The 115,343-nt window shown below is 68.5% G+C and carries 98 protein-coding genes and 1 pseudogene (2 of these 99 only partly in view); 48 read left to right on the forward strand and 51 right to left on the reverse strand.

Translation table 11 applies throughout. The features are described from left to right. From pyk to ABD974_RS10265, 9 genes are all read right to left on the reverse strand, one after another. On the reverse strand, positions 1-194 hold the start of the coding sequence (gene pyk / locus ABD974_RS10225) for a pyruvate kinase (protein ID WP_345303217.1). It extends 1,273 nt beyond the left edge of the window; only the first 194 of its 1,467 coding nucleotides appear in the window; its start codon is at positions 192-194; its stop codon lies beyond the left edge, outside the window. Between the two features lie 159 nt (positions 195-353). Continuing rightward, positions 354-2,669 carry a hypothetical protein gene (locus ABD974_RS10230; protein ID WP_345303218.1) on the reverse strand — a complete coding sequence of 772 codons (2,316 nt, stop codon included), beginning with the start codon at positions 2,667-2,669 and terminating at the stop codon, positions 354-356. Then, positions 2,669-4,711 carry a DUF3857 domain-containing transglutaminase family protein gene (locus tag ABD974_RS10235; protein ID WP_345303219.1) on the reverse strand — a complete coding sequence of 681 codons (2,043 nt, stop codon included), beginning with the start codon at positions 4,709-4,711 and terminating at the stop codon, positions 2,669-2,671. Before ABD974_RS10235 ends, ABD974_RS10230 begins: the two co-directional genes overlap by 1 nt. Positions 4,712-4,807: 96 nt before the next feature. Continuing rightward, positions 4,808-5,461: an HAD hydrolase-like protein gene (locus ABD974_RS10240; RefSeq protein WP_345303220.1), complete on the reverse strand. Its 654-nt coding sequence runs from the start codon at positions 5,459-5,461 to the stop codon at positions 4,808-4,810. Between the two features lie 126 nt (positions 5,462-5,587). Then, positions 5,588-5,812, reverse strand: a complete 225-nt coding sequence (locus ABD974_RS10245) for a DUF6289 family protein (protein ID WP_345303221.1) — start codon at positions 5,810-5,812, stop codon at positions 5,588-5,590. A 216-nt stretch (positions 5,813-6,028) separates the two neighbouring features. Continuing rightward, positions 6,029-7,003 (reverse strand): serine protease, encoded by a 975-nt coding sequence (locus ABD974_RS10250; protein WP_345303222.1) that lies wholly within the window; start codon positions 7,001-7,003, stop codon positions 6,029-6,031. Between the two features lie 315 nt (positions 7,004-7,318). After that, positions 7,319-8,494 carry a phosphoglycerate kinase gene (locus ABD974_RS10255; protein ID WP_345303223.1) on the reverse strand — a complete coding sequence of 392 codons (1,176 nt, stop codon included), beginning with the start codon at positions 8,492-8,494 and terminating at the stop codon, positions 7,319-7,321. A gap of 91 nt (positions 8,495-8,585) precedes the next feature. Further along, positions 8,586-10,028: a DUF3999 family protein gene (locus tag ABD974_RS10260; protein WP_345303224.1), complete on the reverse strand. Its 1,443-nt coding sequence runs from the start codon at positions 10,026-10,028 to the stop codon at positions 8,586-8,588. Beyond that, a complete protein-coding gene (locus tag ABD974_RS10265; protein WP_425562673.1) occupies positions 10,025-12,949 on the reverse strand; it encodes a DUF2339 domain-containing protein in 2,925 nt (974 codons plus the stop codon). Before ABD974_RS10265 ends, ABD974_RS10260 begins: the two co-directional genes overlap by 4 nt. Positions 12,950-13,172: 223 nt before the next feature. On the opposite strand from ABD974_RS10265, the gene ABD974_RS10270 reads away from it, so the two are divergent. Further along, complete coding sequence (locus tag ABD974_RS10270; RefSeq protein ID WP_345303225.1) at positions 13,173-14,207, forward strand: LacI family DNA-binding transcriptional regulator; 1,035 nt, start codon at positions 13,173-13,175, stop codon at positions 14,205-14,207. Positions 14,208-14,361: 154 nt separating this feature from the next. On the opposite strand, the gene ABD974_RS10275 is transcribed toward ABD974_RS10270, so the two are convergent. Then, entirely contained in the window at positions 14,362-15,954 is a 1,593-nt protein-coding gene (locus tag ABD974_RS10275) for a sodium:solute symporter (protein ID WP_345303226.1), read from the reverse strand. Positions 15,955-16,301: 347 nt separating this feature from the next. Between ABD974_RS10275 and ABD974_RS10280 the strand changes: the two genes are divergently transcribed. The 3 genes from ABD974_RS10280 (at position 16,302) to ABD974_RS10290 (ending at position 21,800) form a co-directional block, all read left to right on the forward strand. After that, complete coding sequence (locus ABD974_RS10280; protein ID WP_345303227.1) at positions 16,302-18,791, forward strand: TonB-dependent receptor domain-containing protein; 2,490 nt, start codon at positions 16,302-16,304, stop codon at positions 18,789-18,791. 88 nt (positions 18,792-18,879) lie between these two features. Continuing rightward, positions 18,880-20,835, forward strand: coding sequence for an alpha-amylase family glycosyl hydrolase (locus ABD974_RS10285; RefSeq protein ID WP_345303228.1), 1,956 nt, complete (start codon positions 18,880-18,882; stop codon positions 20,833-20,835). Then, entirely contained in the window at positions 20,832-21,800 is a 969-nt protein-coding gene (locus tag ABD974_RS10290; protein ID WP_345303229.1) for an ROK family protein, read from the forward strand. Before ABD974_RS10285 ends, ABD974_RS10290 begins: the two co-directional genes overlap by 4 nt. 529 nt (positions 21,801-22,329) lie before the next feature. Here ABD974_RS10290 and ABD974_RS10295 read toward each other — a convergent pair. From ABD974_RS10295 to gap, 3 genes are all read right to left on the reverse strand, one after another. Then, the gene (locus tag ABD974_RS10295; RefSeq protein ID WP_345303230.1) at positions 22,330-24,189 is read right to left on the reverse strand and encodes a DUF4209 domain-containing protein; all 1,860 of its coding nucleotides are present in this window, start codon (positions 24,187-24,189) and stop codon (positions 22,330-22,332) included. Between the two features lie 4 nt (positions 24,190-24,193). Beyond that, entirely contained in the window at positions 24,194-24,529 is a 336-nt protein-coding gene (locus tag ABD974_RS10300; RefSeq protein WP_345303231.1) for a hypothetical protein, read from the reverse strand. An 834-nt stretch (positions 24,530-25,363) separates the two neighbouring features. After that, complete coding sequence (gap, locus tag ABD974_RS10305; protein ID WP_345303232.1) at positions 25,364-26,368, reverse strand: type I glyceraldehyde-3-phosphate dehydrogenase; 1,005 nt, start codon at positions 26,366-26,368, stop codon at positions 25,364-25,366. Positions 26,369-26,596: 228 nt separating this feature from the next. On the opposite strand from gap, the gene ABD974_RS10310 reads away from it, so the two are divergent. The 5 genes from ABD974_RS10310 (at position 26,597) to ABD974_RS10330 (ending at position 30,330) form a co-directional block, all read left to right on the forward strand. Beyond that, positions 26,597-27,217 carry an OmpW/AlkL family protein gene (locus ABD974_RS10310; protein ID WP_345303233.1) on the forward strand — a complete coding sequence of 207 codons (621 nt, stop codon included), beginning with the start codon at positions 26,597-26,599 and terminating at the stop codon, positions 27,215-27,217. 111 nt (positions 27,218-27,328) lie between these two features. Beyond that, positions 27,329-28,144 (forward strand): S1/P1 nuclease, encoded by an 816-nt coding sequence (locus ABD974_RS10315; protein ID WP_345303234.1) that lies wholly within the window; start codon positions 27,329-27,331, stop codon positions 28,142-28,144. 55 nt (positions 28,145-28,199) lie between these two features. After that, positions 28,200-28,949, forward strand: a complete 750-nt coding sequence (gene modA / locus ABD974_RS10320) for a molybdate ABC transporter substrate-binding protein (protein ID WP_345303498.1) — start codon at positions 28,200-28,202, stop codon at positions 28,947-28,949. Between the two features lie 2 nt (positions 28,950-28,951). After that, complete coding sequence (modB, locus tag ABD974_RS10325) at positions 28,952-29,650, forward strand: molybdate ABC transporter permease subunit (protein WP_425562674.1); 699 nt, start codon at positions 28,952-28,954, stop codon at positions 29,648-29,650. Further along, positions 29,647-30,330 carry an ATP-binding cassette domain-containing protein gene (locus tag ABD974_RS10330; RefSeq protein ID WP_345303235.1) on the forward strand — a complete coding sequence of 228 codons (684 nt, stop codon included), beginning with the start codon at positions 29,647-29,649 and terminating at the stop codon, positions 30,328-30,330. The genes modB and ABD974_RS10330 overlap by 4 nt, the downstream gene beginning before the upstream one ends. Positions 30,331-30,369: 39 nt before the next feature. Here the strand turns inward: ABD974_RS10330 and ABD974_RS10335 are convergent, their stop codons facing one another. Both ABD974_RS10335 and ABD974_RS10340 read right to left on the reverse strand, forming a co-directional pair. Then, entirely contained in the window at positions 30,370-32,235 is a 1,866-nt protein-coding gene (locus ABD974_RS10335) for a M56 family metallopeptidase (RefSeq protein WP_345303236.1), read from the reverse strand. Continuing rightward, complete coding sequence (locus tag ABD974_RS10340; protein WP_345303237.1) at positions 32,222-32,599, reverse strand: BlaI/MecI/CopY family transcriptional regulator; 378 nt, start codon at positions 32,597-32,599, stop codon at positions 32,222-32,224. The genes ABD974_RS10335 and ABD974_RS10340 overlap by 14 nt, the downstream gene beginning before the upstream one ends. Positions 32,600-32,748: 149 nt before the next feature. Here ABD974_RS10340 and ABD974_RS10345 point away from each other — a divergent pair, with 149 nt between their 5' ends. Together ABD974_RS10345 and ABD974_RS10350 are read left to right on the forward strand one after the other, a co-directional pair. Then, positions 32,749-34,728: an acetyl-CoA hydrolase/transferase C-terminal domain-containing protein gene (locus tag ABD974_RS10345; protein WP_345303238.1), complete on the forward strand. Its 1,980-nt coding sequence runs from the start codon at positions 32,749-32,751 to the stop codon at positions 34,726-34,728. 250 nt (positions 34,729-34,978) lie between these two features. Then, a complete protein-coding gene (locus ABD974_RS10350) occupies positions 34,979-35,422 on the forward strand; it encodes a hypothetical protein (RefSeq protein ID WP_345303239.1) in 444 nt (147 codons plus the stop codon). Between the two features lie 25 nt (positions 35,423-35,447). On the opposite strand, the gene ABD974_RS10355 is transcribed toward ABD974_RS10350, so the two are convergent. The 4 genes from ABD974_RS10355 to ABD974_RS10370 all read right to left on the reverse strand — a co-directional run bounded on the left by ABD974_RS10355 (position 35,448) and on the right by ABD974_RS10370 (position 37,355). Then, positions 35,448-35,816 carry a hypothetical protein gene (locus ABD974_RS10355; protein ID WP_345303240.1) on the reverse strand — a complete coding sequence of 123 codons (369 nt, stop codon included), beginning with the start codon at positions 35,814-35,816 and terminating at the stop codon, positions 35,448-35,450. 156 nt (positions 35,817-35,972) lie between these two features. Continuing rightward, positions 35,973-36,344 carry a hypothetical protein gene (locus ABD974_RS10360; protein WP_345303241.1) on the reverse strand — a complete coding sequence of 124 codons (372 nt, stop codon included), beginning with the start codon at positions 36,342-36,344 and terminating at the stop codon, positions 35,973-35,975. A gap of 104 nt (positions 36,345-36,448) precedes the next feature. Next, a complete protein-coding gene (locus tag ABD974_RS10365; RefSeq protein ID WP_345303242.1) occupies positions 36,449-36,754 on the reverse strand; it encodes a hypothetical protein in 306 nt (101 codons plus the stop codon). Between the two features lie 121 nt (positions 36,755-36,875). Then, entirely contained in the window at positions 36,876-37,355 is a 480-nt protein-coding gene (locus tag ABD974_RS10370; protein ID WP_345303243.1) for a hypothetical protein, read from the reverse strand. 289 nt (positions 37,356-37,644) lie between these two features. Here ABD974_RS10370 and ABD974_RS10375 point away from each other — a divergent pair, with 289 nt between their 5' ends. Next, positions 37,645-38,136 (forward strand): hypothetical protein, encoded by a 492-nt coding sequence (locus ABD974_RS10375; protein WP_345303244.1) that lies wholly within the window; start codon positions 37,645-37,647, stop codon positions 38,134-38,136. Between the two features lie 58 nt (positions 38,137-38,194). On the opposite strand, the gene ABD974_RS10380 is transcribed toward ABD974_RS10375, so the two are convergent. The 16 genes and pseudogenes from ABD974_RS10380 to ABD974_RS10455 form a co-directional block, all read right to left on the reverse strand. Continuing rightward, positions 38,195-40,264, reverse strand: a complete 2,070-nt coding sequence (locus ABD974_RS10380; protein ID WP_345303245.1) for a tetratricopeptide repeat protein — start codon at positions 40,262-40,264, stop codon at positions 38,195-38,197. 79 nt (positions 40,265-40,343) lie between these two features. Further along, positions 40,344-42,335: a transketolase gene (tkt, locus tag ABD974_RS10385; RefSeq protein WP_345303246.1), complete on the reverse strand. Its 1,992-nt coding sequence runs from the start codon at positions 42,333-42,335 to the stop codon at positions 40,344-40,346. Positions 42,336-42,770: 435 nt separating this feature from the next. Then, positions 42,771-43,187: a hypothetical protein gene (locus ABD974_RS10390; protein ID WP_345303247.1), complete on the reverse strand. Its 417-nt coding sequence runs from the start codon at positions 43,185-43,187 to the stop codon at positions 42,771-42,773. Positions 43,188-43,638: 451 nt separating this feature from the next. After that, complete coding sequence (locus tag ABD974_RS10395; protein WP_345303248.1) at positions 43,639-44,070, reverse strand: hypothetical protein; 432 nt, start codon at positions 44,068-44,070, stop codon at positions 43,639-43,641. Positions 44,071-44,176: 106 nt separating this feature from the next. Then, on the reverse strand, positions 44,177-45,499 hold the full coding sequence (locus ABD974_RS10400; protein WP_345303249.1) for a dicarboxylate/amino acid:cation symporter: 1,323 nt from the start codon (positions 45,497-45,499) through the stop codon (positions 44,177-44,179). Positions 45,500-45,604: 105 nt separating this feature from the next. After that, positions 45,605-47,338 carry a protein BatD gene (locus ABD974_RS10405; RefSeq protein ID WP_345303250.1) on the reverse strand — a complete coding sequence of 578 codons (1,734 nt, stop codon included), beginning with the start codon at positions 47,336-47,338 and terminating at the stop codon, positions 45,605-45,607. After that, positions 47,338-49,284, reverse strand: coding sequence for a VWA domain-containing protein (locus ABD974_RS10410; protein WP_345303251.1), 1,947 nt, complete (start codon positions 49,282-49,284; stop codon positions 47,338-47,340). Before ABD974_RS10410 ends, ABD974_RS10405 begins: the two co-directional genes overlap by 1 nt. Then, positions 49,281-50,297 (reverse strand): VWA domain-containing protein, encoded by a 1,017-nt coding sequence (locus tag ABD974_RS10415; RefSeq protein WP_345303252.1) that lies wholly within the window; start codon positions 50,295-50,297, stop codon positions 49,281-49,283. The genes ABD974_RS10410 and ABD974_RS10415 overlap by 4 nt, the downstream gene beginning before the upstream one ends. Further along, positions 50,294-50,842 (reverse strand): DUF4381 family protein, encoded by a 549-nt coding sequence (locus ABD974_RS10420; RefSeq protein WP_345303253.1) that lies wholly within the window; start codon positions 50,840-50,842, stop codon positions 50,294-50,296. The genes ABD974_RS10415 and ABD974_RS10420 overlap by 4 nt, the downstream gene beginning before the upstream one ends. Further along, entirely contained in the window at positions 50,839-51,801 is a 963-nt protein-coding gene (locus tag ABD974_RS10425) for a DUF58 domain-containing protein (protein WP_425562675.1), read from the reverse strand. The genes ABD974_RS10420 and ABD974_RS10425 overlap by 4 nt, the downstream gene beginning before the upstream one ends. After that, positions 51,801-52,802 (reverse strand): AAA family ATPase, encoded by a 1,002-nt coding sequence (locus ABD974_RS10430; protein ID WP_345303501.1) that lies wholly within the window; start codon positions 52,800-52,802, stop codon positions 51,801-51,803. Before ABD974_RS10430 ends, ABD974_RS10425 begins: the two co-directional genes overlap by 1 nt. Before the next feature lie 165 nt (positions 52,803-52,967). Beyond that, positions 52,968-54,974 carry a type IV pilus secretin PilQ gene (locus tag ABD974_RS10435; RefSeq protein ID WP_425562676.1) on the reverse strand — a complete coding sequence of 669 codons (2,007 nt, stop codon included), beginning with the start codon at positions 54,972-54,974 and terminating at the stop codon, positions 52,968-52,970. Positions 54,975-54,991: 17 nt separating this feature from the next. Then, on the reverse strand, positions 54,992-55,534 hold the full coding sequence (locus tag ABD974_RS10440; protein WP_345303254.1) for a pilus assembly protein PilP: 543 nt from the start codon (positions 55,532-55,534) through the stop codon (positions 54,992-54,994). Positions 55,535-55,629: 95 nt separating this feature from the next. Then, positions 55,630-56,304, reverse strand: a pseudogene (locus tag ABD974_RS10445) (type IV pilus inner membrane component PilO); the annotation flags it as partial. An 8-nt stretch (positions 56,305-56,312) separates the two neighbouring features. Continuing rightward, positions 56,313-57,074, reverse strand: a complete 762-nt coding sequence (locus ABD974_RS10450) for a PilN domain-containing protein (RefSeq protein ID WP_345303255.1) — start codon at positions 57,072-57,074, stop codon at positions 56,313-56,315. Beyond that, the gene (locus tag ABD974_RS10455) at positions 57,074-58,132 is read right to left on the reverse strand and encodes a pilus assembly protein PilM (RefSeq protein ID WP_345303256.1); all 1,059 of its coding nucleotides are present in this window, start codon (positions 58,130-58,132) and stop codon (positions 57,074-57,076) included. Before ABD974_RS10455 ends, ABD974_RS10450 begins: the two co-directional genes overlap by 1 nt. A gap of 236 nt (positions 58,133-58,368) precedes the next feature. On the opposite strand from ABD974_RS10455, the gene ABD974_RS10460 reads away from it, so the two are divergent. The 3 genes from ABD974_RS10460 to ABD974_RS10470 all read left to right on the forward strand — a co-directional run bounded on the left by ABD974_RS10460 (position 58,369) and on the right by ABD974_RS10470 (position 62,618). Next, a complete protein-coding gene (locus ABD974_RS10460) occupies positions 58,369-60,909 on the forward strand; it encodes a penicillin-binding protein 1A (RefSeq protein ID WP_345303257.1) in 2,541 nt (846 codons plus the stop codon). A 219-nt stretch (positions 60,910-61,128) separates the two neighbouring features. Beyond that, a complete protein-coding gene (locus ABD974_RS10465) occupies positions 61,129-61,773 on the forward strand; it encodes a hypothetical protein (RefSeq protein WP_345303258.1) in 645 nt (214 codons plus the stop codon). Positions 61,774-62,000: 227 nt separating this feature from the next. Then, positions 62,001-62,618, forward strand: a complete 618-nt coding sequence (locus ABD974_RS10470) for a DUF1294 domain-containing protein (RefSeq protein ID WP_345303259.1) — start codon at positions 62,001-62,003, stop codon at positions 62,616-62,618. A gap of 73 nt (positions 62,619-62,691) precedes the next feature. Here ABD974_RS10470 and pip read toward each other — a convergent pair whose 3' ends face one another. Both pip and prmC read right to left on the reverse strand, forming a co-directional pair. Beyond that, positions 62,692-63,636, reverse strand: a complete 945-nt coding sequence (pip, locus tag ABD974_RS10475) for a prolyl aminopeptidase (RefSeq protein WP_345303260.1) — start codon at positions 63,634-63,636, stop codon at positions 62,692-62,694. A 38-nt stretch (positions 63,637-63,674) separates the two neighbouring features. Beyond that, positions 63,675-64,541, reverse strand: a complete 867-nt coding sequence (gene prmC / locus ABD974_RS10480) for a peptide chain release factor N(5)-glutamine methyltransferase (protein WP_345303261.1) — start codon at positions 64,539-64,541, stop codon at positions 63,675-63,677. A 53-nt stretch (positions 64,542-64,594) separates the two neighbouring features. On the opposite strand from prmC, the gene ABD974_RS10485 reads away from it, so the two are divergent. The 8 genes from ABD974_RS10485 to ABD974_RS10520 all read left to right on the forward strand — a co-directional run bounded on the left by ABD974_RS10485 (position 64,595) and on the right by ABD974_RS10520 (position 72,886). Then, positions 64,595-65,578, forward strand: coding sequence for an alpha/beta hydrolase (locus ABD974_RS10485; RefSeq protein WP_345303262.1), 984 nt, complete (start codon positions 64,595-64,597; stop codon positions 65,576-65,578). A gap of 178 nt (positions 65,579-65,756) precedes the next feature. Then, the gene (gene ahpC / locus ABD974_RS10490) at positions 65,757-66,320 is read left to right on the forward strand and encodes an alkyl hydroperoxide reductase subunit C (protein WP_345303263.1); all 564 of its coding nucleotides are present in this window, start codon (positions 65,757-65,759) and stop codon (positions 66,318-66,320) included. A 335-nt stretch (positions 66,321-66,655) separates the two neighbouring features. Next, complete coding sequence (gene ahpF, locus ABD974_RS10495) at positions 66,656-68,275, forward strand: alkyl hydroperoxide reductase subunit F (RefSeq protein WP_345303264.1); 1,620 nt, start codon at positions 66,656-66,658, stop codon at positions 68,273-68,275. Positions 68,276-68,515: 240 nt separating this feature from the next. Continuing rightward, the gene (locus ABD974_RS10500) at positions 68,516-69,472 is read left to right on the forward strand and encodes a LysR substrate-binding domain-containing protein (RefSeq protein WP_345303265.1); all 957 of its coding nucleotides are present in this window, start codon (positions 68,516-68,518) and stop codon (positions 69,470-69,472) included. Positions 69,473-69,680: 208 nt separating this feature from the next. Further along, positions 69,681-70,100, forward strand: coding sequence for a rubrerythrin family protein (locus ABD974_RS10505; protein WP_345303266.1), 420 nt, complete (start codon positions 69,681-69,683; stop codon positions 70,098-70,100). A 141-nt stretch (positions 70,101-70,241) separates the two neighbouring features. Beyond that, positions 70,242-71,606, forward strand: a complete 1,365-nt coding sequence (locus ABD974_RS10510; RefSeq protein ID WP_345303267.1) for a heterodisulfide reductase-related iron-sulfur binding cluster — start codon at positions 70,242-70,244, stop codon at positions 71,604-71,606. Between the two features lie 4 nt (positions 71,607-71,610). Next, positions 71,611-72,192 carry a DUF3501 family protein gene (locus tag ABD974_RS10515; RefSeq protein WP_345303268.1) on the forward strand — a complete coding sequence of 194 codons (582 nt, stop codon included), beginning with the start codon at positions 71,611-71,613 and terminating at the stop codon, positions 72,190-72,192. Positions 72,193-72,229: 37 nt separating this feature from the next. Then, positions 72,230-72,886, forward strand: coding sequence for a hypothetical protein (locus ABD974_RS10520; protein WP_345303269.1), 657 nt, complete (start codon positions 72,230-72,232; stop codon positions 72,884-72,886). 19 nt (positions 72,887-72,905) lie between these two features. Here ABD974_RS10520 and msrA read toward each other — a convergent pair whose 3' ends face one another. Then, positions 72,906-73,550 carry a peptide-methionine (S)-S-oxide reductase MsrA gene (gene msrA / locus ABD974_RS10525; protein ID WP_345303503.1) on the reverse strand — a complete coding sequence of 215 codons (645 nt, stop codon included), beginning with the start codon at positions 73,548-73,550 and terminating at the stop codon, positions 72,906-72,908. A 103-nt stretch (positions 73,551-73,653) separates the two neighbouring features. Further along, on the reverse strand, positions 73,654-75,894 hold the full coding sequence (locus ABD974_RS10530) for a sensor domain-containing diguanylate cyclase (protein WP_345303270.1): 2,241 nt from the start codon (positions 75,892-75,894) through the stop codon (positions 73,654-73,656). A gap of 337 nt (positions 75,895-76,231) precedes the next feature. On the opposite strand from ABD974_RS10530, the gene ABD974_RS10535 reads away from it, so the two are divergent. The 9 genes from ABD974_RS10535 (at position 76,232) to ABD974_RS10575 (ending at position 84,138) form a co-directional block, all read left to right on the forward strand. Further along, the gene (locus ABD974_RS10535; protein WP_345303271.1) at positions 76,232-77,989 is read left to right on the forward strand and encodes a glutamine--tRNA ligase/YqeY domain fusion protein; all 1,758 of its coding nucleotides are present in this window, start codon (positions 76,232-76,234) and stop codon (positions 77,987-77,989) included. An 8-nt stretch (positions 77,990-77,997) separates the two neighbouring features. Further along, positions 77,998-78,573, forward strand: coding sequence for a nucleoside deaminase (locus tag ABD974_RS10540; RefSeq protein WP_345303272.1), 576 nt, complete (start codon positions 77,998-78,000; stop codon positions 78,571-78,573). 49 nt (positions 78,574-78,622) lie between these two features. Further along, a complete protein-coding gene (rlmM, locus tag ABD974_RS10545; protein ID WP_345303273.1) occupies positions 78,623-79,744 on the forward strand; it encodes a 23S rRNA (cytidine(2498)-2'-O)-methyltransferase RlmM in 1,122 nt (373 codons plus the stop codon). 53 nt (positions 79,745-79,797) lie between these two features. After that, a complete protein-coding gene (locus ABD974_RS10550; protein WP_345303274.1) occupies positions 79,798-80,130 on the forward strand; it encodes a hypothetical protein in 333 nt (110 codons plus the stop codon). A 22-nt stretch (positions 80,131-80,152) separates the two neighbouring features. Beyond that, positions 80,153-80,977 carry a nucleotidyltransferase domain-containing protein gene (locus ABD974_RS10555; protein ID WP_345303275.1) on the forward strand — a complete coding sequence of 275 codons (825 nt, stop codon included), beginning with the start codon at positions 80,153-80,155 and terminating at the stop codon, positions 80,975-80,977. Positions 80,978-81,027: 50 nt separating this feature from the next. After that, positions 81,028-81,423, forward strand: coding sequence for a PTS sugar transporter subunit IIA (locus ABD974_RS10560; RefSeq protein WP_345303276.1), 396 nt, complete (start codon positions 81,028-81,030; stop codon positions 81,421-81,423). A gap of 43 nt (positions 81,424-81,466) precedes the next feature. After that, on the forward strand, positions 81,467-81,736 hold the full coding sequence (locus tag ABD974_RS10565; protein ID WP_345303277.1) for an HPr family phosphocarrier protein: 270 nt from the start codon (positions 81,467-81,469) through the stop codon (positions 81,734-81,736). Continuing rightward, the gene (ptsP, locus tag ABD974_RS10570; protein ID WP_345303278.1) at positions 81,736-83,469 is read left to right on the forward strand and encodes a phosphoenolpyruvate--protein phosphotransferase; all 1,734 of its coding nucleotides are present in this window, start codon (positions 81,736-81,738) and stop codon (positions 83,467-83,469) included. The genes ABD974_RS10565 and ptsP overlap by 1 nt, the downstream gene beginning before the upstream one ends. A 189-nt stretch (positions 83,470-83,658) precedes the next feature. Further along, positions 83,659-84,138 carry a hypothetical protein gene (locus ABD974_RS10575; protein WP_345303279.1) on the forward strand — a complete coding sequence of 160 codons (480 nt, stop codon included), beginning with the start codon at positions 83,659-83,661 and terminating at the stop codon, positions 84,136-84,138. A gap of 40 nt (positions 84,139-84,178) precedes the next feature. Here the strand turns inward: ABD974_RS10575 and purL are convergent, their stop codons facing one another. Then, positions 84,179-88,075 (reverse strand): phosphoribosylformylglycinamidine synthase, encoded by a 3,897-nt coding sequence (gene purL, locus ABD974_RS10580; RefSeq protein ID WP_345303280.1) that lies wholly within the window; start codon positions 88,073-88,075, stop codon positions 84,179-84,181. Positions 88,076-88,375: 300 nt separating this feature from the next. Between purL and ABD974_RS10585 the strand changes: the two genes are divergently transcribed. Both ABD974_RS10585 and ABD974_RS10590 read left to right on the forward strand, forming a co-directional pair. Next, on the forward strand, positions 88,376-89,308 hold the full coding sequence (locus tag ABD974_RS10585) for an esterase/lipase family protein (protein ID WP_345303281.1): 933 nt from the start codon (positions 88,376-88,378) through the stop codon (positions 89,306-89,308). Further along, a complete protein-coding gene (locus ABD974_RS10590) occupies positions 89,305-90,315 on the forward strand; it encodes a lipase secretion chaperone (protein ID WP_345303282.1) in 1,011 nt (336 codons plus the stop codon). The genes ABD974_RS10585 and ABD974_RS10590 overlap by 4 nt, the downstream gene beginning before the upstream one ends. 133 nt (positions 90,316-90,448) lie before the next feature. Here ABD974_RS10590 and ABD974_RS10595 read toward each other — a convergent pair whose 3' ends face one another. Then, a complete protein-coding gene (locus ABD974_RS10595) occupies positions 90,449-91,291 on the reverse strand; it encodes a thioredoxin fold domain-containing protein (protein WP_345303283.1) in 843 nt (280 codons plus the stop codon). Between the two features lie 194 nt (positions 91,292-91,485). Beyond that, positions 91,486-92,439 carry a site-specific tyrosine recombinase XerD gene (xerD, locus tag ABD974_RS10600; RefSeq protein ID WP_345303284.1) on the reverse strand — a complete coding sequence of 318 codons (954 nt, stop codon included), beginning with the start codon at positions 92,437-92,439 and terminating at the stop codon, positions 91,486-91,488. A 180-nt stretch (positions 92,440-92,619) separates the two neighbouring features. Here xerD and ABD974_RS10605 point away from each other — a divergent pair, with 180 nt between their 5' ends. Continuing rightward, entirely contained in the window at positions 92,620-93,093 is a 474-nt protein-coding gene (locus tag ABD974_RS10605) for an RDD family protein (protein ID WP_345303285.1), read from the forward strand. A gap of 206 nt (positions 93,094-93,299) precedes the next feature. On the opposite strand, the gene lptG is transcribed toward ABD974_RS10605, so the two are convergent. After that, positions 93,300-94,412: an LPS export ABC transporter permease LptG gene (gene lptG, locus ABD974_RS10610; protein WP_345303286.1), complete on the reverse strand. Its 1,113-nt coding sequence runs from the start codon at positions 94,410-94,412 to the stop codon at positions 93,300-93,302. Further along, positions 94,409-95,509 carry an LPS export ABC transporter permease LptF gene (lptF, locus tag ABD974_RS10615; RefSeq protein WP_345303287.1) on the reverse strand — a complete coding sequence of 367 codons (1,101 nt, stop codon included), beginning with the start codon at positions 95,507-95,509 and terminating at the stop codon, positions 94,409-94,411. The genes lptG and lptF overlap by 4 nt, the downstream gene beginning before the upstream one ends. Positions 95,510-95,790: 281 nt before the next feature. Here lptF and ABD974_RS10620 point away from each other — a divergent pair, with 281 nt between their 5' ends. The 3 genes from ABD974_RS10620 to ABD974_RS10630 all read left to right on the forward strand — a co-directional run bounded on the left by ABD974_RS10620 (position 95,791) and on the right by ABD974_RS10630 (position 100,674). Next, the gene (locus ABD974_RS10620; RefSeq protein ID WP_345303288.1) at positions 95,791-97,278 is read left to right on the forward strand and encodes a leucyl aminopeptidase; all 1,488 of its coding nucleotides are present in this window, start codon (positions 95,791-95,793) and stop codon (positions 97,276-97,278) included. A 2-nt stretch (positions 97,279-97,280) separates the two neighbouring features. Continuing rightward, a complete protein-coding gene (locus tag ABD974_RS10625) occupies positions 97,281-97,706 on the forward strand; it encodes a DNA polymerase III subunit chi (protein WP_345303289.1) in 426 nt (141 codons plus the stop codon). Between the two features lie 121 nt (positions 97,707-97,827). Next, positions 97,828-100,674, forward strand: a complete 2,847-nt coding sequence (locus ABD974_RS10630) for a valine--tRNA ligase (protein ID WP_345303290.1) — start codon at positions 97,828-97,830, stop codon at positions 100,672-100,674. A gap of 117 nt (positions 100,675-100,791) precedes the next feature. Here ABD974_RS10630 and rimI read toward each other — a convergent pair whose 3' ends face one another. The 3 genes from rimI to pssA are packed head-to-tail and all read right to left on the reverse strand — an operon-like array spanning position 100,792 to position 102,406. Continuing rightward, on the reverse strand, positions 100,792-101,226 hold the full coding sequence (rimI, locus tag ABD974_RS10635; protein ID WP_345303504.1) for a ribosomal protein S18-alanine N-acetyltransferase: 435 nt from the start codon (positions 101,224-101,226) through the stop codon (positions 100,792-100,794). Between the two features lie 59 nt (positions 101,227-101,285). Continuing rightward, positions 101,286-101,633: a hypothetical protein gene (locus ABD974_RS10640; protein ID WP_345303291.1), complete on the reverse strand. Its 348-nt coding sequence runs from the start codon at positions 101,631-101,633 to the stop codon at positions 101,286-101,288. Beyond that, positions 101,630-102,406: a CDP-diacylglycerol--serine O-phosphatidyltransferase gene (gene pssA / locus ABD974_RS10645; protein WP_345303505.1), complete on the reverse strand. Its 777-nt coding sequence runs from the start codon at positions 102,404-102,406 to the stop codon at positions 101,630-101,632. Before pssA ends, ABD974_RS10640 begins: the two co-directional genes overlap by 4 nt. A 175-nt stretch (positions 102,407-102,581) precedes the next feature. Here pssA and ABD974_RS10650 point away from each other — a divergent pair, with 175 nt between their 5' ends. From ABD974_RS10650 to ABD974_RS10660, 3 genes are all read left to right on the forward strand, one after another. Then, positions 102,582-102,992: a DUF4124 domain-containing protein gene (locus tag ABD974_RS10650; protein ID WP_345303292.1), complete on the forward strand. Its 411-nt coding sequence runs from the start codon at positions 102,582-102,584 to the stop codon at positions 102,990-102,992. A gap of 294 nt (positions 102,993-103,286) precedes the next feature. Then, positions 103,287-105,002 carry a proline--tRNA ligase gene (locus ABD974_RS10655; RefSeq protein ID WP_345303293.1) on the forward strand — a complete coding sequence of 572 codons (1,716 nt, stop codon included), beginning with the start codon at positions 103,287-103,289 and terminating at the stop codon, positions 105,000-105,002. 162 nt (positions 105,003-105,164) lie between these two features. Then, a complete protein-coding gene (locus ABD974_RS10660; RefSeq protein ID WP_345303294.1) occupies positions 105,165-105,530 on the forward strand; it encodes an H-NS histone family protein in 366 nt (121 codons plus the stop codon). 222 nt (positions 105,531-105,752) lie between these two features. Here ABD974_RS10660 and ABD974_RS10665 read toward each other — a convergent pair whose 3' ends face one another. Both ABD974_RS10665 and ABD974_RS10670 read right to left on the reverse strand, forming a co-directional pair. Continuing rightward, positions 105,753-106,991, reverse strand: a complete 1,239-nt coding sequence (locus ABD974_RS10665; RefSeq protein WP_345303295.1) for a threonine/serine exporter family protein — start codon at positions 106,989-106,991, stop codon at positions 105,753-105,755. 66 nt (positions 106,992-107,057) lie between these two features. Beyond that, the gene (locus ABD974_RS10670) at positions 107,058-107,957 is read right to left on the reverse strand and encodes an ATP-grasp domain-containing protein (RefSeq protein ID WP_345303296.1); all 900 of its coding nucleotides are present in this window, start codon (positions 107,955-107,957) and stop codon (positions 107,058-107,060) included. A gap of 129 nt (positions 107,958-108,086) precedes the next feature. On the opposite strand from ABD974_RS10670, the gene ABD974_RS10675 reads away from it, so the two are divergent. The 7 genes from ABD974_RS10675 to ABD974_RS10705 all read left to right on the forward strand — a co-directional run bounded on the left by ABD974_RS10675 (position 108,087) and on the right by ABD974_RS10705 (position 113,495). Further along, positions 108,087-108,797, forward strand: a complete 711-nt coding sequence (locus tag ABD974_RS10675; protein WP_345303297.1) for a CoA transferase subunit A — start codon at positions 108,087-108,089, stop codon at positions 108,795-108,797. Then, a complete protein-coding gene (locus tag ABD974_RS10680; RefSeq protein ID WP_345303298.1) occupies positions 108,797-109,426 on the forward strand; it encodes a CoA transferase subunit B in 630 nt (209 codons plus the stop codon). The genes ABD974_RS10675 and ABD974_RS10680 overlap by 1 nt, the downstream gene beginning before the upstream one ends. A gap of 105 nt (positions 109,427-109,531) precedes the next feature. Then, a complete protein-coding gene (locus ABD974_RS10685; RefSeq protein ID WP_345303299.1) occupies positions 109,532-110,098 on the forward strand; it encodes a YqgE/AlgH family protein in 567 nt (188 codons plus the stop codon). Further along, the gene (locus ABD974_RS10690) at positions 110,091-110,687 is read left to right on the forward strand and encodes a 3'-5' exonuclease (protein ID WP_345303300.1); all 597 of its coding nucleotides are present in this window, start codon (positions 110,091-110,093) and stop codon (positions 110,685-110,687) included. The genes ABD974_RS10685 and ABD974_RS10690 overlap by 8 nt, the downstream gene beginning before the upstream one ends. Then, positions 110,684-111,142 (forward strand): Holliday junction resolvase RuvX, encoded by a 459-nt coding sequence (gene ruvX / locus ABD974_RS10695; protein ID WP_345303301.1) that lies wholly within the window; start codon positions 110,684-110,686, stop codon positions 111,140-111,142. The genes ABD974_RS10690 and ruvX overlap by 4 nt, the downstream gene beginning before the upstream one ends. A gap of 7 nt (positions 111,143-111,149) precedes the next feature. After that, positions 111,150-112,142 (forward strand): aspartate carbamoyltransferase catalytic subunit, encoded by a 993-nt coding sequence (locus ABD974_RS10700; protein ID WP_345303302.1) that lies wholly within the window; start codon positions 111,150-111,152, stop codon positions 112,140-112,142. Between the two features lie 72 nt (positions 112,143-112,214). Next, positions 112,215-113,495: a hypothetical protein gene (locus ABD974_RS10705; protein ID WP_345303303.1), complete on the forward strand. Its 1,281-nt coding sequence runs from the start codon at positions 112,215-112,217 to the stop codon at positions 113,493-113,495. A gap of 16 nt (positions 113,496-113,511) precedes the next feature. On the opposite strand, the gene ABD974_RS10710 is transcribed toward ABD974_RS10705, so the two are convergent. Together ABD974_RS10710 and ABD974_RS10715 are read right to left on the reverse strand one after the other, a co-directional pair. After that, positions 113,512-114,672, reverse strand: coding sequence for a fatty acid desaturase family protein (locus ABD974_RS10710; RefSeq protein WP_345303304.1), 1,161 nt, complete (start codon positions 114,670-114,672; stop codon positions 113,512-113,514). A gap of 5 nt (positions 114,673-114,677) precedes the next feature. Beyond that, on the reverse strand, positions 114,678-115,343 hold the 3' portion of the coding sequence (locus tag ABD974_RS10715) for a ferredoxin reductase (RefSeq protein ID WP_345303305.1). Its footprint extends 447 nt past the window's final position; only the last 666 of its 1,113 coding nucleotides appear in the window; its start codon lies off the right edge, out of view; the stop codon is at positions 114,678-114,680.

Below are 115,343 nucleotides of genomic sequence, written 5' to 3' on the forward strand. Positions count from 1 at the left end.
ACTTCGGTGCCGACCCGCGCCGCGGCCGCGCGCACGGCGTCGGCGCGCGCGATCTGTCCGGAAGGATCGCCGTGCGAGAAATTCAGGCGGACCACGTCCACGCCCGCGCGCAGCAGCGCATCGAGGACGCCCGGGGCGTCGGTGGCGGGGCCAAGCGTGGCGAGGATTTTCGTGCGGCGGCGTTGTTCGGTCATCGGCGTGTGGCGTCCAGGATGTCGGTCGTCGGAATCTCAAGCCGACAACGCTATCACGCCGATGCCTGCGCATCGGCGACAGGCCCGGGCTGCAAACGATCACAACCCGCCGGACCGTCTCGGAAACGGCCGCCGCGGAATCGACCGTGGCGGCGCCGGTTACGGCGTCGCCGGTTCCCGATAGGCCTTGCGCGCCTTGTACAACGCCAGCCGCTGGGCGATGCCCGAGCTGCCCTGCGGCTTGCCGTTGGCGTCGCGCGGCAGGGCATCGAAGGCGCGCTGCTGCAGGCGCAGCGCGGTCGCGAAATCGCCGCTGGCGGCGTAACAGGCGGCGACGGTGTCGACCACGCCCCAGCCGATGCCTTCCCGGCCTTCGACGGTTTTCGCCACGGCGAGGCCCGCGGCGGGATCGTGCACATCCGCATGCGCGGACACGCACAGCAGCCAGGCGAGATTGTTCGCGACCTCGACGTAACCATCGCCCTTGGGATCGGCCCTGCGCATGATCTCGATGCCGCTGCGGCGGCGCTCCGGCGAGCGCGGATCGCTGGCGTACAGCCACATGCCGTACTCGCTGCGCGCGCGGTTGGAACCGGCGGCCACGGCCTTCTGCAGCCATCGCTCGCCGGCCGCCGCATCCAGCGGACCGCCCTGGTCGTCGGTACGCAGCAGCAGGGCCCCCAGCATCGCCTGCGATTCGACATCGCCGCGCTCGGCATCCGTCTGCAGCCAGGCGCGCGCGCGCTGGCGGCTGCGCTTCATGCCGCGTCCATCCAGCGCCAACAGGGCGAGCTCGCGACGCGCTCGGCCAGACGCCTCGTCGTCGCCCGCGGCGAGGGTTTCGAACATCGACACGGCATCGGCGAGATCGCCGCTGAGTCCGTCGGCGCCGCTCGCATAGACCTCCGCGAGCTCCTGGCTGGCGTCGCGATCGCCGGTTTCCACCGCGGCCAGCAGCCAGCCGTCGGCACGCTTCCATTGCCCGAGCTGCATCGCTTCGGCGGCGAGCATGCGCATGGCGAAGTTGTCGCCGGCCTGCGCCGACGATTCGAGCGTCGCCCGCCAGCGCAACGCCGGCTGTCCGTCGCGCATCGCATTCAGCGCCTGTACGCGCTGAGCGCCGGGATGTCCGGACTCGGCCGCCCTGCGAAAGGCCTCCTCGCTGCGCTGGCGCTGGCCGCGCTTGTCGAAGTACTCGCCCAGCAGCGCCTGCCCCATGCCCTGACCGTTGTTGGACGGCCGCTGCAGCACGGCGATATCGGCGTCGCTCAGCGTGGCATCGGCGTCCGTCGAGAGTTTACCGGCGGCCAGCAGCATCTCCGCGTCCGCGCTGCCGGCGGCCACCGCCTTGTGCAGACGCGCCAGCGCGAACGCGGTGTTGCGGTTGTCGTGCAACAGGCTGTCGGCCGCCGCGAAACGCACGCTGGCGCCGTGGCCGTGCCAGATCCTGTCGGCGGCATCGAGCAGCGTGGTCGCGGCCTTGAGATCCTGTTTCACGCCGATGCCGTTGGCATAGGCCGTCGCGAGCAGCGTCATCGGCAACGCATGTTTCTTTTCGGCCAACGGCAGCAGCGCGTCGATCAGTCCGTCGCTGCAATCGCGGTTGTCCCAACTGCTGCACAGCGACAACCAGCCGCTGAGCGAGAGCATGCCACCGCGATTCCCGCCCTCGCGCAGCGCATCGCGTCGCGCCATCAGATCGTCGGTGGACAACGCCTTTCGCATCGCCTCGAGATCGATGCCGAGGGTCTCGCCGGACTTCACCTGCGCCTGCATGAAGGCGGCGGCCATCACATGGCGCTGGAACGGATAGCCCGCGTAGGGATCGCCGCGGGAAATGCCGGCGGTGGCGTCGACGTAATCGAACGACAGATGGCGTTCGACCTTCGCCTCCGGGTCCCATGCGGCCACGACCATGGGGAAATAGCGCCCCGGATGCACGTCGCGGTAGTACTCGTAGCGGAATTCGTAGCCCAGCAGCGCAAGCAGCTGGTACACGTCGCGCGGCGACAGCACACGGATCGGCGCCTGCCAGGGATTGCCGCCCGCGCCGGCGAGCGCGTGCTTCGACAACGCGGCCAGCGCCGCGGCTTCGCGCTCCGCGGTGGCGCTGTCGCCGGTCGCCTCGGCGCAGCGCAGCGCTTCGCGATGCACCGCGATGCTGACCGGCGCCAATGTCACCGCATCGCGCAGGGCCGCGGCCTGATCGCGACAGCGGTCGGCATCGACGCCATCGGCGGTGGCGCCGATCGCATCGAGCGCATCGAAGGCGTCGAACGCGGTCTCGATGTCGGCCTCTTTCATGAATCTCGCCCACACGCCGGCCGGATCCGCCGCGACCTGCTCGGACGTGGCGATGGCCGGCGCCGGCCGGCGCGCGGTGCTCTTGCCCTTGTCGACAGGTTCAACCGCAGAGGCGGCGACGGACGCGAGGCACAGCACTGCGGCAGCGACGAACCACGGCGTGCGCCCCATCACTTGCCGTCCCCCTGCATCACGTCGCGCAGCAGATTGCGCAGACGGTCTTCGCGCTGACGCGCATCCAGCGTGGCCGGAATCGCGAAGCGCAGATTCGCGGACAGTTCGTCCTGCACCTTGCGCAGTTCCTGCAGATGCGCGGCGACCCGCTCCGCCGGCAGCTCGTTGCGCTCGACGTTCATTTCGTAGACCAGTCGCACCGAACCTTCGCCCAGCTCGACCTTGCGCTGGAATCCGAAGGCGTGCGAGGTGCGGTCGATGCGCTCCTCGACGAAGGTCGGCTTCCAACGTTCCGGCAACTGCACCGTGACTTCATGGCGGTAACGCCCGCGCGGCGCGTAGCCCAACGGACCCTTGCGATCCAGCGCCGTCGGCAGGGTGCTGGCGGTCTGCAGCGCCTCGGCATAGACCTCGAGCGCGCGCACGCCGCCCGTTTCGTTCGCGAACGGCGATGCCAGCCGGTAGCGTTCGCGGATGCGCAGCCGGTTGCGCTCGGGGTCGTCCTCGATCACCGGTTCGCCCAGCGCTTCCACCTCGCCATAGCGCTTGCGGTAGTACTCGGAATAACGGCGCGAGAGTTCCTCGCCGCGCTCGCTGAGGGTGTTGCGGCGCTGATAGTCGGCCGATGCGCCGGTGTACAGCGTCTCGACCTCGAACGCGACCTCGCGGCCATCGGCGCTCGGCGCGAACCGCTCCTTCACCTCGACGCCGGAATTGGCTTCGCGCGGGCGCTCGATGGTCTGCAGCGCGGTCACGCCCTCGGCCACCGGCAGCGCCATGCCGTAGTCGCCGAGATCGAAGCGCCGCGGGTCGCCGCCCTGCTGGGCGATGGTGGGATCGACCCACACCGTTTCGCCGCCGATGCGCGCGCGCACGATCACGTGGTTGAAGGTCGAAGCGCTGGGCACGAACTCGCCGATCGCGCGGCCGCGGTCGGTGGCGACCAGCGCCGGGACCGCTTCGATGCCCATCCGATTCAGCAGCGTGGCCAGCAGATAGGTCTTGTCCTTGCAGTCGCCGTAGCGACGGCGCCAGACCAGGTCCGGCGGGTTCGGGCGATGGCTGTTGTCGCCGATCTCGATGCCGAAATAGCGCACGTCGTTCTGCACCGCGCGCAGCGCCGCGGTGAGCCGCGCCTGCGGATCGGGCAACGCCTTCCATTGCGCCAGCCGGCGCTCCAGATCCTCGTCGAACGGTGCGGTATGCCGCGGATACAGCGGCAACGCCCAGGTCACCACGTCGGCCCAGTCGCGCTCCGGCGCGATCTGCACCACCGGATAGGGCTGGTACCACGCCGGGTAGCTGTCCTCGAACACCGTCGCCGGCAGCGCCCGTGCCTGGATCTGCACTTCGACCCCGTCGGCGCCGCGCCGGGCCTGCGGCTCGATCGCGGTGTTCTCGCGATGCACGCGGAACTTCGTGCCCGGGTCGTACAGCACGCGCAGGCCGCTGCGCAGGGTCGGGTTGCGCCACGACAGCGTGATCCAGTCGGCGATCTGGCCGGTGAGGATCGGATTGCTGCCGACGGTGCTGTAGCTGATGCGCACCACGTCGTCCACGCGCACGTCGTCCAGCACGATGAGCGCGGTCACGCTGCCGTCGGTGAGATCCTGCTCGAATTCGCTTTCGCGGCGCGCCAGCGAGATGCGCTCCGGCGACAGGCGGTTCTGCCATTTGCCGTCGCGCAGCAGCTCGACGCGATGGATCGCCATCGTCTGGAATTCGGGATTGAAATTGATCTGGAAGCGCCCGGCTTCGCCGATCAACGACGGCGACTTCGGCTCGAACACGTGTTCGATGTAGGTCTGGTCGCGACCGCCCCGGCGGTCGGACTGCACGTCGTACAGCCAGTAGCGCCAGCGGCGGTCGTCGGCGCCGGGCGCATCCGCGTCCCAGCGCGCCGGCAGTTCGCGCCGGACCACGAACGCCGGCGCATCGCCGGTCGAGAACCGCAGATCGCCGCGGACATGCTCCACGGTCGCCGCTTCGGACACCGACGCCGCGAACAGCAGCACCACCGCACACCACAGATGTTTCATCGCCGACTCTCGTTCCCCTGACCGGGGAAAGGCTACACCGAAAACCGCGAATTCCGTCACGCCCCGGGCCGCATCGCGCGTGGATGCAGGTCCGCCTCAGGCCTGCGCGAACAGCGCCGTGAGATCGGCGGGCGTCCTCGCCAGGGCATGCGCGCCGGCGTCGCGCAGTTCGGCCTCGTCACCGAAGCCCCAGAGCACGCCGATGCCGCGCATGCGGTGATGCACGGCGCCCTCGATGTCCATGTGGCGATCGCCGATCATGGTGCAGGACGCGGCGGCGCGGTCGGCATCGATGCCGAACCGCGCCAGCGCCTCGGCGATGAGTTCCGGCTTGTGGCTCAGCCGTCCGTCCGGGGTCGCGCCCACGACCTCTCGGAAACGCGCGCCGAACGGCAGCGTATCGACGATCTTGCGGGCGTGCGGCTCGTTCTTGGCGGTGACCACCGCGAGCCGCCAACCGGCGGCATGCGCGGCCTCGACGGCGTCGCCGATGCCGTCGTAGATGGTGTGCTCACGCCAGCCTTCGCTCTCGAAGCGTTCGCGATACAGCGCGACCGCGCGCTCGATGTCCGCCGGCGCGTCGAACAGTTGGCCGTAACTGACCCGCAGCGCCGGGCCGATCCAGCGCCGCAGTGTCGCCTCGCCCAGTCCCGGATGCCCCATGCGCTCCAGCGAATACGCCACGCAGCGGGTGATGCCGACGGCGGAGTCGATGAGAGTGCCGTCGAGGTCGAAGAACAGGGTTTTCATGCGGGGATCGGCGGCATGCGGAGGAGACGGGACATCGGGAGGAAAGCGCATCGGGCGCAGCGGCATCGTATCGCGTGAAGGCCCGGACTGCGCCGGGCCTTCACGCGAGCTGCCGCACGATCGGGATCAGAAGCTGCTGGCGCAGCCCTGGGTGAAGGTCTTGCTGGCGGTCGCACTGCCCCAACTGCCGTCGAGCTCGCCGCAGCCGACGGTCTGCTCGCCGACCAGGCGTCCGCCGGCATCGAAGTAATGCCAGGTGCCCTGCAGGCAGCCGCCATTGGCGCCCACGGCGCCGGACAACAACAGGGAGATCGCCAGGGCGGACCACGCCATTGCACGACGGGATTTCATGTTTGCACTCCTTCGCTTGCGCGGCGACATCGCCGCGCTGCGAGCGTACCGGCTAGCGCCGTAGAATTCCGTGATGCGCGACGATGCCGCGATGTCGCGAAAAGAAAGGCCCCCGCGACACGCGGGGGCCTGGTCTCGGCCGAACCATGGGCCGAAGCATCGGCCGAAGGATCCGCCGCGGGTCGCGATCGCGACCGCGGCGATTGGGTTACGACGTCAAAGCCCCGCCTGCGCGACGATGAAACTGCGGATCGAGGCGTTGGAGACGCGGCTGTACACGCCGAACTTGTTGCGGCGGGCACAACCGTTGCCCCAGCTGACGATGCCGGTGAGCACGCTGCCCTGGGTCAAGGGACCACCGGAGTCGCCCTGGCAGCTGTCGACGCCGCCGCGATCGAAACCGGCGCAGATCATGCGCGCGGTGATCGCGCCGTTGTACGAGTTGCGGTCGTTGCAGTTGGTGGCGCTCACCAGCGGCACGGTCGCCTTGCGCAGATCGATCGGGAAGCTGCCGCCCTCGGTCAGCGCGCCCCAGCCGGTCACCAGCAGGTTGGTGCCGACCGCCGGATCGGCGCTGGCCAGCGAGGCGAACGGAATACCGCTGGTGGAGGACGACAGGGTCCACACCGCCACGTCGTAGTCGAAGGTGTTCGGATTCCAGTTCGGATGGATCGCGATGCTGACGACATCGCGGCGCGTGCCGGTGCCGTCGAGATTGCGGGTGCCGGTGAGCACCTGCACCTGACCGGCGGTGACGAAGTCGCTGCAGTGCGCCGCGGTGACGATCACGTTCGCCTTGACCAAGGTGCCGCCGCAGAACTGGGCGTCGAAGTTGCTGGCGACGCTCTTGGTGAGCAGGCCGACCTGGAACGGGTTGTCGTTGGCGCCGGCGACGGTGCCGCCGACGATCTTCGGCGTGATCGTCTGCTGCATCTCGTACTCGGTCATCGGTCCGATGGCGTACCTCAGGTTCTGCGCGGCCAGGCGCAACTGCACGTATTCGTGCATCCAGTTGCCTCGGGCTTCGACCGGCGGCCGCGCCTGGGACAGGCTGCCGCGCTCTTCGAACGCGGGCTTCGGGCCCTGGCGTGCGGCGGCGGGCAGGCTGACGGCGGCGATCGCGGACAGCAGGACGAAGGCGAGCGCGGCGCGCTTGCGGGAACGCCGAGCGGAGGATTTCTCGATGATCATGCGTTTCTCCATGGATGGAATCGACAGGACAGGTGGAATCACCGGACCGTGAATGCGGCGCACGCTGCACGACGTGCGCCGGAGAATGCCCCGCGGGCCCGATCGGACGATCGCATCGGACAGGACGCGATCAGGGGGTGCGGTCGGATCCCGCTCGACCGAACCGTCCGTCGATGAACGCACGCGGCGGCCGCGGGACGCGGCCGGCCCGTGGCGTCGTGAAACGCGCGGGGCGCGCAGGGATATAGCACGCCCGCCGGCGTCCCGCATCCTGCAGCGCACAGCGCCGCGGGGACGCCGCCGTCTTCGGCGCGGTCAGCCGCCGCGCGCCTGCAGCGCAGCCACCGCCGGCAGGGTCTTGCCTTCCAGGAATTCGAGGAAGGCGCCGCCGCCGGTGGAGATGTACGAAACCTCCGCCTCGATGCCGTACTTGTCGACCGCCGCGAGCGTGTCGCCACCGCCGGCGATGGAGAACGCGGCGCTGTCGGCGATGGCGCGGGCCAGGGTTTCGGTGCCCTTGCCGAACGCGTCGAACTCGAACACGCCGACCGGGCCGTTCCAGACCACGGTGCCGGCGGCCTTGATCAGTTCGGCATAGCGCGCGGCGGTCTGCGGGCCGATGTCGAGGATCATGTCGTCGGCGGTGACCGCATCCACGGCCTTGATCGTAGCCGGCGCATCGGCGGCGAACGCCGGCGCGACCACGACATCGGTCGGAATCGGAATGTCGGCGCCGCGCGTCTTCGCGTCGGCGATGATCTGCCGGGCGGTGTCGAGCAGGTCGTTTTCGACCAGCGATTTGCCGACGCCGTACCCCATCGCCGCGATGAAGGTATTGGCGATGCCGCCGCCGACGATCAGCTGGTCGACCTTCGACACCAGCGACGACAGCAATTCGAGCTTGGTGCTGACCTTGCTGCCGGCGACGATCGCCAGCAGCGGCCGCGCCGGGTGTTCCAGCGCCTTCGCCAGCGCATCGAGTTCGGCCATCAGCAGCGGACCGCCGGCGGCCTGCCGCGCGAAGCGGATCACGCCGTGCGTGGACGCCTGCGCGCGGTGCGCGGTGCCGAAGGCATCCATCACGAACACGTCGCACAGCGCGGCGTATTTCCGCGACAGGGCTTCGTCGTCCTTGCCTTCGCCGACGTTCATGCGGCAGTTTTCGAGCAGTACCAACTGGCCTGGCGCGACCTCGACGCCCTCGACCCAATCCTTCACCAGCGGCACGTCGCGGCCGAGCAGTTCGCCCAGGCGCGCGGCCACCGGCGCCAGCGAATCGGCTTCGCTCCACTGGCCTTCCTTCGGCCGGCCGAGATGCGACATCACCATCACCGCCGCGCCCTTCTCCAGCGCCGCGCGCAGCGTCGGCAGCGAGGCGACGATGCGCTGGTCGGAGGTCACCCGGCCGTCGGCGACGGGCACGTTGAGGTCTTGCCGGATCAAGACGCGCTTGCCGGCGAGATCGAGATCGGTCATGCGGACGATGGCCATGCGGGGGCTCCTGGAACGAGGGAAATGGCGAAGACCGCCATTGTCCCCGTTCGGGCCCCGCCGCATCAAACCCGCGCGCGGCGGACGGCCGTCAGCCCTGCGCCGCCGACGATTTCGTCCGCAGCAGGGTCAGCGCGAACCCGCCGACCACCGCCGCGCCCAGCACCAGGAAGCCCCACAGCATCCAGCGCCGCCAGTCGACCGGCACCGGCGCGTCGTCGTAGGCCCGGGCGCCGGCGGCGTCCGCGCGTGCGCCGAGTTCGGCCAGCGGCGGCGTCCATTCGGCGCCCAACTGCGCGCGCAGCGGCGCCAGCGCCTGTTCCACCGGCAGCGCGTCGCGGCGCGCGCTGCGGCTGCCCGCAGCCAGCGTGTAGGGGCCGCGGCCCTGGGCGAGGAACACGAAACGATCCGGCAGATACGCGACCTCCATCGTCGGCGTCGGATTCAGGCGCACCGGACTGCGCAGCCGCCATTCCTTCGCGGTCAGCGGCACGGTCATCACGTAGTCGTCGTTGTCGATGCGCAGTTCGCCCTGGCGCAGGCGGAACAACAGCGTGCGGCCGATCGGCACCCAAGTGACGGTGCCGCCCGAGGTCCCGCCGGTCAGGCCATCGACGATGACCTCGGCGGTGGCGTTGTCGGTACCGAGGCCGATCTGGAGCCGCCCCACCGGCAGCGCCGCGGGCAGGCGATAGCGATAGATCTCGCCCTTGCCGAACTCGTCCGCCGCGCTGTCGACGAAATCGGCGCGCAGCCGCCGCCACTGCGGCACCGACGCCCCGGCGCGGGTGCGACGCGCCTCCACCTGCAACCCCGGCAGCGGATCGCCGTCGAGCTGGCGCAGGCGCAGATAGCGCAGCGCGGTCGTGGGCAGCGCGATGTCGCGCCGCTGCAGCACCGCGCCGTCCCGGCGCAGCGAGACCACCGCCGCAGCGTCGACCAGAGGCTGCCAGTGTTCGAGATCGTCGCTGCCTTCCACCGCGAAGCGCGCGCGCACGTCGCCGCGTTCGGGCCAGCGCAGTTCCAGGCGATCCACGGTGGCCGGCCGCCGCGGATCGCGGTTGAGGTCGGCGTCCATCACGTAATCGATCATCGCCGGCGCGGCGGACGCATTCGCCACGGCGTCCAACTGCAGCAGGTGCAGGCGCCCGGTGTCGTCGCGCTCCAGCCGCAGCGACACATCGTCGCCGCCCTGCGCGGCGTCCGCGCGCCGCGGCAGCGCGAACACCGGCAGCGCGACGTCGGCCACGCCCGGGCGCGCCGCGGGATCGACGGTCAACCGCGCCACCGGCACCGGCTGGCCATCGGCGTTGAACACCGCGAAATCGCGCTGTTCGGCATCCACCAGCGCGGCGTAGACCTCCGGCGTGAGTTCGAACTGCCAGGCGGCGTTCTGGCCGTCGGTCTTCAGCGGCCAGCGATAGGCGTAATCCTCGGGCTTCGCCGCCTGCGCGGGCAGCGCAGCGGCGAAGACGACAAGAGCGGTCAGCGCGAGCGATGCGATCGGGCATCCATACCTGCGATTCGCTTTCATGTTGCGGTCTCCGTGGCGGCGCGACGCGGCGGTGCGGGCGCGAAATATCCCACCGCCGTGCACAGCAGGCCGTAGGCGATGAAAGACACGATGCCGAACAGATTGCCCAGATGGCTGCGGTCGATCAACAACAGTTTCAGCAGCACCACGCCCATCAGCACCGCTGCCGCGCCCCACAGCAGGCGATCGCCGCGGCGCGAGCCGAAGATCCAGCCCAGCACGCCGAGCACGCTCCACACCACGGTCAACGCGGTCTGTACGACATAATCGCCGAGCATGTCCGGCGACCACGCCGTGCCGCTCCAGTGGTGCGTGGCGCGCAGGGTGGCGAAGCTGATCCACACGAACGCGGCCAGCGCGAACACCGGCACGCCGATGCCGCCGCGCGTGCCGCCGTTGCGGATGCCGTCGCTGCGCATGTTGCCGGCCCAAGCGCGATGCGCCAGCAGCGCCAGCGCACCGAGCTGGAACAGTTCCAGCGGATTGATCAGCGTCACCCAAGGCAGCGGCGCGCTGTCGCCCGGGAAGAACAGCGACAGACACCAGCCCATCGCCAGCACCGCCAGCGCCGAACCCAGCAGCGGCCGGCGATAGTCGTCGAAGCCCTTCGCCAGCGGCGGCGCCAGCAGCGACGGCCGCAACTGCAGCAGCGCGGCGAACGCCAGCACCGGCAGACCCAGCGCGAGCACCCGCCAGCCGTCGCCCATGGACTGGCCGGTCGCATCCGCTTCGGCGCGATAGACCAGATGGAAGGCGCCCAGCGCGAGCGCCGTCACCCACGACCAGAACCAGCCGCCGTGCGCGAGCAGACGCACGATCGTGCCGGCTTCGCGCACGCACACCAGCATGCGCCCGCCCAGCGCCGCGAACAGCAGCCAGGTCGCCGCGCCCCATTCGCCGAACGGATGGCTGTGTTCGGCGCTTTGCGCCATCGCGAACGGCACGCCCACCAGCAACGCCGCGGCGGCGGTGACGCCGAAGACCGCCATGTCGTCGAGGCGGCGACGGGCCTCGGCGGTGAGCCAGCCGGTGACGATCAGGAACGCGAACAGCGCATCGATGCGATGCCCGTACGGCACATGTTCGAAGATCTCGTGCGCACCGGCGAAGGTCCACCAGCCCAGCCCCCACAGCGCCAGCAGCGCGACGATGCCGGCGTCGTGCTCGCGACGATAGGTCCATGCGGTCGCCAGACCGGCGATCGCGATCAGCAGCGCGCTCATGAACGCGGGATTGGCGATCGGCGTGGTCGCGGTGGCCGCCGCCATGGTCGCGAAGCCGGTGCTCATGCCGCCGATGCCGGCGACGTAGGCGATCGCGGCCGCGAGCTGCAGCAACAGGCCGGAGATCTGCGGCAGACGATGCCCCTGGCGCACGCCCAGCCACACCAGCGCCGCACCTTCCAGCGCGAACACGCTGGCGGTGGCGCGCGCCGACAGCGCCAGCGGCACCGACAGCGTCGAGAAGCCGACCGCGAGCACGGCGTAGGTGTCGACCAGCGACGCGAAACGCGCGCGACCGCGCAGTGCCGCCGCCAGCAGCGCGTAGATCGCGGCCGCACCCAGCGCCGACAGCGCCAGCGGCATCCGGCTGTCGGCGAACGCGTCGCCCTGCAACAGGCCGGCCTGCAGCGCGAACGCCACCAGCGGCGTGCCGAACACCAGCGTGCCGTCGACCAGCCGGTGCGCGTTGCCGTCGTGGTGTTCTGCGCGACGGTTCGCGTAGAACACCGGGATCAGCAGATACAGCGCGAAGAACAGCAGCAGGAAGGGCTCGGTGGTGGCGAATTTCTCCGGCGCGTAGTCCAGCACGCCCCAGAGCGTGCCGATCGCGAAGGTGAAAACGAAGCCGAGCAGGTTCAGCAGACGCCACGCACGGTGCCAAGCGATGCCGAAGATGCCGAGGTTGAGCACGGCGTAATACGAGAACAGCGCGACATGGTTGCCGCTGCCGGTGGACAGCCAGATCGGCGCCAGGAAACCGGCGAGGATGCCGAACACTGCGAGCGCCAGCGCGTTCTGCATCACCGCCAGCACGCCCAGCCCGGCGACCAGCGCGATGGTGATGCCGAACGCCGTGCCGGCGGGGATCATGCCGTAGAGCTTGAAGGCCGCGAAGGTCACCAGCATCAGCACGCCGATGGCGCCGCCCTGCAGCGACAGCGCGAACGAGCGCCGCGTCTCGCGCTGGCGCCAGGCGAAGACGAGGCCGCCGATCGCCGCCGCGGCGATGCCGGCCAGGCGCAGTTCCATCGGCACCCGCACCCAGCCCTGGTCGTTGGCGTACTTCAACAGCGCGGCGACGCCGGCCAGCAATACCAGCATGCCGATCTTCACCGGCACATTGCCTTCGGTGAACCAGCGACGGACGACGCCGAAGGCATCGCCGATGGGATCGGACGGCGGCTTCAGCGGCGGGCGTTCCGGACGCGGCGCGCGCGGCGGCGGCGAAGAGGGCGGCGGCGCGGCGGCGCCGCGCGGCGGCAGCGGCGGCGGCCCGGCGTGCGCGGTTTCGGAGGTCGGGGCGGCCTCGGCGGGCGCAGGCGGCAGATCGTCTGCCGGCAGGTCGAAGCGGGCGCGGCCCGGGGATGGCGGAATCGGTGGGGCGTCGGACGCTTCGGCGGCGGGTTCGGCGGCGAGTTCGGCCGCGCGGAACGGCGGCGGCGGTGCGGCGGCGGCCTGCGGGCGGAGCGGCTCGGCAGGCGCCGCGGCTTCGGTGGCCTTGGGCGCGGCTGCGGCCGTCGGATCCGGGGCACGGGCTTCGACTCCCAGCAGCCGGCGCTGCAGCTGCTGCACCTCGCGTTCGAGCGTGTCGATGCGCGCCTTGGCGTTGCCGATCTTCACCAGCGCCACCACCAACAGGATGGGCACCGACAACAGCAGCAGCCCCAGCAAGGTCAGAATTCCGGCCAGATCGTCCATCCGTATGCCGCCCTCGCGCGGCTGTCGCCCCCGTTCGCCACGCGCCCGTCGACGTCTGGCGGCCGGGTCTGGGCGAACACCGACGCAGCCTTCCCCATGCCGCCCGGAAATGCAACCGCGCGCCGGTCCGTAGCATCGCCGGCATCCCCGGGTATCGCCGACCGATACCCGTCGCCTATCGCGACGCTTGATCGCGATCACCGTTCGTCGGACTCTAGCCGACATGAACCCGCCGCGCCGCCGGACCTCGCAACCGCCGACCAACCTGCAGATGTCCGACATCGCGCGGCTGGCGGGCGTCTCGGAATCCACCGTATCGCGGGCGCTCAAGGACAGCCCGCTGATCGCCGCGAGCACCCGCGAACGCATCCGCCGGCTCGCCGAGGAGGCCGGCTACGTAGTCAATCCCGTGGCCAGCAGCCTGCGTTCGCGCCAGTCCGGCGTGATCACGGTCGCGGTGCCGCTGGTGCATGCGCGCGAACCGCACCTGTTCGATCCCTTCATGATGACCATGCTGGCCCACCTCGCCGACGCGCTCGGCGACCGCGGCTACAACATGCTGCTGGCGAAGATCGCCGTGCACCAGGACGGCTGGGTGCGGCGGCTGCAGCAACCGGGACGCAGCGACGGCGTGATCCTGATCGGCCAGAGCTCCGAACACGCCGCGATCAACGAGGCCGCGCGCACCGGCATTCCGCTGACCGCCTGGGGCACGCGGATGCCGGCGCAGAAGTATCCGGTGGTGGGCACCGACAACCGGCTCGGCGGCCAGCTCGGAACCGAACACCTGATCCGCCACGGCCGCCGCCGCATCGCCTTCCTCGGCGACGAGCGCCTGCCGGAAGTCGCGCACCGCCACGACGGCTATCGCCAGGCGCTGCGCGCCGCCGGCCTCAAGGCGCATCCGGACCTGCTGGTCCGCAGCCCGTTCTCGAGCGGGGACGCCTACGCCAGCGTGCGTGCGCTGATCGACGGCGGCGCCGACTTCGACGGCGTGATGGCCGCGTCCGACGTGATCGCGATCAGCGCGATTCGCGCCATCACCGAAAGCGGGCGTCGCGTCCCGCAGGACGTGTCGGTCGTCGGCTTCGACGACATCCTGCTGGCCGAGCACGCGCACCCGCCGCTGACCACCGTGCGCCAGGAACTGGCGCAGGGCGCGGTCAAGCTGGTCGACACCGTCATCGCCGCGATCCGCGGCGAACAGGCGGAATCGACGATCCTGCCGCCGACCCTGATCGTCCGCGCGTCCGCATAGGGTGCGCCCCGGCACACCGCTTTTCCTCGCACGCGGATTACATGCGGATTAATAAATGGTGCGTCGGGTCGCACTCTGTTCGCTGCTTGCTGCTTGCCCTCCCCTCTCCCCGCATGCGGGGAGAGGGTGCCCGAAGGGCGGGTGAGGGGCGCCGTCAGCGGAACGTCCACACGATCGCCGCCGTGAGCAGCAGCAACAGCACCGACAGCACGCGGTAATTCTTCCACCACGGCATCCCCGCGAGCGCGCGCGATTCGTCGCGATAGAACGCGGGCGTCCACAGCATCGCCTGCACATGCGCGGAGGCCGGCGCCGCGGTGGCGGCGCTGACCGCGACGAGCACGATCGCGCTGAGCACGAACAGCAGCGGCGCGACCAGCAGGAAATGCAGGCCCAGCGGTTCCGCCGCCAGCACGTTCGCCCAGAACAGCGCGCCGCCGCCGACGAGACCGGCGACGATCGACGCGAACGCACCCTTCGCGTTCGCCCCGCGCCAGAACAGGCCGACCAGGAACAGCGCGCACACCGGCGGTACCGCGTAGGCCAGCACCGCCTGCAGGTATTGCCACAGCGATTCGAAGCGTTCGATCTGCGGCGCCCACGCCACCGCCAGCACCATGAACACGATGGTGGTGATGCGCCCCGCGCGCACCAGCGCGGCGTTGTCCGCCTGCGGCATGCGCGGACGCACGAAATCCATGGTCACCAGGGTCGCCGCGGAATTGAAGGTGCTGGCGATCGAGGACATGATCGCGGCGAAGAAACCGGCGATGACCACGCCGACCAGACCCGCGGGCAACAGATCGAAGATCAGCGTCGGATAGACGAGATCGGGCTTGTCCAGCGTCGGATACAGCAGGATCGCCGCGGTGCCCGGCAACACCATCACGTACAGCACCGGCAGCTTCAGCAGGCCCGCGAACAGCGCGCCCCAGCGGCCGTGGTTTTCGTCCTTCGCCGACAGCACGCGCTGGACCATGAACTGGTTGGTGCACCAGAAGTAGAAGCCCAGCAACGGCACGCCCAACACCAGGCCCAGCCACGGCACGCCCGGATCGTCGAGCGGGCGGATCAGCGAGAGTTTCGCCGGATCGACCGCCGCCATCACCGCGTCCCAGCCACCGGCCTTGTCGAAGGCGAAGAACGCGATGAACACCGACGCGCCGAGCAGGATCACCGCCTGCACGGTTTCGGTGTAGATCACCGCGCGCAGACCGCCGGCCACGGTGTACACGCCGGCAGACAGCGCCAGCACCGCGACGATCTGCCACAGCGGCCAGTCCGGCAGGATGAGCTTGAGCATGATCGCGCCGCCGTACAGCGTGCCGGCGGTGTCGACGACGATGTTGAGGAAGATGGTGAGCGCGGAGAAATAGACGCGCGCGCGGCCGTCGTAGCGGCGTTCGAGATATTCCGGCAGCGTGTAGACCTGCGATCGCAGCAGGAACGGCAGGAAGAACACGCAGAAGAACGCGAGCACCACCGTCGCCATCCACTCGTAGTTGTAGACCGAGATGCCGGTGCCGTAGGCGGCGCCGGCGAGGCCGATCAACGTGGTCGAGGAAATGTTCGAGGCCAGCAGCGCGAGCCCGATCACCGGCCAGGTCATTTCGCGCGAGGCGAGGAAATAATCTTCGGCGGACGCGCGGCGCTTCGAGACGATCAGGCCCAGCGCGATGATGCCGAGGGCGTAGAGCGCGATCACCGCAAGATCGATGCCGGCGAGTCGCACAGAAAAATCGGCCATGGAACGCTCCGCGAAATATCGGGGCCCAAAGGCTACCGGAGGGCCCGACCGGCACGGCGATACTGCGCCAATGCAATCGATTGTGCATGCTGCAACGCAACACGAATTCCGGCGAATTCCCTTCCGCTGCACATGCCGGCCCGGGGCGTGAGATGAAGAGAAAAAGCGTATTTATCCGCTTGTTTTTCCAATAATTTATCGATCTCGAAAGAATTGCCTGGAAATGATCGGCACCGCGCAAGGGTCGAAAAGCGACCGCAATCTACATTTGCAATCGATTGCGTAATCGGATATCACATCTGCCACCCGGGCAACCGCCCGCGCCATTCACCGGAGGACATGCCGCCATGCGTCGCCAATCGAAGCCGTTGCAATGCCGCACCGCCACGCCGCGCCCCCACACCCTCGCGTGGGCCCTGTCGTGGGCGATCTGTCTGTCGCTGGCGCCGGGTCTGGCCGCCGCGCAGTCCCAGGACGCGCCCGCCGAGGACGCCGACGGCGCCGGCGATCTCGATGCGATCGTGATCACCGCCACCGCCGGCGGCAAGTCGAAACTGCGCACCAGCGTCTCGACCAGCAGCATCACCCCCGACACCATCGAACGCTCGGCCCCGCGTTCCACCGCCGAGATCTTCCGCAACATCCCGGGCATCCGTTCCGAATCCACCGGCGGCGAAGGCAACGCCAACATCGCCGTGCGCGGCCTGCCGGTCGCGGCCGGCGGCGCCAAATTCCTGCAACTGCAGGAAGACGGCATGCCGGTGATGGAATTCGGCGACATCGCCTTCGGCAATGCCGACATTTTCCTGCGCAACGACTGGTCGATCGACCGCATCGAAGCGGTGCGCGGCGGCTCCGCCTCGACCTTCGCCAGCAACTCGCCGGGCGGCGTGATCAACTTCATCAGCAACACCGGCGAAGTCCAGGGCGGCGCCGTCGGTTTCACCACCGGCCTCGATTACGGCAGCCAGCGTCTCGACTTCCGCTACGGGCAGCCCTTCGGCGACGGCTGGCGCTTCCATGTCGCCGGCTTCTGGCGCAGCGGCGACGGCATGCGCGACGCCGGCTACACCGCCGAGGAAGGCGGCCAGCTCAAGGCGAACCTGACGAAGGAATTCGAAAACGGCTACGCGCGCTTCCACCTCAAGCGCCTCGACGATCGCGCCATCGCTTATCTGCCGGTGCCCACCCGCGCCACCGGCAGCAACGGCAGCCCGAACCTCGGCACCTACCAGGGCTTCGACCCCGCGCGCGACACTTTGCAGAGCCGCTATTTCCGCAGCGACATCGGCCTCGACGGCGACAACAACCGCCGTCGCACCGACATCACCGACGGCATGCATCCGGACAGCACCGCGTTCGGCGCCGAAGTCCAGTACCGCTTCGCCGACGGCTGGCGCATCGACGAAAAATTCCGCTACGCCGACAACCAGGGCCGCTTCGTCGGCCAGTTCCCGGCAGAAGTCGGCAGCGCCGCCAGCATCGCACCGACCATCGGCGGCGTCGGCGCCACGCTGCGCTATGCCAACGGCCCCAACGCCGGCCAGGCCTACACCGGCACGGTCGTGCGCACCCATCTGTTCAACACCGAGATCAACGATTTCGGCCACTACGCCAACGACATCAAGCTCACCCGCAGCTTCGGCGTGGGCGACGGCGGCAATCTCGACCTCAGCGCCGGCTACTACGCTTCGCGCCAGAACATCGACATGGACTGGGTGTGGAACTCGTACCTGCAGGAAGTGCGCGGCGACGGCCGCTCGGCGCTGCTGGACGTGATCAGCGCCACCAACGTCAACCTCTCCGACAACGGCCTGTACGCCTACGGCGTGCCGTTCTGGGGCAACTGCTGCACCCGCAGTTACAACGCCAAGTACGAGATCGGCGCGCCGTATCTGTCGCTGGCGTTCTCGCTGGGCGATCTCGACATCGACGCCAGCGTGCGCCGCGATTCCGGCGATGCCAGCGGCAATTACGCCGGCGCCGTGCAGGTCGCGAACGTGGACGTGGACGGCGACGGCACGATCTCCGGCCCCGAACGCAACGTGTCGCAGGTGAACAACGTCGGCGCATCCCCGGTGAATTACGACTGGGGCTACACCTCGTACTCGATCGGCGCCAATTACCTCTTCGACGACAACCTCGCCGCCTTCGCTCGGATCAGCCGCGGCGGCCGCGCCAACGCCGATCGCCTGCTGTTCGGCGTGGTCCAGCCCGACGGCTCGGTGCGCGCGCAGGACGCGGTGGATCTGGTCGACCAGATCGAAGGCGGCCTGAAGTGGCGCAACGGCGGCTTCAGCCTGTTCGCGACCGCGTTCTTCGCCGAAACCGAGGAACAGAATTTCGAACTGACCAGCCAGCGCTTCTTCGATCGCGTGTACGAAGCGCGCGGCATCGAACTGGAAGCCTCGCTGCGGGTCAACGAATTCTTCTTCAACGGCGGCCTGACCTGGACCGACGCCGAGATCAGCCAGGACGACATTTCGCCGGCGAACGAAGGCAACACGCCGCGTCGCCAGGCGGACGTGGTCTATCAGCTCACCGGCGGCTATCAGGCCTCGAACTGGACCGTCGGCGCGAACATCCTCGGCACCACCGACGCCTACGCCCAGGACAACAACCAACTGGTGATGCCCGGCTACACCCAGGTGAATCTGTTCGCGGACTACCGCTTCGCCGAGAAGTGGGTGGTCGGCCTGAACGTCAACAACCTGTTCGACGAGTTCGGCATCACCGAAGCCGAAGAAGGCAGCATCGTCTCCGGTGCCGAGAACGTGATCCGCGCGCGCTCGATCCCGGGCCGCACCGCGTCGCTCAGCGTGCGCTACGAGTTCTGAGGCGACGACGGCGCGCGTCGGGCCGGCCCCTCCCGCCCGACGCGCGTCGTCGTTTTCAGACGTGTCCTTCCGACGTACCCGAGCCGACATGAGCGCCCGACCTGCGACCGACACCCCCTCTCTTCGACAACGCTTCGCGGCGGCGATGTCGACCACGCACGGCGCGCGGACGCTGGCGCGCTGGGATGCGCACGGCCCGCGGCTGATCGAAACCCTGTCCGCGCTGTACGACGGCTCACGGGGTTTCGACGCCGCTCTCGCGCGACTGATCGACGGGATGGCCGCGTGCGCCGAAGTGCGTCCCGCACCGCTGCGCGCGCTCGATGCCGCGCGCAAGGACGATCCCGCCTGGTTCCTCGGCCAGGACATGATCGGCTACACCACCTATGTCGACCGTTTCGGCGGCACCCTGCCCGGCGTCGCCGCACGGGTGCCGTATCTGCAGGCGCTCGGCGTGCGCTATCTGCATCTGCTGCCCTTCCTGCACGCGCGCGATGGCGACAACGACGGCGGTTTCGCGGTGCGCGATTACGACGCGGTCGATCCCGCGCTGGGCAGCGACGAAGATCTGGATGCACTGACCGCGCGGCTGCGCGACGCCGGCATCAGCCTGTGCGCCGATCTCGTGCTCAATCACACCGCCGACGATCATCGCTGGGCGCAGGCGGCACGCCGCGGCGATCCGCGATACCGCGCGTTCTACCACGTCTTTCCCGACCGCGATCTGCCCGACGCGTACGAACGCACGCTGGGCCAGGTGTTCCCGCAGACCGCGCCGGGCAATTTCACCCGCGTCGATGGACTCGGCTGGGTGTGGACCACGTTCTACGGCTATCAGTGGGATCTGGACTGGTCCAATCCCGAAGTGTTCGTCGAGATGGCGCTGACGATGCTGCGGCTCGCCAATCGCGGCATCGAAGCCTTCCGGCTCGACTCCACCGCCTACCTGTGGAAGCGCCTGGGCACCGACTGCATGAACCAGCCCGAGGCGCACGCGATCCTGCAGGCGCTGCGCGCGGTGAGCGACATCGTCGCGCCCGGCGTGCTGCTGAAGGCCGAGGCGATCGTGCCGGCGCGCGAACTGCCGCCCTACTTCGGACTGCGGGCCGACGGCGCAAACAACGCGGACAGCGCCGGCCGCGAATGCCATCTCGCGTATCACAGCACGCTGATGGCGGCGCTGTGGGTCGCGTTGGCGGAACAGCGCGGCGACCTGCTCGCCGGCGTGATCGCGCAGACGCCGGCGCTGCCCGCCGCCAGCGGCTGGCTGACCTATCTGCGCTGTCACGACGACATCGGCTGGAATGTGTTGCGCGAGGAAGCCGCGGGCAGCGACGGCCGCGCACCGTTCGATCTCGCCAGGATCGCGCGCTTCTTCGCCGGCGATACCGACGAGGCCTATGCCCGCGGCCGCAGTTTCCAGAGCGCCGGCAGCGAACACGTGCACGGCACCAACGGCATGGCCGCCGCGCTCGCCGGCATCGACGATGCGATCGCACGCGGCGACGCCGATGCGCTGCGCGCGGCCGAACGGCGGCTGATCCTGCTCTACGGCATCGTCCTGGCCTGCGCGGGCCTGCCCGCGCTGTACATGGGCGACGAGATCGCGCTCGGCAACGACGAGGCCTACGCGCACGATCCCGCACGCGCGGGCGAAGGCCGCTGGCTGCATCGCCCGGCGATGGACTGGACGCTGGCCGACGCGGTCGCGTCGCGACAGAACGCCGACACCACCGCGGGCCGCGTCGGCGCCGCGTTGCGACGGATGATCGCGGTGCGCCGCCTCACCCGCGGACTGCGCGGCGACGCGCCGATGCGCGCGCTGCGCTTCGACGATCCCGCGCTGCTCGGCATCGAGCGCGGCGACGGCATGGTCGCGCTGTTCAATCTCGCCGGGCGCGAGGTCGCGGTGCCGATGCCGCCGTCGCTGGCCGATGCATGCTGGCGGGACATGCTGGACGACGGCAGGCCCGACGACGGCAGCGACACCGCATGGCCGACCACCCTCGCGCCGCATGCGCTACGCTGGCTGCAACGCGCATGACCGGGTGGACCGCCACGATGATCGATGCCGACGCCGAGCCCGTCTACGCCGCGATCGAAGCCGGCGGCACCAAGTTCGTCTGCGCGCTCGCGCATGCCGACGGCACGCTGCTCGAACGGGCGCGGTTCTCCACCCGCGGCCCGCAGGACACGCTGGCCGAAGCGCGCGCGTTCTTCGACGCCGCAGCCACGCGCCACGGCAAGCCGCGGGCGCTCGGCATCGCCAGCTTCGGCCCGCTGGAACTCGATCACGCCGCAGCGCGCTACGGCCGCCTGCTGCGCACGCCGAAGCCCGGCTGGCACGACGCCGACCTGCTGGCGCCGTTCGCCACGCTCGACATCCCGATCGCGCTCGACACCGACGTGAACGCCGCGGCGCTGGCGGAGGCGCACTGGGGCGCGGGCCGCGACCGCGACGGCGGACCGCTCGACAGCGTCGCCTACGTCACCGTCGGCACCGGCATCGGCGGCGGCGCGGTGCTCCACGGCCGCACGCTGCGCGGCCTGCTGCATCCGGAACTCGGCCACATCCATCCACGCCGTCACCCGCACGACCACGGCTTCGCCGGCATCTGTCCGCACCACGGCGACTGTCTCGAAGGCCTCGCCAACGGCCCCGCCATCGTCGCGCGCCTCGGCCACGAACTCGGCGACGCCGCGCCGACGCATCCGATCTGGGACATCGAGGCCGATTACCTCGGCCAACTCTGCGCCCAGCTCGCGCTCACCCTGTCGCCGCGGCGCATCGTCCTCGGCGGCGGCGTGATGCAGCACGAACGCCTGTTCGCACCGATCCGCGCGCGCACGCAGCACTGGCTCAGCGGCTACCTCGCCCGCCGCGAAGTCGAAGCCGGCATCGACGACTACATCGTCCCGCCCGGACTCGGCGACCGCAGCGGCATTCTCGGTGCGTTGCGATTGGCGATGGCGGCGGAGGCGCAGGCCAAGGGATCGCGTCTGCCATAGGGTGCCGCCTTGGCGCACCTTGTCGGGTTGATGGACTGGCATCTGCATTCATTGTTGTTGAATGCATGCAGCAGCTATTGGACGACGCTTGGGTGCTGGGCGGGTGGTTTCGGCCAGGAGCGGATATGACCTTGCGTGTGAAGGGCAGACTTCGCACATGATCAGCCGCTTCAAGTGGGTCGCTGGCCCTTTTTCCCATCCTCCTCGCGATCGGAGCCGCCTGGGTCGCTACAGGTTTCCCTCTGCACTGGGCCAAGGGCGAGATCGCTGGCAGCTTCTGCGAGAGTACTGAGGAGGACTATCTCTGCCTTGTAGAACTGGTCCCGGATGGCGCGCGCGTTAAAACCGAGTCCGTATTAGAAATAGCAATGGAGGTATCCGTTGAATTGCACGTTCGGGTCAATCCCTTGACAGTTACTGCGACCTACAAAGTTGTACGCTGAAAGTTGATGTCCGTTCTTGGTCTGCCCGAAGCAGCACGCTTGTACCTCGGCAACAATGCGCTCGGGCCCCGCCACTTGTGGGGTTTTCAATTGTCATCCGCGACGGGTGCCGGAGCCGGCTCCTCGGGGCTCGGAGCCGCCGCCGTCACAGCTTCGGTCTGGGCTCGTTGTGCGAGCAATGGCGTGAGCAGTACACGCCAGAGAAGCCACCACAAGCTCACCGTCTTCGCGCTGGCCACTTCCCCATCCGGCGACAAGCCATGCGCATAGGTGTTGCGCAGGTCGTAGCCCCACTTCTCGGTGAGATGGCACCGAAGTTCGAACAGCAGCTTTTCGCCGAAGATCTCGCGGGCCTGAGGCAGTTTGAACAGCTCCGTCAACGGCCGCTCGGCCTGGAAGCCGTCGGAGTCCACGCCCGAAGTCACCACGCCGCGGCGCTTGAGCCAGTGGCGCACGAGCGCTTCCATGCGCGGAATCAGATACGCACCCGCCGCGAGCCAGTCGCCATCAAAGCCGAATGTCAGGCCACGAATGATCGATACCTGGATACCCTCTGGCACGAAGGGATGGCCGACAACGTAGCTGGCCACGTCCGACTCACTGGGGTGGTGCTCGTTGTAGATGGTCTGTGCCGCGCGCAAAGCGATTACGTCGCCGCGCAGGTGCAGTTCCCAACGCGCCGCGTCCTGAAAACTGGCATGCTGCAGCGCTAGCTCGCGTTCATCGTCGGTGCCATCGAGCAACGACCCTCGGCGCCCGATGGTCAGCCCGTCGTAGTTCATCAGTTCCTGGGGCATGGAACCCGACAGCGGATGGCGCCGGGCATTTTCAAGGACGCGCTCGCGCGTGCGCGTGACATTAATCAGATCATCCAGGCCTACCAGACCGAACAAGGCCTCTTCGAAACTCTTACCGGAAACGCCGGCCATGACCCGATCGTGCAGCGGGCGCACATCGATCTCTTGCGAGATCTGCCGCAGCTCACCGGTCGCTGCCTGCTGCAGCTCGAGCAGTCGCTCATGCACCGCCTCCGACCGCTCCTTCGCGGCACCCGCTTGGCGCAAGGCCTCCAGTCCCACCTTCATCCAGTGGGCGGCGAACATGGCATTGGCGGCGCCGGCTTCGGCGTGGGACACGAAACCTTCGGCCTCGTTGAGACGTGCTTGCGACCGACGCGCCTCGTCGCCCGCCAATTGCCACAGTTTGGCGGCACGGCCCCAAAGTTCGGCATGCTCCAGTGCGGGTCCTGCGGCGACTAGTAATCGCTCTGCGGCCTCTTCCAGCAGCGGCGCGAGCGTAAGCGCCAACGCATGCTGCCGCTCAACGCAATGGTCGGCGAGGATAATCATCAACACCGGGCGATCAAGCGCGGCGCGAGCGGTGGCTTCGACCAAGCGCCATAGCTCGTCGAGCACGGCGGGGGCTTGCTTGCGAAATTGCCAAGCCAATTCTAGCCCGCGCTCGAGCGCTTCGCGCCCGACCAGTTCGTCGCCACCGAGCAATTGTGCAGAGGCTGTGTGTGCATAGCTTTGCGCAGCCAGGACCGCCATTGGCCAGACGCGATTGCCGCACAGCTTGCCCGCTTCCCACGCCACATCCGCCAGCCGTGCGCGAATGGCCAGCTCCGGCATAGCGTCGGCGATATTCGCCAGCGTATCGATGTCTTCGGGTCCGAAATCAGTGATCGCCGGCGAACGCAGGTTGCCGGCCTGCATCATGATGCCGAAAGGGCTGGACCGGCTGGAAGGGCGCAGATCGAGCCACGCGGCGGCAGCGAGCATGTCGAAGGCGCGGCGACCGATCACGTCGGTGTCCGGCAGGGCTTTGGCTTTGGCCTGAAAAAACTGCACCAGGGCATGGTCGGGTGCCGACCCGCCCGGCAAGCCCTGCAGCCAGTGTCGGGCGGCGTAGAAAGCGAGGTCCACTGGCGCGCTCAGATAGCCCACGGCATCACTCCGCTTGATTGTGGCCGAACAGCGACTGCTCAATCCGCCACAGAGCCGAGACGAAGTTGTCGATCAACTGCTGCCCTTGGCGCAATGGCGAGCCTTGCGCGTCGATGCCAGCAAGCGCTAGCGCCTCGGCGATTTTAGAGCTGGTGGGATGAGCATCGCCTAGGCGCATCTCATATGCTCCGGCGATGTGTCGGAAGATATCGCGCGCCGCCGCCTCGCCTATGCGAGTGGCTAGGACATCTTGCAACAGCTTATTGGAGCCGGACTTGTCCTTGTCCACGTGCGTGGCGAGTTTTCGCAGTTCCCGCACATCCAACCGATCAGTGAACACGCGAACCAGCTCTTAGGCCAAGCGAAGCAAGGATGGTTGGTCTTGGCTGGCAAAGCGCGAAACGTGTTGAATCACGCTCTTGTCGTCGATGTTGGAAAAGGGTCAGGTTCATTTTCAATGTCCGCTTTGGGTCGAAATCAGCCCTTAGGGAAAACTACTCCCCCACCCACCCCACATCAATCACACCTGTCATATCTGACAGCCACCACATCCGCTGTCGCATCTACCGGTTGCAGAAACGTCGGCCATGGTTCGTCGCGACTTGCATCGCTCCCACAGGGGCTTGCGGTAAGTGTGTTATAGCGGCGTGGTGTGGTCGCGCCTCCCGGCGCTCCTACAGGGGCTTTCGGCGAGGGTGCGGTGGCTTTGAGGCATGGTCGCGACTTGCGTCGCTCCTACAGTGGGCTTTCGGCGAAAGTGCGGCGGCGATGGGGTTGCGGTCGCGCCTTGACCAGCCATGCGGCTATTGAAAAGCGGCGATCCTACAGGGACCTTCGGCGAGGGCGCGGCGGCTTTGAGGTGTGGTCGCGAGTTGCGTCGCTCCTACAGTGGACCTTCGGCGAGGGTGCGGGCACGGCAGGATGCGATCGCGCCTGCCGGCGCTCCTACAGGGGGTTCGGGGCTGCGGCGGGGGCTGTGGTGATTTCGGGAAATCGCGGTGGCATGCGCGAAGCGGGGTATTTTCCCGGTACCGTCGAAGGACGAGGGCCCGAAAGCACGAAAGCGCCCGGAGGCGCTTTCGTGGTGGATCGAGGTGCAACGGCGGGTTCGCCGCGTTCATCACCGGCGTGTGCGATGCCTGCGCGATCCCGTGTCGCGGTGGTACGGCGGCGGTTACTTGCCGGCGACGACCTTCACCATTTCGAGGCACTTGGTGGAGTAGCCCCATTCGTTGTCGTACCACGACACGATCTTGATGAAGGTGCCGTCGAGGGCGATGCCGGCGTCGGCGTCAAAGATCGAGGTGCGGGTGTCGCCGCGGAAGTCGGTGGCGACGACCTTGTCTTCGGTGTAGCCGAGCACGCCTTTCAGCGCGCCTTCGGACTGGGCCTTCATTTCGGCGCAGATCTCGGCGTAGGTGGCGGGGTTTTCGAGTTCGCAGGTCAGGTCGACGACCGAGACGTCCGAGGTCGGGACGCGGAACGACATGCCGGTGAGTTTCTTGTTGAGTTCGGGAATGACCACGCCCACGGCCTTCGCGGCGCCGGTGCTGGACGGGATGATGTTTTCGAGGATGCCGCGGCCGCCGCGCCAGTCCTTGTTGGACGGGCCGTCGACGGTCTTCTGGGTGGCGGTGGCGGCGTGCACGGTGGTCATCAGGCCGCGCTTGATGCCCCACTTGTCGTTGAGCACCTTGGCGATCGGCGCGAGGCAGTTGGTGGTGCACGAGGCGTTGGAGATGATCGCTTCGCCGGCGTACTTGGCGTGATTGACGCCGTAGACGAACATCGGCGTGTCGTCCTTCGACGGCGCGGACAGAATCACCTTCTTCGCGCCGGCGGCGAGATGCTTCTCGGCGGCGGCCTTGTCGAGGAACAGGCCGGTGGATTCGATCACCACGTCCGCGCCCACTTCGTCCCACTTCAGGTTGGCCGGGTCGCGCTCCTGGGTCAGGCGGATGCGCTTGCCGTTGACGATCAGGGTGTGGCCATCGACCGCGACTTCGCCCTTGAAACGGCCGTGGACCGAGTCGTAGCGGAGCATGTAGGCGAGATAGTCGGGTTCGAGCAGATCGTTGATGCCGACGATCTCGATGTCGTCGCCGAAATTCTGGACGGCGGAACGCAGGACATTGCGGCCGATGCGGCCAAAACCGTTGATGCCAACCTTGATCGCCATGGGCGGGTCGCTCCTGAGCAGGGGAATGAGGACGGGGAAGCCGGTCATTTTAGCGGATCGGGAGCATGCCCCGCCGGAAAGAGGCGCACATCACAATCGGCAGCGCCGGCCGGAGCGACCTCTGGTCATTTGTTAAGAATTTGATCATCCTCAAACGGCGCCCGGAAAGGCGCAGAGATACTGCCGGCCAATCCGGTGATCCCAATCCAATGCCCAGGAGGCAATCCAATGATCCGTCGTTTCGCCCCGCTCGCCCTCGCCCTCGCTTTCGGCGGCCTCGCCGCCCCCGCCTTCGCCCAACAGGCCGGTGAGTGGACCTTCAGCGTCGGCGCCCACCAGGTCAACCCGAAGAGCGACAACGGCAGCCTTGCCGGTGGCACGCTCGATGTCGAAGTCGACAGCAACGTCCGTCCGACCATCACCGCCGAATACTTCGTCCGCGACAATCTCGGCATCGAAGTGCTGGCCTCGCTGCCGTTCCAGCATGACGTGAACATCGCCGGTCTCGGCAATGTCGGTTCCACCAAGCACCTGCCGCCGACCGTGTCGCTGCAGTACCACTTCGGCGAAGGCAAGATGAAGCCGTTCGTGGGTCTGGGTGTGAACTACACCCTGTTCTTCAGCGAAGACACCACCGGCGCGCTCGCCGGCAACGATCTGAAGCTGGACGATTCCTTCGGTCTGGCCGCGCACGCCGGCATCGACTTCAAGGTCGGCGAGAAGGGCGCGATCCGCGTCGACGCGCGCTGGATCGACATCGACACCGATGTCGAACTGAACGGCGCCGGCCTCGGCACCGTCAACATCGATCCGCTGGTCTACGGCGCGGCTTACGTGTTCCAGTTCTAAGCGACACGTTCTGATCGTCCGTTTCGCCGCGTCACACCGTTCCGGCCGCACGACGGCCGGAACGGAACAACTCTGCTGCACCTGCGGGTCATGTCGGCTACTCTCCTCCGCATGGCCCGTTTTTCTTTTCTCTCCATCCCCGTCCTGCTGCTGGCGACACTGCTGCCCCGCCCCGCCCATGCCTGGGGCGCGGTCGGCCATCGTCTGGTCGCGCATCTCGCGGCGGACGAACTCGCCCCCGGCGCACGCGCCGAAGTCGCGCGGTTGCTGCGCGGCGAGGCCGATCCCACGCTCGCCGGCGTCGCCAACTGGGCGGACGAGTTGCGCGACAATCCGGTCGCCGGCGATCCCGACCTGGGCAAGCGTTCGTCGCGCTGGCACTACGTGAATCTGGCCGAAGACGACTGCGGCTATCGCGCGGTCGCGCATTGCCCGGACGGCAATTGCGTGATCGAGGCGATCCGCCGCCAGCGCGACATCCTGGCCGATCGGCGCCAACCCGACGCGGCGCGTGCGCAGGCGCTGAAATTCCTGGTGCATTTCGTCGGCGACATCCACCAGCCGCTGCATGCGTCGGGTCGCGGCAAGGGCGGCAACACCGTGCAGATCCAGTACGACGGCCGCGGCAGCAACCTGCATCAGCTGTGGGACCGCAGCGTGATCCTCGACAGCGGCCTGAGCGAGCGCGCGTATCTGCAGCATCTGCAGCGCATGCCGATGCCGTCGGAAGCGACCGGCGACGCGAACGATCCCGCCGCATGGGCCGTGGCTTCGTGCAAGGTGACCCTGCGCGACGGCTTCTTTCCGCAGCGGCCGACGATCCGGCCGTCGTACTTCACGCAGTGGCGACCCACGGCCGATGCGCAGCTGCGCATCGCCGGGCACCGGTTGGCGATGCTGTTGAACGATGCGCTGGCGGCGCGCTGAGAATCGCGGGATGCCGTACCGCCACCTCATTGCCGCCCTGCTCTTCGCCTTCGGCATGTCCGCCGTCGCCTGCGCCTTCGCCACCGCGCGTGCCGCCGGACCGAAGCCACCGATCACGGTGTTCGCCGCCGCCAGCCTGAAGGAATCGCTGGACGAGGCCGCCGTCGCCTACGAACGCCGCACCGGTACGCCGGTGAAGGTGGCCTACGCCGCCAGTACGGCGCTGGCGCGGCAGATCGAACAGGGCGCGCCGGCCGATGTCTTCGTGTCGGCCGATCTCGACTGGATGGATCATCTGCAGCAGCGCGCGCTGCTGGACGATGCCAGCCGGCGCAACCTGCTGGGCAACCGGCTGGTGCTGATCGCGCCGGCCGATGCGCGCGGCGGCGCCATCGCGCTCGGACCCGGCGTCGACCTGCGTCCGCGGCTCGGCAAGGGTCGATTGGCGCTGGCGCTCACCGAGAGCGTGCCCGCGGGGAAATATGCGCGCGCGGCGTTCGAGAAGTTCGGCGTGTGGACACGACTCGCACCGCAGGTGGCCGAGGCCGAGAACGTGCGTGCGGCGCTGTTGCTGGTGGCGCGCGGCGAGGCGCCGCTGGGCGTGGTCTACGCCAGCGACGCGATCGCGGAGCCGCGGGTGCGGGTGGTCGGCCGGTTTCCCGCGGGATCGCATCCGCCGATCGTGTATCCGGTGGCGCGATTGCGGGCGAGCGATCATCCGCAGGCGGCCGCGTTCGTGCGTTGGCTGTCATCGCCGGCGGCCGACGCGATCTTCAGGCGCCGCGGCTTCGGCATCCTCGACTGAGCATGGTCTTGCAAGCGTTCTCCGCCGCCGAACTCACCGCGATCGCGCTCAGCCTGAAAGTGGCGACGGTCGCGGTGCTGTGCAGCCTGCCGCCGGGCGTCGCGCTGGGCTGGCTGCTGGCGCGACGCCGCTTCCCGGGCAAACTGCTGCTGGACACGACGCTGATGCTGCCGCTGGTGGTGCCGCCGGTGGTCACCGGTTACGCGCTGCTGGTGCTGTTCGGCGCGCGCGGGCCGGTCGGCGCATTCCTCGCCGACACCTTCGGGCTGAGCTTCGCGTTTCGATGGACCGGCGCGGCATTGGCCAGCGCGATCATGGGCTTCCCGTTGATGGTGCGCGCGATCCGGCTGTCGATCGAACAGGTCGATCCGCGCCTGGAGCAGGCGGCCGCGACGCTCGGCGCAGGCCGCTGGCGGGTGTTCTTCACCATTACCCTGCCGCTGGCCTGGCCGGGCGTCGTCGCGGGCGCGGTGCTGGCGTTCGCGAAGGCGCTCGGCGAATTCGGCGCGACGATCACTTTCGTGTCCAACATCCCCGGCGAAACGCAGACGCTGTCGTCGGCGATCTATGGTCTGTTGCAGGTGCCCGGCGGGGAAGCCGGCGTCTGGCGGCTGACCCTGGTGGCGCTGTCGGTGTCTTTCCTCGCCGTGTTCGTCTCCGAATGGCTGGTGCAACGCCACCGCCAGGGCCGCCGCGCATGAACGCCGCACCGATCGACGGCGCACACGCCGACGCACGCCATGACGGGCGCGACGACACGAGCTTCCTGATCGAGATCGCGCTGCGGCGGGGCGATTTCCTGCGCGAGGTGTCGATCCGCAGCCGGCATCGGGTGATCGCGCTGGTCGGCGCCTCCGGCGCCGGCAAGACATCGGTGCTGCACGCCATCGCCGGCCTGCTGCGGCCGGCGCGCGGACGCATCAAGATCGCCGGGCGCCTGCTGTTCGACGCCGAGACGCGGATCGACGTGCCGGCGCACCGGCGACGCATCGGCTATGTCTTCCAGGATGCGCGGCTGTTCCCGCATCTCGACGTGCGCGAGAACCTGCTCTACGGGTTGCGCGGCGATGCGCGGACGCATCCGCGTTTCGCGCTGCACGAGGTGGTCGCGCTGCTCGGCATCGACGCATTGCTGCCGCGCCGGGTGCGCGGGCTGTCGGGCGGCGAACAGCAGCGGATCGCGATCGGCCGTGCGCTGCTGTCGCAGCCCGACCTGCTGCTGCTGGACGAACCGCTGTCGATGCTAGACATGGATCGTCGCGACGAACTCTTGCCCTACCTGCAGCGGGTGCGCGACGAAACCGCGCTGCCGATGATCTACGTCAGCCACGTGCCCGATGAAGTGCGGCGCATCGCCGACGAGGTGCATCGGATCGGCTGACGGTACGCGCGTCGCCCGGCGCACGGGCGACACACGGATTCACGGCGCGGTAGGTGCGGGTGCCGGCGTGGGCGCGGCCGCAGGCACCGGCGTCGTGCCGGATGCGGCCGGACCGGCGACGGGCGCGGCGGCCGCTTCCTGCGCCGCCGCCCTCGCCCGCAATTCATCGCGACGATAGGCGATGTGTTCGCGGATGGCGGCCAGTTCGGCCTGGCGTTCCTCGGCGGTCATCGCCGCGATGCGCGCGCGGCTGTGTTCGGCGGTCACCGGATCCACCTGCACTGCCAGGGCTTCCGCCGAACGCGCGGCGGCCTGTGCAGCCTTGGCGGCGGCCCTGGCGCGGGCGGCATCGGCACGCGCCATCTCGGCGTCGGCCGCATTGCGTGCGGCATCCGCACGCGCGGCTTCGGCGGCGACACGTGCGGCTTCGGCCTTGTCCGCCTGCGCACGGGCCGCCTGCACGGCGCGGGCACGATCGGATGCCGAAAGCGCGGGCGGCGAAGGCGGAGCCGGTGGCGCGGGCGGGGTCGCATGCGTGGGCGGCGACGGCGGTGCGGGCGGCGCAGGCGGCGCGATCGCATCCCGCGGCGAAGGAGGCGCGGGCGGCGCCGGAGGTGCGGGCGGCGGCGGAGGCGGCGTGTCGTCGACGCGCATCGCCAGTTCGATGCCTTCGAAGCGACCGTCGGCAGCCTCTTCGCCGATCTTCACCGCGCCGGGTTCGTCGCGGGCCACGATCAGCCGCGGCTTGCCCACGGTGACGCCGTTGCGCTGCAGTGCGAGGGCGACATCGAAACGATCGGGGCCCGCGCGGCGCACATTGCCGTCGACACGGATCTCGTTGCCGCGACCGTCGCGATGCTTCAGATCGAAGCGCGAACCGAAACGGCCGCCCGCCTCGAAGCGCGCAGGCGGTTGGCCGTCGGTCTTGAGGTCGAGAACGATGTGGTAGTCGTCGCTCGTCGCGACAGGGGCCGCCGCAGAAGCGACAGCGGGCGCAGCGGCACGCGTCACCGCCCGTGCGGGCTGCGCGGACCACACCGCAAGGCCGGCACCGAGCGTCAGCGTCGCGACCGCGGCGACGCCGATCCGCCGTGCCCACGCACGGGGCATGGGGGTTTTCAATTGCATGACTCTCTCCTTCAACGGATGTGAGAACCCCCAGTGGCAGCCCAGCGGCGCCTGCCGGTCGGCCATGAGGGTCTTGAGCATCGCTTCGCCGTACGCGCGTCGCGAATCGGGATGGGCCGCGATCACCGCCTGGTCGCAGGCGAGTTCCTGATCGTGGCGAAAACGGGCCGCGGCCAGATGGACCAGCGGGTTGAACCAGAACATGCAGCGCACCGCGGCGACCGCGAGATTGGCCAGATGATCGCGACGACGCAGATGCTGCCGCTCGTGCGCGAGCATCAGCCCGCGTTCGCGCGCGTCGTAGCGCTGTTCGAAATCCTCTGGCAGCACGATCCGCGGCCGCAGCACGCCGAGCAGCGCGGGCAGACCGTGGCGCGATTCCGCCTGCCACAGATCCTCGCCCCGGGGCCGCACATGGCCCAGCGCCGCTTCGAAACGGCGCTGCTGACGCCACAGTCGCCACGCCATGCCCAGCGCGCCGGCGCACCACAGCAGCAGCCAGGCCAGCGAATGATCCGCTTCGACCACCGGCGCGGCGACGATCGGCTGCACGATGTCCGTCACCGCCACCGCCTGCACGACCGGCACGGTCTCGACGGTGCGCGCGGGCAACAGACTCGCGATCACCGCCACCGGCAACAACCACCACGCGGCATAGGCGACGCCGGCGCCGAAATGACGGCGCAGCTGACGCGGCAACACGAACAGGACGCAGGTCGCGGCGACGACCGCGAGCGAGGGCAGCCACAGCCGCTGCAACAGTTCAGCGCTGGTCATCGGCGCTCTCCATATCGTCGATCAAGCGCCGCAGTTCGGCGACATCGTCGGGGGTGAGTTTCCGGTGCTGGCTGAAGTGCGCGACCAGCGGCGCGACGCGTCCGTCGAACAGCCGCGCCAGCAGCCCCTCGCTTTCGCCCATGACCCAATCCTCGCGCCGCAGCTTCGGCGAATAGAGATAGCGGCGACCGTCCTTGCCGGCCTCGATCGCGCCCTTGTTGAGCAGACGGTTGAGCAGCGTCTTCACGGTCGCCTCCTGCCAGTCCTGGCGGTCGGCCAGCGCCGCGACCACGTCTTCCGCCGCCAGCGGGCTGCGCTGCCAGAGGACTTCCATCACCACCGACTCGGCTTCGCTGATCTGCATGTCCCGGCGCACCTGACGATTACGAATGTAATTGAATTGCAGATTACATCCGTAAACGCTCGTGTCAAGCGCCGCTCGTCGGGCCGCATGCAGGTCGCTTTTTGAGCGGAGGCAGGACGGCGGCGGGGGAAGTCCGCGATGATGTCGGCATGACCGATCCAGCACGCAGCCTGCCCCATCGCCTCGACCGCCTCGACGACGCGGTCGAGACCCTCCTCGCCAGCATCGACGGGCCGCTGCACGTGGCCGCGCCGTTGGGCATCGGCAAGCCGCACCGGCTGCTCAACGCGCTGTACGCGCGGATCGAACGCGATCCGTCGCGCGCATTGCATCTGTACACCGCGCTGTCGCTGGATCCGCCCTCGCCGGCCAACGATCTGCAGCGTCGTTTCCTCGCGCCGTTTCTCGCGCGCCACTTCGGCGACGACTTCCCGCGCCTCGCCTACGTGCAGGCGCAGAAGCGCGACGCGCTGCCCGCGCACATCGAGGTGGAAGAGTTCTACATGCAGTCCGGCGCGCTGCTGAAATCGCGGCAGGCGCAGCGCCGCTACGCCAGCCTGAACTACACGCACGTGGCCCGCGCGATCGCGCAGCGCGGCGTGAACTGTCTGGTGCAGAAGGTCGCGGCGAATGCGGATGGCTCGCGGCTGTCGCTGTCGTCGAACACCGACCTGACCTTCGATGCGATCGACGCGATCCTCGCGCGCGGCCTGCCGCGGCCGCTGATGGTCGCGGAGATCGATCCGGAATTGCCGTGGATCGAGAACGGCGCCGCGGTGGACGCCGCGTTCTTCGACATCGTGGTCTCGCCGCCGGGCCCGTATCCGAAACTGTTCGCGCTGCCGCGCCAGCCGGTCGCCGACGCGGAGTTCGCCATCGGCTTCTACGCCAGCGCCCTGGTGCGCGACGGCGGCACCCTGCAGATCGGCATCGGCGCGCTGGCCGATGCGCTGTGCCACGCGCTGGTGCTGCGCCACACCGACAACGCCGCGTACCGGCGCGTGCTGCACGCGCTGGATCCGGAGATCGAGCGCCATCCGGCGGTGATCGCCAGCGGCGGACTCGATCCGTTCGAGCACGGCCTGTACGGCTGCAGCGAAATGATCAACGAAGGCTTCCGCCGCCTGGTGCAGACCGGCGTACTCCGGCGCAAGGTCGTCGACGACGAGCCGTTGATGCGCCGGATCAACGCCGGCACCGCCAGCGACGCCGACCGCGAACGGCTGGAGCGCGAGGGCGAATTCCTGCACGGCGCGTTCTATCTGGGCTCGCACGAATTCTACGACTGGCTGCGCACCCTCGACGCCGACGGCCAGCGCGGCATCGGCATGCGCCGGGTCAGCGAAGTCAACGAACTCTACGGCGGCCGCGAATCGCTGGAACGCGTGCAGCGCCATCAGTCGCGCTTCTTCAACACCTGCATGATGGCCACCGCGCTCGGCGCGGCGGTGTCCGACGGTCTCGCCGACGGCCGCGTGGTGTCCGGCGTGGGCGGGCAATACAACTTCGTGGCGATGGCGCACGCGCTGCCCGAGGCGCGTTCGGTGCTGATGCTGCGCGCCACCCGCGAGGAACCCGGACAACCGGCGATCACCAGCATCGTCTGGAACTACGGCCACACCACCATTCCGCGCCACCTGCGCGACATCTACGTCAGCGAATACGGGATCGCCGACGTGCACGGCGCCTGCGACGAAGACTGCATCGCGGCGATGGCCGGCATCGCCGATGCCCGTTTCCAGCATGACCTGCTGACGACGGCGAATCTCTCCGGCAAGCTCGGCGAGGAACTGCTGCGACTGCGCTTGTCCGGACGCAACACGCCGGAAGCCCTGCGCGCGACGCTGGCGCCGTTCCGCGCCGACGGCACCCTGACCGACTATCCGCTGGGCAGCGATTTCACGCCGGTCGAACAGCGGCTGGTGAAAGCGCTGACCTGGCTGAAGGCGAACACCGCGACCACGGGCACGAAGCTCGCGACCATCGCGCGCGCGCTGGCCGGCGCCCGCGCGTCGTCGGCGGAGGACATCGAAGCCGTGACCCGGATGGGCTATGCGAATCCCTCGGGATTTTCGGAAACGCTGTACGCGAAGCTGGTGGCGCTGGCGTTGCGGGAAACGACGCAGTGATGCGCTCGCATCGTGCCGCCGCGAACGCGGCGACATGGTGCGCACGGACCGGCACTGTGCGACGCATGCAGGATCGCCCGCATTCCTCGGACCCTGGAAATCAACGACTTGGCCTTGAATTTTCCCGTTTTCTACCCGGGAAACCGATGGATGGGAATGAAGATCGTGACTAGACTTTCATGCGCCTCTGCAGCGTCTGGCCTCACGGCGCCGCTTCCGGCATAGCACCATCCACACACGGGAGTACCGCATGAAAAGGATCCTTCCCGCCCTTCTTCTGTGGGCATTGTGTCCCGCCGCAACGCTTCGCGCGCACGATCTGATCCCCGAGTCCTGGTGTTACGGCGGGAGCCGTCAGACATTGCTGGAAGTGCATTTCTGGCCCGACGAACTCCGCACTTACAAGAGCACCCATCTCTACATCGACCCGATCACACAGCAGCCCTGCCCACCGACGGTCAAATGCGGGATCGTGGACGACTGGCACTGGGCCACACAAATCATGAACGAAGGGATTCCTGCATTCGCCAGCCAACGTCGGGCAGGTCCGCGCAGTGCGACCGCATCGGTCATCGCGGTCTCGACCACCCCGGACTACAACGACCGCGCTTCGCATCACTCGATCTACAGCTTCGATGATGGCCTGACCGTGCGCTATCTCGGGTGCGAGTTCACCAACAACTCGCCGCAGTGATGCGGACCTCGCGTCGATCGGACGCTCAACCGCCGCCCATGCCGCTGCCTGCAGTGCCGACGCCACTCCCTGCCGCACTGCCTGCACCCGCGCCGACGCCACCATCGCTCCTCGGCGGCCGGGTACCGGTCCGTCGTCGATCATGGTCTTTGTCGTCGGTGATCGCCGAGGCGGTCGGCACAGGCTGGCAGGATTCGATCACCACGGCATCGCGATACGACGACAATGCCGCGAGACAATCCATTTCGGAATCGGCGACGACGGGGATCATCTGCGGATCGAGTCCACCGTCGTCGATCGCGATCAACGCGGCCCATTGCGGCGTGGTCGCGACCGCCGGGAGCGCGACCGCGGCGAATGCAGCGGCGAGCGCCGATGCGAGAAATCCGTTCATGGCGTTCTCCTGCCGTGGGTTGTGATGGGAGATGGGAAGTCGGCCGCGTCCCTGCGGCCATCGCTGATCCGGATGCGATCGGAGCGATCGCGGAGAAGGGACTGCAGGACGCGCGCGGGCAGCCGGCATCCGATCCCTGCCCGGCCCGGCGTCGACTCACCAACCGCCGCCGCCACCGCCACCGGCACCACTGCCGCTGCTGCCGGAACCGGTGTTTCCGCCGTTGCCGGCGCCACCCGAACCGCTGCCGCTTCCGGGTGAGGGCTGGATGCGCTGGTGAGGCCGGATCGATTTGTTGGCATCGTTCGGATCGGTGATGGCGGAGGCCGTCGGCTGGCATGGCTCGACGATCAGCGTGCCGCGCTGCGATGGGATCTGTGCCAGGCAGGCATCTTCGCTGTCGGCTGCGATGCGGACGTTGTAGACCTCAAGGCCGTCGTCGAGCACGATCAGCGCGGTCCACTGCGGCGTGGTCGCGACCGCCGGCAGGGCTGCGACGGCGAGTGCCGACGCGAGCAATCTGTTCATGGCAACTGTCCCTGTGTGAATGTCGGTGTGAATGTCGGTGTGGAGTGCGTGTGCGGACGGAAAGTCGGCCGCGTCCCTGCGGCCATCGCCCATCCGACGGGCGATCAGTACGCGTCGAACCAGCACCAGGTCACCACCGTCACGCCGGGGCTGTTGGCGAGGCTGGCCAGTTGTCCGTCGCAGTAGGCCTGCGTGTCGGCGGTGATGTCGATGTAGCTGAAGGTGGACACCGTGCCGTTCGGATGCTTGATCGGATTGACGTATTTCACTTTGGCCCGCCACACGCCGGGCACGTAGGGCGTCGGACCGACCGGACCGGTGGTGCCGTCGCCGATTCTGGCGGCGGACGCGGGCACGGATGCGGCGGCGATCAGCAGGGTCATGGCGAAGCTTGCAATCAGGGATTTCATCGGGAACTCCGGAGAAACGGATGATCGGAATGCGACGGCACGGTCGGATTCGACCGTTCGAGGCGGATTGTCGGTGCCGCGTCCCTGCGGCAGGCATCGCTCCTGGAACGCTGGACGCGGCTCAGCGCGTTTCCTTCTTGCGCAACGGATCGGTGATCGCGGCCTTGGCGATGGCCTGCAGGGTCGACTCGAACTCGGCGGCGCGATAGGTCCTGCGGGCGAGCGCGACCTCCTTCATCAGCAGGCGGGCGACATCCAGCGATTCGCCGGGCGAATCCGCCAGCACGGCGACGGTGAACGGCGCCGCTTCCAGTTCAGGCAGGCCACCGTCGTGGAGATTCCAGTGCGGCATGCACGGTTCGATGCTTTCGATCGTGTAGCCCTGATTGTTGACCGCGTTGTCGATCGCCGCGTCCAGGGCGGCTTCGCATTCGCTGGCGTTGGAATAGGGGCCGACGGTGAGGCCGGCCGAGCTGCCGGCGAATTCGGCCGTGCCGAAGTAGACCAGCACGCCCTGGGGCACCTGTTCGGCACGTGCGGTTCCGGTGGCGGCGGCGATGGCCAGTGCGAGGCCGAGGGACAGCATCTGGAGCGATTTCATGCAGGGCTTCTCCCGATAGGACGGATCGTCCCCGCCGGACGACGGGGTGCGATCACGCTAGTCGGCGCCTCCTGCGGGCGGCCAGTACGAAACCGGGACGATCCGGGAACGCAGGCCGCGCGATCGGGTCGGCGACCGCCCGGAAAACGCCGTCGGCGGCGCTTCAACGCCCCGATGCATCAATGACTTGCGGAGGTTCCTGCCCGATTTCTTCCCGAAAACGTCATGGCCCCTCCGCGACGGCGGCACGTAGACTGTCCGCCGTTCCCGTCACCCGGAGTCGACCCCCATGCGGAAAGCTGCCGCGCTGACCATCGGCCTCGGCCTGTGGATCGCTTCGCCGAGCTTCGCCCACGACACCCAGCCCGCGAACTGGTGCCCCGCCGGCACCTTCGCGACCGTCGTCTCGCACTTCACTCTGACGCCCCAGTCGCTGGTCGATTACCGCGCGCAGCGCATCGACGACGGTACGGTGCTGGGCAGCAGCTGCCACGACCCCAAGTCCTGCGGCATCGTCGACGACTGGCATTGGGCCAACCAGGCCGCGGTCGAGACCTGCGGCATCGATCAGGCGCGGCGGTTGCCGCCGGGACAGACCTCGTCCGAGCAGGCGATGCCCTTCGTGACCGATCCCGGCGACTTCAATCTGGATACCGACGCCGACGGCAACGGCATCATCGACCACCACGACAAATACCGGTTCAAGTCGGGGCTGAAGGGCGTCTGCGTCGTGTGCAGGGCGCCGGCCGTCCCGCAGAACAGCGACGACGCGGATTCCTGAGCCGCGCGCGCTGCACGGCCGCGGTCTCGCACCCGCGCGGCCTCACGCCCGCACGCTCTCACACCAGCGCGTTCCGCCGCGTATAGGCCAGCACCGCGTCCACCCGGCGCTGCAGGTCTTCGCGCGCCTGCGGTTCCATCTCGCACTGCCCCAGCACGTAGTACGCGGAGCGCAGCACATCGCGCCAGCGCGGGTTGTGCGGCAGCTTCGACACCGACAGATAGCGCTCCATCGCGCGCGCGCGCAGGCGCCCGTCATCGATGGTGACCCGCCAGATCCGGCTCTTTTCGGCCAGCTCCAGGCGGCTGGTCGCGGTGACGCGCTCCCAGGTCTCCACCACCGTGAGCATCAGCTCGACCAGCGTGCGGCGGAACTCCTCGCGCATCTCGGCCTGCCGGCGCGCGTCGACGTCGCCCGGCGATACCGGTGCCGCAGACGATGACGCGGCATCGGTGCGCTGCCACAGACCGAGCACGATCAGGCCGTCGCCGCGTTCCCACTGCGACAGGCGCGCGGTCAAGGCCGCGCCGGCGCGGGCGGTGAGATCAATCGACTGCGCGGCGCTGTCCTCCATCCGCTCCAGCGCGGACATCAGGCGCTCGCCGTCGCCATCGGCGAGATGATCGACCACCGGGCGGCCCATCGGCGTGTCGACGGCGAGCAGCGCGCAGGCCGCGCGGTTCGCGGCCAGGACATGGCCGTCGGCGTCGAGCAGGCAGACCGCGTCCTCGCGACTGTCGAGCAACGCCTGCAGCAGGCTGCGATCCTCGGCCAGCGCATCGGCTTCGCGCCGATAGCGCGCAAGCTCTTCTTCCTGACGCACGCGACGCGCCTCTTCCTGCAGGCGCGCGTGCTGGAGACGGCGCTGCAGCAGCGCCCAGATCGCCAGCGCCACCACCACCGCCACCGACAACATCAGCGTCAGCAGCAACGTGCGCTGGCGCAGCTCGGCGCGGCGCAGGCGGTTCTCGGTCTCCAGCGCGGCGATCGTACGATCGCGCTCGGCGGTTTCGAAACGCGTGCGCAGCCAGCCCAACTGACGGTCGTGCTGCGCGCGCGACAGCGCGAGCGCGTCCGCATGCGCGCGCCGCAGCGTATCGAGCGCCGCGGCGCGATCGCCGCCGCGCTCCTGGATCGCCGCCAGTTCGTCCAGCAGTGCGGCGCGCTCGACATCGTCATCGCTCACCCCGGCGAGGCCATCGCGGACATGCCGCGTCGCCGTGGCGAGATCGCCGGTGGTCCGCGCCGTGCGCGCGATCTGCAACTGCAGCGACGCCGGCAGCGGCAGCTTGTGCTCGGTCGCGACCGCGAGCGCCGCCGCCGCATGCGCGCGCGCGCGCGGGAGATCGCCCAGCGCCAGCGCGGCCCGGGTCAATCCTCCGTACACGCGCAGTTCGTAGGCACGGTTGCCGCCTTCGCGGTAGGTGCGCAGGGCTTCGTCCAGCCAGCGTGTCGATTGCGGCACATCGCCGTTGTCGAGCCCCTGCTCCGCCATGCTCTCCAGCACATGCGCCGCCTCGATGCGCTCGCCCTGGGCCCGGTAGGTTGACAACGCCTCGCGATAGAAGCGCATCGCCTCGTCCGGCTCGTCCAGCTCGCGGTAGACATCGGCGATGTTGTTCAGGACCGCGCCGCCGACCTTGCCATCGGTGCGCTGCAGCTCCAGGCTCAGCATGAGCGAACGCAGCGCGCCGTGGAAATCGCCGAGACGCCGCAGCGCGCTGCCGATGTTCTTCAGATCGCGGGCGATGGCGACGCGATCTTCGCGCGCGCGGGCGAGGGTCAACGCGCACTCGAACCGCGACAGCGCCTGCGGGATGCGCTCCCACTTGTAGTCCAGGATGCCGCGACGGCGCACGAGCTCATAGCGGGACAGCGCATCGCCGTTCGCGCCGAGCACCGCATCCGCACAGTCGAGCGCGCGCGCGGCATCGTCGAAACGGCCCGCGGCGATGCGGCCCTCGGCGTGCACGAACAGCGCGTTCGCCGCGCGCACGGGAGACGCCGCCGGCACCGCGATGCCGGCGCGACGGAGGCAGACGGTGGCATCGGGCAACGCGCGATGCGCGTCGATCGCGGCGCAGCTCGGCGTTTGTGCACGACCGGTGACGGCCGTGCACAACGCCACGGCGAAGACCGCCGCGGCCAGGCATGGAACGCGAAGCCCCGATGCGCGCATCGCGCGTCTGCGCCCCAGTGGCACGGACTCAGTCGTGTCCGCGCGCCGCCGCGACCGCGGCTTCGACGGTGATGCCGAAGTGCGGATAGAGCTTCTCCGCCGGCGCGGACGCGCCATAGCTGTCGATGCCGATCACCGCGCCATCCAGACCGACGTACTTGCGCCAGAAATCGCGCACGCCGGCTTCGATCGCCACGCGCTTGCGGCAGGCCTTCGGCAGCACCGATTCGCGGTAGGCCGCGTCCTGGCGATCGAAGACATCGGTCGACGGCATCGACACCACGCGGGCGCCGTCGCCGAACCGTTCCGCCGCCTGCATCGCGAGGCCCACTTCGGAGCCGGTGGCGATGAAGATGACCTCCGGCGCGCCGACGCTGTCCTTCAACACGTAACCGCCGCGGCGGATATCGGCGACCTGCGCCTCGGAACGCGCCTGGTGCGGCAGGTTCTGGCGCGAGAACACCAGGCACGACGGGCCGTCGCGGCGCTCGATCGCGGCGCGCCAGGACACCGCGGATTCCACCGCGTCGCAGGGACGCCACACGTCGTTGTCGGGGATGTAGCGCAGCGACGCGAGATGTTCGACCGGCTGATGGGTCGGGCCGTCCTCGCCGAGGCCGATCGAGTCGTGGGTGTAGACGTGGATGGCCTGCGCGCCCATCAGCGCGCTCATCCGCACCGCATTGCGGGCGTAGTCGCTGAACACCAGGAAGGTCGCGTCGTACGGCAGGAAACCACCGTGCAGCGCGAGGCCGTTGCTGATCGCGGTCATTGCGAATTCGCGCACGCCGTAATACACGTAGTTCGCGTCCGGATCGCTGCCGGCGACCGACTTGCTGCCCTTCCACAGCGTGAGGTTGGAATGGGCGAGATCGGCGGAACCGCCGATCAGTTCCGGCAGATGCGGCGCGAACGCTTCGATCGCCATCTGCGATGCCTTGCGCGACGCGACCACCGGGCCTTCGGCCTGCAGCTTCGCGATGTAGGCGTCGGCGATGCCGGCGAAATCAGCCGGCAGCTCGCCGCGGATGCGGCGATCGAGCTCCGCGGCCTCCGCCGGATACTGCCCGGCGTAGGCTTCGTAGACGTGGCCCCAGCGGGTTTCGCGATTGTGGCCGGCGCTGCGCGCGTTCCAGGCCTCGGCGACCGCCTCCGGCACTTCGAACGGACCATGCTCCCAGCCCAGCGCGGCGCGGGTCGCGGCCACTTCGTCCTTGCCCAGCGGCGCACCGTGCGAGGACTCCTTGCCCGCCTTCGCCGGCGAACCGAAACCGATCGTGGTGCGGCAGCAGATCAGCACCGGCCGGTCGGACGATTTCATCGCGGTGTCGATCGCGGTGCGGATCTCGTCGGGATCGTGGCCGTTCACGCCACGGATCACCTGCCAGCCATAGGCCTCGAAACGCGCCGGCGTGTCGTCGGTGAACCAGCCCTGCACCTGGCCGTCGATCGAAATGTTGTTGTCGTCCCAGAACGCGACCAGCTTGTGCAGGCCCCAGGTGCCGGCCAGCGACGCGGCCTCGTGCGAGATGCCTTCCATCAGGCAGCCATCGCCCATGAACACCCAGGTGCGGTGATCGACCACCGCCAGCTCCGGGCGATTGAAGCGCTGCGCCAGCAGCTTCTCGGCCAGCGCGAAGCCGACGGCGTTGGCGAAGCCCTGCCCCAGCGGACCGGTGGTGGTCTCCACGCCCGGGGTCATGTGGTTCTCGGGATGCCCGGCGGTCTTCGAGCCGAGCTGGCGGAAATTCTTCAGTTCCTCGATCGGCAGGTCGTAGCCGGACAGGTGCAGCAGCGCGTACTGCAGCATCGAGCCGTGGCCGTTCGAGAGGATGAACCGGTCGCGGTTGAACCACTTCGGATTGCCCGGGTTGTGGCTCAGATAATCGTTCCAGAGCACCTCGGCGATGTCGGCCATGCCCATGGGCATGCCCGGATGGCCGGAATTGGCGGCCTGAACGGCGTCGATGGCGAGGAAACGGATGGCGTTGGCGAGATCGCGGCGGCTGGGCGTCGGCATGGGGCGTTGGGAGTCGGCGGCGCCCGGCGGACTGCGGGCCGCCCATTGTCCCATCCCGGGGGGCGGATGTCCCGGGTGGGGGTTTACGCTCGCTCGCCGGGCGGGGCGTTCAGGGATGGAACTCCGGGGGAGTAGGCATGGCCAGACTGCAAAGTGTTGGACGTTCGCCAGACTTGCGCAGGCACACGGAAAGGTGGGTGTCCTGATTCCGATTCCTCCAATCGCAAACTCAAATGCTAGACCTGTCCAAGGAACGCTGGTAACTCCACCGGAATCCGATTGTCGCGAAGGTCAGGAGCGGGATTTGCGGACACGGACACCACACCGACATCGACGCGCTCAAACGACAACGCCCGGCGGTGCCGGGCGTTTGGGATGCTTTTTTAGCTGCTAGAAGAAAGTGGGTGCCTCGGTCTTCCGACAGGGGGCCACCACCTAACCGAAGCGAATCGCATACTCGGCAATTATTTTATCAAGCATCTCACTGCCAGATGGAATCATTCTTTTGTAAGTGCCACTGCGAATAGAGTCCTCGACAGCATCTTCCATCGTCATATCCAACGAGACTCTAACCATCGACCAATTTCTATCAAAAAAATAAACGCTCGCTGAAAAATCAGAAAAGACTCTATCAAAGCCTGGAAGAGACGAGCACTCCCTACCAAGCATGTCGGCATAGAGCAACTTGATAAAGCTATCAAGATCATCGCGAGTAAGCTGCCCTCTATCCCCCTCCATCCCAGACCACAACACAGGCTTTTTTAGGTACTCAAATTCATCCAATGCTAAGTCATCAATCTTCGAGAAAAGGGCAGGCTTCGGGGAAATTAAGAAGTGAATTTTATGCAGCATCCTGAGCCTCAATAATCAATTTTTGGGTTAAGCCTCGGTTCCATTACTCTGAAAATTTTATTCATAGTAGGACTGTTCACGAACTTTGAAGAAGACGGGAAAAGGAGGACACCCACAAATCAGACTTTCCTGACGACCCTGCAGGCCCCCCTGACACCGCGCGGGCCCGGCGTCCAAGACAATAGCCCATGACCCGGCCTCGCTCGCACATCGCACCGCCCGATACGCCCGGCGCATTCCATTGCGTCCAGCGATGCGTGCGGCGCACGTTCCTCTGCGGTATCGACCGCTACACCGGGCAATCCTTCGAACACCGAAAGGCGTGGGTCGAAGACCGCATCCAGCGCGTGGCCGAATGCTTCGCCTTAGCGCCTCTACCGCGGCACAAAAAAACCCCGGTCGTCGCCGACCGGGGCTCTGGTTTCGAGGGTGCGAGCGCGAGTGCGGGCGCTTAAGGGTTGCGACCCGCGTCGATCACCGCGCACATCGAGGTGATCTGGAAGTCGGTGCTGGTGGAGTAACCGCCCGGGGTGGTCTTGGTGACGGTGATCTTCACGGCCTTGCCCTGCGGTTCGATGACGACGTTCCAGGGCAGCGTGGCCTTGGCGCCGGCGAGGTCGACGCCGCCGTTGGGTTGTTCGAAGGAAATGGTGCCGGCGCCCTGGTCGCTGGAGACCACGCGCAGGCCCGACTTCGTGCCCTCGGTGTAGATGCGCTTGAAGGCGGTGGCGACGCTCACGCCCGGAACCACGTCCCAGGTGGTGAAGGTGCGGCCGGTCATGAACTTGCCTTCCTGCTTGAAGTTGGCCTTGCAGGGCGGATCCGCGGCCAGTGCGGTGCCGGTCATCGCCAGCAGGGCCATCGTCGCGAGCAACTTGCGCATCATGCGTTCTCCTTGAATGCAGCACGCCCGGAACGGGCGATTGAAACGATTCTGCCAGCGCACCATGACCGCCACAAGCGAGCCGCGGGCCGGGCTGCGACGCAGGTCACGCCTCGCGCGTCGCATCGGCGGTCGCGACGGGCTCGGGATCGGATTCGCCGCGCGAGACCATCGCCGCGATACCCAGATCACCGGTAACGTTCACGGTGGTGCGGCACATGTCGAGGAAATGATTCACGCCGAGCACCAGGCCGATGCCTTCCGGCGGAATGCCGACCATCGCGCAGATCAGCGCGATCACCGGCAGCGAGCCCGAAGGCACGCCGGCGGTGCCGATGCCGCCGAGGATGCACACCAGCATCACCGTGACCTGCTGGCCGAAGCTCAGGTCCACGCCGAAATACTGGGCGAGGAACAGCACGGTCACGCCCTCGAACAGCGCGGTGCCGTTCTGGTTGGCGGTGGCGCCGACGGTCAGCACGAAGCGCGACACGCGGCGCGGCAGCCGCAGCTTGTGGTCGGCGACGCGCAGCGCGGTGGGCAGGGTGGCGTTGCTCGACGCGGTGGAGAACGCCATCAGCATCGCTTCCTGCACGTCGCGATAGAACGCCATGGGCGAGCGCTTCGCGATCAGCCTGATCGCGATCGAATACACCACGAACTGGTGGATCGCCAGCGCCAGCAGCACCACCAGCACGAACGCGCCGAGCCGCACCAGCAGATCCCAGCCGAACTGCGCGATGAGATTGAACATCAGGCAGAACACCGCGTACGGCGCGAGCCTGATGACCAGGCCGATGAGCGTCATCGACACGTCGAACAGGCCTTCGATCGCCCGCTTGAGCGCGCCCGCCGGCTCGGTGCGGGTGAGCACCAGGCCGATACCGAGCATCAGCGCGAAGAACATCACCGCGAGGATGGTGTTGTCGGCCGCGGCCTTGACGATGTTGTCGGGCACGATGCCGATCAGCATGTCCAGGCCCTTGGGCTGGGTGGCGCTGTCGCTGACGATCGCCTGCGCGCGTTCGGCGCCTTCGCTCATCATGTGCATCGCTTCGGCGCTGTCGACGCCGGCGCCGGGCTTCAGCCAGTTCACCAGCACCAGACCGATCAGCACCGCGATGGCGGACAGCAGCGTGGTGTAGGCCAGGGTGCGCCAGCCGATGCGGCCGAGCGCGCGCACGTCGCCCATTTCGCCGATGCCCACCACCAGCGCGGAGAACAGCAGCGGGATGACCAGCATGAAGATCAGACGCAGGAAGATCTTCGAAAAAGGCGTGGTGACGTATTCGATGAAGCCCTTCACCCAGACGTGATCGACGCCGACGAAGCGGTAGACCAGCAGGCCGAGCAGAATGCCGGCGGCAAAACCGATCGTGATTTTCCAGTGCATCGGCAGGCCCGACGGTTTCGCGGTTTCGGTGCTCATGGCGGTTCCCTGTGAGGACTGCGGGAGGATATCAGGCGCGCGGGAGCATGCCCTGCATCGGGATGTCCGGTGGGTTCCTGCCCTGCAGGATCATGTTCTGCAGAATCATGGCGTCGGATACAGCGGCGGCAGCAGCGGCGCGGCGGCCGCAGCCTCGTGCGCGCGCCAGTGCGGGCCGTCGGCGAAGGCGATGCGGACCGCAGCGATCGCGGCCATGGGATCGCCGCTCCCCCAGCGCGCGCGCTGCAGGCCGGTGACCGCGGCGCGCTGCGCCGGATCGGTCAGCCGCGCGCGCACCTCGTCGAGGTCGGCGGCCGGCGGCGTGGCCAGCGCGCACAGCAGGCGCGCGATTTCGGCACGATCGCCGCGCGCCAGCGTCCGCGTCCAGGCCTGCGCATCGGGGCGCGAGAGTGCGGGCGCGGCAGGCGCACCGGCAGACGACGGAGCAGCGACCGCGACCGCAGGCGCGGTGTCGTGCCAGCGTTTGCGCGCGGACCACATCCGCCATCCGAACACGAGCGTGATGCCCCACAGCATCGCCAGCGGCAGCAGCATCCACATCCACGGTTGTTCCGGCACCCATCGCTGCCAGGCCGGACCCGCCATGTCGTCGGCGGCTGCATCCGGCGTGCCTGTCGGCGACGGCAACGCGCCGCCGAGCGAGGGCGAGACCTGCAGCACCAGATCGGGCAGCGATGCCGTGCGCGCGACGCCGGCCTGCGCATCCCACCACGCGATCCGCGGCCCGGCGATGCGCAGCGTGCCCTCGCGCGCGGGCACGATCGCGAATCGGCGCACCACCGTCGCTTCCGCGCGGCCGTCGACGAAACGATCTTCCGACTGCGCCGATTCCGGGAACGACTGTGCGCCTTCGCCGACCTGCAGCATCAATGGCGGCAACTGCGCGGCCACCGCACCGTCGGCCACCGCTTCCACGGTCACCAGCGCGGTTTCGCCGACGCGCGCCTGCGGCGGCGCCTGCAGATAGCGCAGGCGCAGGCCGCGCAGCGGCAGCCAGGGTTGCGCGGCGGTGGCCGGGATGGGCTTCACCTGCAACTCCAGCGGACGGCCGCGCACGCGCAGTTCCTGGCTGCTGCCGAACACGCCGCTGGTGGAATCGGAGCTGCGGCCGAGGAAGCGCGGCGGCGGCACCACCAGTCGCCCCGCGCGTTCGGGAATCAGCACATAGCGGCGTTCCTGCACGTTGTAGAAGCGATTGCCGATCTGCTGCAGCGGCAGCGCGTCCTCGCCGACGATCTTCAGACTGGCGCCGTCGGGCGCGTCCTGATCGATGCGACCGCTGAGGCCGATGCTGAGGTCGTAGTACAGGCGCAGCGTGTAGCCCACGGACTGCTGCGCATAGGGCGTCGCGGTTTCGACCCGATTCTCGAAGAAGACCGTTTCCCGCGCCGCATCCGGCACGGCCGGCGCGGCCGCGCGCGCCGCGGCGACGTTCCGCGGCGGCGTGACCGTCAGCCGCAACGGCGGCCCGCCGCCGTCGAACGGGATGGCGATCTCGCCCTCGCGCATCGGCCGCAGCCGCAGACGTACCAGGATGCGCAGATCGATCGCGCCGTTCACGATCGCCGGCTTCGGCTGCGAGGACTGCTCGACGATCATGAACTCGCGCACCAGCGCCGGGATGTCCGGGAGGCTCTGGACATCGCTGGCGTCGAGATCGAGCGTGAGCACGACGGTCTCGTCGAGCGCGATCCGGTTGCGGTCGAGCGACGCGCGGTGTCTCGCCGCCTGCGCCGGCAGCGCGCACGCGAAGATCAGCGCCGCGCACAGCAGCATCGCGAACGGCATCCAGGCGTCGCGGAAGGCGCGATGCGACATCAGCGATCGTCCTCGCGGCGGCGACGTTTTTCCTCGAGCTTGAATTTCGCGCGCAGCAACCCGCCGGGATCGTCGGGCACGCGCCGCAGCCAGGCTTCGTCGGCGATCCGTCGCTGACGCTGGGCCGGGGTTTCCTGCGGCCGCGGCTTGGTCGCGGGCTGCGTGCCGGGCCGTTTCGCGGAGGCGCCGGCCATGCGTTCGCGATAGGCGGCCTCGGCGGCGCGCGCGTCCTGCTCGCGCTTGCGCGCGTCGTCTTCCCCGGGCGGCGGCGTCCCGTCGGGCTGCGGTTTCGCCGGTTGCGGCTGCCCGTTCTTCGGGATCGACGGTTGCGCCTGTCCATTCTGCGGTGCCGGCTGCGGTGGCTTGTTCTCGATCGGGCGCGATTGCGTCGGCGCAGGCTGTCCGGACTTGGGCTGACCCGGTTTCGATTGCTCGGGTTTCGACTGCTCCGGCTTCGACTGCTCCGGCTTCGACTGCTCGGGTTTCGACTGCTCGGGTTTCGACTGCTCCGGCTTGGATTGCTCGGGCTTCGGCTGCTGCGGCTTCGATTGCTCCGGTTTCGACTGTTCCGGCTTCGATTGCTCGGGATTGCGCTGATCGGTTTTCGAAGGGCGCGATTTCGGCGGCGGCGGTGGCGGCAGGCGTTTGCGCGCGGCCTCCACGCGCTGCAGATTCTCGGCCGCATCGCGCATGCCCGGCTGCAACTGCAGCGCGCGCCGATATTCGGCGATGGCTTCGTCGTAGCGCCCCTGTTTCGCCATCGCATTGCCGCGGTTGTAGGCCGCATCGGCACCGGCCAGATCGCGCCAGGCCGTTTCGGCGCCGGCGTAGTCGCCGCCGCGATACGCCTCGACGCCGCGGGTCATCGCCGCATGCTGGCGCTGATCCTCGCGCCGCCACAGATCGGCGGCCTGCACGGGCTGCCACGGCAGCCACAGCGCGATCAGCGCCACCGCCAGCACGCCGCGACGGAACGCGAACAGCGCCAGCAGCATCAGCGGCGGCAGCAGCCAGAAGCCTTCGTCCAGCCGCCCGCGACCGCGTTTGCCCTGCGCCACCGCGGCATCGACGCGATCGGCGGAGAGCGCGCCGAGCGTTTCCAGATCGGCATCGCCCGGCGCGAACGAGGCGTAGTCGCCGCCGCCGGCGGTCGCCAGCGCGCGCAGCGCCGGCACCTGCAGCCGCGCGGTGGTGACATCGCGATTGCGCCGGAGATACTGGCCGCCGGTCGCGGCGCCCATGCCCAGCACCGAGACGCGATAACCCGCGGCGCGCGCGTCGATCGCCGCGGAGTTCGCGCTGCCGCCGGCGCGGCCGGTGATCAGCAGGATCTCGCCGCGCGAGAAACCCGCGCGCTTCAGCAGCCGCGCCGACTCCTCGATCGCGCGGTCCGCACGGCTGCCGTCGCGCGGCATCACGTCCGGCGACAGCGTATCGAGGAACAGCGCGATGTTCTCGCCGTCGTCGGTGAGCGGCGACACCGTGTAGGCATCGTCGGCGAAGGCGATCAGCGCGATCTGGCCGGTGCGGCGACGCAGGATCCGCGCGATCTTGTCGCGCGTCTGCAGCAGCCGCGACGGCGGCACATCGGCGGCGTTGGTCGCCGAAGACATGTCCACCGCGATCACCAGCGGATTGCGATCCTGCAGCAGCGGTTGCGGCACTTCGCGCCAGCTCGGCCCGGCCAGCGCCAGCACGGCGAGCGCGCTGGCCAGCGCCAGCGCGGCCAGCGGCAGCCACCCGCGCCAACCGTCGCCGTCGCGCCCGTCGGCCTGCAGCAGATGCGGCAGCAGATGCGCGTCGACCACCTGACGCCAGACGTGACGGCCCGCGCAATGACGACGCAACCACCACAACAGCGGCGGAATCGCCAGCAACCCGACCAGCCACAGCGGGCGCAGGAACAGGAAGTCGACCGCGGTCAGCGTGTCCGGCAGCGGATTCATGACGACCTCCGCGACGACCACTGCCGCAGCAGCAGCGCGAGCAACGCGCACAGCAGCGACGCCGCCAGCGGCCACGCATAACGCTCGATCTTCGGCCGCAGCCGCTGGCCCGGTAGCTTCACCGGTTCCAGGCGTTCGATCTCGTCGTAGATGCCGACGAGTTGTTCGGCATCGCGGGCGACGAATGCGCGGCCGCCGGTGATGTCGGCGACGCGCTTCATGCCGGCTTCGTCGGTGAGCGCCGCGTTGCCCGGCATCCGGATCGGGAGACCGAACACCGACAATCCCGCGCCGTAGCCGCCGAAGGCGACGGTGTGGATGCGCACACCGGCGTCGCGGGCGATCGCCGCCGCTTTTTCCGGCTCCAGCAGACCCGGCGTGTTCACGCCATCGGTCAGCAGGATCAGCACGCGCTGATCGGCGGGCCGCGCCTGCAGTCGCTTGGTGGCGAGCGCGATGGCATCGCCGATCGCGGTCGCCGGGCCGGCGATCTTCGCCTCCATGCTGCGCAACTGCTCGCGCACCGTGTCGAGATCGCGGGTCAGCGGCGTCAGCGCATAGGCGCGCTCGCCGAACACGATCAGGCCGACGCGGTCGCCCTGGCGCCGTTCGAGGAACGCATCGATCACCGCCTTGGCCGCGACCAGGCGACTGACGGTGCGCCCCTCCAGTTCGATGTCGCGCTCGTCCATGCTGCCCGACAGATCCACCGCGAGCATCAGATCGCGCGCGGTCTGCGGCGGCTGCACCACCTCGCCGAGCTGCTGCGGACGCGCGGCGGCGACGCACAACAGCGCCCAGGCCAGCCACGGCAGAACGCCCAGGCGCTGCGCGCGCGCCGGCCCGATGCGGCCGCCGATGGCGCCCAGACGTTCGCCGAAGGGCACGCGCAGCGCCGGCGCGCCGGCGCCGGCCGCCGGCAGCAGCCGACGCGCCAGCCACGGCAACGGCAGCGCGCACAGCCACCAGGGCCAGGCGAACACGCTCAGCAGCCAGTGGCCGGCGTCGTTCATGCGCGCCTCCGTGCGCTGTGCGACGGCCACCACGTCGACGGCCGGCGCCACGATCTGCGCGGGCCTTCGTGGCGCATCAGTTCGACGAAACGGCCGCGCACGATCTCGCGCAGCGCGGCGTATTCCTGTTCGCCCACGTCGCGACGGAATCCGCCCTCCAGCAGCGAACGTCCGACGCCGGCGGAGAACGCCGGAATGGACTGGCCTGCATCGAGAAATCGCAGCCAGTCGTCGCCGCCGAGGCGGTCCGCCGCGGGATCGCGACGACGCGCGGCGCGACGCAGCAGTTCCGACATCATCGCGATCCGCGCCGGCGCGCCTTCGACGGCATCGATGCTGGCGTCGAAGAAGCGCTGGAATTCGCGCACGCGGCGCTGCTGGCGATGGCGCCGGACCGCGAACGCGATCAGCGCGATCGCCAGCAGCGCCGCGACCAGCCACCAGCCCGGCGCGGGCGGCCAGAACGGCGGCGGCGGCGGCAGATGCGGTTCGAGCAGCGGCAACGGGTCGGCGCCCGCCGCAGGCGCGGGGCTCTGCAGACTCATGCGGCGCGGGACCCCGCGAACAGGTGCAGCCAGCTTTCGCTCGGCGCATCGGTGGACAGCGCGCTGGCGCGGATGCCGCTGCGCGCGAGGATGGCGAGGGCATCGTCCATCGGCGTGGAGAACGCCGCCTGCCAGCGTTCGCGCTGCGCGCCCGTGGCGAGATCGAGTTCGACCCGATGCGGCGCCGATGCGGCGGCGCGATCGATCCAGAACGGCAGCGTGGTCCGCGGCGGATCGCGTTCCAGCGGATCGCACAGCAACAGCACCACCACTTCGCGATGCTGCACCAGCGTCGGCCAGCGCGAGGGCGGCTGCGCGACCACGCTCAGCGGGTCGGCCAGCACCACCAGGCGCGCGCCCGGACGCAGCAGGCGATCGGCGTGATCCAGCGCGACCGAGAGTCCGTCGTCGTTCTCCGGCGGTTTCGCGTACCAGCGCACCATGGCATCGAGCACCCGCAGCGCGCCGCGCGGCCCCGCGGCAGGCACGACTGGCGCTTCGCGACCGCTGCCGCGCAGCGCGGCGATGCGGTCGCCGTCGCGCACCGCGGCCCAGGCCGCGATCGCGCCCGCGCGCGCCGCCTGCACCGATTTGAAGCGCGTGCGCGTGCCGAAATACAGCTGCGGCGCGGTGTCGGCGACGATCAGGGTCAGTCGCTCGCGTTCGGCCTGGAACACCTTGGTGTGCGGACGTCCAGTGCGCGCGGTCAGGCGCCAGTCGATGTGGCGCGCGTCGTCGCCCTGGGTGTATTCGCGCGATTCGGCGTATTCCATGCCGCGCCCGCGCACCGGCGACGTCGCCTGGCCGCTGAGGCCGTGACGCCCGCGGCGCGGCGGACGCCGGCCGAGCACCGCGCGACGCAGCGCCACCAGTTCGTCCAGCGCGGGCACGATGCCTGCGTTCGTCCCTGCCTCCATGGTCGACGATTCGCTCACGGTCCTGTCGGCGTCGACGGACATCAGGGCAGCGGGACTTTCTCGACCAGCGCGCGCACCAGGCGCTCGCCGTCCCAGCCTTCGGCGACCGCCTCGTAACTGGGCAGCACGCGATGCCGCAGCACGTCGATCGCGACCGCGCGCACGTCCTCCGGGGTGACGAAGTCGCGGCCGGCGAGCCAGGCGCGCGCGCGCGCGCAACGCTCCAGCGCGATCGAACCGCGCGGACTCGCGCCCCAGCCGATGCGCCGCGCCAGCGCCGGGTCGTAACGGCGCGCATCGCGCGACGCGAGCACCAGTTCGATCAGATAGCGTTCCACCGGCGGCGCCAGATGCAGGTCCAGCACCGATTCGCGGGCGGCGAACACGTCGGCCTGCGACAGCCGCAGCGGCGCGGCGACGTCCGGCGCCTCGGTGCCGCGCGCGCCGTCGAGCGCACGCTGCCGCGCGAGGCGCAGGATCTCGCCTTCCACCGCCGCTTCGGGATAGCCGATGCGCACGTACATCAGGAAGCGGTCCAGCTGCGCTTCCGGCAGCGGGAAAGTGCCTTCCTGCTCGATCGGGTTCTGGGTGGCCATCACCAGGAACAGGCGCGGCAGGGCATAGGTGCGGCGGCCGACCGTGACCTGGCGTTCGCCCATCGCTTCGAGCAGCGCCGACTGCACCTTGGCCGGCGCACGGTTGATCTCGTCGGCGAGCAGCAGCGAATGGAAGATCGGGCCCGGCTGGAATTCGAAATGGCCGTCCTGCGGGCGCCAGACCTCGGTGCCGGTGAGGTCGGCCGGCAGCAGATCGGGCGTGAACTGGACGCGGGCGAAATCGGCTTCGAGTCGCCCCGCCAATGCGCGGATCGCGGTGGTCTTGGCCAGACCGGGCGCGCCTTCCACCAGCAGATGGCCATCGGCGAGCAGTGCGGTCAACAGGCGTTCGATCAGTGCGGACTGTCCGACGATTTCCGCGGAGAGCTGGTCGCGCAGCTGCGCGAACGCGGCATGCAATCGGGAGGGAGCGGCGGTGTCCATCATGTCCGGCGTGCGTCCATCGTCGGGGGAATCGATCCGCAGTTTGACCGAACTGCGGCGGAAATGTTCATCCCCCGCGCTGCGCAGGCGGCGATGTTCCGACGCCGGGAAAAGAAAACGGGGGCCGAAGCCCCCGTTCATGTCGCGTCTTCGCGCTGGCCGCCGGCATCAGCGGCGCGGCGTCACCGTCATCACCTTCGGGGTCACGAAGATCAGCAGTTCGGCCTTGCTCTTGCCGCGGCCCTTCTTCTTGAACAGATTGCCGAGGATCGGCAGATCGGCCAGGAACGGCACCTTCGATGCCTGACTGCGGTCGGAGAATTCGTAGACGCCGCCGATCACGACGGTGTTGCCGTCCTCGACCAGCACCGCGGTGTTCACTTCGCGCTTTGCGATCAGCGGCACCGAACCGTTCGCGGTTTCGATGAACTCTTCCAGCTCGTCCTTCTTGACCGCCATGTTGAGGAACACGCGACCGTCGTTGGTGATGGTCGGGGTGACCTTCAGTTCGAGCACGACGTCCTTGAAGTTCACGGTCTGGGTGACCAGGCCACCGGTGTTGCTGGTGGTGACGTAGCCGATTTCGCGACCCTGCTTGATCACCGCTTCGCGCTGATTGCTGGTGACGACGCGCGGGTTGGAGATCACTTCGCCGCGACCTTCTTCCTGCATCGCCGACAGCTCGATGTCGAGCGCATAGCCTGCGTTGAGGATGGTGAAGGCGAGACTGGCGGGATTGCTGGTGATCAGCGAGCCCACCGCGGCGCCGAGGTCGACGTTCGGGCCCTTGCTGATGGTCGGCAGCGGACGCAGCGGCTGCGGCAGCAGCGGGCGGCCTTCCGCGGCGCGGTCGGCGTTGTCGATCGCCCACTGGCGCAGCGCTTCGTTGTAATCGGACTGCGCTTCGGTGATCGAATTGCGGGTGCCGGTGGTGTTGCCGATGTTGTTGCCGAAGGTGACGTTGTCGCGGCTGCCGTTGATGCCGAACTTGGCGCCGAGTTCGCGCGCGAAGTCTTCGGTGGCGATCACGATCTTGGCTTCGATCAGCACCTGGTCGACCGGCTTGTCGAGCTGCGAGACGAGGCGACGGATTTCCTCGACGCGGGCCGGGATGTCGATGACCAGCAGGGTGTTGGTGCGGCGGTCGAAGCTGAGGCTGCCGCGTCCGGACAGGAAACCGCGGCTCTGCTGCTGGCCGCCGGCGCCGCCCTGGGCGCTGCTGCCGGACTGGTTGCCCTTGCTCTCGTCGGTCAGCAGCTTGGCGATGTCTTCGGCGTTGCCGTAGCTCACCGTGATGTATTCGGTGATCGTTTCGACGCGGTTCTCGATCGCGATGCGGGCGTCTTCCTTGTCCTGCTCGAACTTCGCGATTTCGGTCTGCGGCGCGACCCACACCACGTTGCCGCTGCGACGCTTGTCGAGCTGCTTGGCCTGCAGGACGATGTCCAGCGCCTGATCCCACGGCACGTTGATCAGGCGCAGGGTGACGTTGCCCTGCACGGTGTCGCTGGCGACGATGTTGAGGTTGGACTCCTCGGCGATCAGCTGCAGCACCGTGCGCACCGGCACGTCCTGGAAGTTGAAGGTCACCGGACGGCCGCCGTAGCCGCGCGACGAGGTCGCGGTCGCGGCCTTCTGCGCCGTGCTGGCCGCGGCCGAAGCGCCACCGACCGCACGGGCCGGCGCCGCGGCGCGCGGCACCAGTTCGACGATGTAGTCGCGACCGGTCTGATAGGCGAGCGGCTCGAAGGCGCCCTTGGCGCTCATCGCGACCTGCGCCTTGCCGCCGTTGCCGGTGGCCTGCACCTGCTGCGCCGGCGTGGCGAAGTCCGTGACGTTGAGCGTGCGCTGCAGATGCGCCGGAATCGTGACGTTGCCGATGTCCACGACCACGCCGCTGTCGGTGGTGCGCATGTCGGGCATGGCGCCATCGCCGTCGAAGTGCAGGATCAGCTTGCCGGAGCCGCCGTCGCCGCGCTTGAAGTCGATGCTGGTGACCGAGGTGACCGCAGGCGCCTTCGGCGCGGGCGCGACGGTGGGCGCGTCCGCGGCGGGCGTCGCCGCGTTGACGGCGCTGAGCGCCGACAACAGGCCGGCGGCCAGGCCGAGGAACACGGCTTTCATAGGCTTCGTGCGACGGCCCTGCTGCTGGCTATGCGCGTTGAGTACGATCATTTCGCTATCCCCTCGTCTTATTCGTCATCGAGCGAAACCGTCGCCGGCCGCTCCAGCCAACCGCCTGCACCATCGGGAACCAGTTCGACGAGTTCGATGCGATCCTCGAACACGCCGGTGACCCGTCCGTCGGACTGCCCCATGTAATTCCCCGGGAGGATCCGGTGGGTGACCTTGTCGGGTCCCATCACCAGAGCGACCTGGGCCTTGCCTTTGCCGATCGTCCCGACCATGTCGAGCGAATCCAGCGGAAAACTCTCCAGCGCCTGCTTGCGCCGATCGCTGATCGGACGCGGTCCGGACGCGGAAGAACCGGGCGCGAACGCGGTGCTGAACGGATCGCGCAGGGTCTGCGCGGAATATTCGAACTGCTCGAACTGCTGCATCACCGGCAGCGGATCCAGCGGCGGCGCCGGACGGGCCTTGACCCCCGCGACCCACTCTTCGAGGTTGGGCGCATCGCCCGGCGTGCTGGTCACGGAACGTCCGCAGCCCGCCAGTGCGGCGACCAGCGCGACCGCGAGCGCGACGCGTGCACCGTTGTTGAGAAGTCTGCGCATCAGCGGCTACCTCCCTGGGCCGCCTGATTGGCGGCGGCGGTGGTCTTGTTGTTCGCGTTGCTCACCGCGGCCGCACCCGGGACCGGCGGCGCGGCGCCCGCGGGCGCACCTGCCGGCGGCGCGGCGGCGGCGCCGGCGGCCTCTTCCTCGTCGCGATAGCGGTAGGTCTTCACCGTGCCCTTCAGTTCGAGGATCGAATTCGGACCGATGCCGACCGGCTGCTTGTTCTTCGGGGACGCGGGACCCTGCACGTTTTCGCGCGGCTTCAGCGAGATGTCGTGCATGGTCATGATCACCACGCGCGGCAGCGACGCCACGCCGCTGACGAACGCGCCGAACTGGTGGTAGCTGCCCACCATCTTCAGTTCGATCGGCTTCTCGGCGTAGAACTCCATCGCGGTCTCTTCGCCCGGCTGGAACAGTTCGTTGGTGATGCCGGTGGCCAGCGCGGTCTGCGAAATGTCCACGATCAGGTCGGGCATCTCGGTCTTGCTCGGCAGCTGGCGCAGCATCTGCTGCAACTGCTGTTCCATCTGCGCGAGCTGCTGTTTCAGCGGTTCGAGATTGGCGGCCTGACCCTGCAGGGTTTCGAAATCGGTGCGCTTGGTCACTTCTTCCTTTTCCAGACCTTCGAGCGTGGCGCCCTTCGGACGGGTCAGGAAGTTCCACATCAGGAACAGGATCAACAGCCCGAGCGCGACGCAGAAACCGAACTGCCATTCGCGCGGCCAGGAGCCGGCGTTGTTGAAGTCGAGTTCCTTGAGCGACATTTTCTTTTTCACGACTCGGCTCCTCCCTTCGGCGGCTCTGCGCTCTGGGGCTTGCTGGTATCCGGGGCGGAGGCCGCCGCGGGCGGCGTACCGGCGGGTGCGGCCGGCGGCGGCGCGGCGGTACCCGGCGCGGGCTGCGCCGGCATCAGCGGCTGCAGCGTCTCCTGGGTCGCGCCGGCGGCCGGTGCGGCCGGATCGACGGCGCCTTCCTCACCTTCCGCCTTCGCGTTCGGATTCGCGAGGGTCACCGACAGGCTGAAGGTATGCGGCAGGCCGCTGTTGTCGCCTTCGGCCTGGATCACCGACAGATCCGGCTTACTCATCCAGCCCGACGCGGCCAGGTTGTCCATGTAGGCGCTGACCCGGGCGTAGGACTGCGAGCGGCCTTCCAGGGTCAGCTTGTCGCCGTCCTGATTGATGCCGGTGAGGATCACGCCGTCGGGAATGGTGCGCACCAGGGAGTCGAACAGGTGCACCATCTGCGAGCGGTTGGCCTGCAGTTCTTCGATGACCTTCTTGCGGTTGAGCAGATTGTTCTTCTTCTGCTGCAGCGCCTCGATCTCGGTGATCTTGGCCTTGACCTCGGTGATCTCGCGGTCGAGGAACGCGTTGCGCGTCTGCTGACCGGCGATCTGGGCGTTGTAGTAACCGTCGACGAGGAACCACAGGGCGAAACCTGCGACCGCGGACACCGCCAGCATCAGGAAGAACTGCTTCTTGCGCTCTTTCTGCCGTTCGGCGCGCCACGGGAGGAGATTGATGCGTGCCATCAGTCGAAGCTCCTCAGGGCGAGGCCGCAGGCGATCATCAGCGCCGGGGCGTCCTGCGCGAGCGCGTGCGCCTGCACGCGGGGGCCGAGAGTCATCTGGGCCAGCGGATTGGCGATCACCGTCTGCACGCCGAGCTGTTCTTCCACCATCGCGGCGATGCCGGCGATGGAGGCGCAGCCGCCGGCCAGCACGATCTGGTCGACGCGGTTGTATTCGCTGCCCGCATAGAAGAACTGCAGCAGGCGGCCGATCTGCTGGGCCATGGCTTCCTTGAACGGCTCCAGCACTTCGATTTCGTAACTTTCCGGCAGGCCGCCCTGGCGCTTGGCCAGACCCGCCTCTTCGTAGCTCAGGCCGTAGCGGCGCATGACTTCATCGGTCAGCTGCTTGCCGCCGAAGACCTGCTCGCGGCTGTAGATGTTGCGGCCGTTGCGCAGGATGCTGAGCGTGGTCATGGTGGCACCGACATCGACCAGCGCGACGATGCCGTCGTGCGGGATGTTCAGGCTGCCGGCGATCAGGGCGAAGGCGTTCTCGATCGCGAAGGCCTCCACGTCCATGACCTTCGCCGTCAGGCCGCCGACCTCGAGCGCAGACGCGCGCATTTCCACGTTCTCGGACCGGGACGCCGCCAGCAGCACCTGGACCATTTCCGGGTTGCCGGGCATCGCGCCCAGGACCTCGAAGTCCAGATTCACTTCCTCGATCGGATATGGGATGTAATTCACCGCCTCCAGCTCGATCTGGGACTCCATGTCGTCCTCGTCCAGCTCGGACGGCATCGGAATGATCTTGGTGATCACCGCCGAGCCGGCCACGGCCGCGGCCGCGTGCTTGGCCTTGCTGCCGGAGCGGTTGAGGGCGCGACGGATGGCCTCGCCCACGGCCTCGACCTCGACGATGTTCTTCTCGGCGACGGCGTTCGGCGGCAAGGGCTCGACCGCGTAATGTTCCACCCGATAGCGGTCGCCAGCCCGAGACAGCTGCAGGAGCTTGACGGCGGTCGAACTGATGTCGACACCCACCAGAGGTGACTGATTTTTTGCTAGCAGTCCCACTTTTTCCCCTTCCCACGCGCGCTTACGCGCGTTACGTGTCCCAATACATTAAATAACGCACTCTTCACCCCAAGGCAACTACCCCATGCTTCGGATCGCTCCGAGAGTGAACTCTGTCACGACCCCGGGGGGCGCCCGTCGCGCCTCCGGCCATCCCCGGGACAGAGGGTGGCGGCCGGCCCGCCCTCTATAATCGTCCACCCTCCCCGACCTCCGATGCCAGGACCCCCAGACCCATGTCCAGACTCCGCCGCCTCCTGCGCTGGGCGCTCCTGTTGTCCTTCCTTGGCCTGCTGGTCGGCGGCGTGGCCTTCGGCATTCTCTATGCGTCGGTCTCCTCGAAGCTGCCCGACGTGCAGAGCCTGCGCAGCATCGAGCTGCAGGAGCCGCTGTACGTCTACGCCCGCGACGGCCGGCTGATCGGACTGTTCGGCGAAACCCGCCGCTACCCCATCCAGATCGAGAAAGTGCCCAAGCGTCTCAAGGACGCCTTCCTGGCGACGGAGGACGCGCGTTTCTATCAGCACGGCGGCGTCGACTATAAAGGTGTGGGCCGGGCGATCTGGCAGATCGTCTTCACCGACAAGAAACGCGTCGCCGGCGGCTCCACCATCACCCAGCAGGTGGCGCGCCAGTTCTTCCTCAGCTCCGAATACAGCTACACCCGCAAATTCGCGGAAATGCTGCTGGCGCGGAAGATGGAGCAGGAACTGACCAAGGACGAGATCTTCGAGCTGTATCTCAACAAGAGCTTCTTCGGCAATCGCGCCTACGGCGTGGCCGCCGCGGCCGAGTTCTACTACGGCAAACCGCTGGACCAGCTGACCCTGGACGAAATGGCGTCGCTGGCGGCGATCCCCAAATTCCCCTCCAGCGGCAATCCGCTGAACAACCCCGAGCGCGCCAAGGAACGCCGCGACGAGTACGTGCTCAAGCGCATGCGCGAACTGGGCATGATCTCGACCGCGGAAGAACAGGCCGCGCGCGCGGCGCCGATGCACGCCGCCCCGCACGAGCGGCCGATCGAGGTCTCGGCGCCGTACGTGGCCGAGATGGTCCGTCAGGAAATGATCGAACGCTACGGCCCGGAAGCCCTGACCAAGGGCTATCACGTCACCACCACCATCGATCCGGTGCTGCAGGCCGCCGCCGACAAGGCGGTGCGCGACGGCCTGGGCACCTATGACCGCCGCCACGGCTGGAACGCCAAGTCGATGCCGTTCCTCGATCTGCCCGCGGGCGAGGACGTCGCCACCTCGGCCGGCCGCCTGCGCGCCTACCCGGCACAGGGCGAACTGCTGGCCGCGCTGGTGCTCGGCACCTCGGGCGGCAACGCCCAGGTGGTACTGGCCGACGGCACCCGGCTCGATCTCGGCCCCGATGCCTCGCGCTGGGGCAAGCCGCCGGGCGCGCTGCTCAAGCGCGGCGACGTGACCCGCGTCCGCAGGATCGTGCCCGAAGCCAAGGCCACCGCCGCCAAGCCCGGCGATGCCGCGCCGGCGCCCGCGCCGCCATCTGGCCCGGTCAGCTGGCGTCTGGAACAGCTGCCGCGCGCCGAATCCGCGCTGGTTTCGCTGGAAGCCGATACCGGCGCCGTACGCGCCCTCGTCGGCGGCTACAGCTACGCCGGCAACAAGTTCAACAACGCCACCCAGGCGCGCCGCCAGCCGGGCTCGTCGTTCAAGCCGTTCGTCTATGCCGCGGCGTTCGAGCGCGGCTACAACCCGGCTTCGATCGTGCTGGACGCCCCGGTGGTGTTCCGCATGCGCGCCGGCAAGGTCTGGCGCCCGCAGAACGATGGCGGCGGCTTCGCCGGCCCGGTCCGCGTGCGCGAAGCGCTGGTGCGTTCGCGCAATCTGGTCTCGGTGCGCATGCTCGATGCCATCGGCGTGGAATACGCGCGCAAATACATCACCCAGTTCGGCTTCAAGGAAGAAGAACTGCCGCCGAACCTGTCGATCTCGCTGGGTACGCCCTCGCTCACACCGCTGTCGATCGCCCGCGGCTACGCCACCTTCGCCAACGGCGGCTTCCGCATCGACCCGTGGTTCATCGATGAAGTGAAGGACCGCGAAGGCAAGCTGGTGTTCAAACAAAAGCCGGTCATCGCCTGCCGCAGCTGCGGCCAGGGCGCCGCGGGCCAGCCGGCCACGCCGGCGTCGTCGGTGGTGGACGGCTTCGACCTCGGCCCTGCCGGCGGTCAACCGGCCGAGCCCGCGAAGGGCGCACCGAAGGTGACCACCACCAAGGCCGCGCCGCCGCAGACGCTGCCCGCCGACGCCGTGCTGGCGCCGCGCGCCATCGACGAACGCATCGCGTACCAGATCACCTCGATGATGCGCGACGTGGTGCTGCGCGGCACCGCGACCGACGCAAAGCGCATCGGCCGCGAGGACATCGGCGGCAAGACCGGCTCGACCAACGACCACCGCGACGCCTGGTTCTCCGGCACCGGCGGCCCGCTCGTCACCACCGTCTGGGTCGGCCGCAGCAACAACCAGACTCTGGGCTACCGCGAATACGGCGGCAAGGCCGCGCTGCCGATCTGGATCGATTACATGCAGGCCGCGCTGAAGGACGCGCCGATCGCGCCCAATGACCCGCCCGCCGGCATGGTCAAGGTCGCGGTCACTGCGAGCGGCCAGCTGCTGCCCGCCACCGGCAGCGGCGGCATCATCGAATACGTGAAGGTCGAAGACCTCGAGAAGATGGAGACCTACGTCGACTACGGCAGCGAAGACGCGCTGCCGAGCGAGGAGTCGTTCGACATTTTCTGATCATGCTCTCTCGGCACCGCACGAGCGTGATCCTGGTCCCTTCTCCCCGCGGCGCGGGGGGTGAGGAGGCGTGTTTGCGAGGCATCGCCTCGCACGCCGACGAACGACCGAGCCCTGCGCGCGAGGGCTGGACGAAGGTGCCCGCAGGGCGGATGAGGGGCCCCCACATCCCGCGACACTTCCGCTACAGTCATTCCCTGGCCCCGCCGGGAAGATGCCATGCACCACGCCCGCCAGCACGCCGAAACGAAAACCCGTGAGCGCCGCGCGCGCCTGGCCCACGAAGCCGCCCGGCTGATCGCCGAATCCGGCATCCGGGATTTCCATCAGGCCAAACTCAAGGCCGCGCAGCGCCTCGGCATCCACGACGACGCCTCGCTGCCGCGCAACCGCGAGATCGAGGACGCCCTGCGCGAATACCAGCGCCTGTTCCAGAGCGACTCGCAGAGCGGCGAACTGCGCAGACGGCGCGAAGCCGCGCTGCGCGCGCTGGAATTCTTCGCGCCCTTCGACGCCCGTCTCGTCGGCCCGGTGCTCGACGGCACCGCCGACGGCAATTCGCCGGTCCACCTGCAGCTCTATACCGACGACGCCGAAAGCGTGCCGCGCTTCCTCGACGACCACCGCATCCCCGCCGAAACCCGTAACCGCCGCATCCGCCTCGACCGCGAACGCGCCCTCGACTGCCCGGTGTGGCTGTTCTCCGCCGAAGAGCTGAGCTTCGATCTCACGGTGTTGCCGCACGCGGCATTGCGCCAGGCCCCGCTGTCGAACATCGACGAGAAACCGATGCGCCGCGCGTCGGCATCGCAGTTGCAGGCGCTGCTGGTGGAGGAGGAGGTGGCGGGGTATGAAGCCAAGTGAAAGGCTTCTCTCCTCGATCCCGGAAATCAGGCTGCTCGTCCGATTGAAGCACGGGAGATTCCGTGCATCACGACCGCCGAGATGGTCGAAGAGCTTCGTCATCCTCGCGAAAGCGAGGATCCATGCCGCAACCGCGATCGCATTTGGGTCCTCGCTTTCGCGAGGATGACGACCTCGATACTCACAGCGCTTATCATCCACGCTGGATTTCCCGTCGATTTGACCGAATGCGCTACCAGGGACGACTGCACGACTGGAACGACGACAAGGGCTTCGGCTTCGTGACGCCAAACGGCGGCGGCGACAAGGCGTTCGCGCACATCAAGGCCTTCCGGCGCGGGTCGCGGCGACCGGTCGACGGCGATCTGATCACCTACACCATCGCGCGCGATGCGCGCGGTCGGCTGCAGGCGAACGACGTCCGGTTCGTCGGCATGGCCGAGCCCGCGGACGACCGGGCACGGCCTGGCATGATCGGGCCGGCGTTCGCGCTGGTGTTCTGCGCCGCCCTCGTCGGCGCGGGACTCGTCGGACAGGTGTCGATGAACGTGCCGCTCGCCTATGCCGCGATGAGCACGGTCGCGTTCGTCGCCTACGGCCTCGACAAATCGGCGGCAACCGCCGGCCGACGCCGCACGCCGGAAAGCACCCTGCACTTCCTCGGCCTGGCCTGCGGCTGGCCCGGCGCGCTGCTCGCGCAGCGCGCGTTCCGGCACAAATCGCGCAAGGCCGCGTTCCAGCGCACGTTCCGGGCCACGGTCGTGGTCAACGTCGTCGTGCTGCTGTTCCTCGCCAGCGACGCCGGTCGCGCGTGGATTGCCGGCGTGATGGGGAACACCGCATAGGGTGCGCCCTGGCGCACCGTTGGATCCGAACGCGACGCAACAAGCGGTGCGCCGGGGCGCACCCTATTACGGGTCAGCCAGCGAATTTGTCGGTCGCGCGCACCAGCGCGTCGACGTTCTCCGGCTCGAACGCGGAGTGGCCCGAGGCGGGAGAAATGATCAGTTCGCTCTTCGGCCAGACCTTGTGCAGATCCCACGCGTTCTGGATCGGGCAGACCACATCGTAGCGGCCGTGCACGATCACGCCGGGGATGTCGGCGATTTTGTGCGCGTCGCGCAGCAGCTGATCTTCGACTTCGAAGAAGCCGCCGTTGACGAAGTAGTGGTTCTCGATGCGGGCGAAGGCCAGCGCGAAATGCGCGTCCTCGTGGCCGGCGACGAAGTCCGGGTCCATGTGCAGGAAGCTGGTCGCACCTTCCCAGACGCTCCATGCGCGCGCGGCGGCGAGCCGGGTGGCCTCGTCGTCGCTGGTGAGACGGCGGTGGAAGGCGGAAATCAGATCATGTCTTTCCACCGGCGGAATCGCGGCGAGATAGTGCTCCCACGCGTCCGGGAACAGCCGCGATGCGCCTTCCTGATAGAACCATTCCAGCTCCCAGCGGCGCAGCATGAAGATGCCGCGCAGCACCAGCTCGGTGACGCGCTGCGGATGGGTTTCGGCGTAGGCCAGCGCGAGCGTGGAGCCCCACGAACCGCCGAAGACCTGCCAGCGCTCGATCCCGAGTTTCGTGCGCAGCTTTTCGATGTCGGCGACAAGATCCCAGCTGGTGTTGTCGACGAGATCCGCGTGCGGCGTGGAGCGGCCGCTGCCGCGCTGGTCGAACAGCACGATCCGGTATTTCGACGGATCGTGGAAACGCCGCATCTTCTCGCCGCAGCCGGCGCCGGGGCCGCCGTGCAGCATTACCACCGGTTTGCCCTGCGGGTTGCCGCACTGTTCGTAGTACAGGACGTGGCGGTCGTCGACCTTCAGGGTGCCGCTGTCGAACGGCTCGATCTCGGGATACTGCGTGCGCATGGCGGCACCTTCGGGGGAATGGCGGACTGCGACGGAGTCTACCGCAGGGCGTCGGTGCGGCCAGCGGGCGGCGACCATCGGCCGCTCGTCACGCGATCGCGCTCTTCGAGATCGCGATGCGTCTCCACGGCGTCGAAACCGGCGGCCTGCAGCAGCCCGCGCACGGATGCGCCCTGGTCCCGGCCGTGCTCCAGCAGCAGCCAACCGCCGGACACGAGATGCGCGGGCGCGTCGCGAATGATGATGCCGATGGCTTCAAGCCCGTCCGGTCCGGAGGACAGCGCGCCCGCGGGTTCGAAACGCAGATCGCCTGCCTGCAGATGCGGGTCGCCGTCGGCGATGTACGGCGGGTTGCTGGCGATGAGGTCGAAGCGCTCACCCGCCAGCGGCGCCAGCCAATCGCCGCGACGGAACTCGACGTTGTCCAGACCCAGCGCCTGCGCATTGGCCCGCGCGACCGACAGCGCACCTTCGCTCACGTCGACCGCGACCACGCGGGCCCGGCGGCGTTCGTGCGCCAGCGCGAGGGCGATCGCGCCGCTGCCGGTGCCCAGATCGGCCATGCGCAGGCCGGCTGTCAACGGCGCGCGTTCCAGCGCGAGCTCCACCAGCCGCTCGGTCTCCGGGCGCGGGATCAGGGTCTCCGGCGACACCGCGAGGTCGAAGGTCCAGAAGCCGCGTCGGCCGGTCAGATACGCGACCGGCTCGCCCTGTGCACGCCGCGAGAGCAGCGTTTCGAAGCGCGCGCGGGCGTCGTCGCCGATGGCGTCGTCGCCGTGGGCGTACAGCCATGCCGGCGGCCGCGCCAGGGCATGCGCGAGCAGCGCCATCGCATCGATCTGCCCGACCCGCGCGCTGGCATCGCGCAGCACTGCATCCAGCCGGGGGCCCATGCTCGTCTTCATCGACATATCGTAGCCGCTGTCGCGGCCGACCCTGCCCTGCACGGATCACCGCCATGACTCTCCGCCGCGCCTTCGCGCATGTTCGCCGCCGGTTTCGTCGCCCGTTTCGTCGCCTCTTCCGCGATGGACTCCGCCCGCGCATCGTCGCCGTCGCCGGATGGTCGCTGGTGTTCGGCATCGCCGGGTGCCAGAGCCTGGCCTTCGGCGTCGCCAACTTCGGCGTGGCGGAGGCGGACGCGCACGCGATCCACGACCCGACCCACGGTCTGGCGCTGGATGTCTATCGACCCGAGGCCCGCACGGAGGGGCCGGCGCCGGTGGTCGTGTTCCTGTACGGAGGCAGCTGGCGGCGTGGCGACCGCGCCAGTTACCGCTTCGTCGGCCGCCAGCTGGCGCGGCAGGGCATGGTGGCGATCGTCGCCGACTATCGAACCGCGCCCCGCGCCATGTTCCCGGGCTTCGTCGAGGACGCCGCGGGCGCGGTGGCGTGGGCAAAACGGCATGCGGCCGAGCACGGCGGCGATCCGGCGCGGGTGTTTCTGGCGGGTCACTCGGCGGGCGCGCAGATCGCGGCGCTGATCGGCACCGATGCCCGCTATCTCGCCGCGCACGGGCTGACGCCGCGGGATCTTGCCGGGGTGATCGGGCTGTCCGGGCCCTACGACTTCGGGATCGAAGGCTATGAGGACGTGTTCGGGCCGCCCGCGCAGTGGCCGCGGACCCAGCCGGTGAATTTCGTCGACGGCGACGAGCCGCCCTTCCTGCTGATCCACGGCACTGCCGACACCGTCGTGGAGCCGGTGGACAGCCGGATCCTGGCCGATCGCCTGCGCGCCGCCGGCGGTCGGGCGGAGCTGGTGTGGCTGCCGGAGGCGGGGCATCTGGCCCCGCTGGCCGCGCTGCGCGACCCGGACCGCCAGCCCGGGATGTTCCGGGCGATCCGGACCTTCGTGGGTGTCCCGGACTTGCGCTCGGCCGACCTGGGTGGCCCGGACCAATCTGTCTCGGAGCCGCCCGTCCCAGCGGGCAAGGATTGATCGGGCGCCCGGGCGCCCATAGGTCGGGGACGGCTGGATGACGATTCGATAGTTTTTGACTATTGATATCATTCAATCAATCCATTTGATCGATTGATGTGTCTTGCGCAAACTGTTGCGACGCACAAATTGACGCCGTCAATCGCCAAGCCCACTCCACTCATCACCGAGGACACCGATGTCTCTGATCAACACCCAGGTCAAACCCTTCAAGGCCACTGCCTTCCACGCCGGCGAATTCGTGCAGATCAGCGACGAGTCGCTGAAAGGCAAGTGGTCGGTCCTGATCTTCATGCCGGCCGCCTTCACCTTCAATTGCCCGACCGAGGTCGAGGACGCGGCGAACAACTACGCCGAGTTCCAGAAGGCCAACGCCGAGGTCTACATCGTCACCACCGACACGCATTTCTCGCACAAGGTCTGGCACGAAACCTCCCCGGCGGTCGGCAAGGCCCAGTTCCCGCTGGTCGGCGATCCGACCCATCAGCTGACCCGTGCGTTCGGCGTGCACATCGAGGAAGAGGGTCTGGCCCTGCGCGGCACCTTCATCATCAATCCGGAAGGCGTGATCAAGACCCTCGAAATCCACGACAACGCCATCGCCCGCGACGTCAGCGAAACCCTGCGCAAGCTCAAGGCCGCCCAGTTCGTCGCCGCCAACCCGGGCCAGGTCTGCCCGGCCAAGTGGAACGAAGGCGCCGCCACCCTGAAGCCGTCGCTGGATCTCGTCGGCAAGATCTGATCCTCAGGATCGATCAACACCCACCGCGAACGGATCGTGCAGTCCGTTCGCGGGATCGAACGCTCCCGGCTCGACCCGCGTCACCGCTCCAATCGTGCGTTCCACCCCGCAATACCTCCGTCGCGACCTCCACGGCGCCCCGGCGAAGCGACCGCTTCGTCGGGACCGCCTCCGCATCCCGCACCCGCTTCGTTTGCAGCAGCGGCCAGCACCGCATGCGCCCGCACGCGCCACGCCGTCTCTCCCGGCTCCGCGCGCGGCCCCGCCCCTCCCCTCCCCCGGTGCCGGCCGCTGCTGCAAACGTCGCTCTCCCTTCTTCCTTCGAGGAACCGGCCATGCTCGATTCCGATCTGAAAAGCCAACTGCAGGCGTATCTGCAGAAACTCACCCGCCCGGTGGAACTGGTCGCCGCGCTCGACGACGGCGAGAAGTCGCGCGAGCTGCGCGAGCTGCTGGTCGAACTGACCCAACTGTCCGACAAGGTCACGCTGCGCGAAGCCCGCGACGCGAACGATCGCGTGCCGTCGTTCGCCATCGCCAGTCCGGATTCGACCAAGGCCGGCCACGACATCGCGCTGCGCTTCGCCGGCATCCCGATGGGCCATGAGTTCACCTCGCTGGTGCTGGCGCTGCTGCAGGTCGGCGGGCATCCGTCGAAGCTGGGGCAGGACGTCATCGAACAGATCCGCGCGCTCGACGACGAGTGCGTGTTCGAAACCTATTTCTCGCTCAGCTGCCAGAACTGTCCCGACGTGGTGCAGGCGCTGAACCTGATGGCCGTGCTCAATCCGAAGATCAGGCATACCGCGATCGACGGCGCGCTGTTCCAGGCCGAAGTCGACGCGCGCGAGATCATGTCGGTGCCGACGATCTTCCTCAACGGCGCGGTCTTCGGCGCCGGGCGCATGGGCGTGGAGGACATCCTCGCCAAGCTGGACACGGGCGCCGGCGCGCGCGAAGCGGCGAAGATCGCCGCGAAGGACGCGTTCGACGTGCTGATCGTCGGCGGTGGCCCGGCCGGTGCGGCCGCGGGCATCTACGCCGCGCGCAAGGGCATCCGCACCGGCATCGCCGCCGAGCGTTTCGGCGGCCAGGTGCTGGACACGATGGCGATCGAGAACTTCGTCTCCGTGCCCGAAACCGAAGGCCCGAAGCTGGCCGCGGCGATGGAGCGGCACGTGCGCGACTACGAGGTCGACATCATGAATCTGCAGCGCGCGGAGCGGCTCATCCCCGCCGGCGCCGACGGCCTGATCGAAGTGAAGCTCGCCAGCGGCGCGTCGCTGAAGTCGAAGACCGTGATCCTGTCGACCGGCGCGCGCTGGCGGCAGATGAACGTGCCCGGCGAACAGGAATATCGCAACAAGGGCGTGGCCTATTGCCCGCACTGCGACGGCCCGCTGTTCAAGGGCAAGCGCGTGGCGGTGATCGGCGGCGGCAACTCGGGCGTGGAGGCGGCGATCGACCTTGCCGGCATCGTCGCCCACGTCACCCTGATCGAGTTCGACGCGAAGCTGCGCGCCGACGAAGTCCTGCAGCGCAAGCTGCGCAGCCTGCCGAACGTGGACGTGATCGTCTCGGCGCAGACCACCGAAGTGCAGGGCGACGGCCGCAAGGTCACTGGCCTGCGCTGGCTGGACCGCACCACCCAGGCCACGCATGCGCTCGCGCTGGACGGCGTGTTCGTGCAGATCGGCCTGCTGCCCAACACCGAATGGCTGAAGGACACCGTGGCGCTGTCGCAGCGCGGCGAGATCCTGATCGACGACCGCTGCCAGACCTCGTTGCCGGGCGTGTTCGCCGCGGGCGACGCGACCACGGTGCCGTACAAGCAGATCGTCATCGCGATGAGCGAAGGCTCGAAAGCGGCGCTGTCGGCGTTCGACCACTTGATCCGCCACAGCGCGCCCGCCGCCGCGCAGACGCAGACAGCAGCGCAGGCGGAAGTCGCCTGAGCATCGCGCGCGGGCGTTCCGATGCCCGCGCGGATGCGTTTTCGTCGCACTGGAAAACGGTCCCTGTCAGAAGAGACAGGCATCGAAAATGGTCAATCGGCGCAGCATTCGCGGTAACTTGAGGCTGTCGCGCAACATCACGGCCCCAGTCATCGCCGGCAACGCAAGGATCGCCCCGCATGGCATCACGGTGGTCGCGCACGTGTCGCGGCCCTTCCGACCGCATCGAGGCATCCCCCCATGAATCTGCGCGATCTGAAGTATCTGGTGGCACTCGCCGATCACAGGCACTTCGGTCGCGCCGCCGCCGCCTGCTTCATCAGTCAGCCCACGCTCTCCACCCAGATCCGCAAGCTCGAGGAAGAGCTCGGCGTGGCGCTGGTCGAACGCGCGCCGCGGCGGGTGATGCTGACGCCCGCCGGCCGCGATGCCGCGGAACGTGCGCGGCGGATCGTCGCCGACGTGGAGGAAATGCGCGAAGCCGCGCGCCGCAGCCAGAACCCCGAAGCCGGCACGGTCCGACTGGGCATCTTCCCCACGCTCGGCCCGTACCTGCTGCCGCACGTGGTGCAGCCGGTGCGCGCCCGCTTCCCGCAGCTGGAACTGCTGCTGGTGGAGGAAAAGACCGAAGTGATCCTGCGCCAGCTGCGCGAAGGCCGGCTTGATGCCGGCGTGCTGGCGCTGCCGCTGCACGACGATCAGCTGCATCTCGAATTCCTGTTCGAGGAACCCTTCCTGCTGGCGGTGCCGGAAACGCACGCGCTCGCGAGCGCGAAATCGCTGACGATGCAGGACCTGGCCCACGAAAGCCTGCTGCTGCTGGAAGACGGCCACTGTCTGCGCGATCAGGCGCTGGATGTCTGCCATCTGGCCGGCGCGGGCGAGAAGAGCGGCTTCCGCGCCACCTCGCTGGAAACGCTGCGGCAGATGGTGGCCGCCAACGTCGGCATCACCCTGCTGCCGGTGCTCTCGGTGAAGCCGCCGGTAGCGCCGTCGCAGGACGTGCACCTGCTGCCGTTCGATGCGCCCGCGCCGAGCCGCCGCATTGCGATGGTGTGGCGCCGCAGCTCGGCGATGTCCGAATTCCTCGAAAAGCTGGCGGATGTCTTCCGCGAACTGCCGCCCGACCTGTTGAGCACCGAGTCGCTGCCCCGCCGCAGCGGCGCGGCGCGTCCGCGCCCCAGACCACGGACCTGAGCGCCGTGGCCGCCGCGACGGCCATGCCCCCGGCGATGCTGCCCTGCAGCAGACATGTGCAGGTGCGCGGCGTGCGCCGCTGGCCCCGTTCCATCCGGCCCGCGCAGCGGCGTATGCTCGACACGTGCCGGATGCCGGCGCACCTCCCAGCCAGACCGGTCGTTTCACGGATCGATCCATCGCCACCGCAGCCACGAGGTCGAACACCATGAGTCTGAAAGGTTCGAAAACCGAAGCCAATCTGAGGGCCGCGTTCGCCGGCGAATCGCAGGCGAACCGCCGTTATCTCTATTTCGCGCAGAAGGCCGACGTCGAAGGCTACAACGATGTCGCCGCGGTGTTCCGCTCCACCGCGGAAGGCGAAACCGGCCATGCCCACGGCCATCTGGAATATCTCGAACAGTGCGGCGACCCGGCCACCGGGCTGCCGTTCGGCGACACCTCGAACAACCTGAAATCCGCGATCGCCGGCGAGACCCACGAATACACCGACATGTATCCGGGCATGGCCAAGGCCGCGCGCGACGAAGGTTTCGACGAGATCGCCGACTGGTTCGAAACCCTGGCCAAGGCCGAACGCTCGCACGCCAACCGCTTCCAGAAGGCGTTGAACGAACTCGGGGCCTGACTCGGGTCGCTTCCGGGTCGTTCGTCAGGCGACGGGCGATCCTCGCTTTCTTCCGCGTCTTCTCTCTCCCGGCGCGGAAGAAAGCATTCTCTTCCTGCACGCGTCGGTCGCGTGTCCTGCGCGGCGCTTTCCGAGGGACGCATGAGCCAACCGCCCGTCTCCACGACCACGGGACCCACCCAGGCGCGCGAAGGCAGCCTCGACGCGCCGACGCGGCATCCGCTCGACTGGAAACATCCGGATTTCTGGGATGCCGCCGCGCTCGAGCGCGAGATGGAGCGGGTGTTCGATCTCTGCCACGGCTGTCGCCGCTGCGTGAGCCTGTGCCAGAGTTTCCCGACCCTGTTCGATCTGGTCGACGCCTCGACGACGATGGAAGTCGACGGCGTGGCCAAGGCCGATTACGCCAGGGTCGTCGAGCAATGCTATCTCTGCGATCTCTGCTACCAGACCAAGTGCCCGTACATCCCGCCGCACGCATGGAACATCGACTTCCCGCACCTGATGCTGCGCGCGAAGGCGGTGCACTTCAGACGCCACGGCGCGCCGCTGTCGGCGAAACTGCTGTCGAACACCACCGCCGTCGGCCGGCTCGCCTCGATCCCGGTGGTGGTGGACGCGGTGAACTGGGGCAACCGCCAGCCCGCGCTGCGCGGCGCGATCGAGAAGACCCTCGGCGTGCATCGCGATGCGCAGGTGCCGGCGTACCGCAGCCCCACCGCACTGCGGGCCATGCCGCACGACGATCCCGGCGAGGGCGCCGTCGCCGCCGGCCCGACCCGCGGCAAGGTCGCGGTGTTCGTCACCTGCTACGGCAACCACAATCACCCGACGATGGTCGAGGATCTGGTCGCGGTGCTGCGCCACAACGACATCCCGGTGAAACTGATCCGCCGCAACCAGTGCTGCGGCATGCCGAAGCTGGAGCTCGGCGATCTCGACAGCGTGGACGCGTACACGCGACGCAATCTGCCGCCGCTGTCCGACGCCGTCGAAGGCAACTGGGACATCATCGCGCCGGTTCCGTCCTGCGTGCTGATGTTCAAGCAGGAACTGCCGCTGATGTATCCCGACGACGCGCAGGTGCAGGCGATCCGGCGCGCGATCTTCGATCCGTTCGAATATCTGATGCATCGCCAGAACGCAGGGCTGCTCAAACACGACTTCCGCAATCCGCTGGGCACGATCGCGTGGCAGGCGGCCTGCCACCAGCGCGTGCAGAACATCGGCCCGAAAACGAAACAGGTGCTGGAACTGGTGCCGGACACCCGGGTCACCGCGATCGAACGCTGCTCGGGCCACGACGGCACCTATGGCGTCAAGACCGCCACCTACGCGCATGCGCGCAGGATCGCCAAACCGGTGGAGAACCGCGTGAAGCAGGCCGAGGCCGCGCATTTCACCAGCGACTGCGTCATGGCCGGCGCGCACATCGCGCACGGCCTCGGCGACGGCGCCACCGCGGAACATCCGGTGACGCTGCTGCGGATCGCGTACGGCATCTGAACCCATGACCGCACTCGCCCGCGCCGATCTCTACAGCCTCGAAACCTACGCGATCGAGCGCGCCGCGTTCCGCGCGCGCGTGCTCGCCCACAAACAGGCACGGCGGCTGGCGCTCGGCGCCCATGCGACCCTGCTGTTCGAGGACCGGCTGACGATCCAGTACCAGATCCAGGAAATGCTGCGGATCGAACGGATCTTCGAGCCCGAGGCGATCCAGGCCGAGCTCGACGCCTACAACCCGCTGATTCCCGGCGGCCACGACCTGAAGGCGACGCTGCTGATCGAATACGCGGACGAAGCGATGCGCCGTCGCGAACTCGCGCGGCTCGGCGGCATCGAGCATCGGTTTTTCGCCGAAGTGGCCGGTCACGCCCGCACGTTCGCGCATGCCGACGAGGACATGGACCGCAGCGACGACGACAAGACCGCGGCAGTGCACTTCATGCGCTTCGACTTCGCGCCCGCGCAGATCGCGGCGCTGCGCGCCGGGACCGCGCTGCGGTTCGGCATCGACGACGCGCGCATGCCCGTCGCGATGGACGTGCCCGAGGCCACCCGCGCGGCGCTGCTGCGCGATTTCGACTGAAGTTACACTTCCGCGGACATCGTCCCGGAATCCGCGCATGGTCCGCTGGTTGCTGTTGTTCATCGCCATCGCCGCCGCCGCGTGGTGGCTGGCCACGCCCGCATCGCCGCCCGGCGGCGCGAATCCGTCTTCGCCGACGTCGACGGCGGTCACGCATACCGCCTCCGACTGCCGGCCGCCGCCGCGATTGGCCGGCGCCGACGGTGCGGTGCAGTCCGATGCGCCCGGCGACATGTCGCCGTTCGCGCTCGCGAACGCCACCGCGAAGCCGCTGGCCGGTTTCAGCGTCGCCGCGCGGGTGCTGTCGCGCAAGGAATACGGCAGCGACCGCGAAGCCGATTTCGCACCGATCGACCTCGCCCTCGGCTGGGGGCGGATGCGCGAGGACGCCGTGCTGTCGCAGCTCGACATTTCGCAGGGCGGGCGCTGGTATCGCTATCGCTGGTCGGCGCAGCCGCCGCTGCCGCCGGACGAAATCGCGCGCAGCAGCGCCAACATGCACATGATTCCGGCCTCGCCCTCGGTCGCGGCCGCGCTGGCGGACGTCGAGGAAGGCGATGCCGTGCGCATCGACGGCTGGCTGGTGCAGGTGAACGCCAGCGACGGCTGGCGCTGGCGCAGTTCGCTGACCCGCGAAGACACCGGCGGCGGCGCCTGCGAAGTGGTGTACGTCTGCGCCGTGACCCGGCGCTGAGGGTTAGAGACCCGTCGGATTAGAGGCCCGTCGGGCAGCTCACGCCGGTGCCGCCGAGGCCGCAATAGCCGTCCGGATGCTTCGACAGATACTGCTGGTGTTCCTCTTCCGCATAAAAGAACTCGGGCGCGGGATGGCGGATCTCGGTGGTGATGGCGCCGTAACCGGCCGCGGTCAGCCGCGCCTGGAAGGCGTCGCGGCTGGCGACCGCGGCGGCGTACTGCGCTTCGGTGTCGCAATGGATCGCCGACCGGTACTGGGTGCCGGTGTCGTTGCCCTGGCGCATGCCCTGGGTGGGGTCGTGACTTTCCCAGAAGGTCTTCAGCAGCGTCTCGAACGACACCGCCGCCGGGTCGTAGACCACCAGCACCGCTTCGGTATGGCCGGTCTCGCCGCTGCAGACTTCGCGGTAGGTCGCATTCGGCGTGTAACCGCCGGCATAGCCGACCGCGGTGGTGAACACGCCCGGCAGCGACCAGAACTTGCGCTCGGCGCCCCAGAAGCAGCCCATGCCGAACTGGACCCGGGCCAGACCCTCGAACGCATCGCGCAGCGGCCGGCCGTGAACGTGATGGACATTGCGCAGCGGCATCGCTTCGGCGCGGCCCGGCAGGGCGCGCTCGGGCGAAGGCATGCGCTGTTTGTGGGCACCGATGCCCAACAGGGATTCGAACATCGACGGACTCCGTTGGTGGAGATCGCAGGGAGGCGCGCAGGAGGCAGGCCGGTGCGCGGGTCCGGAAGGAATGCGGGCGATCGGCCGCCGTTCAAGCCGTGGCCGAGCGCGGCGCGAAGATCGCCGGCGCCACGCTGACGCGATTGCGCCCACCGCGCTTCGCGGCGTACAGCGCCTTGTCGGCGCGCTCCACTGCCGGCCCGGGCTGCGGTTCGTGCCCGAGCTGGCTGGCCACGCCGATGCTGACCGTGAGCTGCAGCGACTGGTCCTTGTAACGCAGATCGGCGGTCTCGATCGCAGCCCGGATCTGTTCGGCGATGGCCCGCGCCATCTCGGTCTGGCGACCGGGCAGCACCACCAGGAATTCCTCGCCGCCGTAACGGCCGAACACGTCGTCGTCGACCAACTGCTCGCCGATCAGCTTCGCGATCTCGCGCAGGCAATAGTCGCCGCAGCCGTGACCGCGCTGGTCGTTGATGGCCTTGAAGTGATCGATGTCGACGAACAGCACCGACAGCGGCAGCCGCTTGCGGATCGATTCCTGGAAGGTGCGCACCAGGGCCTGATCGATGCTGCGACGATTCAGCGCGCCGGTGAGCGAGTCGACTTCGGCGGTATGGCGCAGATGCAGGGCGGTGAAGGCCTCGTCGATCTGCAGCACCGCGATGCGCGCCAGCTCGCGCGCGATCGACAGCTCGTCGGGATGGAACACGGTGGCGCCGGCGCGTTCCAGCACCAGCGCGCCCCAGGACGGCGCGCGCACCGGCAGCGACACCGCGGCCTCGATCGCCACCGGCGTCGCTTCGCCGCTGCGGGTGACCGGCTGCTGGACCTCGATGTTGATCGCCAGTTGCTGGCGCAGGTTCGGCAGCCGGGGCGAGATCCGTTCGACCAGCTCGTCCAGCGCGGCGCCAGGATGCGCGGCGAGCGTGTCGCGCCCGTGGAAGCCGCGGACCACCGCCAGCACGTGATCGGCCGGCACGATGCGGCGCAGATGATCCAGCAGCAGCCGCATGGCCATCGGTTGGATGTCTTCCTCGCCGACGCCGCGCAGGCCCATCTGCAGCGCGGTCAACAGCTCGGAGCGCACCGCCTCGCGATACATGCGGCGCTCGGAATCGGCGCGCGCGCGCTGCTCGCGGTCGCGCTGTTCGCGGTATTTGCTGATGCGGCTGATCAGGCCCACGCTGACCATCGCCGCGCAGATCATGATCGCGGCCTGATAGCCGTACTGGGTCCACAGCGAACCCGCGACGAAGCCGCGGCCTTCCAGCTCCCAGATCATCGCCGTCACGGCGATGCCGAGCACCGACACGAACACCGCCGCCGAGAACGGCACCCGTCGGCGCCAGGCCTCGCTGAGCACGAACAGCGCGACCCCGCAGCCGCTGAACCAGGCGACCGGCATCAGCCAGGCGGCCAACGGATCGAATGCCTCGCGCCACGCCAGCATCACCCCGCTCAGCAGCAGCAGGGCGACGCAGCCCTGATCGATGGCCCGGGCCAGGCGCGGCCCGGCCTGCTGACTGTCCGCGTAGCGCAGCAGGATCTGCAGGGCGGCGACCTCGAACAGCAGCGAAATCGCGTGCAACCCCGCACCGCCCAACTGGCGCAGGAAATCGAAAGGATCGAGCAGATACAGATGGCCGTTGAACGCGGCCAACAGCAGCGCACCGGTGACGCAGAACCCGAAGAACACCAGGAAACTCGCGTCGCGGGACGCGAAGAACAGCGCCAGGGTCATCAGGCCGAGCGTGAACAGGCTGGCGTAGGCCAGGCTGGCCACGATCGTGGCCTTCTGCACGTACTCGTCGGCCAGTTCCTCGGACACGATTTCCGGGCGCAGGGCGGCGTTGCGCAACCCGATGGCGGTGAGTTCCAGCCGGATCTCGCCCTCCCAGGTGGCGGGCAACCGGAACAGGTAGCCCACCGGCATCGGCCCTTCCATCGGTTCCGGCGCCAGGAAACTGCGGCTGCCGCCGTCCCAGGCGTTTTCGACCTGCAGGTGCACGGATTCCACCGGGACGCGCGCGATCCAGATCACCCAGTGCGGCGATTCGTTGGTCCGCGGCGGCAGCACGAAGCGCAGCTCGGCCCGCGCCTGACGGGTGCCCTCGGTCACACCCACCCGCAGCGACTGCCCGTCGCTGCCGAGCGCGGGCAAGCGCCCCTCATGGTCGGGCAGCGGGGTGAGGCGCAGTTGCAACGGCCGCTCCACCGGCACTTCGGCGCGGCCCGGCGTCAGGACGTACAAACCCGACAACAGCAGCACGACCGCCATGCCGACGGTGCGGAGCCACTGCTGCGGGAAATCCCTGAAAGGGAACGCCATGGTCAGTCGGAAATCGCGAATACCCGGATCCTCCCGACCCTGAATGCGGCGGGCATTCGGCGTGCGGTCGTGAACCGACCGAACGCCCGCGCCGGTCGACGATGTCCGGGTGGATCGGCGTGATCGCCCATCGCCCGCCCCCTTGGTGTGTATTCCGTCATGATCGCGTGCGCCCGGGTTCTCCCCCACAGACGCCCCTGTTGGCGCGTCCACACTACCATCCGCGCAGGGTTTTCTGCACCCGCGACCATGGTCCAGCGGACACCTGCGCAGCGCGCCCGCCTCCCAAAGCCGCCCTCAGGCTCTAAACTGGTCGTTTTCGCAGTCGCCATCCTCGATGACCCCGGACTTTCCCACGGACACTCCCCCTGCCGACGCCGTCGCCGAGCGCCGTCAGGACTTCATTCGCCAGATCGTCCGCGAGGACCTCGCCAGCGGCCGGCATGCGGCCATCCGCACCCGCTTTCCGCCGGAACCCAACGGCTACCTGCACATCGGGCATACCCGCGCGATCTGGACCGACTTCGGCATCGCCGAAGAGTTCGGCGGCCGCTGCAACCTCCGCCTGGACGATACGAACCCCGCGAAGGAGGATCCGGAATACGTCCGCGCGATCCAGGACGATGTACGCTGGCTGGGTTACGCGTGGGCGGAACTTCGTCACGCTTCCGATTATTTCGAAGTGTTCTATCTCGCCGCCGAGAAACTGATCCGCCAGGGCGACGCCTTCGTCTGCGACCTGAGCGCCGACGAAGTGCGCGCCTACCGCGGCAGCCTGACCGAACCGGGCCGCCCCTCGCCGTTCCGCGACCGCGGCGTCGACGAGAATCTGGACCTCTTCCGGCGGATGCGCGCGGGCGAGTTCCCGGATGGCGCGCGCACCCTGCGCGCGAAGATCGACATGGCCAGCGGGAACATCAACCTGCGCGATCCGGCGCTGTACCGGATCAAGCACGTCGAACACCAGAACACCGGCAACGACTGGCCGATCTATCCGATGTACGACTACGCGCATTCGCTCAGCGACGCCATCGAAGGCATCACTCATTCGCTGTGCACTCTGGAATTCGAAGACCACCGACCGCTGTACGACTGGTGCGTGGACAAGGTCGATCCGGCGAACCATCCCGAACTGCTCGCGCCGCTCACCGGCAAGGGCCTGCCGTTCGAGGCCAGCAAGCCGCGCCAGATCGAATTCTCGCGTCTCAACATCAACTACACGGTGATGAGCAAGCGCAAGCTGATGACCCTGGTCGACGAAGGTCTGGTCGATGGCTGGGGCGATCCGCGCATGCCGACCCTGCAGGGCATCCGCCGTCGTGGCTACACGCCGGACGCGCTGAAGCTGTTCGTCTCGCGCCTGGGCCTGTCGAAGCAGAACTCGCTGATCGATTTCTCGGTGCTGGAGAACACCCTGCGCGAGGATCTCGACGACCGCGCGCCGCGGCGGATGGCGGTGCTCGATCCGCTGAAATTCGTGCTGACCAATCTGGCGGACGACCACGAAGAAGCGCTCACGTTCTCGAATCATCCGAAGGACGAATCCTTCGGTACCCGCACCGTGCCGTTCGCGCGCGAACTGTGGATCGACCGCGAGGATTTCGCCGAGGTCCCGCCGAAGGGCTGGAAACGGCTGATCCCCGGCGGCGAAGTGCGTCTGCGCGGCGCCGGCATCGTGCGCTGCGACGAGGTGGTCAAGAACGAGGCCGGCGAGATCGTCGAACTGCGCGGCACCCTCGACCTCGAATCGCGCCCCGGCATGCCCGGCGCCGACCGCAAGATCAAGGGCACGATCCACTGGGTCAGCGCGCAGCACGCCGTCGAAGCCGAAGTGCGCCTGTACGACCGCCTGTTCACGGTCCCGAATCCGGATACCGACGACGACGGCAAGACCTACCGCGACTATCTCAACCCCGACTCCCGGCGCAGCGTGCGCGGCTATGTCGAACCCGCCGCCGCGACCGCCGCACCGGAGCAGGGCTTCCAGTTCGAACGCACCGGCTATTTCGTCGCCGACCGCTTCGACCATCGCCCCGACGCGCCGGTGTTCAATCGCAGCGTGACCCTGCGCGACACCTGGGCCGCGGGCGGCTGAGCCGGACCATGCTCTACGCACAGGTCCACCTCACCCTGCCCGCCTGGGTCCACGACGCCGTCGACACCGCGCGCCCTTATCCGACCGACGCCGACAAGGTCGCGCTGGCGATCGATCTCTCGCGGCGCAACGTCGAACACGCCAGCGGCGGCCCGTTCGGCGCCGCGGTGTTCGGCCCCGACGATCGCATCGTCGCGGTCGGCGTGAACCGCGTGCTGCCGCACAGCTGCTCGGTCGCGCACGCCGAGATGATGGCCTACATGCTCGCCCAGCAGCGCACCCAGCGCGCGCGGCTCAATCGCGACGCCGACGATGCGCCGGCGGGTCCGATCGTGCTCGCGACCTCGTCGCAGCCCTGCTGCCAGTGCTACGGCGCGACGATCTGGGCCGGCATCGACCGGCTGCTGATCGGCGCCCGCGCCGAAGACGTGATGGCGCTGACCGAATTCGACGAAGGCCCGCTGCCGGCGGACTGGATCGGCGAACTGGAAAAGCGCGGCATCGCGGTGACCCGCGACGTCGAACGCGAGGCCGCGTGCGAGGTGTTGCGGACGTACGGCGAGGGCGGCGGGAGTCGGTATTGAATTCCGACCCCGTCATTCTCGCTTCATCCCGGGGTTTTGCGTTCCTCGCATGAACACCGCAGGCCTCCTCTGCTATTGCCGCGCCGGCTTCGAGCCCGAACTCGCCGCCGAGTTGACCGAACGCGCCGCGGCGCAGGGCCTGGGCGGTTACGCGCGCACCGAGCGCGACAGCGGCCATGTGGTGTTCCTCGGCGACGACGGACAGGCGCTCGACGCGGCCCTGCCGTTCTCGACGCTGATCTTCGCCCGGCAGAAGCTGCGCCTGATCGCCGAACTGCGCGGGCTGGACCCGAAGGACCGGATCGCGCCGATGCTGCAGGCGCTTTGTGGGAGGGCCGGAAGGCCCGATGAATCGCCAGCGGCGTCGGATTCGGGCCTTCCGGCCCTCCCACGAGCGGCATTCGGCACGCTGGTCGTCGAGCATCCCGACTCCGATGCCGCCAAACCGCTGGCCGGTCTGGCCCGCAGTTTCGGCAACGCGCTGCGGCCGGCGCTGCGCAGGGCCGGCGTGCTGACCGCGCAGGACAACGCCCGCCTGCCGCGGCTGCACGTGTGTTTCGTCGATGGCGACCACGCATTCCTGGCCGTCGGCGACCCGCGCGACAGCGCGCCGTGGCCAATGGGCATCCCGCGGCTGAAGCTGCTGGCCGACGCGCCGTCGCGTTCGGCGCTGAAGCTGGAGGAAGCGCTGCTGGTGCTGCTGACCGCCGACGAGCGCGAACGCCTGCTGCGCCCGGGCATGCGCGCGGCCGATCTCGGCGCCGCGCCCGGCGGCTGGACCTGGGTGCTGACGCGACAGAAGCTGCAGGTGACCGCGATCGACAACGGCCCGCTGCGCGAACACGTGATGGACACCGGCCTGGTGCAGCACCTGCGCGCCGACGGCTTCGCCTGGCACCCGGCGAAACCGCTGGACTGGATGGTCTGCGACATGGTCGAACAACCGTCTCGGGTCGCCGCGCGCATGGCCGAATGGTTCCGCGAAGGCTGGTGCCGGCACGCGATCTTCAACCTGAAACTGCCGATGAAGAAACGCTGGCAGGAAACCCGGCTCTGCCTCGAACGCTTCGAAGCCCAGGCCGGCGTGCCGCTGACGATCCGCGCGAAGCAGCTCTATCACGACCGCGAGGAGATCACGGTGTTCGCCACGCCGCTCCGGACTGCGTCGTGATCGGCGGCGCACCATCGAAGCGCATCGTCCAGCAAAGACTCCGCAATCGGATCATGGAATCGCTCGAGTTGGCGGCGTCCATCGAGGATCAGCGCGAATACCAACGCAGGGTCCCCTTCGTCGACGTGCCGACGGAAATCATCAACTGGTGGGAGGATTTCGTCGGCCGGGACTGGCGCAGGCACTACGCCGCGGGCGTCGTCTTCACCTCTTCGGAGATCGACGCGATCGCCGAATTCGATGCGGTCTGGAACGATGTCGCGGAGCGGATTCCCGATCTCCCGCTCGAAGCCCTAGCCGGAACGGCCGACTGGAAGCGGCTGATGGAAGCCGCCGACCGTTCTCTGCAGGTCTTCCTCCGCCGCGGTCGATTGCCCGAAGATTGAACGCCCCACCGGATCCGCGCCCATGACCGAAGCCAACCTCGCCCCGCCCAACGACGCCGCGATCCCCGACGACGTGCACGCCGAGATCCTGCGCCGGCTGGCGCGCGCCGAGGAAGAACACGGCGTGCGCATCCTGCTGGCGGTGGAATCCGGCAGCCGCGCCTGGGGCTTCGCCTCGCCGAATTCCGATTACGACGTGCGCTTCATCTACGCGCATCCGCCGCGCTGGTACCAGGCGGTCGATCTGGAAGAGCGCCGCGACGTGATCGAATATCCGATCGTCGACGACATCGACCTCAACGGCTGGGACCTGCGCAAGGCGCTGCGGCTGTTCTGGAAATCGAACCCCGCGTTCGTCGAATGGATCCAGTCGCCGATCCGCTACATCGAGCGCGGCGGTTTCGCCGCTGGCGCGCGCGTGCTGCTGCCGCAGGCCTATTCGGTCGAAAGCGGCATGTACCACTACCGCAGCATGGGCAAGAACACCGAGCGCGCCTACCTCCGCGACGCCCAGGTCTCGCTGAAGAAATACTTCTACGCCCTGCGCCCGCTGCTGTCGGTACTCTGGCTGGAGCGCTACGGCACGCCGGCGCCGATCGAGTTCGCCAGACTGCTGCATCTGGTCGCCGATCGCCCGGACCTCGTCGCCGACATCGACGACCTGCTGGCGCGCAAGCGCAACGCGCCCGAAGCCTGGGTCGGCGATCCGGTGCCGCGGATCGACGCCTTCGTCCGGGAGCAGTTGGCGCGACTGGAGACGATGCAGCCGGACGTCGAACGCCACCGGTCCGCCCTGCCCGGCCTGAACACGTTGTTCCACCGCACGCTCGACGAAACCGGCGACTGAAGGCCATCGACGGCTTCCGGGCCGTCATGTCCGTCTGTTAAGTTGAGGGCATGTCCGTCGGCATCCTCCTCGTCACCCATCCAGGCATCGGCAGCGCCCTCGTCGAGGTCGCGACCCGGCTGTTGCGCCAGCTGCCGCTGAAGACCGAAGCCTTCGAGCTGGGGTTCGACGTCGACCTCGACATCGCGCTGCCGCAGGCCAGCGCCGCGCTGCGGCGCGTGGACAGCGGCGACGGCGTGCTGGTGCTCACCGACCTCTACGGCGCGTCGCCCAGCAACCTGGCCGCGCAGGTCGCGCGGCTGGGCACGCCGGTGCGGCGGGTGTCGTCGCTGAACCTGCCGATGCTGCTGCGGGTGATGAATTACGCCGAGCTGCCGCTGGACGAACTGCCGGCGGTGGCCGCGGCCGGCGCCCGCAACGGCGCCATCCTCGACGACGCACGATGACCCTTCCGACCTCCCGACCACGCTTCCGCAGACGCCCGGCGCCATGATCGAACGCGAACTCCTCATCCAGAACCGACTCGGCCTGCACGCGCGCGCCACCGCAAAGCTGGTGCAGACGGTGTCGGGATTCCGCTGCGGCGCCACGGTCTCGGCCAAGGGCCGCGAGGTCAACGCCAAGAGCATCATGGGCGTGATGCTGCTGGCCGCAGGACAGGGCAGCACGGTCGTGGTCCGCACCGACGGCGAAGACGAGGCCGCGGCGATGGACGCGGTGGCCGCATTGTTCGAGCGACGGTTCGACGAGGACAGCTGATGAGGCGATTGCTCTCGGGCCAAGGGGCATCGCGCGGCAGCGCACTGGGACGCGCGCGCGTCCGCCTGCCGCACGCGCTGGACGTGGCCGAAGAGCGCATCGAAGCCGGAGAGGTCGAGGCCGAACTCGAACGGCTGCACGCCGCCATCGACGTGGTCCGCGGCGAGATGCACGCGCTGCGCGACCGCCTGCACGGCGCGCTGGCCCACGAGGTCGGCGAATTCCTCGACCTCCACGCGCTGCTGCTGGACGACCCCGAACTGCTGGCCGGCCTGGACGAGTTGATCCGCACCGGCCGCTACGCCGCCGACTACGCGCTGCGCCTGCAGCGCGACCGCATCGCTGCGGTGTTCGCGGGTATGGACGACGCCTACCTGCGCAGCCGCATCGACGACATCGATCAGGTCGTCGGCCGCATCCACGCGGCGCTGCACCGCCGCGCCGCGGACCTGCAGGGCATCGCCGGCGACATCCTGGTCACCGACAGCGTGGCACCCTCGGAACTGGCGCAACTGCATGCGCAGGGCGTGATGGCGGTGGTGACCTCCGGCGGCAGCCCGCTGTCGCACAGCGCGATCCTCGCGCGCAGCCTGCATCTGCCGCTGGTGATCGGCGCCGCCCACGTGCTGCAGAAGGTCAACGACGGCGACGTGCTCGCGGTCGACGGCGGCAGCGGCCTGGTGATCCTGGAACCGAATGCCGACGATCTGCGCGATCACCGCGCGCGGGTGCAGGAATACGCGCGCGAGCGCAAGCAACTGCATCGCCTGCGCCGCGAACCCACCCGCACCGTCGACGGCGTCGACATCAAACTGTGGGCCAACGCCGAATCGCGCGAGGACGTGGCCGAAGCGCACGCGCAGGGCGCGGCCGGCGTGGGCTTGTACCGCACCGAATTCCTGTTCATGCACCGCCCGCCCGAACTGCGGCGCACGCTGCCGGACGAGGAAGAGCAGTTCCGCGCCTATCGCGATCTGGTGCTGGGCATGACCGGGCGCACCGTCACCATCCGCACCCTCGACATCGGCGCCGACAAGGCCGACGAAAGCGGCCTGGCGCTGACCGGCGAGCCCAATCCCGCGCTGGGCCTGCGCGGCGTGCGCCTGTCGCTGTCGCGCACCGACCTGTTCCGCACCCAGCTGCGCGCGATCCTGCGCGCCACCGGCTACGGCCCGGTGCGCATCCTGGTGCCGATGGTCAGCGGCCGCGAAGAGATGCTGGCGGTGCGCGCGTTGACCCGCGACGTGCAGCGCGAGCTGCGCGAGCAGGGACACGCGATCGCGGAGTCGGTGCCGATCGGCGCGATGATCGAAGTGCCGTCGGCCGCGATCGCGCTGCAGACCTTCATCGCCGAGACCGATTTCCTGTCGATCGGCACCAACGACCTGGTGCAGTACCTGCTGGCCGCGGACCGCACCAACGAAGCCTTGGGCGACCTGTATTCGCCGCTGCATCCCGCGGTGTTGCGACTGATCTACGACGTGATCCGCGCCGCCCGCACCCATCGCAAACCGCTGGCGGTGTGCGGCGAGATCGCCGGCGATCCGATGTTCGCGCCGGTACTGCTGGCGCTGGGGCTGGAGGAATTCAGCCTGCACCCCGGCACGCTGCTGGAAGTGCGCCGCGCGGTGCGCGCACTGGACCATTCGGCGCTGCGCGCACGCGCCGCGACCCTGCTGCGCGCCCGCGATCGCGCGGGCATCGAACGCTGGCTGGCGCGCGTCGCGGTGTGACCGCGCGCCGTGCCGCCAACCCGCGCACCCTCAACCGGTAGAGCGGCCTGCGGCCGCATCGCAGCCGCTCCCCCGAACGGGCTAGCGCCGAGGGCCCACTCCGAACACGCGATTGTCCGTCGCCGCGCGTCCGCGCTGAAATCGCCGTGGACGCCGCATCGTTGCGGTGCGCACGCGAGGAGCCACGCCATGACCTGCCAATGCCAGCATCGCCGCCGCGCGGCGCGGTCGTTCGACGCCTGGGACGAGGGCGACGCCTTCACATCGCTGGGGTTCGAGTCCGAGGGGTTCGAGTCCGACGGTTTCGACGCCTACGACGACACCGACGGTTTCCTGCGCATCCTGCGGGTCCTGCCGACCGGCAGAACCGCGCCCAGCGGTTTCCCTGCGCTGCGTACCGGCGGCGCGATGCGCCACAACGACGCGCTGCGGCAGTTGCTGCGCTCGCGCGCGGGCGTGTTCCTGCAGGGCGCCAGCGCCGGAGACGCGAATTCCTGGGCGAATCGGCTCGCCAACGCGCGGGGCGGCAGGGTCGTCCACGACGCCCCGCACGGACCCGGTGCGCGCCCGCACTTCCACATCGAACTCCCGGGCGGCCGACGCACCGGGCACATTTTCTACGGCCCGACGCCGCCGCCCGGCGATTTCTTCGAGGACAGCGCGTACTGATCCGCGCGGCGCGCGACCACGGCGCGCAGTCGCGTCGCCGTCAGCCGACGGCGATGCGCGCGTTGCGGAACATCCGCAGCCACGGCGAATCGCCCTGCCAGTCGTCCGGATGCCAGCTCATGTTGACGCTGCGCGGCGTGCGCTCCGGATGCGGCATGAGGATGGTGACGCGGCCGTCGCGGCTGGCGAGGCCGGCGATGGCGTCCTCGGAGCCGTTCGGGTTCGCCGGATAGCTGGCGGCGGCGCGACCATCGTTGGCGACGTAGCGCAGCGCGACGGTCGCAGCGGCGCGGTCGGCATCGCCGGCGAACGCCACCCGGCCTTCGCCGTGGGCGATCGCCACCGGGATGCGCGAGCCGTGCATGCCGCGGAAGAACAGCGACGGCGAATCGACGACTTCGAGCAGGCCGAAGCGCGCCTCGAACTGTTCGCTGCGGTTGCGCAGGAAACGCGGCCAGTGTTCGGCACCGGGGATGATGTCCTTGAGCTGCGACAGCATCTGGCAGCCGTTGCAGACGCCCAGCGCGAAGGTGTCGGGACGCGCGAAGAACGCGGCGAAGGCGTCGCGAAGCGCGGCGCGTTCGAGGATCGAGGTGGCCCAGCCGCGGCCTGCGCCGAGCACGTCGCCGTAGCTGAAACCGCCGCAGGCGGCGAAGCCGCTGAAGCCGTCGAGCGCGATGCGCCCGGCGATGAGATCGCTCATGTGCACGTCGACCGCGGCGAAGCCGGCGCGATCGAAGGCCGCGGCCATTTCGATCTGGCCGTTGACGCCCTGCTCGCGCAGGATCGCGACGCGCGGACGCGCGCCGGTGGCGATGAACGGCGCCGCGATGTCCTCGGCGGCATCGAAGGTCAGCTTCGGCTGCAGCCCCGGCGCATCGAAGCGACGCACCGCGGCGCGCTCTTCGTCGGCGGCGTCGGGGTTGTCGCGCAGCCGCTGCATCGCATGGCTGACCGACCACCAGGCATCGAACAACGCGTCCCAGCGCCATTCGACCAGCACCTCGCCGTCCTGATGGACGCGGATCGCGCCGGCGGTGGTCGGCCTGGCGATGCGCTGCGCGCATTCGATCAGACCATGCCGGGAAACGAGATCGGCGAATTCGGCGCGGTCCTCGGTGGCGATCTGCACGATCGCGCCGAGCTCCTCGCAGAACAGCGTGCGCAAGGCATCGTCGCCCCAGTCGTCGAGATTCATGTCGATGCCGAGGTGCGAGCAGAACGCCATCTCGCACAGCGCGGCGAACGCGCCGCCGTCGGAACGGTCGTGGTACGCGCGCACCAACCCGCGCTCGCGGGCGTCGCGCATCAGATCGAACAGGCCGCGCAGACGTTCCGGATCGTCGAGATCGGGCACGCTGTCGTCGCCGTGGCGCCCGCCGAAGCCGTCGTAGACCTGCGCCAGGATCGAACCGCCGAGACGCTTGCGCCCCGCGCCGAGGCCGATGAGCCACAGTTCGGTCTCGCCTTCGCGCGACAGCAGCGGCGTCAGCTGCCCGCGCACGTCCTCGACCGCGGCGAACGCGCTGACGATCAGCGACACCGGCGAGACCGACTTGTGCGTCTCGCCGTCGCGCTGCCACTGCGCCTGCATCGACAGCGAATCCTTGCCGACCGGAATGCTCAGCTCCAGCGCCGGACACAGCGCCATGCCCACGGCCTTCACCGCGTCGAACAGGCGCGCGTCCTCGCCCGGATGGCCGGCGGCGGCCATCCAGTTCGCGGACAGTTTGATCTGCGCCAGCGACGACACCGGCGCGGCCAGCAGATTGGTGATCGCCTCGCCCACCGCCATCCGCGCGGCGGCGGCGGCGTCGATCAGCGCGAGCGGCGTGCGTTCGCCGATCGCCATCGCTTCGCCGGCATGCGTGTCGAAACCGGCGATCGTGATCGCGCAGTCGGCCACCGGCATCTGCCACGGGCCGACCATCTGATCGCGCGCGGTCAGGCCGCCGACCGAACGGTCGCCGATGGTGATCAGGAAATGCTTCGCGGCGACGGTCGGATGCGCGAGCACGCGCAGGCCGGCTTCGTGCAGATCGATGTCCTTGCCGTCGAGCGCGGACCACGGCGTCGGCGCCGGGCGGCGGGTGTCGCGGTGCATCTTCGGCGGTTTGCCGAAGAGGACGTCCATGGGCAGGTCGATGGCGGGCGCATGCGGAATCGCGTCGACGGTCGCGCCATCGCCGACCACCAACCGCTCTTCCGCCGTCGCCACGCCGACCGCGGCGAACGGGCAACGCTCGCGTTCGCAGATCGCGGCGAATTCGGCCAGGCGATCCTGCGGCACGCCGAGGACGTAGCGCTCCTGCGATTCGTTGCACCACAACTGCATCGGCGACAGCGAAGGATCGTCGCTGGGCACCTTCGCCAGATCGATGACGCCACCGGCGCCGGAGTCGTGCAGCAGTTCGGGAATCGCGTTCGACAACCCGCCCGCGCCCACGTCGTGGAACCACAGGATCGGATTGCCTTCGCCCATCGCGACGCAGCGGTCGATCACTTCCTGGCAGCGGCGCTCCATTTCCGGGTTGTCGCGCTGCACGCTGGCGAAATCCAGATCCTCGGCGCTTTCGCCCGAGGCCACCGAACTGGCGGCGCCGCCGCCGAGGCCGATCAGCATCGCCGGGCCGCCGAGCACGATCACCGCGTCGCCGGGCGACAGCGTTTTCTTGGTCACCATCGGTCGATCGATGGCGCCGAGACCGCCGGCGAGCATGATCGGTTTGTCGTAGGCGCGGACCGGGCCGTCGCCGTCGCGCAGTTCGAAACTGCGGAAATAACCGGTGAGGTTGGGGCGGCCGAATTCGTTGTTGAACGCGGCCGCGCCCAGCGGGCCGTCGAGCATGATCTCCAGCGCCGGCGCCATCCGCGGATTGAGCGGGCGCACGGCCTCCCAGGGCTGCGGCAGGGTCGGGATGCGCAGATGCGAGACGCTGAAGCCGCACAGCCCGGCCTTCGGCTTGCCGCCGCGACCGGTCGCGCCTTCGTCGCGGATCTCGCCGCCGTTGCCGGTGGACGCACCGGGGAACGGCGAGATCGCAGTCGGATGGTTGTGGGTTTCGACCTTGATGCAGAACGCGCTGGGTGCTTCGGCTTCGGCGCGGTATTCCAGCGTCGTCGGGTCGGGACGGAAGCGTTTCGCCGGATAGCCGGCCACCACCGCGGCGTTGTCGCTGTACGCGGACAGCGTGTGGTCCGGCGTCTGCGCGTGGGTGTGTTTGATCATCTTGAACAGCGACTGCGGGCCGCCATTCACCAATTGCTCGCGGCCGTCGATGGTCCAGCCGGCGTTGAAGATCTTGTGCCGGCAGTGCTCGGAGTTGGCCTGCGCGAACATCATCAGTTCGACGTCGTGCGGGTCGCGGCCCAACTCGCGGTAGCGCGCACGCAGGTATTCGATTTCGTCGTCGGCGAGCGCCAGGCCAAGGCGCGCGTTCGCGGCTTCCAGCTGCGCCAGCGGAACGACTTCCAGCGCGCCGCGGGCCGGCGCGACGAACAGCGCCGCCGCATCCGCGGCATCGACCAGCAGCGACTGGGTCATCGGGTCGTGCAGCACCTTGGCCACCGCGGCGCGGACGGCGGGGTCTTCCGGCCAGCCGCTCAGATCGATGCGGGTGCCGCGCTCCACGCGCTTCACCGGCTGCCCGGCGCCGCGCAGCAGTTCGCCGGCCTTGCTGGCCCAGGGCGAGATCGTGCCCAGGCGCGGGGCGATGAAGCGCGACACCGCGCCGGCGGCCAGCGGCGCGCGGTCGGGACGGGCTTCGAGAATCCGCAGCAGGGTGTCGGTGTCGGGGGTGCGGCCCGGCTCGGGTTCGACCCAGTAGGCGAACCAGGCGCCGACGACGCGGAGCTCGGGGGCGATGGCCTGGAGACGGGCTTGAAGACGGTCGCGACGGAACGGCGATAGGGCCGGCAAGCCCTCGAGGACGATCATGTCCGGTGCATGTCTGGACGCGGGCCGGCGATTGTACCGGAAGCGGGGGCCGGGCCGCGGGCCGGGGCGGCATCGGGCATCCCCGTCCTGCCGGTTGCGACCACGGTCGGCTGGGCCGCCGGGCCGTGCTGCTGTGCACAACGACCTCCGCGGCGGAGGCTGGTATCGTCCGCTCCATACGGTGCCGTACCGAACGGAAAGAGGGCCGCGTCGCGCGCCCGGATCGGCCACGCACCGGATCGGCAACGGTCGGCGTTCCCGACCCCGCAGTCCCGCACGTTCATCCAAGGAGAGAGAGTCATGCGTCGTGGATTCACCGGTTTCATTCTGCTGTTCCTGGCGATCGTGTTCTTCGCCCTGCCCGCGCAGGCGCAATCGACCTACACCCGAACGAAATACCCGATCGTGCTGGTGCACGGGCTGTTCGGTTTCGATTCGATCCTCGGCGTCTACGACTACTGGTACGGCATCGGCGACGAGCTGAAGGCCGGCGGCGCCAGCGTCTACACCGCCAGCGTCTCCGCCGCCAATTCCAGCGAAGTGCGCGGCGAGCAGTTGATCCGCGACCTCGACCGCCTCCGCGCGATCACCGGCAAGAGCAAGTTCAACCTGATGGGCCACAGCCACGGCGGGCCGACGATCCGTTACGTCGCCTCGGTGCGTCCGGACCTGGTCGCCTCCGCCACCCTGATCGGTGCGCCGAACACCGGCTCCCCGGTGGCCGATGGCGTCAGCGGCGCGCTGCCGCCGGGCTCCCCGCTGCGCGGCTTCGTCGCCGGGTTCGTCAACGCCTTCGCCGGCTTCCTCGGCGCGATATCGGGCAACCTCGATCCGCAGAATTCGCTGGCCGCGCTCGGGTCGCTCAGCAGTGCCGGCGCGAACGCGTTCAACGCGCGCCACCCGCAGGGCAAACCGACCACGTCCTGCGGCAGCGGCGCGGCGACGGTCAACGGGGTCCGCTACTACTCGATGGGTGGTACCTCGGTCCTGACCAACGTTTTCGACATTTCGGACGCCGCGCTCGGCGCCGGCGGCCTGTTCTTCGGTTTCGAGCAGAACGACGGGCTGGTCGGACGCTGCTCCTCGCGCTGGGGCACCGTGCTGCGCGACGACTACGGCTGGAATCATCTCGACGAGGTCAACCAGTTCCTGGGCCTGCGCGGCTTGTTCTCGTCCAGCCCGCAGAGCGTCTATCGCGCCCAGGCCAACCGCCTGCAGTCGCTCGGCCTGTGAGCCACGCGTTCCACCGCACCGCTGGCGTCGTCGTGCTTGCGACGGCGCTGGCCGGCGGCGTGTGGTGGTGGATGGCCGAAGGGCCTTCCGCCGCGCGCGATGCGCCGCATGTCTCCGGCACCGCCGGGAGCGATGCGGGGCTTCGCGACGACACCGCAGGCGATGCCCCGACCGATACCGCGCAGGCGGCCGCCGATCCGCTGGCGACCAGCTCGCTGCGCGGGACCGCGGTCGATGGCGAGGTGCGTTTCGACGCCGACGGCGCCCTGGTGCTCGACGCCGGACTGCGCCGGTTCTTCGACTATCACCTGAGCCTGATCGGCGAATGGGACCTGACGAAGATCCGTGAGCAACTGCGACGGACGCTGCTCGCCCGCTTCGATGCCGGCCGGGTCGGCACGGTGCTCGATCATTTCGACCGTTACACCGCCTACCTGCAGGCGCTGTCGGACAGCGGGATCGCCGCCGAGCCGGACCCAGCGCGGCGACTGGCCGCGGTGCGCACACTGCGCCGCGACCGGCTGGGCGAAGCGATGGCCGAAGGCTTCTTCGCCGAGGAAGACGCGCTGGCGGCGTTGACGCTGGCGCGGATGCGGATCGCCGGCGATGCGCGGATGAGCGCCGAAGACAAACGCGAAGCGCTGGCCGCGCTCGACCGCGAGGCCGGCTACGACGCGCGCGCGTCGGCCGGACTGGCGGAGGAAGCGGAAAGCATCGAACGGCGCGCGCTGGCGCCCGCACAGCGCGAGACCGAACGCACGGCGCGATGGGGCGCGGACGCCGCGCAGCGACTGGCCGCACTCGACGCAGAACGCGCCGCCTGGGACACGCGGGTCCGCCGCTATGCCGAAGCGCGGGCACGCATCGACGCCGATCGTCGTCTGGACCCGCAGGGCCGGGCGCAGGCGATCGCGGCGCTGCGGGCGCAGATGTTCACATCGACCGAACAGCGACGGATCGCATCGCTGGAGGCGATCGGCCAGCTGGGGGCCACGCTGTCGCAGTGAGCGTCGCCGGGCCGTGAGCCACGCGGCTCGGATCAGGACAACGACGGCGATGCTCGGTCCCGTCCGGCGAGGACGGGAGCCGCGAACCGACGCCGGTCAACCGACGCGGGTCGGCGAAAGTATCTCCCGGGCTTCAGCGACCGCCGGCGGTGCTGTCCGCGGGCTTCGCCTTCTTCTCGGCCGCCAGTTCGTCGAGGGCCTGCAGCATCTTGGCCGGCGGCAGATAGCCCGGCAGCGCGATGCCATCGACGTTGATCGCCATCGGCGTGCCTTCCAGGCCGATGCGCTGGCCGAGCTTGTACTGCGCGGCCACCGGGTTGGTGCAGCGCTTGGGCGGCACCGCCACGCCGCTCTTGGCGTCGGTCAGGGCCTGGCGGCGATCGGCGGAACACCACACCGACTCCATCGCCAGCGCATCGGCGCTGGTGAGGCCGGCGCGCGGGAACGCCAGATATTCGATGGCGATGCCGAGCTTGTTGTAGTCGGCCATTTCCGAATGCATCTTGCGGCAGAAGCCGCATTCGATGTCGGTGAACACGGTGACCGTGTGCTTGCGCGGACCGACCGGGGCGAACACGATGCGATCCGACACCGGCACCTTGGCCAGTTCGTCGCGACGCAGGCCGCTGAGGCCGATCTGGGTCAGGTCTTTCTGCTTCTCGATGTCGAACAGCATGCCCTGCAGCATGTAGCGGCCGTCGTCGCTGAAATACACCACGCGGCCGTGGACGATGGCTTCCTGGAAACCGGGCATCGGCGCCGGGCCGACGCGGTCTGGCACCAGGCTCGGATCGATCTTCTTCAGCGCGGCGCGGACCATCGCTTCCTTGGAGGCGTCCGCCGGTTTGGCCGGGGGGGGCGCGGCGGCGTTCGCCTTGGACGCTTCCGGCGCGGCCGCCGTGTCGTCGGCGGGTTTGGATTGGGCGCAGGCGGACACGCTGAGGGCGCAAAGCAGGGCGAACACCGGGAGTTTCATACAGGGCGGTTCCATCGGATGACTGGGGTGATGTCGGCTGGGACCACCGCGCGGCGGCGAAGTTCAGACGACGGTTTCGTCCGATTGTCGCATGCACCGGCGGCACCGGCCCGCGCCGCGCGGGTCGCCGGATGTGACGGCGATTGCAGCCCGGAGCGGTCAACCCGCCGGAACCGCCGGCCGACGCTCGGCGCTCAGCCGCGCGGGTGGTGCTGCGCGTGCAGGCGCTTGAGTTGCTCGCGCGCCACCAGGGTGTAGATCTGGGTGGTGGACAGGCTGGCATGGCCCAGCAGCATCTGCAGCGCGCGCAGGTCGGCGCCGTGATTGAGCAGGTGGGTGGCGAAGCTGTGGCGCAGACCGTGCGGGCTGATCCGGCGCGGATCGATGCCCGCCACGCCGGCATAGCGCTTCACCAGCCCCCAGAACAACTGCCGCGTCGGCGGCTCGCCCCCGGGCACCAGGAACAACGCCTGCGGCGCGCGCTTGCCCGCCAGCGCCGGCCGCGCCTCGACCAGATAACGCTGCAGCCAGTGCTGCGCTTCCTCGCCCAACGGCACCAGCCGGTCCTTGCCGCCCTTGCCGGTGACCCGCAGCACGCCCTGGCGCAGATTCACCGCGGTAGCGGCGATGCCCACCAGCTCGCTGACGCGCAGGCCGGCGGCGTACATCAATTCCAGCATCGCGCGATCGCGCAGGCCCGTCGGCGCGGTCGTGTCCGGCGCGGCCAGCAGCGCCTCGATCTCGCGTTCGCTCAGCGCCTTCGGCAGCGAGCGCGGCAGCTTCGGCGGATCGAGCAGCGCGGTGGGATCGTCCACCCGCGCGCCCCGGCGCAGTTGCAGCGCGAAGAACGCGCGCAGGGTCGACAGCAGCCGCGCGTTGCTGCGCGGCGAATAGCCGCTGCGGGTGCGCCAGGCGAGGTAGTCGAACAGCGCCGCGCGGTCCGCGCCGGCGAGCCCACCGCCCGCGCCGTCGCGCCAGCGCGCGAAGCCTTCGAGATCGCGGCGATAACTGGCCTGGGTCTGCGCCGCGAGTCCGTTCTCGGCCCACATCGTTTCGATGAAGGCGTGGATCGCGCCCGCATCGGCATCGCGCAGCGGCGGCAGCGCGATGGCCTGTTCGCGTCGTTCGGCGGGCGTCCTGGCGGTCATGCGGACAGGGTAACGCGACGAGCGTTGCACCGAATCGAAACGCCGAACACGAGTCGTCGTCGTCCAGGCGAAGGCCGGGATCCAGCATTCGACATCGCGACGTGCGGCAAGGGCGGGGTCCCGGCCTTCGCCGGGATGACGGCGGTTTTTGATCCAGGGGCGGCCGTTTATCCTGTCGCCATGACCGACACCGCCGCACAAGCCCTCACGGGCAAGCCCGACCCCCTGATCCTCCGCCGCCTACTGTCGCTGTTCTACGACCTGTGGCCGGTGGTCGCGCTGTGGATGCTGGTCTCGGCGCTGTTCAACCTCGGCTACTACCTCGCCGGCCACGACCGCCGCGACATCCTCGAAACCGTCAGCCTCCTCGGCGCGCTGCTGTGGTTCTGTTGCTGGCTCGTGGCGGGCGCCTACGCCATCGCCAGCTGGGCGCGCGGCGGCCAGACCCTCGGCATGCGCCCCTGGCGCCTGCGCGTGACCGGCGCCGACGGCGCCGCACCCACCCGCGCACAGCTCATCCGCCGCTATCTCGTCGGCAATCTGTCGCTGCTGCTCGGCGGCCTCGGCTTCTGGTGGGCCTGGTTCGACCGCGACCGTCTGGCCTGGCACGACCGCGCCAGCGGCACGCGGGTGGTGCGGGTGGCGAAGCGATAGTTGGACGGCAATCGACTCGCCGGATGCGGTCCGGACGAAGTCGGCCACTCCCTGTGGGAGCGACGGAAGTCGCGACGCTTTTCCGAGGAGCCGAGCAGCCATCCCGCGATTGAAAACCCGCAGAGCGTCGCGACTTCCGTCGCTCCCACAGGGGCTTCGAGGAACGGTGCAACCGCATCGAACGCCATGTCGGGCCAAGGCCCGACCTACCCGCTCCGCCGCTTGAACAACCACAGCGACAACCCGACCATCGCCAGCGCCGGAATCAGATACGCGATGCGATAGTCGAACTTGAACACGCCGGCGAGGCGCACGAACTGGGTCTGCACCAGCCAGAACCCCAGCGAGAAGATGATGCCCATGAACAAACGCTTGCCCAGACCGCCGCTGCGCAGCGAACCGAACGCGAACGGGATCGCGAGCAGGCTCAGCACCAGCACATTCACCGGATAGAACCAGCGGCCCCAGTAATGCTCCTGGAATTCGCTCGAATCCAGACCGTTGCGTTCGCGATACTCGATGCCGTCCCGCAGCTGCGCCGCGGTCATGTAACGCGGGCGCCAGATGTTGCGGGTGCTGGCGGCGAGCGCGGCCGCGTCGAGGCGCGACGCCCAGCGCTCTTCGGCGGCGGTGGTGCGGATCGCGGCCTTGGCCTCGAAACGGGTGCGCTCGACCTTGCGCAGGATCCACTCGCCCTCGCGATGCTCGGCGCTGCCGGCATGGACGATCGAGATCAGGCGGCCGTCGGGCGCCAGCTCGAAGAGTCGCACGTCGTTGAGCTCCAGCCACTGCCGGCCGTTCTCGCTGCGCTCCTGCCCGGTCTGGGCGTTGAGGAACACGTCGCCCTCGCGCGCCCACAGGCCGGAATACTGCGCGACGATCACCTGGTCGGACTTGGCCGCGGCCTTCAGGGTGTCGGCGCGGCGCTGCGCCCACGGGCCGACGGTTTCGCCGTTGATCACCATCAGCGCGGTGAGCACGGTCAGCGCCAGGATCACCGACAGGCTGATGCGGCGGCGCGACAGGCCGAGCGCGCGGAGTACGGTGAGTTCGGAGCTGGCGGACATCTGCCCGAGGCCGATCACCGCACCGATCACCGCCGAATACGGAAACAGCATGTAGGCGCGGCGCGGCAGGCTGTAGACGACATTGGTGGCGGCGGCGAGAAAGTCGTACTTGCCGGTGCCGATGTCGCTCATTTCGGTGAGCAGGCCGCTGATCACCGCGTCCAGGCCGACCAGCACCGTCCAGGTCAGCAGCACCGAACCCAGCACCACCCGGCCGATGTACAGATCGTGGATCTTCGGAAACGGCTTCATGCGAGGGCCCGCGGATGTCCGTTCTTCGGACGCCGGATCGCGCCGTCGTGCGCGTACATCCACACCGCCACCACCAGCAGCGGCACCAGCATCCACCACAGGCCGAGCATGCCCGGGACCTTGCCGTCCTCCAGCCACTGGGTACCCAGCATCATCAGGAACACGCCGAAGAGATAGATCAGGAAACCGACGGCGAGATTGCCGTAGCGCGCCTGCCGCGGCGAACTGCGCGACAGCGGGATCGCCAGCAGCGCGAAGGCCAGGGTCAACAGCGGCGGCGCCAGCCGCGAATGCAACTGCGCCGACGCCTCGGGCCGCGGATCGCCGAACAGCGCGGTCGTCGGCTGCAGCGCGACATCGCTGTTCTTGCGCCGCGGGGTCAGGTCTTCGGGCAGCCGCACTTCGTTGACGGCGTAACGCATCAGCCGGAAATCGCGGCCGCCGGCCAACGGCCCTTCGACCTCGAAGCCCTGCGCCAGCCGCAGGTAGCGGTCGCGCTCGCTCTGCACCGACAACGTGCCGGTCTGCGACGTGGTGACATCGAAGCGCTGGTCTTTCTGGCGGTAGACGAACACCCGCTGCATCTCGCGGCTGTCGGCGGACATCCCGCCGACGTAGATCACCCCGCCGCCGCCCGGGAGTTCGGTGAAGCGGCCCGGCTCCATGCCCGCGATCAGCAGGTTGCGGCCGGCCTCCTCGATCATCCGCGCCGACACCCGGTCGGCCCACGGCCCCAGCCACAGCGAACACAGGCCGACACCGGCCACGATCGGCAGCGCCATCCACGCCAGCGGCCGCAACATGCGCCGCGGCCCCACGCCGATCGACACCAGCACCGGCATTTCGGCATCGCGGTAGAGACGGCCCATGGCCAGCATCAGGCCCAGCATCACCGCCAGCGGCAGGATCAGCGGCAGCCATTTCAGGAACACCAGCCCCAGCTGGGCCAGTAGCATGCCCGGGGGCACCTTGCCCCGGGCCACGTCGCCCAGCACGTCGGCGAAGGCACCACCCAGCAACACGATCAGGACCACCACCAGCACGGCGAACGTGCTCTGCGCGAACTCGCGGATCAGGTATCGGTCCAGCTTCAACATGCGGGGACGGGGTCCGGTCGCCGGGCATCCGGCAGGGGCTTTGGATTAAACTTCGGAGTTCTGCGCGCGCGCCGGTCGACTCATGGCCGGTGCCGGGCGCGGACGGCACCGTCTCCGGGCCCGCAGGGCGCCCGGGGATTGTACGGAATGGCGTCGGCGGAAAGGCATCCCGTCTGAACGGGGACGTCCCCGGCGGTTCAGGCACTCCCGCACCGCAGGCTTGCACGCCACGCCACCGCCCGCACCTTTCCTCTCCCGAACGCCTCCACGGAACCCGATCCATGGCCCTCGAATTCACCCTCCACGGCGCTCCCGCCGCCGACGCCGCCACCTTCGCCAGCGACTGCATCGTGATCGGCGCCTTCGCCGACAAGACCCTGACCGCCACCGGTCAGGCGCTCGATGCGGCCAGCGGCGGCCGCATCGCCGCGCTGATCGAGCGCGGCGACGTCTCCGGCAAGACCGGCAAGACCGCCGTGCTGCACGACCTGCCCGGCGTGACCGCGCCGCGGGTGCTGGTGGTGGGCCTGGGCGAAGCCGGCAAGTTCGGCGTGCCGCAGTACATCAAGGCCGCCGGCGACGCCGCCCGCGCGCTGAAGGACGGCGCCGCCGCCAGCGCGCTGTTCTCGCTGAGCGAAGTACCCGTGTCCGGCCGCGACGGCGCCTGGGCCATCCGCCAGGCCGCGATCGCCATCAACCACGCCTGCTACCGCTACACCGCCACGCTCGGCGACAAGAACAAATCCAAGGGCGAGAGCAAGCTCGCCACGGTCGCCATCGCCGGCAGCGACGCCACCGCGCTGGCGCGCGGCCAGGCCATCGCCGCGGGCATCGCCTTCACCCGCGAACTCGGCAACCTGCCGCCGAACGTCTGCACCCCGGCCTATCTGGCCGAGCAGGCGCAGCAGTTCGCCCGCGACCACGGCGCCGAAGCCGAGATCCTCGACGAAGACCAGATGCAGGCGCTGGGCATGGGCTCGCTGCTCGCGGTGGCGCGCGGCTCGGCCAACCGGCCGCGGCTGATCGTGCTGAAGTGGCAGGGCGGCGGCGACGCCAAACCCTTCGTGCTGGTCGGCAAGGGCATCACCTTCGACACCGGCGGCGTCAACCTCAAGACGCAGGGCGGCATCGAAGAGATGAAGTACGACATGTGCGGCGCCGCCAGCGTCCTCGGCGCCTTCGTCGCCGCGGTGAAGATGAAGCTGCCGATCAACCTCGTCAGCATCGTGCCGGCGGTCGAGAACGCCATCGACGGCAACGCCTATCGCCCCTCGGACGTGATCACCAGCATGTCCGGCAAGACCATCGAAGTCGGCAACACCGACGCCGAAGGCCGCCTGATCCTGTGCGACGCCCTGACCTACGCCCAGCGCTTCGAACCGCAGGCGCTGCTGGACGTGGCCACCCTCACCGGCGCCTGCGTGATCGCGCTCGGCAAATACGCCGCCGGCCTGATGAGCAAGCACGACGACCTCGCAGACGAACTGTTGCAGGCCGGCGAACACGTGTTCGACCGCGCCTGGCGCCTGCCGCTGTGGGACGAATACCAGACCCAGCTGAACTCGATCTTCGCCGACGTCTACAACATCGGCGGCCGCAACGCCGGCGCGATCACCGCCGGCTGCTTCCTCTCCCGCTTCGCCGAAGGCCAGCGCTGGGCGCATCTCGACATCGCCGGCGTCGCCAACGACGACGGCAAACTCGGCATGGCCACCGGCCGCCCGGTCGGCCTGCTGTCGCAGTGGCTGATGGATCGGGCGCAGGGCTGACGGTGCCCCGCGCCGACTTCTACCTCATCCAGAAACCGCGCTTCCGCGAGGAACCGCTGATGCTGGTGTGCGAACTGGCGCGCAAGGCCTACGACGCCAACCTGTGGACGCTGGTGCTGGCGCGCGACGCGGCGCAGGCGGAAGCGCTGGACGAGTTGCTGTGGGCGTTCGACGAGGACGCCTACATCCCGCACCAGATCGCCGGCACCGACGACGAGGACGCGCTGACGCCGGTGCTGATCGCGAGACCGGATACCGACATCCCGCTGCGGCCGCTGGTGATCAACCTGCGCGACGCGCCGGTCGACGGCGTGTTCGAGCGCGTCCTGGAAGTCGTGCCCGCCGACGACTCCGCGCGCGGCCCGCTGCGCGAACGCTGGAAGCAATACCAGGCGCGCGGGCTGGAACTGAAGAAATACGACATGTGACCCCCATCCTGTCATCCCGAGCGCAGCGAGGGACCTGCTTCATCGCTTTTCGTCCCGGAAAAGCAGGTCCCTCGCTGCGCTCGGGATGACAGGAAACACTACGAACACAAGCCACGACACCATGACCACCCTCGCCTCCGGCTACGAACCCAAAGATTTCGAATCCCGCCTCTACGCCGAGTGGGAAACGAGCGGCGTCTTCGCGCCGCAGGGCGATGGCCCGGCCTACACCATCCTGCTGCCGCCGCCGAACGTCACCGGCACGCTGCACATGGGCCACGCCTTCCAGCACACGCTGCAGGACGCGCTGATCCGCTATCACCGCATGCGCGGCTACCGCACGCTGTGGCAGATGGGCACCGACCATGCGGGCATCGCGACCGAGATGGTGGTCTCGCGCAACCTGCAGATCGCGGGCCAGGGCGAAACCCGCGATTCGCTGGGCCGCGAAAAATTCATCGAGCGCGTGTGGGAATGGAAGCAGCAGTCGGGCGACACCATCGAACGCCAGATGCGTCGCCTCGGCGCCTCCGGTGACTGGTCGCGCAGCGTGTTCACCATGGACCCGATGGCGTCCGACGCGGTGATCGAAGCCTTCGTGAAACTGTACGAGCAGGGCCTGATCTACCGCGGCCAGAAACTGGTGAACTGGGATCCGGTGCTGAAGACCGCGATCTCCGACCTCGAGGTGGTCAGCGAGGAGGAAAACGGCTTCCTGTGGTCGATCGCCTACCCGCTGGCGAACGGCGAGACCTACGAGCACGTGGAGCACGACGCCGACGGCAACGAGACCCTGCGCGAAACCCGCGGCTATCTGATCGTCGCCACCACCCGCCCGGAGACGATGCTCGGCGACACCGCGGTGATGGTGCATCCGGAAGACGCGCGCTACACCCATCTGATCGGCAAGACCGTGACCCTGCCGCTGTGCGACCGCACGCTGCCGATCATCGCCGACGACTACGTCGACCGCGCCTTCGGCACCGGCGTGGTGAAGGTGACGCCGGCGCACGATTTCAACGACAACGCGGTCGGCCATCGTCACGGTCTGCCGATGATCAACATCTTCACCGATGCCGCGACCGTCAACGACAACGCACCGGAGAAGTATCGCGGCCTCGACCGTTTCGCCGCGCGCAAGATCATCGTCGGCGAACTCGAAGACGCCGGCCTGCTGGTCGAAACGAAGCCGCACAAGCTGCAGGTGCCGCGCGGCGACCGCACCGGGCAGGTGATCGAACCGTATCTCACCGACCAGTGGTTCGTGGCGATGGACAACTTCGCCAGGCGCGGCCTCGAACTCGCGGAAAACGGCAGCGTGAAGTTCGTGCCGCCGAACTGGATCAACACCTACCGCCACTGGATGGAGAACATCCAGGACTGGTGCATCAGCCGCCAGCTGTGGTGGGGCCATCGCATTCCGGCATGGTACGACGAGGCCGGCAATCTCTACGTGGCACGCAACGAAACGGAAGCCCGTGTGGGAGCGCCGGAAGGCGCGATACTCCGCCAGGACAACGACGTCCTCGAAACCTGGTTCTCCTCCGGCCTGTGGCCGATCAGCACCATGGGCTGGCCGAACGCGGATCGGATGCGCGAGCGCGGCTTCGATCGATTCGTGCCGTCGTCGGTGCTGGTGACCGGTTTCGACATCATCTTTTTCTGGGTCGCCCGGATGATCGTGATGACCGATCACTTCATGCCGAAGGACGCGACCGACGCCGAGCGCGTGCCCTTCCACGACGTGTACATCACCGGCCTCGTCCGCGACAAGGACGGCCAGAAGATGTCGAAGTCGAAGGGCAACATCCTCGACCCGCTGGACATCATCGACGGCATCACCGAAGCGGAACTGGTCGCCAAGCGCACCACCGGCCTGATGAATCCGAAGATGGCCGAGAAGATCGAGGCCACCACCCGCAAGGATTTCAAGGGCGGCATCGCTCCGCACGGCGCCGACGCGCTGCGCTTCACCATGGCCGCGCTGGCCGGCCCCGGCCGCGACATCAAGTTCGACATGGCGCGCTGCGAGGGCTACAAGAATTTCTGCAACAAGCTGTGGAACGCGACGCGCTTCGCGCTGATGAACACCGAAGGCTTTTCCGCTTCCGGCGCGCCGCAACCGAAGACCGACGCCGAACGCTGGATCCTCTCGCGTCTGGCGAAGGTCAGCGCCGAAGCCGGCGAGCATTTCGCGAGCTACCGTTTCGACCTGTTGTCGCAGGCGCTGTACGAATTCGCCTGGAACGAATTCTGCGACTGGTTCGTGGAACTGGCCAAGCCCGCGCTCAACGGCAGCGATGCCGAAGCCGCACACAGCACCCGCCACACCCTGCTGTACGTGCTGGAATCGCTGCTGCGCCTGCTGCATCCGCTGATCCCGTTCGTGACCGAGGAACTGTGGCGCCACGTCGCCCCGAAGCTCGGCATCGAGATCGAAGGCGCCAGCATTTCCGTGCGCCGCTATCCGCAGGCCGCGGACTTCGCGGCGGACGGGTATGCCGGCGCCGAAGCCGACATCGAATGGTTCAAGGCCGTGGTCTCCGCCGTGCGCAGCATCCGCAGCGTGCTCGGCATTTCACCGTCGAAGCAGGTGTCGCTGCTGTTCCGTGGCGGCAATGCCGACGATGCGGCGCGCGTCGCGAAGTTCGCTGCACAGCTGACGTTCCTGCTCAAGCTCGATCGCATCGAAGTGATCGACGGCGAGCCGCCGGCCGCCGCGCCGGCCGTGATCGGCGACCTGCAGTTGTTCGTGCCGCTGGAGGGGCTGGTCGATCTCGACGCCGAGTGCGCGCGCCTCGACAAGGAAATCATCAAGGTCGCGGCCGAGAAGGACAAGAGCGAAGCCAAACTCGCGAAGTTCGGCGGCAACGTGCCGCCGACGGTGGTCGAACAGGAGCGCGGGCGCCTCGCCGACTGGACCGCGAAGCTCGCAGGGCTGCAAGAACAGCGCGCGCGCCTGGGGTGACGTAGGGCGGGGCCCATGGCCCGCCATCCCGGCGCACCCGTTCGCTTCGGACATCGATCGGAACGGCGGCTGCGATCGAACGATCGCAGGTTCCCGACGGCGGGCCATGGGCCCGCCCTACGCGTCCGGAAGCAACTCGATCGCCATCACGATGGCGTCTTCGCGGCCCATGTTGGCCGGGTAATAGCGCGGGCGGCGGCCGATCTCGTTGAAGCCCTCGTCGAAATACAGCGCGATCGCGCGCGGATTCGACGGCCGCACTTCGAGGAAGATCCGCGCCGCGCGCTGGTTGCGGGCGATCCGGATCAAGGCGCGCAGCAGCCGCCGGCCATGGCCGTGGCCCTGCGCTTCGGGGTCGATGCAGATGTTGAGGATGTGCGCCTCGCCGGCCGCGACGCTGATGATGCCGTAGCCGATGATGATGTCGTCCTGCACCAGCAGCCACGACGGATAACAGGCGTTGATGCAGTCGCGGAAGATGCCGATGTTCCAGGGAAACGCGTATGCCCGCGTTTCGATCGCGATCACCGCATCCAGATCGGCCTCTCGCATCGGGCGCAGCGTCGTGGGCGCCGCCTGCGGCGCACCGACGGAGACCGACGGCCCGGCGCTCACGCGGGCGACCGCCTCAGCGCGCGCAGCGCGGGCCACAGCGCACGCTTGGCCCCCGGATCGCGGCGCAGCGTCTGCGGTGTGGGCCAGCCGCGCACCAGCTGCGCGGCATCGTGGGCGTCGCGGCTGCGGCCGGCCGCGCGCAGCAGCGCGGCGATCAGACGGTCCTCGGGCAAGCGGTCGTCGGTCGACGCGCTGTCGGGTCTCGCCGCCGCAGACGCGGTCTCCGGCGCGGCCGCGCCCAGCATGCGATAGACCGGCAAGCCCATCGCGGCGAGCGTTTCGCGCTGCACGGCGTCCCACAGCGGCGCCGCTCCGAACGATGCGTCCTGACCCGACGCGTTCACGCGCCCTCCGCCGGGGACCGGCGCGCCGCGCGCCGCGCGATCAGCGGGCCGAACACCGCGAAGGTCGCGAACACCGCCAGCAGCACCTTCGGCGGATCGATCACCAGGCCGATGATCGCGGCGATCACCACCAGCGGCACCACGAACGGCACGCGGTCGCCGTGCGGGCCCTTCTTGCCGCCCTTGAAACTCGGATAGCGGAAGCGGCTGACCATCAGCAGGCCCGAGACGGTCGTGATCGCCAGCGCCGCATAGCGCAGTTCTTCGCCGCTCCAGCCGAGGTCGTGCAGGGTCCAGACGAAACTGGCCATCAGCCCGGCGGCCGACGGGCTGGGCAGGCCGATGAACCAGCGCTTGTCGACGGTGCCGACCTGGCTGTTGAAGCGCGCCAGCCGCAGCGCGGCGCAGGCGGCGTAGAGGAAGGCGCCGAGCCAGCCGATCTTGCCGAGGGTGGCGCCGTCGAACTTCATCGAATACAGCGCCCAGTGGTACATCACCAGCGACGGCGCCATGCCGAAGCTGATCAGGTCCGCCAGCGAGTCGTACTGCACCCCGAACTCGCTCTGGGTGTTTGTCATCCGCGCGACCCGACCGTCCAGGCCGTCGAGCACCGCGGCGATGAAGATCGCGACGCAGGCGGCTTCGAAACGGCCCTGAGAGGCGGCGATGATCGCGAAGAAGCCGGAAAACAGTGCGGCGGTGGTGAACAGGTTGGGCAGCAGGTAGATGCCGCGGTTGCGGCGGGGCTGCGGGGGCGTTTCGGGAGTTTCCATGCCCGAAGTGTAGCCGGAGCGCGCCATCGCCGCCGCAAGCGTGCGGGGCGTCACACCGCCAGCCCGTCGGGCTGAGGCGCCGCTGAGCCCGACCCGCATCCCCGCTTGCGCGCGTCCCGCGAGGGTGCTGCAATCTTGTCGACAGGGCCCCCCGTCCGTCTGATCAGGTATCGCCATGACCCGCGCGCTCCGTACCGCCCTGCTCGCCACCGCCGTCCTCGCGCTGGGCACCGCCCCGGCCGCCTTCGCCGATGAGCTCTACCAGTGGAAGGACGCCAACGGCGTCACCCACTATTCGCAGACGCCGCCGGCGCAGGGCAAATATCAGGCGCGGTCGATCCAGCACCGCGCACAGGCCATCGACGCCGGAACGCCCGAGGCCGCAGCGCCGGTCGAATCCACCCAGTGCACCACCGCGCGCAAGAACATCGAACTGCTGCAGAGCGGCTCCCGGCTGCAGATGGACAGCGACGGCGACGGCAAGGCGGACCGCGACCTCAGCGACAACGAGCGCGAGAAGCAGTTGCAGATCGCCCAGACCGTGGCCCGCGTGAACTGCAGTTCGGCCACCGCCAAGACGCCGTAAATCGGCCGGCCGGCCCAGGCAGCCCCTCACACGCGACGACATCCGTGCCGCGCCTGCGGCCCGCGGATCATGAATTCCCAGAGGGTCGGTAGAGCGGCCTTCAGGCCGCTGCTCTTTGGTGATCAAGCCAGCCGGCCTGGTTTTCAACAGTCGAATGACTGGTCAGGCCGCCCTACCGAATAGGGTCCAACGCGTGCCGGAGATGATCCGACGCATACCGAGCGCCTGCGGCCGGCACGGCCCGCAAACATCGGGCAAAATGCGGGGTTCGCCCCCCATGCCGAGTTTCGTCCGATGCGTCTGTCGAAGTTCCACCTCCGCACCGAAAAGGAAACCCCCGCCGACGCCGAGATCGTCAGCCACCAGCTGATGCTCCGCGCGGGCATGCTGCGCAAGCTCGCGGCGGGCCTCTACACCTGGAGCCCGCTGGGCCTGCGCGTGCTGCGCAAGGTCGAGGGCATCGTGCGCGAGGAGATGAACCGCGCCGGCGCGATCGAACTGCAGATGCCGACCATCCAGCCGCGCGAACTGTGGGAAGAGACCGGACGCTGGCAGAAATTCGGCGGCCAGCTGCTGAAGATCAAGGATCGCAAGGAGGCCGAGTACTGCTACGGCCCCACCGCCGAGGAAGTGATCACCGATTTCGCGCGCCAGGAAATCAACAGCTACAAACAGCTGCCGGTGAACTTCTACAACATCCAGACCAAGTTCCGCGACGAGATCCGCCCGCGCTTCGGCGTGATGCGCGCGCGCGAGTTCCTGATGAAGGACGCGTATTCGTTCCACATCGACGACGAATCGCTGAAGGCCGAATACCAGAACATGTACGACGCCTATTCGCGCATCTTCACCCGCCTCGGGCTGAAATTCCGCGCGGTGTTCGCCGACACCGGCGCGATCGGCGGCAGCGCCTCGCACGAATTCCACGTGCTGGCCGATTCCGGCGAAGACGCGATCGCCTTCTCCGACGGTTCGGACTACGCGGCCAACGTCGAGCTGGCCGAAGCGGTGTCGCCGGGCGAACGCGCGGCCGCGAGCGAAACGATGCGCAAGGTCGAGACGCCGACGCAGAAGACCTGCGAAGACGTCGCCGCCCTGCTCGGCATCCCGCTGCAGCGCACGGTGAAGTCGGTCGCGATCATGGGCGCCGACGCGGAGGGCGACGCGCAGTTCGTGCTCGCGCTGGTGCGCGGCGATCACGGCGTCAACGAAATCAAACTCGCGAAACTGCCCGGCCTCGCCGAATACCGCCTCGCCACGGAAGCGGAAATCCTCGAGCATCTCGGCAGCGAGCCGGGCTTCCTCGGCCCGGTGAAACCGGCGAAAGCCATCCGCATCATCGCCGACCGCAGCGTCGCCGCGATGCACGATTTCGTGGTCGGCGCGAACGAACCGGGCTATCACATCGCCGGCGTGAACTGGGGCCGCGATCTGCCCGAAGCCGATGACGTCGCCGACATCCGCAACGTGCTCGCCGGCGATCCCTCGCCCTGCGGTCAGGGCACGCTGGGCATCGCGCGCGGCATCGAGGTCGGCCACGTGTTCGCGCTCGGCCGCAAATACTCCGAAGCGATGAAGTGCACCGTGCTCGACGCCAACGGCAAGGCGGCGACGCCGGCGATGGGCTGCTACGGCATCGGCGTGAGCCGGATCGTGGCCGCGGCGATCGAACAGAACCACGACGACGCCGGCATCGTCTGGCCGGACGCGATGGCGCCGTGGCAGGTCGCGGTCTGCGTGATCAATCCGAAGAACGATGCCACCGTCGCCGCCGCGGCGCAGGCGCTGTACGACGAGCTCAACGCCGCCGGCGTCGAAACTGTGCTCGACGACCGCGGCCTGCGCCCGGGCGCGATGTTCGCGGACATCGAACTGATCGGCATTCCGCATCGCGTCGTGGTGTCCGAGCGCGGCCTCGCCGCGGGCACGTTCGAATATCGCGCACGCCGCGCCAGCGAGGCCGAATCGCTGGATCGCGACGCGCTGATGCAGCGACTGACCGCGCGCTGATCGCCCGCTGCCGCTGCGGCGGCGAAGCGGGTCTCCCGGGCCGCGGACCACCCGCGGCCCGGGCGTTTTCGGGCACCCGACATCACGCGAACCCGCGGATTGCACTATCATCCGGGGCTCCGCGCCGTCGAGCGCGGGAATTCCCCGTTCTACGGAGTACACATGGCAATCGATCTGAAAGGTCTTTCCGCGCAGGAGCTGAAGCGCCTCGCGACCGACATCAAGAAGCAACAGACCGCGCTGAACAAGCGCAAGCCCATCGCCGGCGTGCGCAAGAAAGTGATCGCCCTGGCCAAGGCCGAGGGTTACACCATCGCCGAACTCTTCGGCGGCAAATCCGCGAAAGCGGCGCCTGCGAAGAAGGCCGCCAAGAAGGGCGCGAAGAAGGCGACGAAGAAAGTCGCGCCGAAATATCGCAACCCCGCGAATCCGAAAGAGACCTGGAGCGGTCGCGGCAAACAGCCGCTGTGGCTCGCCGCGCAGGTCAAGAAAGGCAAGAAAGTCGAAGAGTTCCTGATCAAGAAGTAAGTCGGGCCGCGCGCGAGCGCGCATCGTCCGATACGAAAAACGCCGGCTTTGCGCCGGCGTTTTTCGTTGTGGTCGCCGATGCGAGAATGAATGTTGATGTTTTCGGTAGAGCGGCCTTTAGGCCGCTGCCTTTTCTCACCAAAAACTAGCGGCCTGGTTTTCAACAGTCAAAGACTGGTCAGGCCGCTCTACCGTGAGCATTCAACCGCGAACACTCGACGATCAAAGATTCCGTCGCGTCGGAATCAGGATATTGCCGAACAGCAGCCCCGCGACCAGCGCGAGCAGGACGTTCAGCGCGGCGAGAATCGCGGCCTGTCCCGCTTCCATGCTCTGCCCCTGCACCACCGCGAGCAGTCCGCGCAGGCTGGCGCTGCCGGGCACGAGCATGATGATGCCGGGCAGCCGCACCAGCGCGCCGGGGCGATTGAACCAGCGCGCGTAGGCGTTGCCGGCGGCGGTCATCGCCAGCGCGGCCACGAACACGCCGACGGTGCTGTCCCATTCGGCGCCGACGAAACGCGAGAGCAGATAACCCGCCGCCGCCGACAGCATCACCAGCGGATAATCGCGGCGGCCGGTGCGGAACAACACCGCGAACGCATACGTGCCCAGCACCAATGCGAGACCTTCCACCCAGTCCGGCTGCGGACGCAGCGCGCGGATTTCCGGCTGCAGGCCCAGCATGCCCGCGGCGGTCAGCGCGACCAGCATGCCGATGGCGAGCTTCAGGATGGTGCTCATCGCGCCGGCGAAACGCGCGGTACCGGACACGAGATTCTGGTTGGTGAGTTCGTTGACCGCGTTGGTCAGCGACATGCCGGGCATCAGCACGATCAGCGAGGAAATGATCACCGTGTTGAGATTCAGCGGACCGATGACGCTCGCCACCAGTACCGCGACGCTGCCGGCGACCATCGCGGCCAGCGCATCGTTGGCTTCCTTCAGTCGCGGGCGGTTCTGCGTCGCCCAGTCGAGCACGCCGATCAGCAGCCCGGTCGCGCCCGCGGTGGCGATGTCCAGCCACGGCAGGCGCCACAGCCCGGCGACGGCGGCGGCGGACAGGCCGAACGCCAGAATCGCGACGAACTTGCCGCGCCAACTGCCGGGGCGATCGAGCGCGCGCAGCGCGGCGTGACCGGCATCGAGATCCAGCTCGCCGGACATCACCGCTTCGGCGATGCGGTCGGATTCGCAGAGTTTGTAGAGGTCGGTCTCGCCGGGCGACAGGCGCACCACGCGCACGGTGTCGCGGCGGCCGCCGCCGGCTTCGCCGAAGGACAGGATCATGCCGGTCGGATTCGACCACGCCCCGCACTCCAACCCGAGTTTCGCCGAGACCGCCATCACCGAGCCTTCCAGCCGGTGCGCGGTGGTGCCGTAGGCGTGCAGGCGACCGGCGAGTTCGACCACGAAATCGACGCGCGCGTCGTGATCGTGGCGCTGCAGGGCGGCATTCATGGCGGTGTTCCGGCGGCGGGACGACAAGGCCGGCATGGTACCCGATCGCCCCGGCGGGCTCCGCCGTCAGTCGTGCAACCGGCGCATCAGCGCGGCGACGAAACGGTCGGCGGAACCGGGCGCCTGATCGAAGAACAGCGAGGGTTCGGTGAGTTCGAGTTCCAGCAGCCTCGGCGAACCGGCCTCGTCGCGGATCAGATCGACGCGGGCGTACGGCAACGGCTCGGCGGAACGCGCGCGCAGCGCGGCGAGCACCGCCTCGCCCACGCGCAGTTCGTCGGCTTCGGGCGCGCGCGCCGCGATCGCGTCCGCAAGCCCGGTGTGATCGAGCCCGGCCTCATCGGGCCGCAGCAGCGCGGCCTTGCGGATCGCATGGCTGAAGGTCCCGTCGAAATACAGCAGCGCGGTTTCGCCCCGCGTGTCCACGGCGTCCAGATACGGCTGCAGCATCGCGCTGCGTCCGGCATCGAGCAGCGCGCCGAGATGATTCGCGGCGGCGAAACTCTGCGCGCGCCGGTAGCGCTGGGTGTCGCGGGAGCCGGCGCTGACCGTCGGCTTCACCACCACTTCGGCGGCGTCGGGAAACGCGGCGAAGAACGCCTCCAGCGCCGGCAGCGGCTCGGCATCCGGTTCGACGAACCGGGTGGGCACCACCGGCACGCCCGCGGCCTCGAGATCGGCCAGATAGTGCTTGTCGGTGTTCCAGCGCAGGATCGGCAGCGGATTCAGCAACCGGCTGTCGCGATCGATCCGCGCGCACCAGGCCAGGAATGCCGGCAGCCGCTCGAAATAGTCCCACGGCGAGCGCAGCACGACCGCGTCGTAGCGGGCCCAGGACACGGTGGCGTCGTCCCAGGCCCGGACCTCGGCCGCCAGCCCGGCGCGGTCGCAGGCGGCGAGCAGCGGCGGCATGTCGTCGTCGAGCGCGGCGGAGACGATGGCGGTGGCGAAGGCGATGCGGGTCATGGGCCAAGTCTAGCCGGCCGACATGCCCCAAAGTACGGTGTGCCCGGTCATCCGCAGCCGGTAAACTTGCGCGTTCCACGGATCGCCCGTCTGCCCAGGAATCCCCCGCATGCAACGCACGGTGTCGGCATGAGTACCCACAAGATCTACCCGGATGCGGCCGCAGCGCTGCATGGCATCGTCGCCGACGGCCAGACCCTCGCGGTCGGCGGTTTCGGCCTCTGCGGCATTCCCGAAGCCCTGATCGCCGCCCTGCGCGATTCCGGCGTCACCGGCCTCACCGCGATCTCCAACAACGCGGGCGTCGACGGCTTCGGCCTCGGCATGCTGCTGACGACGCGGCAGATCCGCAAGATGATTTCGTCCTACGTCGGCGAGAACAAGGAATTCGAGCGCCAGTTCCTCTCCGGCGAACTCGAACTCGAATTCAATCCGCAGGGCACGCTGGCCGAGCGCCTGCGCGCCGGCGGCGCCGGCATCCCGGCCTTCTACGTGCGCACCGGCTACGGCACGGTGGTCGCCGAGGGCAAGGAAACCCGGCAGTTCGACGGCCACTGGTACGTGATGGAAACCGCGCTGCGCGCCGACGTCTCGCTGGTGAAGGCGTGGAAGGCCGACAAGGCCGGCAACCTGGTGTTCCGCAAGACCGCGCGGAACTTCAACCCCGCCTGCGCGATGGCCGGCAAGGTCTGCGTGGCCGAGGTCGAGCAACTGGTGGAGATCGGCGAGATCGATCCCGATCAGGTGCATCTGCCCGGCATTTACGTCGACCGCATCGTCGTCAATCCGACGCCCGAGAAACGCATCGAACAGCGCACCGTGCGCCAGGGAGACAAGTGATGGCCTGGACCCGCGACCAGATGGCCCAGCGCGCCGCGCAGGAACTCAGCAACGGCGCCTACGTCAACCTCGGCATCGGCCTGCCGACGCTCGTCGCCAACTTCATCCCGGACGGCATGGACGTGTGGCTGCAGAGCGAGAACGGCCTGCTCGGCATCGGCCCGTTCCCGACCGAGGACGAGGTCGATGCCGATCTCATCAACGCCGGCAAACAGACGGTCACCGCGCGCTCGGGCGCCAGCTATTTCGGCAGCCACGATTCGTTCGCGATGATCCGCGGCGGCCACATCGATCTCGCCATCCTCGGCGCGATGCAGGTGACCCACAAGGGCGACCTCGCCAACTGGATGGTGCCCGGCAAGATGGTCAAGGGCATGGGCGGCGCGATGGACCTCGTGGCCGGCGTGAAGCGCGTGGTGGTGCTGATGGAGCACACCGCGAAGAACGGCGAACACAAGATTCTGCCCGAATGCACGCTGCCGCTGACCGGCGTGGGCGTGGTCGATCGCATCATCACCGAACTGGCGGTGTTCGACGTGACGCCGGACGGCCTCGCCCTGGTCGAAGCCGCGCCGGGCGTCGGCATCGACGAACTGCGCGAGAAGACCGGCGTCGCGTTCGCCGCGTAAGCGCGCCCTCGCCCGCCCTGCGGGCATCCTCTCCCCGCGCGCGGGGAGAGGCGAAGCGTGCGACCGGGCGCACGAGGGTGAGCGGCATGGCCTTACAATAGCCGCATGCTGCCCGAGCCCACCCCCCTCGCCAATCAGCTGCTGATCGCGTTGCCGTCGCTGGCGGACCCGAACTTTTCCCGTGCCGTGGCGCTGATCTGCCAGCACGATGCCGACGGCGCGATGGGCCTGGTGGTCAACCGCCCGTCCGAATACACCCTCGGCGACGTCTTCGAGCAGATGGGCATCGCCAGCGGCGACATCACCCTGTGCGAACGCCTCGTGCTGGCCGGCGGCCCGGTGCATCCGGAGCGCGGTTTCGTGCTGCACGACGGCGAAGCGCGCTGGGATTCGACCCTGCGGATCGCCGACAACCTCTACGTCACCACCTCCCGCGACGTGCTCGAAGCGCTCGCCCGCGGCGATGGCCCGGCCCAGTCCACCGTGGTCCTCGGCTGCGCCGGCTGGGGCGCGGGCCAGCTCGAACAGGAACTGTCCGAGAACACCTGGCTCACCGCCGGCAGCGACCCGGAGCTGCTGTTCACGCTGCCGCTGGATGCCCGCTGGCATGCGGCGGCAGGCCGGATCGGCGTCGACCTCAACCGGGTCATGGATTACAGCGGACATGCCTGAAGCGGTCGTCCCTGCATTCGCGCACTATCTGGTCATCGATTTCGAAGCGACCTGCTGCGATCAGGGCACCGTTCCCCGCCACGCGATGGAGATCATCGAATTCGGCGTGGTCATGGTCGATGCCGTCGATTTCCGCATCGTCGACGAGTTCCAGAGCTTCGTGCGCCCTGTGCGGCATCCGCAGCTGACCGGGTTCTGCAAGCAACTGACCTCGATCCGGCAGGCGGATGTCGACGCCGCGCCGACCTTTCCGGCGTGCGTCGCCGCCTTCGAATCGTGGCTGTCCCGGTATCGCGATGTCGCGTTCTGCTCCTGGGGCGATTACGACCGCAACCAGCTGCAGCAGGACTGCGATTTCCACCGGATCCCGAACCCGATCGCGGCCCCGCACCGCAACGTCAAACGCCTGTTCAGCGAGCGCCAGCGGCGGACGAAGATGTACGGCCTGTCCGGTGCTGTCCGCGAGGCCGGTCTGGCCTTCACGGGCACCCATCACCGCGGTATCGACGATGCCCGCAACATCGCCCGCCTGCTGCCGTTCGTGTTCGGCGATGCGCGTCTGGCCGACAACGCGGAGCGCGTCGCATGAGCGTCCCGCACGACGGCACCGTGCTCGGTTTCGATGTCGGCGCGCGCCGGATCGGGGTCGCGGTCGGCACCGGTTTCGGGCTCGGCGCACGCGCGCTGGCGGTGGTCGACGTGCACGACGACCAGATCGACTGGAAGGCGGTCGAGAAGCTGCATCGCGAATGGCGCCCGGCGGGCTTCATCGTCGGCGACCCGATGACGCTCGACGGCGGCGACCAGCCGATCCGCGCCCGCGCCCGCGCGTTCGCGCAGGCGCTGCGCACGCGCTTCGGACTGCCGGTCGCGATGATGGACGAACGCAACAGTTCCCAGGAGGCCGCACGGCGCTTCGCCGCCGATCGCGCCGACGGCAAACGCAAACGTCGCGACGCCGAGCTGCTGGATGCGGTGGCCGCGGCGGTGATCGTCGAACGCTGGCTGGCCGCGCCGCAGGACGCCATCCTGCTTGAGGAGTGAAGTGCCCATGACGCTGTTCCCGAATACCCTCGGCTACAAATCCGAACTGCAGACCGATCCCGAGGGCGTGCTCCACCATCTGCTCACGCTGGACGGCATGAGCCGGGTCACGCTGTCGCGGCTGCTCGACCGCGCGCAGGCCTTCGTCGACGGGGACGCCGCCGCGGAAAAAGCCGCGGCGAACGCGCTCGCCGGCATCGCGGTCTGCACCCTGTTCTTCGAACCGTCCACGCGCACGCGCCTGAGTTTCCAGCGCGCGGCGCAGCGGCTCGGCGCGGACGTGCTCAACTTCGACGCCGCCACCTCGTCCACCACCAAGGGCGAGACCGCGCGCGACACGCTGAAGAACATCGAAGCGATGGGCGTGCGCGGCTTCGTCATCCGCCACCACGAAGACGGCGTGCTCAACGAACTCGCCCGCCACGTCAACGCCGACACCCGCATCATCAACGCCGGCGACGGCCGCAGCGCGCACCCGACCCAAGGGCTGCTCGACATGCTGACCCTGCGCCAGGCCAAGGGCGAAGACTTTTCGCGGCTGAAGGTCGCGATCGTCGGCGACGTGCTGCACTCGCGGGTCGCGCGCTCCGATCTGCACGCCCTGCGCACGCTCGGCGTCGCCGAAATCCGCGTCTGCGGCCCCGCCTCGCTGCTGCCGCCGGTGAACGACAGCGGCGGCATGCTGCACGGCTGCGTGGTGACCCGGGACTTCGACGAAGCGCTGGAAGGCGCCGACGTGCTGATGATGCTGCGCCTGCAGCGCGAACGCATGGAACAGGGCCTGATCGCGTCGCTGGACGACTACCATCGCGACTACGGCCTCACCGAAGCGCGCCTGAAACGCGCCGCGCCCGACGCGGTGGTGATGCATCCCGGTCCGATCAACCGCGGCGTGGAGATCGACGACGCCGTCGCCGACGGCCCGCAGTCGCTGATCCTGCAACAGGTCTCGAACGGCGTCGCGGTGCGGATGGCGGTGCTGGAAACGCTGCTGGGCTGAGCCGAGCAGGGAAAATGTTCAGCCAGAGAAAGTCTGCGCTCACCGCAATCACAATGAAGAGAACAAGGAATTATGGAAACTCGTTCTGTCCCAAGACTCAATGATCGCGATCTTATTCGAGCATTTGAGCAGGTAGCTCAAGAATTCATCGAAGAAGGTAGCAAGGTAGACTATCATGATCAATTTGGAGACTTGATCTCAAAAGATGCGATTGAACTCCTTAAAGAATTCGCCGGATATGAGATCTCGGCAGCAGTACTTACCATTCAGAACATAACCTTCCGCCTACGCCGAACACATAGCAATTATCAACCAGATCTGAAAACTGACGAAATTGGATATCTCTTTGATGGAAAGGCTCAAAACCATGGGCACCGCCCGAAGGATCGAAACACCTTCTTCAAAGCCGACGCCAGACTACAGAGAGCACTTGCAGAGCCGTTAGCTATAGCGAAGACTTCTGAAGAATATTCGACAATCCTTTCTCACGGCACCATTCTGGAAAGAATGGAAAGTGTAGCCGCGCTTCTTATTGAGAAGAATGATGAATTTCGAAGACAGCTTCAAGTCGAGCACAGTGAGAATGAAAGCCGGCGCCAGAAAGAATTAGATGCATTGATTTCACTCGAGCGCGAAAAAGGCGAAGAACACAGAGCTCGCCTTGCGGAAGAATTCACGAAAAGACACTCGACCCTCGACGAGACTCAAAAGGAACTTGACGCGCTCAAGAAGTCGCTGGACGACCGTAACAACACTCACGTCAGAAGAGAAATTCGAACAACGATTTCAAGCATCATCAGTGACAGGCTGCAAAACTTTACCGTCTCCAAAGCAACAAAGACCCAATACCTGACAGTAAATGTCGCCTCCATCGGCGGATTCATCATTCTCGCTGCGGCCACGATCTACTTCGGCGCACAGATACAAATCGATCCAGAAACGAAAAAATACGGGCCGGAATCCATTGCCCTGATCATCAAGTCAGCTTCCTTTGGTGCAGTAACAATAGCACTGGGCTCTTGGTATCTAGGGTGGCTGAACCGGTGGTTCCAGCGCATCGCCGATTCAGAATTCAAGCTCCAGCAATTCCGTCTGGACATTGAGCGCGCATCTTGGCTCGCCGAAACCGTATTGGAGTGGAAATCCAGCTCCCAGGAACCTTTCCCCGAACTACTCGCAACACGGCTCTCGGACGGACTCTTTCAGTCAACGGGCAGCAGCGCGGATGGTCCGAGAACACCCGCATCCCATCTTGCCGAAGCGCTTTTTGGCTCAGCCTCTGCCGCGAAAATCCGGGTTGGCGAGAATGAACTGAACTTCGACAGAAGCGGCATAAAGCGACTGGACGAGTAGTTCATGCACCAAACGCTCAGCTCACCGCAGGCGCCAAAGCAGTATCGTGCCGCGTCCGCGGCCGACTCGGGAAGGCATGGCGCAGGATCCGCCAGATCACTTCGCCGAACTGTTTCGGCAGCGAGCCGGTGTTGTAATGCTGGCCGTAGCGCGCGCAGATCTCGCGCACTTCGACGGACATCGCCGCGTAGCGGTTCGCGGGCAGGTCGGGATAGAAGTGATGCTCGATCTGATGGCTGAGGTTGCCGGACATCAGGTTCATCAGCCGGCCGCCGGTGAGATTCGACGAACCGCGCAGCTGGCGCAGATACCAGTGGCCGCGCGATTCGCCGATCGCCGATTCCTTGGAGAAGGTTTCGACGTCGGCGGTGAAGTGGCCGCAGAAGATGATGGTGTAGGTCCACAGGTTGCGCAGCACGTTGGCGACGGCGTTGCCGAGCAGCACCGGCAGGAAGAACGGACCGGCCAGCAGCGGGAAGAACACGTAGTCCTTCAGCACCTGCCGCGCCATCTTGCGTCCGACGGGACGGAACTGCGCGCGCATCTTCGCGAACGAGGTCTTGCCGGCGAACCAGCGGCCGACGCGCAGATCTTGGATCGCCACGCCCCATTCGAACAGCAGCGCGAAGATCACCGCGACCACGGGCTGGGCGAGGTGGAACGGTTTCCAGCGCTGCTCGGGGAAGATCCGCAGCAGGCCATAGCCGATGTCGTCGTCCATGCCACGCACGTTCGTCCACGTGTGATGGCGATAGTTGTGGGTCTTGCGCCAGTTGTCGCCGGTGCCGGCGATGTCCCACTCGTAGGTCTTGCCGTCCAGATGCGGATCGCGCATCCAGTCGTACTGGCCGTGCATGACGTTGTGGCCGAGCTCCATGTTTTCGAGGATCTTCGACAGCCCGAGCAGCAGGGTGCCGGCGATCAGCGCGGACAACGGTCCGGCGCGCAGCGCGCCATCCAGCAGGCCGTCGCCGAGCAGACCGCCGGCGACCGCACCGCCCCACAGCAGCAGCCGGCCGGCGAAGCCGGTCCAGCGCACCCCGGCATACACGCGACGGATGTAATCCGCGTCGGCCTGGCCCAGGGTGGCGACGGTGCGCGCGCGCAGGGCGTCGAGCTCCCGGCCGAAGGTGTCCAGCTCTTGTTCGGACAGCGTGCGGTTGTGCTTCGTGGTCATGGCGTTCAAAGATCGAGAGTGAGATCGCTGCGCGCGCTGTTGACGCACAGGCGCAACGCGGACACCGGTTCGTGTTCGACGTCGCCGGTATGGAGGTGCCGGGTGGTGCCGGCGCGTTTGCCGCAGGCGCAGGTATTGCAGATGCCCATGCGACAGCCGGACGCGGGTTTCAGCCCCGCGGCCTCCAGCGCGGCCAGCAGCGACATGCCGCGCGGCACATCGAGCGTGCGCCCGCTGCGGGTCAGGGTGATGACGACATCGCCGCTGTCGGCGTCCTCGGCGGCGATCCTTGGCGGCGGCGTGAACGCCTCCGCCCGGAAAGTCAGCGCACGCGTGGCGGTCAGCGCGCGCGCGGCGGCGACGAAGCCGTCGGGACCACAGGCGAAGACGCGGCGCTGCTGCAGATCGGGCACGCAGGCGGCCAGCAGCGCGGCGTCGATGCGACCCTGGCGGAGCGCGGACGACGCGTCGTCGCGCGTCGTGACGAGTTCGAGATCGAAATCGGCATGCCGAGCGGCCAGCGCGCGCAGCTCGTCGACGAAACAGTGTTCGTCGCGGGTGCGGGCCCAGTAGATCAACGCGATCGGCACCGGCATGCCGGCGGCGGCCTGCGCGCGGATCATCGCCATCAGCGGCGTGATGCCGCTGCCTGCGGCGAGGAACAGCCAGCG

It is taken from the genome of Lysobacter hankyongensis (assembly GCF_039543145.1).
Lineage (GTDB): Bacteria > Pseudomonadota > Gammaproteobacteria > Xanthomonadales > Xanthomonadaceae > Lysobacter_I > Lysobacter_I hankyongensis.

Coding starts and splice junctions, on each gene's coding strand:
- ABD974_RS10260 (WP_345303224.1), bottom strand. CDS start 10,028: ATGAAAGCGAATCGCAGGTATGGATGCCCGATCGCATCGCTCGCGCTG.
- ABD974_RS10255 (WP_345303223.1), bottom strand. CDS start 8,494: ATGGCCATCGTCCGCATGACCGATCTCGATCTCGCCGGCAAGCGCGTC.
- ABD974_RS10510 (WP_345303267.1), top strand. CDS start 70,242: ATGAGCCAACCGCCCGTCTCCACGACCACGGGACCCACCCAGGCGCGC.
- ABD974_RS10605 (WP_345303285.1), top strand. CDS start 92,620: ATGACCGACACCGCCGCACAAGCCCTCACGGGCAAGCCCGACCCCCTG.
- ABD974_RS10420 (WP_345303253.1), bottom strand. CDS start 50,842: ATGAGTCTGCAGAGCCCCGCGCCTGCGGCGGGCGCCGACCCGTTGCCG.
- ABD974_RS10410 (WP_345303251.1), bottom strand. CDS start 49,284: ATGAATCCGCTGCCGGACACGCTGACCGCGGTCGACTTCCTGTTCCTG.
- ABD974_RS10405 (WP_345303250.1), bottom strand. CDS start 47,338: ATGTCGCATCGCGCCTTCCGCGACGCCTGGATGCCGTTCGCGATGCTG.
- ABD974_RS10415 (WP_345303252.1), bottom strand. CDS start 50,297: ATGAACGACGCCGGCCACTGGCTGCTGAGCGTGTTCGCCTGGCCCTGG.
- ABD974_RS10505 (WP_345303266.1), top strand. CDS start 69,681: ATGAGTCTGAAAGGTTCGAAAACCGAAGCCAATCTGAGGGCCGCGTTC.
- ABD974_RS10700 (WP_345303302.1), top strand. CDS start 111,150: ATGACGCTGTTCCCGAATACCCTCGGCTACAAATCCGAACTGCAGACC.
- ABD974_RS10370 (WP_345303243.1), bottom strand. CDS start 37,355: ATGAAATCGCTCCAGATGCTGTCCCTCGGCCTCGCACTGGCCATCGCC.
- modA (WP_345303498.1), top strand. CDS start 28,200: ATGTCCGCCGTCGCCTGCGCCTTCGCCACCGCGCGTGCCGCCGGACCG.
- ABD974_RS10395 (WP_345303248.1), bottom strand. CDS start 44,070: ATGCGCAAGTTGCTCGCGACGATGGCCCTGCTGGCGATGACCGGCACC.
- rlmM (WP_345303273.1), top strand. CDS start 78,623: ATGAACACCGCAGGCCTCCTCTGCTATTGCCGCGCCGGCTTCGAGCCC.
- ABD974_RS10345 (WP_345303238.1), top strand. CDS start 32,749: ATGACCGATCCAGCACGCAGCCTGCCCCATCGCCTCGACCGCCTCGAC.
- ABD974_RS10280 (WP_345303227.1), top strand. CDS start 16,302: ATGCGTCGCCAATCGAAGCCGTTGCAATGCCGCACCGCCACGCCGCGC.
- ahpC (WP_345303263.1), top strand. CDS start 65,757: ATGTCTCTGATCAACACCCAGGTCAAACCCTTCAAGGCCACTGCCTTC.
- prmC (WP_345303261.1), bottom strand. CDS start 64,541: ATGAAGACGAGCATGGGCCCCCGGCTGGATGCAGTGCTGCGCGATGCC.
- ABD974_RS10435 (WP_425562676.1), bottom strand. CDS start 54,974: ATGATCGTACTCAACGCGCATAGCCAGCAGCAGGGCCGTCGCACGAAG.
- ABD974_RS10675 (WP_345303297.1), top strand. CDS start 108,087: ATGAGTACCCACAAGATCTACCCGGATGCGGCCGCAGCGCTGCATGGC.
- ABD974_RS10360 (WP_345303241.1), bottom strand. CDS start 36,344: ATGAACAGATTGCTCGCGTCGGCACTCGCCGTCGCAGCCCTGCCGGCG.
- ABD974_RS10535 (WP_345303271.1), top strand. CDS start 76,232: ATGACCCCGGACTTTCCCACGGACACTCCCCCTGCCGACGCCGTCGCC.
- rimI (WP_345303504.1), bottom strand. CDS start 101,226: ATGCGAGAGGCCGATCTGGATGCGGTGATCGCGATCGAAACGCGGGCA.
- ABD974_RS10355 (WP_345303240.1), bottom strand. CDS start 35,816: ATGAACGGATTTCTCGCATCGGCGCTCGCCGCTGCATTCGCCGCGGTC.
- ABD974_RS10330 (WP_345303235.1), top strand. CDS start 29,647: ATGAACGCCGCACCGATCGACGGCGCACACGCCGACGCACGCCATGAC.
- ABD974_RS10665 (WP_345303295.1), bottom strand. CDS start 106,991: ATGAATGCCGCCCTGCAGCGCCACGATCACGACGCGCGCGTCGATTTC.
- purL (WP_345303280.1), bottom strand. CDS start 88,075: ATGATCGTCCTCGAGGGCTTGCCGGCCCTATCGCCGTTCCGTCGCGAC.
- pip (WP_345303260.1), bottom strand. CDS start 63,636: ATGCGCACGCAGTATCCCGAGATCGAGCCGTTCGACAGCGGCACCCTG.
- ABD974_RS10285 (WP_345303228.1), top strand. CDS start 18,880: ATGAGCGCCCGACCTGCGACCGACACCCCCTCTCTTCGACAACGCTTC.
- ABD974_RS10540 (WP_345303272.1), top strand. CDS start 77,998: ATGCTCTACGCACAGGTCCACCTCACCCTGCCCGCCTGGGTCCACGAC.
- ABD974_RS10655 (WP_345303293.1), top strand. CDS start 103,287: ATGCGTCTGTCGAAGTTCCACCTCCGCACCGAAAAGGAAACCCCCGCC.
- ABD974_RS10245 (WP_345303221.1), bottom strand. CDS start 5,812: ATGAAATCCCGTCGTGCAATGGCGTGGTCCGCCCTGGCGATCTCCCTG.
- ABD974_RS10530 (WP_345303270.1), bottom strand. CDS start 75,894: ATGGCGTTCCCTTTCAGGGATTTCCCGCAGCAGTGGCTCCGCACCGTC.
- ABD974_RS10465 (WP_345303258.1), top strand. CDS start 61,129: ATGCACCACGCCCGCCAGCACGCCGAAACGAAAACCCGTGAGCGCCGC.
- lptF (WP_345303287.1), bottom strand. CDS start 95,509: ATGTTGAAGCTGGACCGATACCTGATCCGCGAGTTCGCGCAGAGCACG.
- ABD974_RS10315 (WP_345303234.1), top strand. CDS start 27,329: ATGGCCCGTTTTTCTTTTCTCTCCATCCCCGTCCTGCTGCTGGCGACA.
- ABD974_RS10400 (WP_345303249.1), bottom strand. CDS start 45,499: ATGAGCACCGAAACCGCGAAACCGTCGGGCCTGCCGATGCACTGGAAA.
- ABD974_RS10275 (WP_345303226.1), bottom strand. CDS start 15,954: ATGGCCGATTTTTCTGTGCGACTCGCCGGCATCGATCTTGCGGTGATC.
- ABD974_RS10500 (WP_345303265.1), top strand. CDS start 68,516: ATGAATCTGCGCGATCTGAAGTATCTGGTGGCACTCGCCGATCACAGG.
- ahpF (WP_345303264.1), top strand. CDS start 66,656: ATGCTCGATTCCGATCTGAAAAGCCAACTGCAGGCGTATCTGCAGAAA.
- ABD974_RS10340 (WP_345303237.1), bottom strand. CDS start 32,599: ATGCAGATCAGCGAAGCCGAGTCGGTGGTGATGGAAGTCCTCTGGCAG.
- ABD974_RS10660 (WP_345303294.1), top strand. CDS start 105,165: ATGGCAATCGATCTGAAAGGTCTTTCCGCGCAGGAGCTGAAGCGCCTC.
- gap (WP_345303232.1), bottom strand. CDS start 26,368: ATGGCGATCAAGGTTGGCATCAACGGTTTTGGCCGCATCGGCCGCAAT.
- modB (WP_425562674.1), top strand. CDS start 28,952: ATGGTCTTGCAAGCGTTCTCCGCCGCCGAACTCACCGCGATCGCGCTC.
- ABD974_RS10235 (WP_345303219.1), bottom strand. CDS start 4,711: ATGAAACATCTGTGGTGTGCGGTGGTGCTGCTGTTCGCGGCGTCGGTG.
- ABD974_RS10555 (WP_345303275.1), top strand. CDS start 80,153: ATGACCGAAGCCAACCTCGCCCCGCCCAACGACGCCGCGATCCCCGAC.
- ABD974_RS10230 (WP_345303218.1), bottom strand. CDS start 2,669: ATGGGGCGCACGCCGTGGTTCGTCGCTGCCGCAGTGCTGTGCCTCGCG.
- ABD974_RS10350 (WP_345303239.1), top strand. CDS start 34,979: ATGAAAAGGATCCTTCCCGCCCTTCTTCTGTGGGCATTGTGTCCCGCC.
- ABD974_RS10270 (WP_345303225.1), top strand. CDS start 13,173: ATGAACCCGCCGCGCCGCCGGACCTCGCAACCGCCGACCAACCTGCAG.
- ABD974_RS10670 (WP_345303296.1), bottom strand. CDS start 107,957: ATGACCCGCATCGCCTTCGCCACCGCCATCGTCTCCGCCGCGCTCGAC.
- ABD974_RS10515 (WP_345303268.1), top strand. CDS start 71,611: ATGACCGCACTCGCCCGCGCCGATCTCTACAGCCTCGAAACCTACGCG.
- ABD974_RS10290 (WP_345303229.1), top strand. CDS start 20,832: ATGACCGGGTGGACCGCCACGATGATCGATGCCGACGCCGAGCCCGTC.
- ABD974_RS10705 (WP_345303303.1), top strand. CDS start 112,215: ATGGAAACTCGTTCTGTCCCAAGACTCAATGATCGCGATCTTATTCGA.
- ABD974_RS10620 (WP_345303288.1), top strand. CDS start 95,791: ATGGCCCTCGAATTCACCCTCCACGGCGCTCCCGCCGCCGACGCCGCC.
- ABD974_RS10595 (WP_345303283.1), bottom strand. CDS start 91,291: ATGAAACTCCCGGTGTTCGCCCTGCTTTGCGCCCTCAGCGTGTCCGCC.
- ABD974_RS10335 (WP_345303236.1), bottom strand. CDS start 32,235: ATGACCAGCGCTGAACTGTTGCAGCGGCTGTGGCTGCCCTCGCTCGCG.
- lptG (WP_345303286.1), bottom strand. CDS start 94,412: ATGAAGCCGTTTCCGAAGATCCACGATCTGTACATCGGCCGGGTGGTG.
- ABD974_RS10250 (WP_345303222.1), bottom strand. CDS start 7,003: ATGATCATCGAGAAATCCTCCGCTCGGCGTTCCCGCAAGCGCGCCGCG.
- ABD974_RS10550 (WP_345303274.1), top strand. CDS start 79,798: ATGGAATCGCTCGAGTTGGCGGCGTCCATCGAGGATCAGCGCGAATAC.
- ABD974_RS10310 (WP_345303233.1), top strand. CDS start 26,597: ATGATCCGTCGTTTCGCCCCGCTCGCCCTCGCCCTCGCTTTCGGCGGC.
- xerD (WP_345303284.1), bottom strand. CDS start 92,439: ATGACCGCCAGGACGCCCGCCGAACGACGCGAACAGGCCATCGCGCTG.
- ABD974_RS10240 (WP_345303220.1), bottom strand. CDS start 5,461: ATGAAAACCCTGTTCTTCGACCTCGACGGCACTCTCATCGACTCCGCC.
- ABD974_RS10375 (WP_345303244.1), top strand. CDS start 37,645: ATGCGGAAAGCTGCCGCGCTGACCATCGGCCTCGGCCTGTGGATCGCT.
- ABD974_RS10685 (WP_345303299.1), top strand. CDS start 109,532: ATGCTGCCCGAGCCCACCCCCCTCGCCAATCAGCTGCTGATCGCGTTG.
- ABD974_RS10425 (WP_425562675.1), bottom strand. CDS start 51,801: ATGTCCGTCGACGCCGACAGGACCGTGAGCGAATCGTCGACCATGGAG.
- ABD974_RS10565 (WP_345303277.1), top strand. CDS start 81,467: ATGATCGAACGCGAACTCCTCATCCAGAACCGACTCGGCCTGCACGCG.
- ABD974_RS10585 (WP_345303281.1), top strand. CDS start 88,376: ATGCGTCGTGGATTCACCGGTTTCATTCTGCTGTTCCTGGCGATCGTG.
- ABD974_RS10430 (WP_345303501.1), bottom strand. CDS start 52,802: ATGATGGACACCGCCGCTCCCTCCCGATTGCATGCCGCGTTCGCGCAG.
- ABD974_RS10440 (WP_345303254.1), bottom strand. CDS start 55,534: ATGCGCAGACTTCTCAACAACGGTGCACGCGTCGCGCTCGCGGTCGCG.
- ABD974_RS10450 (WP_345303255.1), bottom strand. CDS start 57,074: ATGGCACGCATCAATCTCCTCCCGTGGCGCGCCGAACGGCAGAAAGAG.
- ruvX (WP_345303301.1), top strand. CDS start 110,684: ATGAGCGTCCCGCACGACGGCACCGTGCTCGGTTTCGATGTCGGCGCG.
- ABD974_RS10560 (WP_345303276.1), top strand. CDS start 81,028: ATGTCCGTCGGCATCCTCCTCGTCACCCATCCAGGCATCGGCAGCGCC.
- ABD974_RS10650 (WP_345303292.1), top strand. CDS start 102,582: ATGACCCGCGCGCTCCGTACCGCCCTGCTCGCCACCGCCGTCCTCGCG.
- ABD974_RS10520 (WP_345303269.1), top strand. CDS start 72,230: ATGGTCCGCTGGTTGCTGTTGTTCATCGCCATCGCCGCCGCCGCGTGG.
- pssA (WP_345303505.1), bottom strand. CDS start 102,406: ATGGAAACTCCCGAAACGCCCCCGCAGCCCCGCCGCAACCGCGGCATC.
- ABD974_RS10710 (WP_345303304.1), bottom strand. CDS start 114,672: ATGACCACGAAGCACAACCGCACGCTGTCCGAACAAGAGCTGGACACC.
- ABD974_RS10390 (WP_345303247.1), bottom strand. CDS start 43,187: ATGCTGCATAAAATTCACTTCTTAATTTCCCCGAAGCCTGCCCTTTTC.
- ptsP (WP_345303278.1), top strand. CDS start 81,736: ATGAGGCGATTGCTCTCGGGCCAAGGGGCATCGCGCGGCAGCGCACTG.
- ABD974_RS10460 (WP_345303257.1), top strand. CDS start 58,369: ATGTCCAGACTCCGCCGCCTCCTGCGCTGGGCGCTCCTGTTGTCCTTC.
- ABD974_RS10680 (WP_345303298.1), top strand. CDS start 108,797: ATGGCCTGGACCCGCGACCAGATGGCCCAGCGCGCCGCGCAGGAACTC.
- ABD974_RS10265 (WP_425562673.1), bottom strand. CDS start 12,949: ATGGACGATCTGGCCGGAATTCTGACCTTGCTGGGGCTGCTGCTGTTG.
- ABD974_RS10485 (WP_345303262.1), top strand. CDS start 64,595: ATGACTCTCCGCCGCGCCTTCGCGCATGTTCGCCGCCGGTTTCGTCGC.
- ABD974_RS10630 (WP_345303290.1), top strand. CDS start 97,828: ATGACCACCCTCGCCTCCGGCTACGAACCCAAAGATTTCGAATCCCGC.
- ABD974_RS10470 (WP_345303259.1), top strand. CDS start 62,001: ATGCGCTACCAGGGACGACTGCACGACTGGAACGACGACAAGGGCTTC.
- ABD974_RS10690 (WP_345303300.1), top strand. CDS start 110,091: ATGCCTGAAGCGGTCGTCCCTGCATTCGCGCACTATCTGGTCATCGAT.
- ABD974_RS10575 (WP_345303279.1), top strand. CDS start 83,659: ATGACCTGCCAATGCCAGCATCGCCGCCGCGCGGCGCGGTCGTTCGAC.
- tkt (WP_345303246.1), bottom strand. CDS start 42,335: ATGCCGACGCCCAGCCGCCGCGATCTCGCCAACGCCATCCGTTTCCTC.
- ABD974_RS10365 (WP_345303242.1), bottom strand. CDS start 36,754: ATGAAATCCCTGATTGCAAGCTTCGCCATGACCCTGCTGATCGCCGCC.